Origin of the sequence: Micromonospora sp. NPDC049891, assembly GCF_040660295.1 — a bacterium.
Classification (GTDB): domain Bacteria; phylum Actinomycetota; class Actinomycetes; order Mycobacteriales; family Micromonosporaceae; genus Micromonospora.
On sequence record NZ_JBFAML010000012.1, the window covers coordinates 1 to 114974 of the forward strand.

Annotated in this window: 102 protein-coding genes; 62 read left to right on the plus strand and 40 right to left on the minus strand. The window is 70.7% G+C overall.

The window, feature by feature from the left end:
• Positions 1-151 precede the first annotated feature (151 nt).
• The 3 genes from amcA (at position 152) to AB0I71_RS17170 (ending at position 1526) form a co-directional block, all read left to right on the plus strand.
• Positions 152-316 carry a multiple cyclophane-containing RiPP AmcA gene (amcA, locus tag AB0I71_RS17160; RefSeq protein WP_357585626.1) on the plus strand — a complete coding sequence of 55 codons (165 nt, stop codon included), beginning with the start codon at positions 152-154 and terminating at the stop codon, positions 314-316.
• A gap of 44 nt (positions 317-360) precedes the next feature.
• Complete coding sequence (locus AB0I71_RS17165) at positions 361-666, plus strand: hypothetical protein (RefSeq protein ID WP_357585915.1); 306 nt, start codon at positions 361-363, stop codon at positions 664-666.
• 200 nt (positions 667-866) lie between these two features.
• Positions 867-1526, plus strand: coding sequence for a hypothetical protein (locus tag AB0I71_RS17170; protein ID WP_357585628.1), 660 nt, complete (start codon positions 867-869; stop codon positions 1524-1526).
• Positions 1527-1590: 64 nt separating this feature from the next.
• Here the strand turns inward: AB0I71_RS17170 and AB0I71_RS17175 are convergent, their stop codons facing one another.
• Positions 1591-2835: a PQQ-dependent sugar dehydrogenase gene (locus tag AB0I71_RS17175; RefSeq protein WP_357585630.1), complete on the minus strand. Its 1245-nt coding sequence runs from the start codon at positions 2833-2835 to the stop codon at positions 1591-1593.
• Positions 2836-2987: 152 nt separating this feature from the next.
• On the opposite strand from AB0I71_RS17175, the gene AB0I71_RS17180 reads away from it, so the two are divergent.
• From AB0I71_RS17180 to AB0I71_RS17195, 4 genes are all read left to right on the plus strand, one after another.
• Positions 2988-3626, plus strand: coding sequence for a hypothetical protein (locus tag AB0I71_RS17180; RefSeq protein ID WP_357585632.1), 639 nt, complete (start codon positions 2988-2990; stop codon positions 3624-3626).
• Positions 3627-4230: 604 nt separating this feature from the next.
• Positions 4231-5562, plus strand: coding sequence for an endo-1,4-beta-xylanase (locus AB0I71_RS17185; protein ID WP_357585917.1), 1332 nt, complete (start codon positions 4231-4233; stop codon positions 5560-5562).
• Between the two features lie 44 nt (positions 5563-5606).
• Entirely contained in the window at positions 5607-7049 is a 1443-nt protein-coding gene (locus AB0I71_RS17190; RefSeq protein ID WP_357585634.1) for an RICIN domain-containing protein, read from the plus strand.
• 432 nt (positions 7050-7481) lie between these two features.
• Positions 7482-10178, plus strand: coding sequence for a ricin-type beta-trefoil lectin domain protein (locus AB0I71_RS17195; RefSeq protein ID WP_357585636.1), 2697 nt, complete (start codon positions 7482-7484; stop codon positions 10176-10178).
• Between the two features lie 168 nt (positions 10179-10346).
• On the opposite strand, the gene AB0I71_RS17200 is transcribed toward AB0I71_RS17195, so the two are convergent.
• From AB0I71_RS17200 to AB0I71_RS17210, 3 genes are all read right to left on the minus strand, one after another.
• On the minus strand, positions 10347-11744 hold the full coding sequence (locus tag AB0I71_RS17200) for an RICIN domain-containing protein (protein ID WP_357585638.1): 1398 nt from the start codon (positions 11742-11744) through the stop codon (positions 10347-10349).
• Between the two features lie 162 nt (positions 11745-11906).
• Entirely contained in the window at positions 11907-13679 is a 1773-nt protein-coding gene (locus AB0I71_RS17205; protein ID WP_239093589.1) for a family 43 glycosylhydrolase, read from the minus strand.
• A 100-nt stretch (positions 13680-13779) separates the two neighbouring features.
• On the minus strand, positions 13780-15171 hold the full coding sequence (locus AB0I71_RS17210) for a glycoside hydrolase family 43 protein (RefSeq protein WP_357585640.1): 1392 nt from the start codon (positions 15169-15171) through the stop codon (positions 13780-13782).
• A gap of 231 nt (positions 15172-15402) precedes the next feature.
• On the opposite strand from AB0I71_RS17210, the gene AB0I71_RS17215 reads away from it, so the two are divergent.
• Complete coding sequence (locus AB0I71_RS17215; protein ID WP_357585642.1) at positions 15403-16212, plus strand: metallophosphoesterase family protein; 810 nt, start codon at positions 15403-15405, stop codon at positions 16210-16212.
• 28 nt (positions 16213-16240) lie between these two features.
• Here the strand turns inward: AB0I71_RS17215 and AB0I71_RS17220 are convergent, their stop codons facing one another.
• Positions 16241-16834, minus strand: a complete 594-nt coding sequence (locus AB0I71_RS17220) for a TetR/AcrR family transcriptional regulator (RefSeq protein WP_204026667.1) — start codon at positions 16832-16834, stop codon at positions 16241-16243.
• Between the two features lie 54 nt (positions 16835-16888).
• Here AB0I71_RS17220 and AB0I71_RS17225 point away from each other — a divergent pair, with 54 nt between their 5' ends.
• From AB0I71_RS17225 to AB0I71_RS17240, 4 genes are all read left to right on the plus strand, one after another.
• On the plus strand, positions 16889-17902 hold the full coding sequence (locus tag AB0I71_RS17225) for an alpha/beta hydrolase (protein ID WP_239093587.1): 1014 nt from the start codon (positions 16889-16891) through the stop codon (positions 17900-17902).
• A gap of 92 nt (positions 17903-17994) precedes the next feature.
• The gene (locus AB0I71_RS17230) at positions 17995-19824 is read left to right on the plus strand and encodes a glycoside hydrolase family 15 protein (RefSeq protein ID WP_357585645.1); all 1830 of its coding nucleotides are present in this window, start codon (positions 17995-17997) and stop codon (positions 19822-19824) included.
• Positions 19825-20170: 346 nt separating this feature from the next.
• Positions 20171-22417 (plus strand): M48 family metalloprotease, encoded by a 2247-nt coding sequence (locus tag AB0I71_RS17235; protein WP_357585647.1) that lies wholly within the window; start codon positions 20171-20173, stop codon positions 22415-22417.
• 13 nt (positions 22418-22430) lie between these two features.
• Entirely contained in the window at positions 22431-22841 is a 411-nt protein-coding gene (locus AB0I71_RS17240) for a hypothetical protein (protein WP_357585649.1), read from the plus strand.
• Between the two features lie 25 nt (positions 22842-22866).
• On the opposite strand, the gene AB0I71_RS17245 is transcribed toward AB0I71_RS17240, so the two are convergent.
• Together AB0I71_RS17245 and AB0I71_RS17250 are read right to left on the minus strand one after the other, a co-directional pair.
• Positions 22867-23694: a DUF72 domain-containing protein gene (locus AB0I71_RS17245; protein WP_357585919.1), complete on the minus strand. Its 828-nt coding sequence runs from the start codon at positions 23692-23694 to the stop codon at positions 22867-22869.
• A 173-nt stretch (positions 23695-23867) separates the two neighbouring features.
• On the minus strand, positions 23868-24794 hold the full coding sequence (locus tag AB0I71_RS17250; RefSeq protein WP_357585651.1) for an alpha/beta fold hydrolase: 927 nt from the start codon (positions 24792-24794) through the stop codon (positions 23868-23870).
• Between the two features lie 78 nt (positions 24795-24872).
• On the opposite strand from AB0I71_RS17250, the gene AB0I71_RS17255 reads away from it, so the two are divergent.
• The gene (locus AB0I71_RS17255; protein WP_357585653.1) at positions 24873-25508 is read left to right on the plus strand and encodes a TetR family transcriptional regulator C-terminal domain-containing protein; all 636 of its coding nucleotides are present in this window, start codon (positions 24873-24875) and stop codon (positions 25506-25508) included.
• Positions 25509-25557: 49 nt separating this feature from the next.
• Here the strand turns inward: AB0I71_RS17255 and AB0I71_RS17260 are convergent, their stop codons facing one another.
• Both AB0I71_RS17260 and AB0I71_RS17265 read right to left on the minus strand, forming a co-directional pair.
• Complete coding sequence (locus AB0I71_RS17260; protein ID WP_357585655.1) at positions 25558-26301, minus strand: hypothetical protein; 744 nt, start codon at positions 26299-26301, stop codon at positions 25558-25560.
• A gap of 132 nt (positions 26302-26433) precedes the next feature.
• Positions 26434-27681, minus strand: coding sequence for a family 16 glycosylhydrolase (locus AB0I71_RS17265; protein ID WP_357585657.1), 1248 nt, complete (start codon positions 27679-27681; stop codon positions 26434-26436).
• Positions 27682-27871: 190 nt separating this feature from the next.
• Between AB0I71_RS17265 and AB0I71_RS17270 the strand changes: the two genes are divergently transcribed.
• Entirely contained in the window at positions 27872-28585 is a 714-nt protein-coding gene (locus tag AB0I71_RS17270; RefSeq protein ID WP_357585659.1) for a Clp protease N-terminal domain-containing protein, read from the plus strand.
• Between the two features lie 4 nt (positions 28586-28589).
• Here the strand turns inward: AB0I71_RS17270 and AB0I71_RS17275 are convergent, their stop codons facing one another.
• Positions 28590-29108, minus strand: coding sequence for a hypothetical protein (locus AB0I71_RS17275; protein ID WP_357585661.1), 519 nt, complete (start codon positions 29106-29108; stop codon positions 28590-28592).
• A gap of 504 nt (positions 29109-29612) precedes the next feature.
• Here AB0I71_RS17275 and AB0I71_RS17280 point away from each other — a divergent pair.
• Positions 29613-30272 carry a GNAT family N-acetyltransferase gene (locus AB0I71_RS17280; RefSeq protein ID WP_357585921.1) on the plus strand — a complete coding sequence of 220 codons (660 nt, stop codon included), beginning with the start codon at positions 29613-29615 and terminating at the stop codon, positions 30270-30272.
• A 196-nt stretch (positions 30273-30468) separates the two neighbouring features.
• Here the strand turns inward: AB0I71_RS17280 and AB0I71_RS17285 are convergent, their stop codons facing one another.
• The 4 genes from AB0I71_RS17285 to AB0I71_RS17300 form a co-directional block, all read right to left on the minus strand.
• Positions 30469-31167 carry a TetR family transcriptional regulator gene (locus tag AB0I71_RS17285; protein WP_357585663.1) on the minus strand — a complete coding sequence of 233 codons (699 nt, stop codon included), beginning with the start codon at positions 31165-31167 and terminating at the stop codon, positions 30469-30471.
• A complete protein-coding gene (locus tag AB0I71_RS17290; protein WP_357585665.1) occupies positions 31130-31624 on the minus strand; it encodes a DCC1-like thiol-disulfide oxidoreductase family protein in 495 nt (164 codons plus the stop codon). The genes AB0I71_RS17285 and AB0I71_RS17290 overlap by 38 nt, the downstream gene beginning before the upstream one ends.
• On the minus strand, positions 31621-32172 hold the full coding sequence (locus tag AB0I71_RS17295; RefSeq protein WP_357585667.1) for a hypothetical protein: 552 nt from the start codon (positions 32170-32172) through the stop codon (positions 31621-31623). Before AB0I71_RS17295 ends, AB0I71_RS17290 begins: the two co-directional genes overlap by 4 nt.
• Positions 32173-32254: 82 nt before the next feature.
• On the minus strand, positions 32255-33706 hold the full coding sequence (locus tag AB0I71_RS17300) for a glycoside hydrolase family 3 N-terminal domain-containing protein (protein WP_357585669.1): 1452 nt from the start codon (positions 33704-33706) through the stop codon (positions 32255-32257).
• Between the two features lie 167 nt (positions 33707-33873).
• On the opposite strand from AB0I71_RS17300, the gene AB0I71_RS17305 reads away from it, so the two are divergent.
• Entirely contained in the window at positions 33874-35046 is a 1173-nt protein-coding gene (locus AB0I71_RS17305) for an ROK family transcriptional regulator (RefSeq protein ID WP_357585671.1), read from the plus strand.
• A gap of 15 nt (positions 35047-35061) precedes the next feature.
• Here the strand turns inward: AB0I71_RS17305 and AB0I71_RS17310 are convergent, their stop codons facing one another.
• On the minus strand, positions 35062-36075 hold the full coding sequence (locus AB0I71_RS17310; protein WP_357585673.1) for an ABC transporter permease subunit: 1014 nt from the start codon (positions 36073-36075) through the stop codon (positions 35062-35064).
• The gene (locus AB0I71_RS17315) at positions 36072-37085 is read right to left on the minus strand and encodes an ATP-binding cassette domain-containing protein (protein ID WP_357585675.1); all 1014 of its coding nucleotides are present in this window, start codon (positions 37083-37085) and stop codon (positions 36072-36074) included. The genes AB0I71_RS17310 and AB0I71_RS17315 overlap by 4 nt, the downstream gene beginning before the upstream one ends.
• A gap of 102 nt (positions 37086-37187) precedes the next feature.
• Between AB0I71_RS17315 and AB0I71_RS17320 the strand changes: the two genes are divergently transcribed.
• A complete protein-coding gene (locus tag AB0I71_RS17320) occupies positions 37188-38030 on the plus strand; it encodes an ABC transporter ATP-binding protein (protein ID WP_357585677.1) in 843 nt (280 codons plus the stop codon).
• A 32-nt stretch (positions 38031-38062) separates the two neighbouring features.
• On the plus strand, positions 38063-38962 hold the full coding sequence (locus AB0I71_RS17325; protein ID WP_357585679.1) for a ribokinase: 900 nt from the start codon (positions 38063-38065) through the stop codon (positions 38960-38962).
• Positions 38963-39003: 41 nt separating this feature from the next.
• Here AB0I71_RS17325 and AB0I71_RS17330 read toward each other — a convergent pair whose 3' ends face one another.
• A complete protein-coding gene (locus AB0I71_RS17330) occupies positions 39004-39987 on the minus strand; it encodes a helix-turn-helix domain-containing protein (protein WP_357585681.1) in 984 nt (327 codons plus the stop codon).
• 72 nt (positions 39988-40059) lie between these two features.
• Between AB0I71_RS17330 and AB0I71_RS17335 the strand changes: the two genes are divergently transcribed.
• On the plus strand, positions 40060-40518 hold the full coding sequence (locus AB0I71_RS17335) for a rhodanese-like domain-containing protein (RefSeq protein WP_357585683.1): 459 nt from the start codon (positions 40060-40062) through the stop codon (positions 40516-40518).
• A gap of 33 nt (positions 40519-40551) precedes the next feature.
• On the opposite strand, the gene AB0I71_RS17340 is transcribed toward AB0I71_RS17335, so the two are convergent.
• The 3 genes from AB0I71_RS17340 to AB0I71_RS17350 are packed head-to-tail and all read right to left on the minus strand — an operon-like array spanning position 40552 to position 42367.
• Positions 40552-41223 (minus strand): hypothetical protein, encoded by a 672-nt coding sequence (locus tag AB0I71_RS17340; RefSeq protein WP_357585685.1) that lies wholly within the window; start codon positions 41221-41223, stop codon positions 40552-40554.
• 46 nt (positions 41224-41269) lie between these two features.
• Positions 41270-41749, minus strand: a complete 480-nt coding sequence (locus AB0I71_RS17345; RefSeq protein WP_357585687.1) for a DUF6232 family protein — start codon at positions 41747-41749, stop codon at positions 41270-41272.
• 48 nt (positions 41750-41797) lie between these two features.
• Positions 41798-42367: a DUF6232 family protein gene (locus AB0I71_RS17350; RefSeq protein WP_357585689.1), complete on the minus strand. Its 570-nt coding sequence runs from the start codon at positions 42365-42367 to the stop codon at positions 41798-41800.
• 100 nt (positions 42368-42467) lie between these two features.
• Between AB0I71_RS17350 and AB0I71_RS17355 the strand changes: the two genes are divergently transcribed.
• Together AB0I71_RS17355 and AB0I71_RS17360 are read left to right on the plus strand one after the other, a co-directional pair.
• Entirely contained in the window at positions 42468-43241 is a 774-nt protein-coding gene (locus AB0I71_RS17355) for an enoyl-CoA hydratase-related protein (protein WP_357585691.1), read from the plus strand.
• 76 nt (positions 43242-43317) lie between these two features.
• The gene (locus tag AB0I71_RS17360) at positions 43318-44940 is read left to right on the plus strand and encodes an acetolactate synthase (RefSeq protein ID WP_357585693.1); all 1623 of its coding nucleotides are present in this window, start codon (positions 43318-43320) and stop codon (positions 44938-44940) included.
• 23 nt (positions 44941-44963) lie between these two features.
• Here AB0I71_RS17360 and AB0I71_RS17365 read toward each other — a convergent pair whose 3' ends face one another.
• Genes AB0I71_RS17365 through AB0I71_RS17375 form a run of 3 tightly spaced genes read right to left on the minus strand, consistent with a single transcriptional unit; the run spans position 44964 to position 46096 of the window.
• The gene (locus AB0I71_RS17365; RefSeq protein ID WP_203998036.1) at positions 44964-45377 is read right to left on the minus strand and encodes a PLD nuclease N-terminal domain-containing protein; all 414 of its coding nucleotides are present in this window, start codon (positions 45375-45377) and stop codon (positions 44964-44966) included.
• A gap of 30 nt (positions 45378-45407) precedes the next feature.
• Entirely contained in the window at positions 45408-45710 is a 303-nt protein-coding gene (locus AB0I71_RS17370) for a DUF202 domain-containing protein (protein WP_357585695.1), read from the minus strand.
• The gene (locus AB0I71_RS17375; protein WP_357585697.1) at positions 45707-46096 is read right to left on the minus strand and encodes a DUF202 domain-containing protein; all 390 of its coding nucleotides are present in this window, start codon (positions 46094-46096) and stop codon (positions 45707-45709) included. Before AB0I71_RS17375 ends, AB0I71_RS17370 begins: the two co-directional genes overlap by 4 nt.
• Positions 46097-46137: 41 nt before the next feature.
• Here AB0I71_RS17375 and AB0I71_RS17380 point away from each other — a divergent pair, with 41 nt between their 5' ends.
• From AB0I71_RS17380 to AB0I71_RS17395, 4 genes are all read left to right on the plus strand, one after another.
• Entirely contained in the window at positions 46138-46935 is a 798-nt protein-coding gene (locus AB0I71_RS17380; RefSeq protein ID WP_357585699.1) for a GNAT family N-acetyltransferase, read from the plus strand.
• Positions 46932-47354 carry a hypothetical protein gene (locus AB0I71_RS17385; protein ID WP_357585701.1) on the plus strand — a complete coding sequence of 141 codons (423 nt, stop codon included), beginning with the start codon at positions 46932-46934 and terminating at the stop codon, positions 47352-47354. Before AB0I71_RS17380 ends, AB0I71_RS17385 begins: the two co-directional genes overlap by 4 nt.
• A 123-nt stretch (positions 47355-47477) precedes the next feature.
• On the plus strand, positions 47478-48257 hold the full coding sequence (locus AB0I71_RS17390; RefSeq protein WP_357585703.1) for an electron transfer flavoprotein subunit beta/FixA family protein: 780 nt from the start codon (positions 47478-47480) through the stop codon (positions 48255-48257).
• A gap of 12 nt (positions 48258-48269) precedes the next feature.
• Positions 48270-49229: an electron transfer flavoprotein subunit alpha/FixB family protein gene (locus AB0I71_RS17395; protein WP_357585705.1), complete on the plus strand. Its 960-nt coding sequence runs from the start codon at positions 48270-48272 to the stop codon at positions 49227-49229.
• A 104-nt stretch (positions 49230-49333) separates the two neighbouring features.
• Here the strand turns inward: AB0I71_RS17395 and AB0I71_RS17400 are convergent, their stop codons facing one another.
• Entirely contained in the window at positions 49334-50095 is a 762-nt protein-coding gene (locus AB0I71_RS17400; protein WP_357585707.1) for an anti-sigma factor, read from the minus strand.
• Entirely contained in the window at positions 50049-50651 is a 603-nt protein-coding gene (locus tag AB0I71_RS17405) for a sigma-70 family RNA polymerase sigma factor (RefSeq protein WP_357585923.1), read from the minus strand. Before AB0I71_RS17405 ends, AB0I71_RS17400 begins: the two co-directional genes overlap by 47 nt.
• Before the next feature lie 230 nt (positions 50652-50881).
• Here AB0I71_RS17405 and AB0I71_RS17410 point away from each other — a divergent pair, with 230 nt between their 5' ends.
• The 14 genes from AB0I71_RS17410 to AB0I71_RS17475 all read left to right on the plus strand — a co-directional run bounded on the left by AB0I71_RS17410 (position 50882) and on the right by AB0I71_RS17475 (position 69708).
• Entirely contained in the window at positions 50882-51712 is an 831-nt protein-coding gene (locus AB0I71_RS17410) for a DUF4397 domain-containing protein (protein WP_357585709.1), read from the plus strand.
• The gene (locus tag AB0I71_RS17415) at positions 51709-52359 is read left to right on the plus strand and encodes a class F sortase (protein ID WP_357585711.1); all 651 of its coding nucleotides are present in this window, start codon (positions 51709-51711) and stop codon (positions 52357-52359) included. The genes AB0I71_RS17410 and AB0I71_RS17415 overlap by 4 nt, the downstream gene beginning before the upstream one ends.
• A gap of 60 nt (positions 52360-52419) precedes the next feature.
• Positions 52420-53595, plus strand: a complete 1176-nt coding sequence (locus AB0I71_RS17420; protein WP_357585713.1) for a cysteine desulfurase family protein — start codon at positions 52420-52422, stop codon at positions 53593-53595.
• A 48-nt stretch (positions 53596-53643) separates the two neighbouring features.
• Positions 53644-54717 (plus strand): tRNA 2-thiouridine(34) synthase MnmA, encoded by a 1074-nt coding sequence (gene mnmA, locus AB0I71_RS17425; protein ID WP_357585715.1) that lies wholly within the window; start codon positions 53644-53646, stop codon positions 54715-54717.
• Between the two features lie 108 nt (positions 54718-54825).
• Positions 54826-55824, plus strand: a complete 999-nt coding sequence (locus AB0I71_RS17430) for a methionine synthase (protein WP_357585717.1) — start codon at positions 54826-54828, stop codon at positions 55822-55824.
• A gap of 36 nt (positions 55825-55860) precedes the next feature.
• Positions 55861-56229, plus strand: a complete 369-nt coding sequence (locus tag AB0I71_RS17435) for a VOC family protein (protein WP_357585719.1) — start codon at positions 55861-55863, stop codon at positions 56227-56229.
• Between the two features lie 315 nt (positions 56230-56544).
• Positions 56545-57549: an ADP-ribosylglycohydrolase family protein gene (locus AB0I71_RS17440; protein ID WP_357585721.1), complete on the plus strand. Its 1005-nt coding sequence runs from the start codon at positions 56545-56547 to the stop codon at positions 57547-57549.
• A gap of 137 nt (positions 57550-57686) precedes the next feature.
• On the plus strand, positions 57687-59819 hold the full coding sequence (gene ligA / locus AB0I71_RS17445; protein ID WP_357585723.1) for an NAD-dependent DNA ligase LigA: 2133 nt from the start codon (positions 57687-57689) through the stop codon (positions 59817-59819).
• Positions 59820-59964: 145 nt separating this feature from the next.
• Positions 59965-62415 (plus strand): EAL domain-containing protein, encoded by a 2451-nt coding sequence (locus AB0I71_RS17450; protein ID WP_357585725.1) that lies wholly within the window; start codon positions 59965-59967, stop codon positions 62413-62415.
• Between the two features lie 282 nt (positions 62416-62697).
• Positions 62698-63003 carry an Asp-tRNA(Asn)/Glu-tRNA(Gln) amidotransferase subunit GatC gene (gatC, locus tag AB0I71_RS17455; protein ID WP_088995614.1) on the plus strand — a complete coding sequence of 102 codons (306 nt, stop codon included), beginning with the start codon at positions 62698-62700 and terminating at the stop codon, positions 63001-63003.
• On the plus strand, positions 63000-64475 hold the full coding sequence (gatA, locus tag AB0I71_RS17460; protein ID WP_357585727.1) for an Asp-tRNA(Asn)/Glu-tRNA(Gln) amidotransferase subunit GatA: 1476 nt from the start codon (positions 63000-63002) through the stop codon (positions 64473-64475). The genes gatC and gatA overlap by 4 nt, the downstream gene beginning before the upstream one ends.
• Before the next feature lie 219 nt (positions 64476-64694).
• Entirely contained in the window at positions 64695-65621 is a 927-nt protein-coding gene (locus tag AB0I71_RS17465) for a putative Ig domain-containing protein (RefSeq protein WP_357585729.1), read from the plus strand.
• A gap of 109 nt (positions 65622-65730) precedes the next feature.
• The gene (gatB, locus tag AB0I71_RS17470) at positions 65731-67230 is read left to right on the plus strand and encodes an Asp-tRNA(Asn)/Glu-tRNA(Gln) amidotransferase subunit GatB (RefSeq protein ID WP_357585731.1); all 1500 of its coding nucleotides are present in this window, start codon (positions 65731-65733) and stop codon (positions 67228-67230) included.
• Between the two features lie 120 nt (positions 67231-67350).
• A complete protein-coding gene (locus AB0I71_RS17475) occupies positions 67351-69708 on the plus strand; it encodes a pyruvate dehydrogenase (protein WP_357585733.1) in 2358 nt (785 codons plus the stop codon).
• A 128-nt stretch (positions 69709-69836) separates the two neighbouring features.
• Here the strand turns inward: AB0I71_RS17475 and AB0I71_RS17480 are convergent, their stop codons facing one another.
• Positions 69837-71381: a metallophosphoesterase gene (locus AB0I71_RS17480; RefSeq protein WP_357585925.1), complete on the minus strand. Its 1545-nt coding sequence runs from the start codon at positions 71379-71381 to the stop codon at positions 69837-69839.
• A gap of 147 nt (positions 71382-71528) precedes the next feature.
• Positions 71529-72752 (minus strand): PQQ-dependent sugar dehydrogenase, encoded by a 1224-nt coding sequence (locus tag AB0I71_RS17485; RefSeq protein ID WP_357585735.1) that lies wholly within the window; start codon positions 72750-72752, stop codon positions 71529-71531.
• Positions 72753-72790: 38 nt separating this feature from the next.
• Between AB0I71_RS17485 and AB0I71_RS17490 the strand changes: the two genes are divergently transcribed.
• Positions 72791-73717, plus strand: coding sequence for a 2-hydroxyacid dehydrogenase (locus AB0I71_RS17490; protein WP_357585737.1), 927 nt, complete (start codon positions 72791-72793; stop codon positions 73715-73717).
• On the opposite strand, the gene AB0I71_RS17495 is transcribed toward AB0I71_RS17490, so the two are convergent.
• Positions 73711-74088: a PH domain-containing protein gene (locus AB0I71_RS17495; protein ID WP_357585739.1), complete on the minus strand. Its 378-nt coding sequence runs from the start codon at positions 74086-74088 to the stop codon at positions 73711-73713. The genes AB0I71_RS17490 and AB0I71_RS17495 overlap by 7 nt on opposite strands.
• 231 nt (positions 74089-74319) lie before the next feature.
• On the opposite strand from AB0I71_RS17495, the gene AB0I71_RS17500 reads away from it, so the two are divergent.
• Positions 74320-76626 (plus strand): bifunctional diguanylate cyclase/phosphodiesterase, encoded by a 2307-nt coding sequence (locus AB0I71_RS17500; RefSeq protein WP_357585741.1) that lies wholly within the window; start codon positions 74320-74322, stop codon positions 76624-76626.
• Between the two features lie 22 nt (positions 76627-76648).
• Here AB0I71_RS17500 and AB0I71_RS17505 read toward each other — a convergent pair whose 3' ends face one another.
• The gene (locus AB0I71_RS17505; RefSeq protein ID WP_357585743.1) at positions 76649-77671 is read right to left on the minus strand and encodes a LacI family DNA-binding transcriptional regulator; all 1023 of its coding nucleotides are present in this window, start codon (positions 77669-77671) and stop codon (positions 76649-76651) included.
• 384 nt (positions 77672-78055) lie between these two features.
• Here AB0I71_RS17505 and AB0I71_RS17510 point away from each other — a divergent pair, with 384 nt between their 5' ends.
• The 5 genes from AB0I71_RS17510 to AB0I71_RS17530 all read left to right on the plus strand — a co-directional run bounded on the left by AB0I71_RS17510 (position 78056) and on the right by AB0I71_RS17530 (position 85942).
• Positions 78056-79333, plus strand: coding sequence for an ABC transporter substrate-binding protein (locus tag AB0I71_RS17510; protein WP_357585745.1), 1278 nt, complete (start codon positions 78056-78058; stop codon positions 79331-79333).
• Positions 79334-79420: 87 nt separating this feature from the next.
• Positions 79421-80413 carry a sugar ABC transporter permease gene (locus AB0I71_RS17515; protein ID WP_357585747.1) on the plus strand — a complete coding sequence of 331 codons (993 nt, stop codon included), beginning with the start codon at positions 79421-79423 and terminating at the stop codon, positions 80411-80413.
• A 59-nt stretch (positions 80414-80472) separates the two neighbouring features.
• Positions 80473-81375 carry a carbohydrate ABC transporter permease gene (locus AB0I71_RS17520; protein WP_357585749.1) on the plus strand — a complete coding sequence of 301 codons (903 nt, stop codon included), beginning with the start codon at positions 80473-80475 and terminating at the stop codon, positions 81373-81375.
• A gap of 53 nt (positions 81376-81428) precedes the next feature.
• Positions 81429-83837, plus strand: a complete 2409-nt coding sequence (locus tag AB0I71_RS17525) for a glycoside hydrolase family 2 protein (protein WP_357585927.1) — start codon at positions 81429-81431, stop codon at positions 83835-83837.
• A gap of 26 nt (positions 83838-83863) precedes the next feature.
• Positions 83864-85942, plus strand: a complete 2079-nt coding sequence (locus AB0I71_RS17530) for a cellulase family glycosylhydrolase (protein ID WP_357585751.1) — start codon at positions 83864-83866, stop codon at positions 85940-85942.
• Between the two features lie 107 nt (positions 85943-86049).
• Here AB0I71_RS17530 and AB0I71_RS17535 read toward each other — a convergent pair whose 3' ends face one another.
• On the minus strand, positions 86050-86508 hold the full coding sequence (locus AB0I71_RS17535) for a DUF2690 domain-containing protein (RefSeq protein ID WP_357585753.1): 459 nt from the start codon (positions 86506-86508) through the stop codon (positions 86050-86052).
• Positions 86509-86648: 140 nt separating this feature from the next.
• Between AB0I71_RS17535 and AB0I71_RS17540 the strand changes: the two genes are divergently transcribed.
• The 7 genes from AB0I71_RS17540 (at position 86649) to AB0I71_RS17570 (ending at position 94528) form a co-directional block, all read left to right on the plus strand.
• Positions 86649-87608: a helix-turn-helix domain-containing protein gene (locus AB0I71_RS17540; RefSeq protein ID WP_357585755.1), complete on the plus strand. Its 960-nt coding sequence runs from the start codon at positions 86649-86651 to the stop codon at positions 87606-87608.
• Positions 87609-87736: 128 nt separating this feature from the next.
• On the plus strand, positions 87737-88075 hold the full coding sequence (locus AB0I71_RS17545; protein WP_357585757.1) for a metalloregulator ArsR/SmtB family transcription factor: 339 nt from the start codon (positions 87737-87739) through the stop codon (positions 88073-88075).
• Between the two features lie 41 nt (positions 88076-88116).
• The gene (locus AB0I71_RS17550) at positions 88117-89778 is read left to right on the plus strand and encodes a SulP family inorganic anion transporter (protein WP_357585929.1); all 1662 of its coding nucleotides are present in this window, start codon (positions 88117-88119) and stop codon (positions 89776-89778) included.
• 491 nt (positions 89779-90269) lie between these two features.
• Positions 90270-91049 (plus strand): AbfB domain-containing protein, encoded by a 780-nt coding sequence (locus tag AB0I71_RS17555; RefSeq protein WP_357585759.1) that lies wholly within the window; start codon positions 90270-90272, stop codon positions 91047-91049.
• Between the two features lie 90 nt (positions 91050-91139).
• Entirely contained in the window at positions 91140-92663 is a 1524-nt protein-coding gene (locus AB0I71_RS17560) for an ATP-binding protein (RefSeq protein WP_357585761.1), read from the plus strand.
• Between the two features lie 249 nt (positions 92664-92912).
• Positions 92913-93284, plus strand: coding sequence for a YciI family protein (locus AB0I71_RS17565; protein WP_357585763.1), 372 nt, complete (start codon positions 92913-92915; stop codon positions 93282-93284).
• A complete protein-coding gene (locus tag AB0I71_RS17570) occupies positions 93272-94528 on the plus strand; it encodes a DUF6596 domain-containing protein (RefSeq protein WP_357585765.1) in 1257 nt (418 codons plus the stop codon). The genes AB0I71_RS17565 and AB0I71_RS17570 overlap by 13 nt, the downstream gene beginning before the upstream one ends.
• A gap of 34 nt (positions 94529-94562) precedes the next feature.
• Here the strand turns inward: AB0I71_RS17570 and AB0I71_RS17575 are convergent, their stop codons facing one another.
• The 4 genes from AB0I71_RS17575 to AB0I71_RS17590 form a co-directional block, all read right to left on the minus strand.
• Positions 94563-95159 carry a maleylpyruvate isomerase family mycothiol-dependent enzyme gene (locus AB0I71_RS17575; RefSeq protein ID WP_357585767.1) on the minus strand — a complete coding sequence of 199 codons (597 nt, stop codon included), beginning with the start codon at positions 95157-95159 and terminating at the stop codon, positions 94563-94565.
• Complete coding sequence (locus AB0I71_RS17580; protein WP_357585769.1) at positions 95156-95593, minus strand: SRPBCC domain-containing protein; 438 nt, start codon at positions 95591-95593, stop codon at positions 95156-95158. Before AB0I71_RS17580 ends, AB0I71_RS17575 begins: the two co-directional genes overlap by 4 nt.
• Positions 95590-95937, minus strand: coding sequence for a metalloregulator ArsR/SmtB family transcription factor (locus AB0I71_RS17585; RefSeq protein WP_357585771.1), 348 nt, complete (start codon positions 95935-95937; stop codon positions 95590-95592). The genes AB0I71_RS17580 and AB0I71_RS17585 overlap by 4 nt, the downstream gene beginning before the upstream one ends.
• Positions 95938-96445: 508 nt before the next feature.
• Complete coding sequence (locus tag AB0I71_RS17590; RefSeq protein WP_357585773.1) at positions 96446-96844, minus strand: peptidoglycan-binding domain-containing protein; 399 nt, start codon at positions 96842-96844, stop codon at positions 96446-96448.
• Between the two features lie 412 nt (positions 96845-97256).
• Here AB0I71_RS17590 and AB0I71_RS17595 point away from each other — a divergent pair, with 412 nt between their 5' ends.
• Positions 97257-97730 carry a DUF2690 domain-containing protein gene (locus AB0I71_RS17595; RefSeq protein ID WP_357585775.1) on the plus strand — a complete coding sequence of 158 codons (474 nt, stop codon included), beginning with the start codon at positions 97257-97259 and terminating at the stop codon, positions 97728-97730.
• A 75-nt stretch (positions 97731-97805) separates the two neighbouring features.
• Here AB0I71_RS17595 and AB0I71_RS17600 read toward each other — a convergent pair whose 3' ends face one another.
• On the minus strand, positions 97806-98756 hold the full coding sequence (locus tag AB0I71_RS17600; protein ID WP_357585777.1) for an AfsR/SARP family transcriptional regulator: 951 nt from the start codon (positions 98754-98756) through the stop codon (positions 97806-97808).
• 533 nt (positions 98757-99289) lie between these two features.
• Between AB0I71_RS17600 and AB0I71_RS17605 the strand changes: the two genes are divergently transcribed.
• Genes AB0I71_RS17605 through AB0I71_RS17615 form a run of 3 tightly spaced genes read left to right on the plus strand, consistent with a single transcriptional unit; the run spans position 99290 to position 100817 of the window.
• Entirely contained in the window at positions 99290-99694 is a 405-nt protein-coding gene (locus AB0I71_RS17605) for an AraC family transcriptional regulator (RefSeq protein WP_357585779.1), read from the plus strand.
• Between the two features lie 35 nt (positions 99695-99729).
• Complete coding sequence (locus AB0I71_RS17610) at positions 99730-100149, plus strand: VOC family protein (protein WP_357585781.1); 420 nt, start codon at positions 99730-99732, stop codon at positions 100147-100149.
• A gap of 11 nt (positions 100150-100160) precedes the next feature.
• Positions 100161-100817 (plus strand): DUF998 domain-containing protein, encoded by a 657-nt coding sequence (locus AB0I71_RS17615; protein WP_357585783.1) that lies wholly within the window; start codon positions 100161-100163, stop codon positions 100815-100817.
• Positions 100818-100869: 52 nt separating this feature from the next.
• On the opposite strand, the gene AB0I71_RS17620 is transcribed toward AB0I71_RS17615, so the two are convergent.
• The 4 genes from AB0I71_RS17620 to ilvD form a co-directional block, all read right to left on the minus strand.
• Entirely contained in the window at positions 100870-102129 is a 1260-nt protein-coding gene (locus AB0I71_RS17620; RefSeq protein WP_357585785.1) for an endonuclease/exonuclease/phosphatase family protein, read from the minus strand.
• Positions 102130-102230: 101 nt separating this feature from the next.
• Positions 102231-103325 (minus strand): DUF4037 domain-containing protein, encoded by a 1095-nt coding sequence (locus tag AB0I71_RS17625; protein WP_357585787.1) that lies wholly within the window; start codon positions 103323-103325, stop codon positions 102231-102233.
• A gap of 44 nt (positions 103326-103369) precedes the next feature.
• Entirely contained in the window at positions 103370-103840 is a 471-nt protein-coding gene (locus AB0I71_RS17630) for a hemerythrin domain-containing protein (RefSeq protein ID WP_357585789.1), read from the minus strand.
• Between the two features lie 285 nt (positions 103841-104125).
• A complete protein-coding gene (ilvD, locus tag AB0I71_RS17635; protein WP_357585791.1) occupies positions 104126-105973 on the minus strand; it encodes a dihydroxy-acid dehydratase in 1848 nt (615 codons plus the stop codon).
• A 110-nt stretch (positions 105974-106083) separates the two neighbouring features.
• Between ilvD and AB0I71_RS17640 the strand changes: the two genes are divergently transcribed.
• The 5 genes from AB0I71_RS17640 (at position 106084) to serA (ending at position 114159) form a co-directional block, all read left to right on the plus strand.
• The gene (locus AB0I71_RS17640; RefSeq protein WP_357585793.1) at positions 106084-108495 is read left to right on the plus strand and encodes an EAL domain-containing protein; all 2412 of its coding nucleotides are present in this window, start codon (positions 106084-106086) and stop codon (positions 108493-108495) included.
• A 185-nt stretch (positions 108496-108680) separates the two neighbouring features.
• Entirely contained in the window at positions 108681-110552 is a 1872-nt protein-coding gene (locus AB0I71_RS17645) for an acetolactate synthase large subunit (RefSeq protein WP_357585795.1), read from the plus strand.
• Positions 110553-110674: 122 nt separating this feature from the next.
• The gene (gene ilvN / locus AB0I71_RS17650) at positions 110675-111190 is read left to right on the plus strand and encodes an acetolactate synthase small subunit (protein ID WP_357585797.1); all 516 of its coding nucleotides are present in this window, start codon (positions 110675-110677) and stop codon (positions 111188-111190) included.
• A gap of 81 nt (positions 111191-111271) precedes the next feature.
• On the plus strand, positions 111272-112285 hold the full coding sequence (gene ilvC, locus AB0I71_RS17655; RefSeq protein WP_357585799.1) for a ketol-acid reductoisomerase: 1014 nt from the start codon (positions 111272-111274) through the stop codon (positions 112283-112285).
• 275 nt (positions 112286-112560) lie between these two features.
• Positions 112561-114159, plus strand: a complete 1599-nt coding sequence (serA, locus tag AB0I71_RS17660; protein WP_099847216.1) for a phosphoglycerate dehydrogenase — start codon at positions 112561-112563, stop codon at positions 114157-114159.
• A gap of 179 nt (positions 114160-114338) precedes the next feature.
• Here serA and AB0I71_RS17665 read toward each other — a convergent pair whose 3' ends face one another.
• Positions 114339-114698 (minus strand): hypothetical protein, encoded by a 360-nt coding sequence (locus tag AB0I71_RS17665; RefSeq protein ID WP_357585802.1) that lies wholly within the window; start codon positions 114696-114698, stop codon positions 114339-114341.
• Between the last annotated feature and the right edge of the window lie 276 nt (positions 114699-114974).

A 114974-nucleotide genomic window follows, 5' to 3' on the forward strand; every position in this document is an offset into this window, starting at 1 on the left:
CGTTGCGGGTAGCGAAGTCGTGCTCGGCGTCGGACAGGTCGAAGTGCGGTGAGGTGGCGAGGCCGAAGTCGACGAGGTAGAGCCGGGCGTCGTCGCCGGCATGCCGGCAAGCCCACCGCGCACAGGTGAAAACCCCGACCGGAGGTCGGTCATGACCGTGTACATCTCGCGTAACGCCACAATCGGTGAACCGCCACGAGAACTGGCAGCGGACGTATCGCCGATAGGGCCGCCTGGCCTGGCCGATCCGCCGCTGCTGACCCATGTCTGGCGGATCGTGTTCGAGCGGCAGGCGCGAAAGCGCGAACGTCGGTGAACGAGAACCGGGTTCGTGCTGCGAAGGCGGACCGGTCCATCCCGGTGCTACCGGGCCATTTGCCGTTGCGCCCGCTCTGGCTCTGCCGGGTCTGTGGTCAGCCCTGGCCGTGTGGACGCGCCAAGCTCGTCCTCCTGGACAACTACCGTGGCAACGAGATCAGTCTTTTCCTCTACCTGGCTGGCCTCCTACAAGAGGCCATCGACGACCTGCACCGAGCCAACCCGAGTACCACCGGAGACGTCCGGGATCTCTTCGACCGATTCCTCGGCTGGCCCACCCGGCACCGTAGCCGCCGGGCCCCTGCGACCGGTCCGCAGCCTCCGGATAACGCGGACAAGACGTGGTAATCGTCGCCGCCGGCCGGCGGTGCGATTGGACAACCAGCGTTCTCGGAGAAGACCAGCATGCCGATCTCACTCGCCTGGCGGTCGCGGCGTTGAGTATCGTCGTCGGGCCTAGGGGTGACCGACTACCGATACCGAGCCCACTCACCAGCATCTGAAGCTGCGCGTGGCATGAGCGTGCCGGGCTGAACGGGGGACGACCTGTGGGGATAGACGCGAGCCTGTTCTGCCTCTGCCAACAAGTCAAGCTCTTCCTCGGCAAGCCGGTGCGTAACTCGTGGGACGACATCATCTACTTCGCCTACGCGCACCCGAGTACGCCGAAGCACAGTCAGTCGCGGCGGATGTCGGGGGCGTTGTGGAAGATCTTCGCTGAGCATGTTGGCCACCAGTTGCAGGTGATCTATGACTCTCAGCTGGAGTACGACGAGATGTGGGAGCCGCCGGGGCCGCCGGCCATGATCGGCGGCGACGAGCCTGGTGACATCGAGTTCAGTGACTACCTTGCCGACTGGCCAGAGGATGACTTCGCCGACTACCCGGATAGCGGGTGGGATGTGTCGAAGGTCGGCTACCTGGCCTGTTTCCGTTGTCGGGAACGGCTCTGCCTGGGGCAGGCGGTGCGCGACGCTGACGGTCGGGTGTTGTTCTTCCACAAAGGTGGTCTGGAGGCTCCGGCCAACTCCCGGCAGCCGGTGCTCAACCGGGCGGCGTGGCGGTTTCTGGCCCGTCACTCCACGCATGAGTTGCCGATCGTCGTCGGCCCACCGTACGACCGGGACATCGACTGTTACGTCGAGATCGGCGGCCAGCGGCCTGACGACGTGCCGTTTGACGACTACCTGGCCGGCTGGCCCGGGTAGGCCAGGTCACGTCGGGGGCGGGGCCGGCGGCGCAGACGACGAGCCGCCGGCCCTCGCTCCGGGATCAGCGGTTCGCCGGCGCGCTGCTGGGGGCTGGCGGGACGTGCTCGAACCGTACCCGGCTCAGCCATCCTGGCAGGTCGCTGAGCGCGTACAGCTCACCGTGCACGTCGGCGTCGATGGCCGTCGGCTGGATGGGGAAGTTGCCGATGATGGCGGACTCGTAGCCACCCCTGGGGTTGGGGCGTACGGCGAACGCGGTGGTCGAGCAGTAGTCGCTCGCGACGTAGGTGCCCCATGCCTCCGGGGTGGCGGATCCCCGGTAAACCACGCCGCCGGTCACCGAGCAGCTCTCCGTCATGTAGTGCTCGTACTCGAAGACCGGGTCGGTGTACTTCACGCCCGGCCGGCACTGCTCCGGGTCGAACACGGGGGTGCCTTCGCGGCAGGACCAGCCGAGGTTCGCCCCGCCCTGCCACGGACGGATGTGGTTGATCTCCTCGACCAGGCCCTGGCCGACGTCACCGATCCAGAGTGAGTTGTCGACCTTGTCGACGGAGAAGCGCCACGGGTTGCGCAGCCCGTAGAGCCAGATCTCCGGGCGTGCGTCGCGCGTGCGGACGAACGGGTTGTCGGCGGGTACGCAGTAGGGCTTCGCCCCGCAGCTGCGGTTGACGTCGATCCGCACGATCTTGCCGAGCAGGGTGCCGAGGTCCTGACCGGCCTTGTACGGGTCGTTCGCGTGGCCGCCGTCGCCGAGGGACCAGTAGAGGTAGCCGTCGCGGCCGAACGCCACCTGCCCGCCGTTGTGGTTGTTGTACTCGGCGTGCTCCTGGGTGAGCAGCACCTGTAGCCGCTCCGGAGCGTTGATCGGCAGTCGCGCCAGGGTCAGCGCGCCGGCCGGGAGGCTCGTGTAGGCCACGTAGAGCATCCCGGTCCGCGCGAAGTTGGGCGCGGGGGTGATGCCGAGGAGGCCGCGCTCGTTGCCCGACGTGTCGACCCGGGCGGTCAGGTCGAGCACCGGGGCGGCCGCCAGACCGGTGTCGGGGTGGTAGGAGCGGACGGTGCCGTTCTTCTCCGCGATGAGCATCCGGCCGTCCGGCAGCCCGGTGAGCGCGATCGGACGCTGTAGTCCGAAAGCCACCTGTTCGTACGCCACGGTCAGTTCGGTGAGCGGCACCCTGCTGGGGCGGGACGCGTCGGCCGCGGCGGTGCCGGCCGCCGACGACTGTGGCAACAGGAGTGCGGACAGGACCAGAACGAGCAACCCGGCCAGCGTGGGGGCCGGGCGCCAACGCCGTCGCGACATGTTTCTCAGCTCCTCGAGCAGGTGGGGTGGGGTACGCGGTCTGGGAGCGCTTCCACCATACATCAGCTCGCATCTATGTCTAATCGGACGGCCCGGGCGGCGACGGAAGGACCTTCGGCGGTGCGTGGTGTGGCCTTCGTACGATGACCGCCATGGATGTTGCGATCGTGACCAACGCCGTCGTGGCCGCGGTCTCGGTGATCACCGTCGCTGTCTCGGTGTTCTTCGCGCTCCGGCAGATGAGGCTGTCGCAGAGTGCGAACCATACTCTGGTCGCGATCGAGTTGCTCACCCGTGACCGGATGAGCGACGCCTTTCTGGACAGTCAGCAGTTCGTGCTCACCGAACTGAGGGCGAGTTGCTCGCCGGAGCTGCGGGTCAGCGAGCTGCCGCCCGACGCCCGTAAGCACGTGAACCGGATCGCGTTGTACTACAACGGGTTGGGTCAGATGCTCGCCTTCAACGTGGTCGACCCGGCGTTGTTGATCGGCACCGGCGGGTTCCGCGCCCGGGAGGCGTGGGCGGTGCTGGAGCCGTACATCCTTGCCGAGCGGGCGGCGCGCGGCGAGTCGTACCTGGCGAACTTCGAGCATCTCGTCGTGCTCGCCACCGAGCGGCCCTGGTCGGTCGCGGTGCGCAAGCTGGGTCTGCGCCGGTTCGACGGCTACCCGGCCGCCCTGGGCATGGTGGGCGGGGCGGGTGGTGCCGACCCGGTGCCGTCGGTGCCGTCCGCTGGTCTGTCCGGCGAACGCGGCGTCGGCTCGGCGGGCTCTGCGTCGCAGTCGAGCTGAGGTCTCTGGGCCGCACCGGAGCCTGGTGTGGGGCCGGGTCCGGCGGTGCGGCTCGGGCCCGACCGGGCCGTGGGCGAGTACGTCGAGACCGGCGGCCAGCGGCAGGGCGACGTCCCGTTCGACGACTCCGCGATGACCGGTGCGGAGTGCCTCCCTGGCGCCGTCCTGAGCGGGCAACGCCGCCGCGATGTTTGCGTGCACATTGCGGGTGGAGGTCGGGGGCACAGCCGGTGTCTGATCCGCTGTGGATCTCAGAACCGGAGGTTCCCCAAACTCACAACGCTGCGGGTGATCCACGTACGCACAGCGTTGACCTTGACAAATGTCGATTCTTTCGGGTCGGCGGGCTGAACTTCTTGAGCGCTCCGTAACTTTGTGGCAATCTCACTGCCATCGATGCGTAGCGTTGTGTCGTCTCCTGTGGTCTGCCTCTAGGAGCACGTGAGTCGCCGGGCGATGTTAGCGCTAACCAGTCGAAGTGACGCGACTCTGGGAGGTGCTGAGACACATGAAGAATCTCGTACATCCGAGCGGTACTCCGCGACGGCGGTGGTCCACCGGCGCGACGCTGCGTGGGCTGGCGGTGGGGTTGCTGGTGGCCGGCATGGCGCTGGTGGGGCCAAGCGGTGCCGCCCAGGCGGGGACCACGTTGGGTACCGCGGCGGCGGAGAAGGGCCGCTACTTCGGCGCCGCCGTCGGGACGTACAAGTTCAACGACAACACGTACATGACGGTGCTGAACCGCGAGTTCAACAGCGTCGTCGCCGAGAACGAGATGAAGTGGGACGCGACCGAGCCGCAGCGGGGCGTGTTCAACTACAGCGCCGGCGACCGCATCGTCAACCACGCCCGCTCGCGGGGAATGAAGGTGCGGGGGCACACCCTGCTGTGGCACGCCCAGCAGCCCGGCTGGGCGCAGGGCCTCTCCGGCGGCGACCTGCGCAACGCGGCCATCAACCACGTCACGCAGGTGGCCAGCCACTTCCGGGGGCAGATCTACTCGTGGGACGTGGTGAACGAGGCGTTCGCCGACGGTGGCAGCGGCGCGCGGCGGGACTCGAACCTGCAACGCACCGGCAACGACTGGATCGAGGCCGCGTTCCGGGCCGCGCGCGCGGCCGACCCCGGCGCCAAGCTCTGCTACAACGACTACAACACCGACGGAATCAACGCGAAGTCGACAGGCATCTACAACATGGTGCGCGACTTCAAGCAACGCGGCGTACCCATCGACTGCGTCGGCTTCCAGTCCCACCTCGGCACCACGATCGCCGGTGACTACCAGGCCAACCTGCAACGCTTCGCCGACCTCGGCGTCGACGTGGAGATCACCGAGCTGGACGTCACCCAGGGCGGCAACCAGGCGAACATCTACGCCACCGTCACCCGGGCCTGCCTGGCGATCTCGCGCTGCACCGGCATCACCGTGTGGGGCGTACGGGACTGTGACTCCTGGCGCGGCGGCGACAACGCCCTGCTGTTCGACTGCGCCGGCAACAAGAAGCCCGCGTACACGGCGGTCCTCGACACGCTCAACGGCGGCAGCACCCCGACCCCGACCGGCAACAGGTTCCGCAACGAGGCATCCGGCCGGTGCCTGGACGTGAACGGGGCGAGTTCGGCGAACGGCGCACAGATGATCATCTGGGACTGCCACAGCAATGCCAACCAGCAGTTCACCCAGAACGGGCGGGCGTTGCAGGTGATGGGCAAGTGCCTGGACGTGCCGAACAACGCCGCCGCCGGCACCCGGGTGCAGATCTACGACTGCCACGGTGGGACGAACCAGCAGTGGGTGATCAACAGCAACGCCACGATCAGCAACGCCCAGACCGGGCTGTGCCTGGACGTCAACGGCGCCGCCACCGCCAACGGTTCCGCGGTCATCGTGTGGGGCTGCCACGGCGGCGCCAACCAACGTTGGTCCCGGGCCTGAGCTGACGAGCCCGGCAGTCGGCACCGCACAGGAGGAGAACGACAATGGCCAGTTCCCGCTCACATCGTCACCTGAGCCGGATACTCACAGGCGCCCTGGCCGCTCTCCTTGCGGTGCCGACCGCCGTGCTGGGTGGTGTCTCACCCGCTGCCGCGGACACCACGCAGTTCCGGGGGGTCAACTGGGCCAGGTTGGGTGACAACTTCCACGGTGGGCCACTGGTCCTGCACGGCCTGAGCAGCTCCGACAGCTACGCGACGGTGGTGGCCAAGGCCAACGCGATCTACACCGGTTTCCAGAACAACCTGGGCGCCAACACGGTCCGGCTGCCGATCAACACGTACACCGTCGGTACGAGCTGGTGGAACGCGTACACCGGCGCGATCGACGCGGCCACGGCTATGGGCTTCAAGGTCGTCCTCTCCTACTGGGACGACGGCGTGGCCGCCAGCGGTGGCCGGATCGTCAACACCACAGCCTTCAACACCATGTGGAACTCGGTGGTCGCCAAATACGGCGGCAACGACCTGGTGTACTTCGAGCCGATGAACGAGCCGGGCGGGCACAGCGCCGCGGACTGGGCAAACGTGGTCAGCAACTGGCTGACCGCCCGCCCGTCGATCCCACGCCACCGGGTCTTCGTCAGCGGTGCCGGCCTGAACACCGACATCAAGTCGATGTGTGCCGACCGGCGGCTCGACGGGACGATCGTGTCGCTGCACCACTACACCTTCTTCAGCGGCGCGAAGACCTACGACCAGTGGGTGACGTTCCTCCGGGACGCGATCGGCTCCTGCGCCGCCCGTACCGTGATGGACGAGTTCGGCGCGCCGATGGACACCGGGCTCAACTACCACGACGCCACGAGCACCGACAACTTCGTGCGCTACTTCCGCGCCACCGCCGACGTGCTGCGGGAACTGCGGATCGGATCGGTCTACTGGCCGGGTCTGGGTGGCAAGGTCACCGCGGGTCAGGGCGACGACTGGTACGCCATGCAGAAACTGCACGGCACCGGCACCAACCTGACCCTCAGCACCCCGAACGCGAGCGGCCTCAACCGGCTCAGGCACGCCTGGGGACTCACCGACGGCGGCGTGCCGGACGAGGTCAGTCAGCTCCGCAACGTCGGCACCGGGCAGTGCCTGGACATCCCCGGCGCCACCACCGCCAACATCCAGGTCCAGGTGTACGTCTGCAACAACACCGCAGCCCAGCGGTGGACCGTGACGGCTGGTGGGCAGATCACCGCCCTCGCCGGGCAGCGGTGCCTCGACGCGTACAACCGGGGGACCACGAACGGCACGGTCGTCGGCACGTACGCGTGCAACGGCGGCGACAACCAGCGGTGGACTGTCGGCGGCGACGGCACGATCCGCAGCGCGCAGTCCGGCCTCTGCCTGGACGTGAACACCGCCACGTCGAAGGTCCAGCTCTGGGCCTGCTGGGGCGGCGACAACCAGAAGTGGCAGGTGCAGAAAGTCTGACTCGGCGCGTACGGCACCGCATTCATCAATGCTGTTTCCGGTAGGCGAAGCCGTCCTGCCGATCAGCGTCTCCGGCCCGTTCTCCATACTGCGACCGAATTGTGTGTCACCGTGCCGTACCGCCGATTGAGCTGCGCATTCGTCGCGGCGCGGAACCGTTTTCCCTGGTTGCGTCGAGCATGCTCGACGCCTACGCTACAGGCAGGCTTTCCTCATTGTCGAAGAAAGTCTGCAACATGGCAGCGGAAGTTCCCTGTCGGCCAGCATAAGTGTCGCTAATCCGGTGCCCGTCGCTCGATCGACGGGCGGCTTCGTGCTGTCCGTGGCCACCATTTGACGGCGCTTCAGGTCAATGGCTTCCGGATGGCGGCCCGACTGCCGCACGGGCAGGCGTAACGCCTCGTTTCGTCGACGGGAGTGGAGGGAGCAGAGATGAAATCCTTTGTCCATGCCGGTAGGGGTTCGCTGGTGGCCTTGGCGGTGCTTGTCGCCGCCACGGTGCCGGCCGTGATCGCGGGCCAGACTCCGGCTCAGGCCGCGGTCCAGGAGACGCTCTATGTCGCGCCCGGTGGAAACGACGCGAACCCGGGCACGCTCGCGTCACCGTTCCGAACCCTGCAGCGAGCCCGGGACGTGGTCCGCACGAAGACCGCGACGATGACCGGGGACATCCAGGTCTACCTTCGCGGCGGAAGCTACCCGGTGAGCAGCACTATCGAGTTCGGAGCGAGCGACTCCGGCACCAACGGCCACCGGGTGATCTACGCCGCGTACCCCGACGAGGCGCCGGTGCTTGAGGCGGGCGTGCAGGTGACCGGCTGGACCCAGCACAGCGGCAACATCTGGAAGGCGCCGCTGGACCGGGCCAACAAGCTGCGGGCGCTCTATGTGAACGGTCAGCGGGCCTACATGGCGGCCAAGACGATCACCTCGGCGGGCTGCCACGGCACGTACACCATCACCGCAGGACAGGCTGACTGGGCCTGGGAATCGGGCTCGCAGTGTGAGGGCGCGAGATACAACCCGGCCGATTTCCCGGCCATTCCGCGGAACCAGGACGACATCGAGATCGAAACGGCCACCACCTGGACCACGGCAATCGTGGGAGTGCGGCAGGTGACCACGAGTGGTGACGGTCAGAGCCGCATCGCCCTGTTCCAGCAGCCGGGGGCCGCCATCGCCCAGGGTGCGTTCAACGGCAACGCCCAGATCAACGGCAGCCACAAGGTCATGAACGCCTACGAGTTCCTGGACACGCCCGGCGAGTTCTACTTCGACAAGTCCAGCCGGACGCTCTACTACTACAAGGCCGGCGCCGACAACATGTCCACCGCGACGGTCTTCGCACCCAACAACGTGGCGACGGTGCTGCGGATCGCCGGCACCTCGACAAGCAACCACGCGCGCAACATCACATTCTCGGGCCTGACCGTGCGGCACTCCGACTGGAACCTGTTCAACGTCGCCGGCTCGGTGTACAAGCAGGCCCAGCAGGGCAATCTCGGTGCGCAGGCGTACGCCCGGGGCAATTTCCACGTCTACTACTACCGCAACGTCGACGTCACGCCCGGAATCATCCACATGCAGAACGCCAGTGGAATCCGGTTGGAGCGGAACCGGATCGCGCACACCGGCGCCGACGGAATCAACATGATCAACGATGTGACGAACACGCAGTTGGTCGGCAACTACACGAACGACATCGCCGGCTCGGCGATAAGCGTCGGTCACCCGCAGCACGTCTACATCGGCGATCACACGTCGAGCAACCGCGAGAAGTACCCACCGCAGGTGGAGGGACTTCCGAAGAACATCGAGATCAGGAACAACTACATCCACGACAGCGCGGTGCTGTTCAACGGGCACGGCGCGGTCGCGGCGTACTTCGCCGACACCCTCACGGTGCAGAACAACCGCATCGAGAAGGCCCCGTGGGCGGGCATCACGATGGGTTGGGGATGGTGGAACTTCGACGGATCCTCAGGATCGATCGCCCCCAACCGGCCGACCACCACCGCGAAGAACAACACGATCAGTCACAACCACATCATCGACACGGTGCAGCGGCTCAGCGACACGGCACCCATCTACACGCTGGGCAGCCAGCCCGGCACCACGATCCACAACAACTATCTGCACGGTGTGCCGGCCGGCCACAAGTACGGACTCCACCCGGACGAGGGCTCGGCGTTCATCACCTTCCGGGACAACGTCCTGAGTGTGGACAAGAACATCACCTGGATGATCAACTCCGACGACTTCGGCCGTAAGCACGACCTGAGCATCACGTCTACGTACGGCCCGATCAACAAGGTCTCCAACAAGAACCTGCCCAACAGCACCATCCACGACATCCTCGTCTCCTCCGACTACGTCTGGCCGGCGGCGGCCTACGGGATCGCTGTCAACTCCGGGCTCCAGGACCCGTACCGGGACATCACCCAGCCGCGCAACCTGCCCATGCAGGACTACGTCCTACCGGCCAGCACCTTCGTCGGCAGCGGCACGTCCTCGATCCCGATCCGCAGCAGCGGCGACGCGACCAGTTCGCTCTGGTTGGCCCCCTCCGGCACCACCACCTTTGCCGCAGGCCCCACGATGACCAGGGCAGCCGGCAACGCCACGTCCATCGCGGTGCCGACGTCGTCTGGTGACTACCGGCTCTACGTCGTCGACACGCAGGGCAACCGATCGGCCGAGTCGAAGTCGATCGTCAGGCGGCAGGGCACCGGCAGCACGACCGACACGCAGCTGGTGGGCGGCCAGTCCGGCCGGTGCATCGAGGTCCCCGGCGCCGCCACCACGAACGGCACCCAGGTGCAACTGTGGGACTGTGGCGGCGGCACGCACCAGCGGTGGACCTACACCGCCAGCAGGCAGTTCACCGTGTACGGCAACAAGTGCCTGGACGCGAACGGTGCCGGCACCACGAACGGCACCACTGTCATCATCTGGGACTGCCACGGCGGGCTCAACCAGCAATGGAACGTCAACGCCAACGGCACCATCACGAACGTCCAGTCCGGACTCTGCCTCGACGCCAACGGGGCTGCCACCGCCAACGGGACAAAGATCATTCTTTGGTCCTGCAACGGCGGCGCGAACCAGCAGTGGAGCCGTCGCGCCTGATGGACAGCCCCGGGGCCGGGCACCGTGCCTGCCCGGCCCCGGGGCCAGCCACCACCGTCCGCCGCGGGTGCCTGACCTGAGCGTCGGCTGATGGTGGCCCGGGCTGCTGGCCCACGCGGGGCTTCTCGCCACCTCGTGGGCCAGCAGCCTCACCTGATGGCCGCTATGTCACTGGAACTGGGTGAAGAAGCTCCAGGCCAGGGCCGGAACCCAGGTACGGGAACCGCTGTCACCGGGGGCGCCGTCCTGGGGAGCAGCGATGTGGCCACCGTCGAAGGCGGCCCAACCTACCGGATATCCGGCCCGGCAGCCGGAGTAGTAGGTCACGACGTGCGTCAGGCTGCCCGCCGCCGGTTCGCGAGGGCTCTGCGCGGCGCAGCCGTTGTTGCGCACGAATCGGTCACGCATCGACCGTCCGCTGGCCGGGTTGTCGCCGATGCCGTGCACACCCAGGTACGCGACGGGCTGCGTGCCGCCACTGCAGCCGCTGAGTTCCCGCGGGGCGGACTGCACCACGACCGCCCGGAAGACGTCCGGTCGGGCGCAGGCGAGGGCGTAGCTCATCGCGCCGCCGTAGCTGAACCCGATGGAGAACCGCTGCCGCGTGTTGACGCAGAGAGCCGACTCGATCCGGTTGCGTACGTTGTCGATGAAGGTGACATCCTCGCCCCCGGTGTTGGCCCAGCCGTTGCCGATGCCCTGCGGGGCAACAAAGATCGTGCTGTTGTTCGCCAGCCGCTGTAGGCCGTAGTAGGACCAGGTGTTGCGGTCCACGGTCTGGCCGGTGTCCACGTCGACCGCGGTACCACCCCACCAGTGCAACCCGAAGACCAGCCGGTACGGGTTGTTCTGGTTGTAGTTCGCCGGGATCCGGAGGATGAAGCTTCGGTTGGTGCCGTTGCTGGTGATGGTGTGCGTGCCGCTCGTGATGCCCGGGGCCTTGCCGCAGCCCGAGGTGCCACCGCCTGGGGGTGGGTTGGTGGGGGTGCTGCCGCCGTCAACGCGGACGAGTTGCCACTGCTGGTTCGCGCCGCCCCAGTCGTCGTACTGCACGATGTTGCCGCCGTCGGCGGTGGACGCGTTCTGTACCTCCAGCGCCTTGTTGCTGTTCCGGTTGATCAGCCGGACGTGACCGCCGTCGGAGTCGGCCAACCGGAACTGCTGGTTGGTCCCGTTGTGGTCGCTCCACTGCACGATCGACGCGCCGTTGGCGGTGGAGAAGTTGTACACGTCGAGCACCTTGCCCGAGTGCCGCGAACGCAGCCGGTAGTAGCCGCCACCGGAGTCGACGAACTGCCACTGCTGCCAGTTCCCGTCGTTGCGGGCCCACTGGGTGATCCGCGCACCGTCGCTCGTGGCCTGGTTGTACACGTCCAACGCCTTGCCGCTGTTGCGGTTGGTCAGCACGTACCAGGCGTTGGTGTCCACCGTCGCAGCCATGGCCGGTGCCGCGTTGACGACGGCCAACGCGCTGGCGGTGAGCACCAGTGCCACGCCAGCCGCCAGCCCGGTGACGGAGCGTCGTCTGAACTGGGAGGGGGGACGGGAATTCTCCATGGTTTCCATGGGCTACTCCTTGAGTTGGGTGCACGTGAGCGGTACGTGCGGGTGACTTCGCCGTGCCGGCCCGGCGGTGGTGGTGTCAGCAGCTGCCGGCGTAGGTGGTCCACCGGGCCGTTCGCAATCGCGGTGTGGTGATGAGATGTCAGCCGATTCGAGGCCGGAACGTCAGGCGCGCGACCACTGCATGCTGGCGGCGGAGCTGCACGTCCGTTGTTCCAGGGCAGCGCCGGCAGCGGTCGAGCCGCCGACCACGTTCAGGCACTTGTTGCTGTTGACGTTGACCAGGTTGTAGTAGCCGTTGCCGGCCGACCGCCAGCTGAACACCTGGTTGAGGCCGTCGTGGCAGGTGTACTGGATGATCTGCGCCCCGTCCGCCGTCGAGAAGCTCATGACGTCGACGCACTTGCCGCTGTTGACGCTCTGCAGGCGTACGTTGCCGTTGCCGGCGTCGAGGAAGCGCCACTGTTGCCAGGTAGCCCCGTTGCTCGACCACTGGCCGATCACGGCCAGGTCGTCGAGGTTGGGCCACTGGACGTCGATTACCTGTCCACTGTTGCGATTGATGACCCGGTACGACGGCGTGGATGTGCCACCACCGGTGAACTGCCACCAGTCGACGTTGAACAGGTTGCCTGAGCCGCCGGTGAACCGTAGGTACAGGTCACGGGTGCCGGTCGCCCCGCTGACCGCGCAGGAGGTGTCGATCCAGGTCTGCCAGCCACCAGTTCCCGGCACCCGGCAGGTGCCGACCAGGGGACCTGTCGCGCTGTCGAGGCGTACCTCGATGTTGCCACCGGCGGCGGCCGAGGCCACCCGGGCGGTGAAGGAACTGGCACCGGTACCGAAAGCGACGCCCTTGACCTTGATCCAGTCGCCGTTGTCGATGGACCAGACGTTCATGCTGCCGCTGCTGGCGCGTTCGGTCTCGATCCCGGAGTTCCAGGCGATCGTCTCGGCTTCCTGCCGGACGAAGGGGTTGAGGGTGCCGACCTGTGGGGCGCCGGTTGAGGTCATGTTCATCGACGGGATCGTGCCGTCGGATCGGTAGGTGAACTTCTCCACCGCCACCGACCGGGTAAAACCACCGCCGCCGGGCAGAGCCCCGTTGTGGTAGAAGAAGTACGATCCGCCATTGAAGTCGATAATGCCGGGATGGTTGGTGAAGCTGGACCCCTGCCGGGGCATCACGGTGCCGCGGAAGGTCCACGGGCCGGTGGGTCCGGGGGCCGTGGAGTAGGCGATGTACTCGCCGCAGCACTCGGCGGCCCAGATCATGTAGTAGGTGCCGTTGCGCTTGTAGACCCAGGGTCCTTCTTCGTAGAGGGTGGGCCGGCTGGGGTTGCCGGTGCGGGTGCCGAAGCCGGCGGTGGTCAGCGGAATCTGGGTCAGGCCGCCCGAGTATGAGATCATGTCGCTGTTCAGCCGCACGTACCACAGGTTGGGGTTACCCCAGTACAGGTACGCCTGCCCGTTGTCGTCGATGAACGCGTGCGGGTCGATCTCAGCGTTCTCCAGCAGGGGCCGGCCCAGGGCGTCCCGGAACGGGCCGGTGGGGCTGCTGGAGACGCCGACCCCGATGGCCATCCGACCGGTCGCCCGGTTTTTCACCGGCACGTACCAGTAGAACTGGTTGTTGCGTTCGATGACATGGCCCGCCCAGGCGTCCGCACTCGCCCAGCTGAACGTGGCGAGGTTCATCGGTACGCCGTGGTCAGTCCAGTTCACCATGTCCGCGGAGGAGAAGACCCGCCACTCCCGCATGGTGAAGTACGTGGAGCCGTCCTCGTCTCGTCCGGTGTACACGTACACCCGACCGTTGTGCACCAGAGGAGCCGGGTCGGCGGTGTAGATGTGTTGCACGATCGGGTTGTCAGCCTTGGCGGTATCGGTCGGCAGCACCGCGGCGGCGGCGCAGATTCCCAGCAGCAGAGCGAGCATGCCTCGGTACGCGCGGCGACTCGCGAGGGGTCCGTCCATGGTCGTTGTCCTAACCTCGTCGATGAAACGAATCAGGGATGGTCCGTTCGAGTCGTCGCGACTACGAGGTGACGCGGAAGGTGGCGTCCTGTCGGTCAGTCGTGGAGGAACTCGCGCTGAGCTGGTCGATGCGCAGGACGTAGCCGGCGTGCCTGAGGTAGCGGTCGGGGAAGTTGTACGAGCGGAACGACGACCAGGCGCTGTCGGCCAGACCTGAGGTGCGGTAGAAAGTGGCGTCGGCGCGGAAGATCGAACTGCCGTCGTTCGCGGCGAGTTGCGCGACGTAGCCGCTGTGTCGAATGAAGTTGCCGGGGCGGTTTATCGACTCGAAGGAGACCCCGGCGGAGTCGGCGAGGCCGGGCACCATCCGCCACAGCTGGTCCTGGTGCGGATCGAAGGGGTACGGGTCGATCCGGATGGCGTTGTTGCTGTGCCGGACGAAGTAGTCGGGGAAGTTCGAGGACTTCAACCGGACCCAGTTCGGCAGACCCCAGCGGTTTACCGCGTTGTTGTACTCGGCGTCGGTAATCCCGACGATCGAGCCGTGCTTGGAGTTCAACGGCGGGGTGTAGTCCCGCTGGTTCGCCACCGCCCACGAGTTGCCGCCGACGTTGCCTGTGGACCAGAGGTACATGTCGTTGTTGATGGGGCCGAACGAGTCACCCCAGAGCCACCAGCCGTTGCCGTCGTTGCGTGGTACCAGGTGCGCTCCCTCGATTGCGGTGCCCTGCCGCAGCCCACTGGTGTAGGTGGTGAAGCTGTTCGGCGCTCCGGTGTTGGACCGGGAGACGTACAGGTTCCCGTCGGCGAGGTTCTTGTAGACCATGTACGTCACGCCGCCGCTGACCCGGATGTCGGCGTCGAGCACGGGGAAGCCGGGGCTGAAGTAGGTCTGCGGCGCGCTCACCGTACGGAAGTCGCTTGTGTAGTTGATGAGGAACAGGTCCGTGGTGGTGTTGGCCGAGTAGACGATGCCGTACTGGCCGCGCGCCGCATCCCAGAAGACCGTCGGCGCCCAGGTGTGCACGTTGCTGTAGGTGTGCATCTGGATCCGGCGGTACCCGGTGAAGCTGGACAGGTCGGTCGAATCCCACACATGCAGGTACTGGCTGTTGCGGCCGAAGTTGAGGCCGAACAGGTCGGTTGCGACCACCACGAAGGTGCCGTCCTGCTTGCGGAAGATGTACGGGTCGCGCAGGCCGAGGTCGCCCTGGGTCGGGGTGACGACGGGACTGTTCTGGTTCAGCGGGCTCCAGTTGAGACCGTCGCGGCTGACTGCGAGGTGCAGGCCGTAGCTGGACGCGGACTGGTTCGGCGTCTCGGTGAAGTAGACGTTCAGGTAGGCGGTGTTTGTCGCCGCGAGGGCCGAATGTGGGCGCACCGCCAGCCCGGTCGCGGTGAAGGCGGTGGTGGCGAGTGCGCCCAGGGTGAACTGCCGTCGGGATAATGCCATTGTCGATGTCCTTTCTGAGTGCGTCCATCCGTGACGAGTTGATGGACGTGCGGGAACTCCCCGTGCCGGAGGAAAGGATCCGCATGTGTGAATGTGAGCGCTAACATACAGGTCTGGCCCATGAGCCTGCAAGGCCGTCTTCACCGACCTGACACACCACAGAAATGTGTATGAAACAGCCGAACCACCCGAGACCCCTGCCGTCGGCATCGTCGCGTCTACTATCGGCCGGTGGCCCGACCCCTCGATCGCATCGCCCTCATCTCCGACGTCCATGGCAACCTGACCGCGCTGGAGGCCGTGCTCGCCGACATCGACGGACGTGGCATCGAACGGATCTTCAACCTCGGTGACTACGTCGGCAAGGGGCCGCGTGGCCGGGAGGTGATCGAGGTCTGCCGGGAGCGCTGCGAGGTGAACATCCTCGGCAACTGGGACGACTTCCTCCCCGACCCGGACCGGACCTACGACAGCGAGGCGATCGCCTGGTGGCTGGCGCAGCTCGCCGACGGCCAGGGGGAGTGGTTGCGCGGCCTGCCGTTCAGTTACGACTTTCTGCTGAGCGGGCGGCGGGTCCGACTCTTTCACGCATCGGCGACGAGCGTGCACCGTCGGGTGCGGTTCGACCACGACGAGGCCGAGTTCCTCGGCATGTTCGCCAACACCCCGGCCACCGGCGACGGACCGGAGCCCTCCGTCGTGGGCTACGGCGACACCCACGATCCGTTCTACGAGGTGGACCGCGAACGCCGCACCCTGTTCAACACCGGCAGCGTCGGCAACGCCATGGACGATCCGACCCCGGTCTACGTGATCCTCGAAGGTGTTCTCGGCTCCGAGGTCGACGCGCCGTTCTCGATCCAGTTCGTCCGGGTGCCGTACGACGTCGAGGCCGAGCTGGCCGTGGCGGCCCGGCTGGGCATGCCCGAGCTGGCGGGGTACGTCTCCGAGCTACGGCACGGCATCTACCGGGGCGAGATGCACGCCCCGGGCGGACCGAAATACCACAGGCAGCCGAGACCGCGACAGCCGGCGGCGTGACCGGTCCGGAACCACGGACCGTACGCCGTCACGGCGAGAGCGTCGGGTCGAGCATCTCGATGAGGTGCTCAGCCGCCGCCGCCGTGTCGTAGTCGGGATCGTGGAGCTGCTCGGCGACTATCGCGTCGATGCCGCCACCGACGATGATCGCCGTGGTGCGGGCGTCGGTGTCGCCGTTGCCGCCGCGTGCGGCCCGGGCCGCGCTGATGAGCTCGGCCAGGGGGCGCCAGCGGGCGGCCGGATCGCTGTCGCCGTCGTCGTGCACCATCGCCTCAATGATCATGCGGGTGTGCCGCGGATGCTCCCGTAGGTGCCCCACCATCGACCTGACGTACGCGGCCGGCCGGCTCGCCGCGTCGGCGGCCTCGACCGCACCGGCGACGTCTGCGACGAGGGCGGCGAGGGCGTGTTCGTGAGCAGCGCGTACCACGGCGTCCTTGGTCGGGAAGTGGTAGAGCACCGCGGCCTTCGTGATCCCGGCGCGCTCGGCGATGGCGGCAAGTGAGGCACCGCCGTAACCCCGGTCGGCGACCAGCTCGATGGTGACCTCGATCAACTGGGTGCGGCGGGCGCGCTCGATCAGGGTCAGTTCGCCCGTCGCGCCCTCTCGTCTCCTTGTCACCCGCCAGATTCTACCGTACGGTCGAAAAATCTACCGATCGGTTAGGAGCGTGTCATGCGGACCAGGCTGATGAAGGCTCTCAACCGGCTGCGGCCCAGGTCACGATGGTTGCGTCTGGTGCTGGCCGGGCTCGCACTGATCGCGCTGGTGGTCACCTTCGCCATCCGCCAGCCCGCGCCGATCGGTCACTGGGACAGCGCCGACGGGCAGGACCGGTTCCTGCGGTCCTACACGGAGGCGTTCGCCGCCCTGCCCGCCCCGGCGGAGACCATCGACGTACGCACCGACTTCGGCATCGTCCGCGTCTACCGCTTCGCCGGCACCGACGCCGGCACGGAAAGCGCTGCGAACACACCGCTGCTACTGCTGCCTGGCCGGGCCTCGGCCACCCCGGTCTGGGCCGACAACCTGCCCCTGTTGCTGCGGATCAGCGACGTCTACACCATCGACCTGCTCGGCGAACCGGGCATGAGCGTGCAGGAGCGCCCGATCGGCAGCGACGAGGAGCAGGCCGAGTGGCTGCACCAGACCCTCCGGGCCCTCCCACCTGACGAGTTCCACCTGGTCGGCCTGTCGATAGGTGGCTGGACCGCGGTCAACCTCGCCCTGCACCGGCCGGACCACATCGCGTCGATGGCAGTCATCGATCCGGTGTACGTCTTCGCCGACATGCCGCTCGGCACCATCGTGCGCTCCATCCCCGCCGCGCTGCCCTGGCTGCCGAAGGCGTGGCGGGACAGCTTCAACTCCTACACCGCCGGGGGTGCCCCGGTCGAGGACGAACCGGTCGCCGACATGATCGAAGCCGGCATGCGGCACTACAAGCTCCGGCTGCCGCAGCCCACCCGGATCAGCGAGGAACGACTCCGTCGAATCGACCTGCCGGTCCTGGCGATCATCGCCGGCAGATCGGTGATGCACGACGCGCGGTCGGCAGCCGAGACCGCGGGCCGCAACCTGCCCCGTGGCACCGTACGGCTCTACCCGGGCGCGTCCCACGCCGTCAACGGTGAACAGCCCGAACAGATCGCCGCCGACATCGCCGGTTTCATCAAGGAGGGTTCCTGACCACCGCGCCACGGCCGGTCCGGCACGGCGAGCCGTTTGCCCCGGGTCGTCCCGGGTAGTCGCCGTCTCCGGCGCGAGGGTGGGAGGACGGGGTGGACGGCTACCCGGCGATCGAGGAACACGGCCTGATCGGTGACCTCCAGACCGCCGCGTTGGTAAGCGACGACGGCACGGTGGACTGGTTCTGCGCACCCCGGTTCGACTCGCCGAGCATCTTCGGTGCCCTGCTGGACCGTCGCAAGGGCGGCCACTTCCGGTTCGCGCCGGACGGGGTCGACTACGTCAGCAAGCAGCTCTACCTGCCCGGCACCCCGATCCTGATCACCCGATTCCTCAGCCGGGACGGGGTGGGTGAGCTGATCGACTTCATGCCGGTGACCGGTGAGCAGGCCACCGACCGGCACCGGTTGATCCGGATCATCCGGGTGGTGCGGGGCGCCATGCGGTTCCGCTTCGACTGCCGACCACGGTTCAACTACGGACGCGATCCGTACGAGCTGGAGGTGCACCCGCACGGCGACGTCTTCCGCAGCGGTGCGCTCACGCTCAGCCTGACCCCCTTCGAGAACAAGGACGATCTGATCGACAGGAGCCGCATCCGGCGCGACGAGGCGGGTGTCCGCGCGACGTACCTCCTCCGTGAGGGGGACGTCGGGGGTGTCGTCCTGGAGACGGCGTGTCCGCACCCACCGCGTGCAATCGACCTGGCGGAGGTGAACGAGCTGCACGACCGGACCGGTGAGTTCTGGCGGCGATGGTTGGCGCACTCCTCGTACCGGGGACGCTGGCGGGAGATGGTCGAGCGGTCGGCCATCACGCTCAAGCTGATGACGTACGCCCCCACCGGGGCACTTGTCGCCGCGCCCACCGCGGGCCTGCCGGAGCAGGTCGGCGGCACCCGGAACTGGGACTACCGGTACACCTGGATCAGAGACGCGTCCTTCTCCGTGCACGCGCTGCTGCGACTGGGCTTCGGAGAGGAGGCCCGGCGGTATCTGGAGTGGCTGGACGACCGGATCCGGGACGCGCACGACGGCGGCATGCCACTTCAGATCATGTATCGGGTCGACGGATCACCCGACCTGCCCGAGGAACTGCTGGGCCACCTGGAGGGATACCGCAGCTCCGCGCCGGTACGGGTGGGCAACGGCGCGGCCGACCAGCTTCAGCTCGACATCTACGGTGAGGCGCTCAACTCGCTGCATTTCGCTGACCGCAACGGGCTGTTCGTGCCGCACGAGGGCTGGCGGAACACCGCGCGGCTGATGGACTGGCTCTGCGAACACTGGGACCAGCCGGAGGACGGCATCTGGGAGACCCGCTCCGGTCGGCGGGACTTCACCTACGGGCGACTGATGTCCTGGGTGGCGCTCGACCGCGCGATACGGCTGGCGGGAAGCCGGGGGCGACCCGCCGACATCGACCACTGGACCCGGGCGCGGGACGCCATCTACGACCAGATCATGAGCCGTGGCTTTCACCGGGAACGGGGTGCGTTCGTGCAGCACTACGACACGGACATCCTGGACGCGTCGCTGCTGGCGATGCCCTCTGTGGGTTTCGTCTCGCCGGCCGATCCGATGTGGCGGTCGACGCTGCGGGCGATGGACGACACGCTCGTCTCCGACAGTCTCGTCTACCGCTACGACCCGGCCGCCTCCCCGGACGGCCTGCCCGGCGCGGAGGGCACCTTCAGCATGTGCACCTTCTGGTACGTGCAGGCGCTCGCCGCCTCCGGGCGGCTCGACGAGGCACAGCTCACCCTGGAGAAGATGTTCACCTACAGCAGCCACCTGGGCCTGTACTCCGAGGAGATCGCCCCGACCGGGGAGCAGGTGGGCAACTTCCCGCAGGCGTTCAGCCATCTCTCGCTGATCAGCACCGCGGTCAACCTCGACCAGCACCTGGACGCCCCGCGCTGACCGGCCCCACGAGGGGCCGCGCTGCCGGCCGGGAGCCCGTAGCGGAAGCGTCCGCAATTCCCGTGGAATTCTCATCTTTGTCGCCGCTGTGTGCCGGAAACCGAAAGAGCGCCGTCATTGGACCCGGAGTGGCTGTCCGCTCTGCACCAACTGCCGGAATCAATGAGTCGGCGGCAGGTATATCGGTATGCAAACGGGGTGGCGTACGGGGTATTCACCGGAGTAGGGTCTGCCCCTACCGCAGAGTGGTTCATTGACTGAAACGCGGCCCTGTCTGCTTCCGGGAAACAGTTCCGAGCGGACCGGGCCACCATTTTGCCCTGTTCAGCCCCATGGAGGAGTCCCGGTGCAGCAGGATGCGGTGCAGCCTTCCGGCGATCAGCAGAATCTGATGACCGACAATTCGTCGCTGGTGCCGACGCGGCCGTCGGTGCCCGAAGGTGACGTCACCCGGCACGACGCCGAGAGCGGGCGACTGGCCAACCGCCCGCCCGGCTACCCGAACGCGATCGTCTGGCTCCGCGTCGGGATCCTGCGTGACTGGCGCGGCGTCCTGGGCTCCTTCATCGCCGCCTGGTTCTATGTGCCGGTCGCCTTGTTCACCGCGGTGGTGCTCGCGGTGGTCGCTGGTCTCACCTTGGCGTTCACCGGCGGTGGAATGTTCGCGGATCTCGTCCCCGACGAGGTTCGGGACGCTCCGATCATCGGGCGACTGGTCAGTTCCTTCCTGGAGCAGTCCGGTGGCGCGATCGGTGCCTTCGTCGGTGCCGCACTCGCGTTCCTGGTTGGCCTGCTCATGGTGCCGGTTCTCCGTTTCAACGGAGCGGACAGCGGGGTCTCCCTGCTCGCCCAGTTGGTCGGAATAGCGGCTGCCGCCATTCTGGTGGGTGTGCTCTACACCCTGTACCGGGTGCTGTTCGAACATCGACTGCTGCGGGTGTCGGGCGCGCGTGAGCTCAGCCGTCGGGAGAAGGAACTGGTCATGCCAATTCTGCACGATTGTGCGGAACGGCTGGGGCTGCCCGGGGTGCCGCGACTGCTGGTCGAGGACGATCCGGTCAGCACGAATGCGCGCACCTATGCCCGGCACATCGTCGTCACCACCGGTCTGCTCGCCGACCCGCAGGACGAGATCGCCGCGCTACTGAGCCACGAGCTGGTGCACTGGCGTACCGGTGACGAGATCACTTCGGCCTTCGTCCGGGGTGTCGGGCTGCCACTCGTGCTGGTGCACGCCGTACCGACCTGGCTGATGCGGAAGTTTCCCCATCCGGCGACGAACATGTTCGTCTTCGTCTTCTTCTGGCCGGTCCTGCTGACGATGAAGTACCTGGTGCAGCCGTTGCACCGGGCGGACGTCCGGGCGGCGGAGTACCGGGCGGACCTCGGCGCGGTGATGACCGGGCACACCGAGGGCCTGCGGGCCGTCCTTGAGCGCCGCAAGTCGTTCGAGAGTGGGCGCAGCGGCTGGGACGAGGCCGTCTGCGCCGAACACCCGCCGAACGAGCTGCGTCTGGAGCGGCTGGAATCGGTCCGGGTCGACAGCGACGCCGACGGGCCGGAGACCCCGCCTCGGCGGGTGATCGCCTCCGCGGAACTGTTCGGTGGCGACGACCCGGTCGACCTGCGCCGGCCAGCCGTCATCGGCGGGGTCGCTCTGCTGTCCTTCTGTCTGCTCTCCAGCCTGCTGGGCGTCGTGCAGTGGGGCTTCTTCCGACCGGAGAACGCCGTCGACGGGTACTTCTCCGCCCTGAGGGACCGCAACGTCGACGACCTTGCCGGGTGGCTGAACCCGGAGGCCGCCGCCGCCGTACGCGACGACGCTCTCCTCGGCGAACTGATCAGGTCGGCTGATTACCAGCCGCCCACCGACATCGACATCCGGGCGATCGAACGGGAGGACGACGACGCGACCGCCACCGTCTCGTTCGTCGTGGGCGAGAACCGGATGGAGGCGGACGTGATGCTCCGTCGCGACGAGGAGTCGACGCTCGGTGTGTTCAAGGGCTGGTACGTCGTCGGCGGTGTCTCGACCCTCTCCGTCCTCGCCGGACAGCAGGGCCTCATGATCAACGGAGTGCCGGTGCCGGAGGGCCCGGAGGAGCAGACGGTGCTCTCGGTGCCCGGTGTTCATGTCGTGACCGCTGCCGCCAACCCGCTCACCGAGGTGGTGCCGCAGCACATCACCGTGCTGCCCGGCGCCGACGTCGACACGCCGATCCACGCCGTTCCGGAATTGAAGCCCTCCGCCCAGGGCCGCATCGACGCCCAGGTGAAGACGTACCTGGACGAGTGTGCGCGGCAGACCCTGGCCGCACCGCAGGGATGTCCCTTCCGGCTGTCCGGGTACCAGGACGCCAAAGGTCTCAAATGGACGATCGACGAGTACCCGACCACGCAGATCGAGGTGATGGGTCCGGCGGTCGCTCAGGTCTCGACGCCGTACGAGGGGCAGGGCGCGGTGCGGGTGAGCGGTACCTACGAGTCCTTCTACGGCAAGGAGACGTTCACCGAGAACTACGTCGTGGACGTCACAGGCATCGTCACCGTCACCGGCGACGAGTTCTCCTTCCAGCCCGGCGTCGACGAGTGATGAGGAGCATCGGGTGACCGACACGAACCCGACGGCCAGGCAGCCCGTGCGCCTGCAGATGGTCGTCGATCGGCGGCGGCCCGCCGCTGTCTCGCTCGTCGACTGGATACATCGCCGCCCGGAGTTCCGTACCAGCGTGCGGGACCTGGGCGCACGGACCGGCGGCCGGGCCGGCTTCAGCGAAGCTGTGATCATCGCGGTGGTGGCGCAGAGCCTGCTGCCCGGTCTCTTCGCCCTGTTGCAGACCTGGCTGAGCCAGCAGCCCAGCGGCGCCACCGTCCGGATGCGCATCGGTGAGTCGGAGGTGGAGATTCAGGTGACCGGGCGCACCGATCCCAGGCAACTGCTGGAGCAGGTCACCCGGACCATCCAGGAGAACCCCGGCCCCGAACCACCTCACCCGGGCCGGGGCGTCACCGCCTAGCTCTCCCGGCTGGACGAGCCGGCGGTCAGAAGAGGGTGGTGGGTTCGACCGGGATCGGCTCGGGCAGCGGCGCCAAGCCGGGTACGCGGGCGCGTACCTCGTCGTGGAAGCGACGAGCCAGGGTCGGCGCGTCGGTGTTGTCCGGGGTGTGGATGAAAACGGTAGGCGACCGGCCCTCGCGCAACCAGTTCGCGGTGACGTCCACCCACCGCCGCCAGCCCTCGACCGTACGCGCGGGGTCGTCGCGACCGAGGTAACGGACGATCGGCCGCTCGGTGAGCGCGTCCGTACGCGGCGGCATCCTCGGCTTCTTCGTCCAGGCGTCCCGTTCGGCATCGCTCGTCGGCGGTTCCGCGAAAAAGGCGGTGGTGTCGAACGGGATCCATTCGGCGTCGGTCTCGGCGAGCGCCGTCTCCAGCAGCCGGGTCGAGCGGGGGTCGGTGAAGAACGCCGGATCGCGGACCTCCACGGCGGGTCGGTGGGCGGCGGGCAGGCGGCGCAGGAAACGGGCGAGCATGGGTACGTCGTCCGGACCGAAGGAGCCGGGCAACTGGACCCAGAGGGCGTACGCCCGGGAGCCGAGCGGCTCGATCGCGTCGAGGAAGGCGCGCATCGGCTTGTCGACGTCGGTGAGACGGCGTTCGTGGGTGACCACCTTCGGCAGCTTGACCACGAAGCGGAAATCGGGGTCGGTCTGCTCGGCCCAGGAGGCGACCGTGTCGCGGGCCGGGATGGCGTAGAAGGTGGTGTTGCCCTCGACCGCGTCGCACCAACCGGCGTAGTGTCGGAGCCGCTCCTGGGCCGGCAGGGGATGGGGGAGGAGCCTGCCCTGCCACGACCTGTGGGTCCACATCGCGCACCCGACGTGCAGTCGCATGGCCACGCCGGCCCTCCAGCCTCGGTACACCGCAGTCGTTCCCGCTGAGCAGCGGGCGATCGGACGTACCGTATCCGGAGGCTGGGTGCCGGACGGCGGGCGGGCGTCGGCACGAGCCGGGGCGGGTCGCCCGACGCCGCCCCGCGCCGTCACCGGCCGGGCTGGTCGCGTCCGACGGCGTCGTCCGACGTGCGGTCGGCGATGAAGTCGAGCACGCGCCTGTTGACCAGCTCGGGACGCTCCAGCGAGAGACCGTGACCAGCACCGAGCACGAGCTCCGTCCGTACCGACGGAATCAGCGCCTGGGCTCGGGCCACCGCCTGCCGCGGTCGCAGCAGTGAACTGCGCTCGGCCACCAGGAGCAGCACCGGTACCGGGATCGCCCGCAGCTCGTCGTCGTCGAACCGGCGGGCCGCGGGACGCCGGGTCCGCCAGTGCCGTGCGGCGATCATGACGGGGGCCAGCTGCTCGGCAGACTCGACGAGCGCGTGGTTGGCCAGCCGGTGGGCGAACCAGGCCCGGGTACGGCGCGGCGCCAACGTGGCCAGAGCGCCCGCGAGGACGTTGGCGTAGAACTTGACCGGGACCTTCTGGAGCCCGCCCGGGTCGAGCAGGGTCACCGACGCCAACCGGTCGGGTCGGTGCACGGCCACGGCCAGCGCCAGGAAGCCGCCGTACGACATCCCGACCAGGTGGACGCCGCTCAGGTCGAGGGCGGCGAGCGTCTCGTCGAGCCAGGCGGCGCTCTCGGTCGAGCCCACCACCGGACGTCGTTGCACGCTGCGTCCCGGGTCGTCGATGGTGTCCAGCGCGTACACCGGGTGGTGCTCGCCGAGCGCGGCGACCTGTGGATACCAGTTCGAGGAATTGCCCTGGGCGCCGTGCAGCAGCACCACAGGTGCGCCCTGCCCGGCACCGTGACGGTGCACGTGGACGGTGCCGAAGCTCGTCTCGACGTCGAACTCCTGGCGGGCCTGCGGCCAGGACCGCATCGCCACGTCGTACGCCTGGAGGAACTTCTCTCTCGCCTGGTCGTTGACGAACCGTCCGACGCCGGGATCTCTGGTGGCTGTCACAGGGCCTCCCCACCGAGTTTTGATAGTACGATCGTACAGTACAGTCGTACCATCAAAGCGGGAAGGGTGATGTGGCGCATGCCCAAGCTGGCCGACCACGAGGAACGGCGGGCCCTGATCGTCGCCGCGCTACTGCGCATCGCGGCGAGCCGAGGCCTGCACGCCGCGAGCATGCGGACGGTCGCGGCCGAGGCGGGCGTCTCGGTCAGTACCGTGCAGTACTACTTCGGGACCAAGGAGCGGCTGCTCTTCGCGGGGCTGCAACACCAGGCCGAGGCGGTCGGCCGGCGGATCGAGGCCGGGTTGGCGGCCAACCCGGGGGGCAGTGTCCGCGACAGCCTGTACGCCTGGCTGGTGCAGCTCATCCCCGTAGACGAGCAGCAGCGGGCTGGTTACACGGTCTTCGCCGCCTACCACGCGCTCGCCCTGACCGATCCGGCGCTGGCCGAGCAGTCCTACACCAGAGGTTCCGCCGAGCTGGAAGTGGTGCTCCGTGCGCTGCTCGCCGACGCGCAGCAGGCCGGTGAGCTCTCCCCGGGCCGGGACGTCGGGGCGGAGGCGGGCAACCTGCTGGCACTGGCGACCGGCCTGGCCGACAGCGTGATGGCGGACATGCGCACACCGGAGGCCGCGATCGCCCTGCTGGACTATCAGCTGGACCAGTTGTTCGTCGCCGCGTTCTCGACGTCACCCGCTGCCGCCGGACGCCGCTGATGGACGACGTCCGGCGAAGCCGAGCTGGCGTGCCGCCGCCACCGGAGGCTCAGCCGGCGTCGGTGCGGTCGACGGTGACGGTGGAGACGCCACCGGTGGCGTCGATGTCGTAACGGTCCGTCGCGGAGTTCCACTCCGGCGGGGTGAATGTCGTTCCACCGGCCACCCCTGAGTGGGTGGTGCCGTCGATGGTGACCGAACCGGCGCCGCCACCGGCGCGTACCTGCACGGGAGCGTCGCCGGCCAGGTGGACGACGACCTGGCTCGCCCCACCGCCGAGCACGGTCCGCTGCGTCCCCTCGGGTGCGGGCAACGTCAGCTCGATCCGGTTCGAGCCGGCGGTGAACTCGAGGTCGCCGAGCTGCGCGCCGCGCAGGTCCAGGTGCTGTTCCTTCGCACCACCGTTGAGGCGGACGTGCCAGCGGACCGATTCGGCAAGGACCACCTCCACCACCGCCGGGCCGTCCCGGTCCGTGCCGCGCAGGCTGGTCAGCAGGCTTCCATCGGTGAGGGAGACGGCGGGGCGGACGCTCGCGTCGCGCGGCGTGGACACCCGGTACGCGTCGTCGCCGAGGTCCGCGGTGCGTACCCGGATCACGTCGGCGCCGTCGAGCAGGACGAAGGTCGCCTCCCGCAGGTCGCCGGTGGCGCCGGTGACGACGTGTCCGTCGCGGCCGTCACCCCGGACCGTGACCCACGTCCAGGTGGCGACCACCACGACGACCACGACCAGCAGGATCGCCCCGAGCCACCACCACAACCGTCGTCCGCCGGCTGCCTGAGCGTTCTCCACGTCGCCTCCCGTACATCGATGACCGCACGGGTTACTACCCGCCTGTCACCGACTCTTACGCGCGGGAGGCCCGCCCGGCTCACCGCCACGACGTCGGCGGTGAGCCCGGCGGGCCCTGGTGGACGGTGTGTCTCAGGCTCGGGACCACTTCTGGTTGGGGGTGCCGGCGCAGTCCCACAGTTGCAGCCGACCGCCGTTGTTCGGGTTGTTCTCGCGTACGTCGACGCAGCGGTTCGCGCTGAGGTTGACCAGGTCGCCGGCGGCGTTGAGGGTGAACCGTTGCGCCGGGTTGCCGTTGCAGGTGACGAGGTTGACCTCGGTGCCGTTGGCCGTGCCGGCCCAGGCCGGGTCCATGCACTTGCCCATCGCGCGGATGGTGCCGTCGGCGGCGAAGGTCCACGCCTGCGCGGCGGTGGTGTTGCAGTCCCAGATCTGCAGCGGCGCGCCGTCGACCGGGTTGGCGCTGGGGATGTCGATGCACCTGCCGCTCTGCTGTCCCCGGATCCGGGTGGTGCCGGTGTTGCCGTCCGGGACGTAACCGTAGACCCGGACGTAGTCGACGAGCATCTGCTGCGGGAACTGGGTGCTGCCGTCCGGGTAGCCGGGCCAGTTACCGCCGACCGCCACGTTCAGGATCATGAAGAACGGGTGGTCGAAGACCCAGCGGTTACCGCCGAGCCGACCCGGGTCGACCCGGAAGAACTCCGATCCGTCGAGGTACCAGCGGATGATGTTCGGCTCCCAGTCCACCCGGTAGGTGTGGAAGGTGTCGGCCAGCGGCTGCCCGATGGTGCGGCTGCCGGTGATCCCGCCGCCGCCGGAGTAGCCCGGCCCGTGGATGGTGCCGTGCACGGTGTTCGGCTCCCGCCCCACGTTCTCCATGATGTCGATCTCGCCGGAGGCCGGCCAGCCGACGTTGCCGAAGTCGTTGCCGAGCATCCAGAACGCCGGCCAGATGCCCTGGCCCCGGGGAATCTTGATGCGCGCCTCGAACCGGCCGTACGCCTGGCTGAAGGTGGCCGCGGTCAGCAGCCGGGCCGAGGTGTACTCACACCGGCCGTAATGGCACTGGTAGTTGGCCGGGTTCTCCCGGCGGGCGGTGATGACCAGGTTGCCCTGACCGTCGTGCACGGCGTTGCTCGTGCTGTTCGTGTAGTACTGCCGTTCGTTGTTGCCCCAGCCGTGACCGCCGATGTCGAAGCGCCACTTGGACTGGTCGACAGGGGTGCCGGCTGGCGAGTTGAACTCGTCCTGCCAGGTGATTCCGCCGATCGCGGCGGCGGCCGGTGCGGACTGCACGGGTAGCAGGAGCGCGCTGGTGACGAGGGCCGCGCCCAGGGCGGCGGCTGCCCGCCGGAGGCTGCGGGAGATGGCGTTCACGATGGGGTCTCCTCGGGGGGGTGGAGGGACGGCGGCGCTGGCGAGGCGGGTGGGGAGCGCTCTCCAAATCCGAGTCTGTCGATTTCGACAAAAATAGTCAAGGTTGTTAACAGCGATCAAGGTCGAGAAGCCGTGAGGTGATCGTCAACCTTTGGTTGACGGCGGAGGATCGTCAACCTAGAGTTGACGCATGACTGAACCCGTGCAGATGAACAACCCGGTCCGGCTCGACGATCTGATCCAGGCCATCAAGCAGGCTCACTCCGACGCGCTCGACCAGCTCTCCGGCGCGGTGATGGTGGCCGACCACATCGGTGAGGTGGCCGACCACCTGATCGGCCACTTCGTGGACCAGGCCCGCCGCTCCGGGGCGTCCTGGACCGAGATCGGTCGCAGCATGGGGGTGAGCAAGCAGGCCGCCCAGAAGCGTTTCGTGGCCTCGGCGTTGGATCCGCAGGAAGGCTTCCAGCGGTTCACCCCACGCGCCCGTAACGTGGTGATGGCCTCGCAGAACGAGGCGAAGGCCGCCGGCAACGCCGAGATCACCCCGGCCCACCTGGTGCTCGGCCTGCTGGCCGAGCCGGAGGCGCTGGCCGCCAGGGCGTTGGCCGCCGGCGGTGTGTCGGTCGAAGCCGTGCGCGAGGCCGCCACGGCGGCGCTGCCGCCATCCTCGGCGGAGGTCCCGGACCTGATCCCGTACGACACCGCCGGCAAGAAGGCCCTGGAGCTGACCTTCCGCGAGGCGCTGCGGCTCGGGCACAACTACATCGGCACCGAGCACATCCTGCTGGCCCTGCTGGAGCAGGAGAACGGCGAGGGCCTGCTCACCGGCCTCGGCGTGGACAAGGCCGCCACCGAGGCGAACATCGTGGCGGCCCTGGCCAAACTGCGGACGTTCGAATAGGCGATCAGAGCTCGACGGGGAAGCCGTACCGGGCGGCGTGGTCCGGATCGGCCGGGTCGATCTGGCGCAGCCCGGCGTCGGCGAGGCGCTTGTTCACCTCGTCGAGCCGCTCCCGCACCAACCGGCCCTCCTCCTCGGTGACCCGCCCCCGGTGCGGCCGACCCGCATGCTCGATGGTGCCGTAGTCGATCTTCTCGGCGCTGCGGCGGGTCTTCGGCGGCCGGACCCGCTCCGCGGTCTTCAGCAACTGCGCCATCGGCACGTCGGTGGCCATCGCGTCGAACTCGCTCGCGGTCAGCACCACCCGACGCGGCTCGCCCTGCCCGTGCCGGTCGTGGATCTCGACCACCGCCACGTCCAACGCCGCGTCGTCGATGCTCTCCACCTCCACCGGGGTCGCGTCCAGTTGCACGGGCCCGGCCACCAGGTCAGGGTGCTCGAGAACGACGATGCGGACGGCCTCGTCGTCGGCACCGAGCACCGTGCCGCTGAAGTCGGAGACGTGGATCGTCTTCTTGCCCATGGATGTGCCAGCTCCCGTCGTGACCCGTCGAAGGACCAGCAGACGTTACCCGACAGGTGTGCGAAAGCGCGCGCTGGCTCGCCGCTCCGAAGACTTCCTCGGCGCGTCATCCAACCGGTCGGCTGGTCGGTGATCGCGGTTGCCGGTCGTGGCCGGTGGCTCAGTGGGGGTTCAGGTGGTGACGCACGGCACCGGCCGGCAGGCTGTTGAGGTCGCGCCAGGAAATCGCGCCGGGACGGCTGCGGTGACCCCGGTACGGCGCCTGGGCCGGAAAGCGGCCGGTCACCCCGTGGCCGCGCCAAGCGCACTCGGTGTCCTGCTGAAAACGGTCCTGCGGCTGTTTCGGCATGCCCCCACCGTTTCAAAGAAAGTTGTCCATGTATGGAAATGGATATGACGGTTGATCGATCCGTCAGGTTCCCCGGATCCGGCCCACCTACGCCCCGAACTCACCGCGCCGTCGTACGGTGAGCGGCGTCAGCGGTGTCGGACCTGGAGGTGTTGATGCTCGATCGGCGGCTCCACCTGCACCTGGCGACCTGGCTGGGGCAGTGGCCGGCCGGCCCGGGCCTGCACGTGGTCGGGTCCGGGCGGCGGACCCGACCCGCCTGGGACGGCCGGCCGCGTCCCGCCATCGCGGTCCACGCCGGAGTCAGCGGCGTGCTCTCCGTGGCCCCCGACCGGGTCGCGGTCGTACGTGACCTGGCGCGGCACCCGGACAATCTGCTGAACGCGCTGCCCACGGCGGTCGGCTATCCCGGCTGGGCGGTGCACGACGACGTGTTCCGGTGGAGCGTGGCCCCGGCGGCGCTGCCGGACGTCGGTGAATGGGTACCGCCCACCACGGCCGGTCTGCCCTCCTGGCTGCGGCTGTTCGACAGGTCCGTGCTCGTCGTACGCGACCACCGGGATCGCTACCTGGCCGGCGTCGGCATCAAGCGGCACGACCGCCACGGGCACGAGTTGGCGGTGGGCACGGTCCCGGCGGCCCGGGGGCGCGGGCTGGCCCGGCGACTGGTGGCCCAGGCTGCCCGTCGGGTGCTCGACGACGGCGCCGTGCCGACCTATCTGCACGACCGGCGCAACGGCGCCTCGGCGCGGGTGGCGGAAGCCGCCGGATTCCCCGACCGCGGCTGGCGGTCCTACGGCGTCTACCCGAGCTGAACGCTCACCGGCAGGGCGCGGACCGTGGATCCCGGGCCGGATCCACGGTCCGCAGCCTCCCCCCAGGTCCGCGTGAGGCTCCAATGCCGATCACGCTACGTATCCAGAACTCTCTCGGCAAGCTGCCGCCACTGTCTCGTTGCTGTCCAATTGTGGACTTGACCTGGGGCGCAGCATTTCTGCCCGCTCGCCTAGGTCAGTGACGCAGGGTGTGAATCAGGCTGACGACCTGTTGGGTCACCGGCCGCAGTACCCGCAGTCGCGACACCTTCACCAGCCGGTCCACAAGCGGCACCGCGCCGTCGATCAACTGCCGGGTCCGGGCCTGCCCCGGCGAGCGGTCGTAGACCCAGAAGAGCACCACACCCATGTAGGCGAGCCAGAGCAGCTCGGGCAGTTGCGGACGTAGTTCCGCGTCGACCTTGGCGGTGGAGCCGGTAAGCACCTCGGCGTAGAGGCCGATGGCCGCCTCGCGGGGCCCGGAGGACTCCGCGGAGAACGGGCTCAGTGGCGAGGTGGGTTCCGCGGCGGTCTTGAAGAAGCTCGCCGCGAACTCGTGAGACGGGGTGAGCACGTCGATGCCCGCGTGCAGCACTCCGGCCAGCCGGGCGGCGAAGTCGGATTCGCGGTCGAGCACCGGCTGGGCCGCCGTGCGGTGTTCCGCCTGTGTCCGGGCGTAGAACTCCTGGATCAGGTGTTCCTTCGACTGGAAGTAGTAGTAGGCGTTGCCGACCGCGACCCCGGCCTCCGTCGCGATGGCGCGCATGGTGGTGCGGGCGTAACCACGTTCGCGGAACAACCGCATCGCGGTCTCCAGGATCAGCTGCCGTGTCTGCTCGCCCCGGGCGGTCGCCGCCTCACCCGCAGCGGTCGTCGGCACAGTCTGGTCGGTCATTCCGGTCACCGTATCCCGCCGCGCCGCCGGTCGGCTCCGGGGACGGCTCACGGACCCGCTCGCGTACCGCGGACGCGGCGGCCACCACCCGCCGGGCCAGCGGCAGCAGGTGCGGGCGGGCGAGGCGTTGGGCTGTCTCCCGATGGTCGGCGAGCGCCCACAGGCAGGCGAACCAGGCGCCGTCGCCCGCGTACACCTCGCCGGTGTCGGCGATCACCGTGAGATCGCGCAGCGTCGCGTCGTGGTCCAGGTCGGGGAAGCGCAGCCGGGCCGACGCCGACCCGGCCGGCAGGAACTCCAGCGGTACGAGCTGTGCCCGCGACGCCAGCCAGCCGCGCGCGGCCCGGCACAGTGGGCAGTGTGCGTCGTAGAGGACGGTGAGGCTCCGGATGCCACCGCCCCCGTGTGCGGTGGCAGCCGGCAGCCCGTCCATCCGGCCCTGGCCCGGCGTCGTCATCGGGCCGGCGGCGTCGGCGGGGCCGGTGGCGTGTGCGGGGCCGGCGGGGCGGGCTGGCCCGGCGCGGTCCGTGGGGGACCCTGGACAGAAGCGGCCGGTGCGGGACCCTGGACAGGCGCGGCGCCTGGCCCGTGCGGCGCCGGCGGATAGGCGTGCTGGGTCGGCAGTCGACCGACGGGGGCCAGTGGTGGATGGGTGGCGAGCTGGCGCAGCCGGTTCCGCCGGTACCGGCCCAGGGCGTAGACGTTGAAGAAGTGCAGCGCGCCGAGCACGAGCAGCACCAGCCCGATCTTGAGCGAGAGTTCCTCCATCGCGACGCTCGTCGAGCCGACGGGCTCGGAGTGCCGCATCGCCACCGTGACGTAGCCGAGGTTGAGCAGGTAGAAGCCCACCACGAGCAGGTTGTTCACCGCCCGCGCCAGCCGTTCGTCGGCGAACACCTCATCGAGGAAGACCAACCCGTTACGAGTGAGCGCCCGCGCCACCCAGACGGTCAGCCCGATGCTGACCGCCAGGTAGACCAGGTACATCCAGACCTTGATGTCCATGTGCCGGCCCAATCTTGAACAGGTTCAACTTGATGGACGTCAGCGTACGACAGAACTTGAACGTGTTCAAGATGGTTCGGTGTCAGCCGATCAGGCCGAGCACCTCGGCGGCCGCCCGGCCGTTGGCGTGGCTCGCGCCGTAGGTGATGACGAAGGCCCGGACGCCGTCGGGACGCCAGCTGGCCGGCCAACCCATCTCCACCACGACCACCGGGTGCGTGGCGGCCAACGCGTTCGTCAGTTCCGGGCCACCGGGCAACCGGTGCAGGTGGCGACCGACCAGCACGATCGGGCGGTCACCGGCGCGCCGTCGCAGGTCGGCCGGGTCGGTCTCGGCGGCCACCACCCGGATCTGCTCGGTGCGGTTGAGGTGTGGTCCGAGCCCCCACGGCACCCGGCCCTCGGCGATCGTGGAACTGGCGTGCAACTGCACCACGAGGGGCCGGTCCAGCCCGGCCAGCACACCCTCCACCCGTACCGCTCGGCGGGCCGCGGCGTACCCCAGGTCGGTGGGGTTGACGGCGGTGTGGCCGGCGGTCCGGGTCCAGGCGGCGAGTTCCGCGGAGCGGCCGGCGGCCTGTTCGACCCGGGCCCGCTCCAGCCGGCCGTCGCCGAGCGCGGCCACGATCTCGGCGGCGACCTGCTCGACCAGTTCGGCGTCGACCTTGGCCCCGATGCAGAGCAGGTCGGCGCCGGCGGCCAGGGCGCGAACCGCGCCGGGGGCGACACCACCGGCGGCCAGGGCCGCACCCTTCATCTCCAGCGCGTCGGTGACGATGACGCCGTCGAAGCCGTACTCGTGGCGCAGCAGGTCCACCAGCACGGCGCGGCTGAACGTGGCGGGCCCGTCCCCGGTCAGCGCGGGTACCCGGATGTGTGCGGTCATCACCGCCCGGGCTCCGGCGGCGACCACCGCGGCGAACGGGGGCAGGTCCCGCTGGCGCAGCAGGTCCGGTGCCACGTCCACGGTGGGCAGTTCGTGGTGGGAGTCGGCCACCGTCGCGCCGTGGCCCGGGAAGTGCTTGGCGCAGGCCGCCACCCCGGCGGCCTGGAGCCCGGCGGTCGCGGCGGCGGCGTGCGCGGCGACGGCCACCGGGTCGGCGCCGAAGGACCGGGTGCCGATGATCGGGTTGTCGTCGGCGGTGTTGACGTCGACAGTGGGTGCCAGATCGACGGTGATGCCCAGGTTGGCCAGCTCGGCACCGATGGCCTGGTAGACCCGGCGGGTGAGCGCCACGTCGCCGATCGCGCCGAGCGCGGCGTTGCCCGGGTACGGGCTGCCGGTGGCGTGCGCCAGCCGGGTGACGTCGCCGCCCTCCTCGTCGATGGCGATGAGCACGTCGGGCCGCCCGCTGCGCAGCGCCGCCGTGCTGGCCGACACCTGCGCCGGTTCGTTGACGTTGCTGCCGAACAGGGTGTGCCCGGCGAGCCCGTCGGCGACCAGGTCGACGGCCCAGTCCGGCGGGACCGGTCCCGGATAGGCGGCCAGCAGGGTGCCGAGCGCCAGCCGGCGCAGTCCTGGATCCAGCCCCACGGGTTCTCTCCTCTCGATGCCGGCCGGCGCGGATCTCGTACCGGGTCGGCGGAGGGTCGCGTTCCCACGTGGCCGATACGCTACGGCTTACCCGTTCGCCTGTCGGTCTACAGTTAGTTAAAAGCTTAAAGGTTAGCAAAGTTTACTAATACTTGAGGACAGATGGCATGAGTGCGACCCGGCTGCCCGGCACCCCACGTCTGTTGCGGGCCCTCAACGACCGCGCGGCGCTGGAACTGCTGCTGGAGCGCGGGCCACTGACCCGGGCCCGGATCGGTGAGCTGACCGGCCTGTCCAAGGTCACCGCCTCGCAACTTGTGGAGCGGCTGGAGGAGCGCGGGCTGGTCGCCCGGGTCGGCGAGCAGGCCGGCGGTCGGGGACCGAACGCCCAGCTCTACGCCGTACGGCCCGGCAGCGCCCACGTGGTCGGTGTCGACGTGGGCCCGGATCGGGTGGTGGCCGCCTGCGCCGACATCACCGGTGCGGTCATCGGCCGGGTCGAGCAGTCCACGCAGGACACCGACGACCCGGTCGGGGTGGTGCACAACGCGGTCGTACGGGTGGCCGGCAGCGCCGGGGCGCAGCTGTCGAGCGTCCGCCGGATCGTGCTCGGCACCCCCGGTCTGGTCGACCCGGGCACCGGGGACATCACCTTCGCGTACAACCTGCCCCGCTGGCACCGGGGCCTGCTCGCCGCGCTCCGCGACGACCTGGACACCCCTGTCGTCTTCGAGAACGACGTGAACCTCGCCGCCGTGGCTGAGGCGCAGTCCGGCGCGGCCCAGGGCCTGGCCGACTTCGTCCTGGTCTGGGTGGGCGCCGGCGTCGGTCTGGCGATCATGCTGGGTGGGCGGCTGCACCACGGCAGCAGCGGTGCCGCCGGTGAGATCGGCTACCTGCCGGTGCCCGGGGCACCCATCCCGCGCGATGTCTCGCGTCGGGCGAAGCCGGCCTTCCAGCAGCTGGCCGGCGCGGACGCGATCCGCGCCCTGGCCAAGGAACACGGCTACCCGGACGCCGCCGCCGAGGCGGTCCGGGCCGCGATCGCCGACGGCACCTCGGGCGGGCCGATGCTCGACGAGGTGGCCCGGCGGCTCGCCCTCGGCGTGGCGAGCACCTGCGTGGTGCTGGACCCGCCGCTCGTGGTGCTGGCCGGGGAGGTGGGGCAGGCCGGTGGGGCGGCCCTGGCCGAGCGGGTACAGCACGAGGTCGCCGCGATCACCCTGGTGCGCCCCCGGGTGGTACCCACCGGCCTGACCGAGGAGCCGATCCTGCACGGTGCCCTCCGCACCGCCCTGGACGCCGTCCGCGACGAAGTCTTCGGCTCCACCATCACCTGACCCCTCACGCGGAGGTCAGAGGAGGTCGCGGCGGCGGAAGAGGGCGAAGGCGGCGGCGGCGAGGCCGGCGGTGAGCAGTAGGAGCACCACCAGGGCGGGTTGCCAGGTCAGGGTGTAGCTGCCGTCGCAGTAGCCGGTCGTGACGGTCCGGCAGGCGGTGCTGTCCCAGAAGGTGACCTCTCCGGCCAGCCCGGCGCCGACGTAGCTGGCGAGCATGAGCTGGTCGGGTCGGGACACCTCAAGGATCTGCAGCACGATCCGCCCACCCAGTTCCCACACCACCAGGTACGCGGCCACTGCGCCGAGCGCCGCCGCGGTGTGCCGGCCCATCGTGGCGATGGCGAAGCCGGTCGCCGCGGCGAGCAGCACCAGGATCAGCCCGCGACCCCAGATCGCGCCCAACCCGGTCCAGAAGGCCGCGTTCGTCGGGCCGGGATAGCCGGCGATCTGCGCGATGACCCAGAAGGTGACGAGATAGGCAAGCGAGGCGAGCACCGACACGGTGAGCACCGCCCCGAGCAGCGTGCCGAGCTTGGCGCCGAGCACGGTCAGCCGGCGTGGTCGCCACAGCAGCAGGTTCACCACACCGCCGGAGTTCAGGTCGGCGCCGATGTACGAGGCACCGACCAGGAACCCGAAGAGGACCAGGTACGCCACCAGGAAGTAGAGCAGCGGCTCGGCCTGCCGGGTGAAGGTGAACACCCCGGTCAGGTAGTCGGCGGCGACCGGCAACCGGTCCCGCAGCGCCGGATCCAGCTCGGAGCAGTCCGGCGGCAGGTAGAAACCCTCGTCGCCGGGACGCGACTCGCCCCGATCCCGGGCCAGGCACCGCTCGTGGTGCAGCTCCATGTCGCGTAGGTTCGCGGTGGCCTGCCGCTGGGCCTCGGCCAGCTCGACGGCTGTGGGTTGGTGCGAACCGGCGAGCGTGGTCGCCGCGGTCACCCCGAAGGCCAGCATCAGCAGCACGATCATCAGCTGGACGAAGCGGCGGGCACTGAGCCGCTCCACCTCGGCACGGAACAGGTTCACGCGTCCACTCCCCGCATCCCGAGGTCGATCTCCTGGCCAGTGGCCGGTTGGTCCGGCGGTGTCGAGCCGTCCACCTGCCGGGGGACTCCCGGATGCGCCGGGCTGCCGGTCAGCTCCAGGAAGACGCTCTCCAGATCCGGCCGCAGCGGCGTCAGCTCGCGTACCCAGACGCCCTGCTCGCCGAGGGTCCGGCTCACCGTCGTCGGATCCGGCACACCGCTCACCACCAGATGATCGGCGTGCCCGGTGACCGTCAGCCCGGCGGCCAGCAGCAGCTCCTCGGCCCGGGCCAGGTCGTCGACGCGGACCAGGTGCTCGTTGTGGTCGAAGCCGGCGAGCACCTCCGCCACCGGACCGGCCGTCACCCGCCGCCCCCGCGAAATGATCGTGACGTGGTCGCAGATCAACTGGATCTCGGCCAGGATGTGGCTGGAGATCAGCACCGTCACGCCGTTCGCCGCCAGCGACCGTACGAGATCCCGCATCTCCCGGATGCCCGCCGGGTCGAGCCCGTTCGCCGGCTCGTCCAGGATCAGCAGCTCGGGTCGTTTCAGCAGTGCCGAGGCCACCGCCAGTCGCTGCTTCATGCCCAGCGAGTAGCCCTTGACCCGCTCGTCGCCCCGGTCGGCCAGCCCGACCTGCTCCAGCACCTCGTCGACCCGGGCGACCGGTACGCCGCCGGCGAGGGCGAGCAGCCGCAGCGTCCGGTACCCGGTGAAGTTGCCGTAGAACTGCGGACTCTCCACGATCGCACCGACCCGGCCGGCGACCTGCGGCAGCTGATCCGGCGCGTTGGCACCGAGCACGCGCATCCGGCCGTCGTCGGCGCGTACCAGCCCGAGCAGCGCTCGCAGGGTGGTGGTCTTGCCCGAACCGTTGGGCCCGAGGAAGCCGTGCACCTGGCCGGCCTCCACCAACAGGTCGAAACCGTCGACCGCTGTCCGTCGCCCGCGTCGCAGGCTGTGGAAGGTCTTGCGGAGACCCTCGATCTCGATGACCCCACTGGTCATGGGCGGTCCTCCGGGTGGGGTGAGCAACGACACGGCGCCTCACCCTACGGCGGCAGCGCCCGCCCATGGGGGCACCTCGGCGGTGCGTGGTTGGATGGGCTGGTGACTGGTGACCTGATCCCTGGCGCCGCCGGCGCCGCACCCGCCCCCTCGCCCGTGGACGCGGATCTGGTGGTCAGCCTCGACGGCGTCGCCGTACGCCGGTCCGGCACCGCCCTGCTGCACGACGTCGACTGGCGGGTGGAGCTGGACGAACGCTGGGTGGTGCTGGGGCCCAACGGGGCCGGCAAGACCACCCTGCTCAACCTCGCGTCCGGTCGACTGCATCCGACCACCGGCACCGCGCACGTGCTGGGTGAGCGGATCGGCCGCACCGACGTGATGGAGCTGCGTACCCGGATCGGCCTGTCCACCGCCGCGCTCGCCGAGCGGCTGCCCGCTCAGGAGCGGGTCGTCGACGTGGTGATGACCGCCGCCTGGTCGGTGGTCGGCCGGTGGCGCGAGAGCTACGACCCGGCCGACGAGGCCCGCGCCCGGGCGCTGCTGGACCAGCTGGGAGTCAGCGCGTTGGCCGACCGGGAGTACGGCACCCTGTCGGAAGGGGAGCGCAAGCGGACGCAGATCGCCCGGGCCCTGATGACCGACCCGGAGCTGCTGCTGCTCGACGAGCCGGCGGCCGGGTTGGACCTGGGCGGTCGGGAGGACCTGGTCGCCCGCCTCGCCGAGCTGGCGCAGGACCCGGACGCTCCGGCGTTGGTACTTGTCACCCACCACGTCGAGGAGATTCCGCCCGGCTTCACCCACGCGTTGCTGCTGCGCGACGGCGCCGTGATGGCGCAGGGCCTGCTGCACGACACGCTCACCGCCGACAACCTCACCAAGACCTTCGGGCTGCCGCTGCTCGTCGAGCGCAACGGCGACCGCTACACCGCCCGCGCCGCCTGAGGCGACGCCCGCGCGATCCCCGGGAGGTGCCCGTGCGACAGACCCGCGTCGTGGTGGTGGGCAGCGCGAACATGGACCTGGTCGCCACCGCCGAGGCGCTGCCCCGGCCGGGGGAGACCAGGCTCGGCACCGACTTCGTCACCGTGCCCGGTGGCAAGGGAGCCAACCAGGCCATCGCCGCCGCGAGGGCGGGTGCCGCAAGCGTCTTCCTCGGCGCGATCGGCTCGGACGCGTTCGGGGTGACCCTGCGGGCCAGGATCACCGCCGCCGGGGTCGACGCCAGCCAGTTGCGCACCACCTACGGCGCGTCCGGGGTGGCCCTGGTCATGGTCAACGCCGACGGTGAGAACGCGATCCTGGTGACCCCGGGGGCGAACACCTCGCTCACCGAACTGACCGAGACCGAACTCGCCGCCGTGCGCGACGCCGACGTCCTGGTCGCGCAGCTGGAGATTCCGGTGGAGACGGTGACCGCTGCGGCGGTGGCGGCCCGGGCCGCCGGCACCCGGGTGGTGCTCAACGCGGCGCCGGCCGTTGCGCTCCCGCCGGAGCTGCTTACCGCCGTGGACCTGCTCGTGGTCAACGAGAACGAGGCGCAGGCGTACACCGGGCGGGGCCGGGAGGAGCCGCACGCGCTGCTCGACCTGGTGCCCCGGGCGGTGTTGACGCTCGGCGCGGAGGGTGCCTGGTACGGCGACCGGGACGGCACGGCGGTGCACGTGCCGGCGGTCACTGTGGACACTGTCGACTCGACGGCTGCCGGGGACGCCTTCACCGGTGCACTCGCGGTGGCCTGGGGTGAGGGACGTGACCTGGTGGACGCGGTTCGTTGGGCCTCGGCCGCCGGTGCCGCCTGCGTACGACGGCTCGGGGCGAGCGTCTCGCTGCCGCACCGGGTCGAGATCGACCAGCTGTACGTGCCCGCGCCCTGACCTGGTCGACGCCGATCGGCCGGGCCGCGCCGGCCCACCCGTCACGCGCCAGGTACGACGCTGGAGCCGGTCCGGAACGCGCGACGGTACGCCGACGGTGAGGTCCGCATCGCCCGGGTGAAGTGGTGACGGTAGGTCACCGGGGCGTCGAAGCCGACGGCCGTCGCGATCTGTCCGACCGGCGCGTCGGTGGTCTCCAGCAGAGTCAGACTGGCCCTGATCCGTTGCTCGACGAGCCACCGGATGGGGCTGGTGCCGGTGGCCTTCGCGAAATGCCGCAGGTAGGTGCGGGGGGACATGTGGGCCTGCCGGGCCAGCCGGGCCACCGTGAGCGGCTCCGCCAGATGTGCCAGGGCCCAGGCGATGCTGCCGGCGATCCGGTCGTCGTCCGGGTCGACCGCCACCGGTGCCTCGATGAACTGCGCCTGACCGCCGTCGCGATGCGGCGGGATCACCAGCCGGCGGGCCACCGCGTTGGCGACGACCGCGCCGTGGTCACGGCGTACGACGTGCACGCACAGGTCGAGGCCGGCGGCGCTGCCGGCACTGGTGAGGATGTCCCCGTCGTCGAGGTACAGCACGTCGGCGTCCACCGTGATCCGCGGGTACCGGCGGGCCAGCAGGTCCGCGTACCGCCAGTGGGTGGTGGCCCGCCGGCCGTCGAGCAGCCCGGCACCGGCCAGGGCGAAGGCGCCCGAACAGATGGAGAGCAGCCGCGCGCCGGCCCGGTGCGCCCGGCGCAGAGCCGCGACCAGTTCCGGCGACGGTGTCCCGTGTACGTCGGGTACCCCGGGAACGATGACCGTCGCGGCGGCGGCCAGCACCTCCAGCCCGTACGGGCTGTGCAGGCTGGCACCGCCGAGCAGTGGAACGGTGCCGGGACGCTCGGCGCAGAGCCGCAGGTCGTACCAGGGCACGTCGAGTTCCGGCCGGGGCAGGCCGAAGACCTCGGTGACGATCCCGGTCTCGAAACCCGACATCCCGGGGTACGCGAGCACGGCCACGCTGCGGTCGACCGGATCCATGGCCGGATGTTAGCGGAGTACGGCGTCACCGCCACTCGTCCACCGGCCGGCCCTGGGTCGACGATCGAGGACATGACCCGAGCCTTCGCCGTACCGGCTGCCGATCCCTCCACCGCCGTCGCCCATTTCCTCGCCCGGCTGCGTTTCGAGACCGACGTGGCCGACGTGCACGCCGACCTCACCGCCGCGGTGCCCGACCTCGTCGTGGTCGACTCGCGTGGCGACCAGGCCTGGGCACAGGGCCACCTGCCCGGCGCCGTGCACCTGCCCACCGCCCTGATCGCCGAGCGGGCCGCCGGGGCGGTGCCGCCCGACGCCCGGGTGGTCACCTACTGCTGGGGTCCCGGCTGCGACGGCGCCACCCGGGCGGCGCTGGAGTTCGCCCGGCTCGGCCACCCGGTCAAGGAGATGCGCGGCGGCTACGAGTACTGGGTCCGGGAGGGACTGCCCGTGGTGACCGCCACGGGACTCGCCCGCCGGCCGGTGGACGACCTGACCGCCCCGCGCGCCTCCGCCGCCTGCGACTGCTGACCGGCAGGGCGGGGCGGCCCGTGCCACCCGGGGTCAGCCGGCGTCGTCGTTGAGTTTCTCGCCCCGCCTGCGCAGCATCGACAGTCCGGGGATGCCCGCCACGGCGAGCTTGAGGTCCCGGGTCACGTCGAGCAGATCGTGCAGGTCCGGGCCGACCCGGTCCAGGGTGGCCAGGATGGGCAGGACGTCGGCGGTGAGGTGCTGCCGCAGCTTCGGCAACTCGTCGACCAGCCGGACCGCCGCGGTCACCTCCTCGTGGCTGAGCTGCTCGACGAAGTGGTTCGCCATCGGGGCCGCCCGCCGCAGCGCCGGTTCGTACGCCGACAGCAGTTCGGCAGCGGTGGCCGCGGCCTCAGCCGCAGTGCCCACCGTCGCGGCGGCCCGCCCGGCCACCGACCGCGCCGACTCCACGACGACGGCCGCCGCCGCGGCCACCTCGGTGGCGTTGTCCACGGCGGCGGTGGCGGCGGCACTGATCACCGCGACCTCACGGACCGCCACCTCGGCGTCGGTGACCATGCGGTCGGTCCGGTCCAGGGTCTGCTCGACCCGGTCCACCACCCCGTTGATCCGGGCCAGCAACGCCTCGACCTCGTCGAGTACCGCGAACGCGCGGGCCGGGATGGCGGCGAAGGACGCGGCCTGGTCGAGAGCGGAACGGGTGAGACCGAGAACCGCTGTCGGCCGGGGAAGGGGGAGTGCCATGGGATCAAGTGTGCGTCGCGCGGGCCAGCGCCGCCGGACGACGAGTTCACGTGTCGCTCTGCTGCTCGACGGCGCGCTGCACCGCCCGGTAGATCTGCCCGAAGCGCAGCGCGTCCGGCGTGCGCAGCACCATCACCTCCTGCCGGCGGTACTGCACCCACAGCTCCAGCACCCGGTTGCCGCGCTCGTAGGAGCGGTCCAGCCAGCCGAGGGGTATCTCCAGGAACGGGACCAGGGCGAGCGGGACGATCACACACGCGGCGAGCACGACGAGCGCCGGCAGCCACTCGCCCCGGTCCTGCGCGGACCAGGCCAGCGAGAGCACACAGACCAGTGCCACGAGTGGGGGCAGGGACAGCAGCAGGACCAGGACGCCCCGACCGAACACCCGACCGCGTACGGCGAGTGTGGTGCGGCCCTTCGCATGCCAGACGTAGGTGACCTCGGCGATCGGAATGACGTGTCCACCGGCCCGGATCGACTCGGAGGTCACCTGCACCGCGTCGTCCCGGTAATAGAGGGCCATCACTAAGCTTAAGCACCGTTCGGCAACCCGGTGCTGTCGCGCGGTCGCTCAGCGTCGGCGGGGCGGTATCGGCCGGCCGGTCTCCATGGCCCGCTGCACGGCGCGGTAGATCTGACCGAAGCGCAGCGCGTTCGGGGTGCGGAGCAGTTGCACCGGGTGACCCCGCCAGCGGATCCAGACCTCCCGCTGTCGGCTGCCCCGGGCGTAGGAGCGGTCGAGATGCTCGAAGAGGAAGTCGGCGACCGGCCCGACCGCCAGCCCGACAAGCACGGAAGCCCCGATGATCGCGATCGTGACGGTCGCCGAGCGGTCCAACCAGACGGCCAGCGCGACTCCGGCGGCGGCGGCCACCAGCGGGGCGACAAGCGCGGCGCCGATCGCACCCCGGCCGGCCAGCACCCGCCAGGAGAGGGTGCCGTGCTGGTGCCAGATCTCGCTGATCTCGGCCAGTGGATAGACCCGGCCCTCGACGGTCACCGCGGCCGAGGTGACCCGTACCAGCCGGTCGTCGTAGTAGGTGACCGCGGGACGCCTGTCGACCTGCCGGCGCGCCCCGCCGGGGTGGGCGGCCGGCGTCGCGGCACGGCCGGCGCGCGGCTCAGGTTGACGAGGGTTCATCGTGCGACTCCCGACTGACGGGGCTGGCACCAGACTACTTACCCCAACGAGCCGGGTCGTAAGGTTGGCACGCGACTTCGACGAGGAAGTGAGGCTCAGCGTGGGTGAGTTCGTGCGGCTGGAGACCCGGGACGGCATCGGCACCATCCGGCTGGAGCGGCCGCCGATGAACGCCCTCAACACCCAGGTGCAGGAGGAGTTGCGCGCCGCCGCGACCGCCGCCACCGCCGACAGCGGCGTCCGCGCGGTAATCGTGTACGGCGGGGAGAAGGTCTTCGCCGCCGGTGCGGACATCAAGGAGATGGCGGACATGTCCTACGTGGACATGGCTGAGCGGGCCGCCGACCTGTCCAGCGCGCTCGGCGCGATCGCCCGGATCCCCAAGCCCGTCGTCGCCGCGATCACCGGCTACGCCCTCGGCGGCGGCTGCGAGCTGGCGCTGGCCTGCGACTGGCGGGTGGTGGCCGAGGACGCCAAGCTCGGCCAGCCCGAGATCAAGCTCGGCATCATTCCCGGCGCCGGGGGCACCCAGCGGTTGGCCCGGCTGGTCGGCCCGGCCCGGGCCAAGGATCTGATCATGTCGGGCCGGATGGTGGACGCGCAGGAGGCACTGCGGATCGGCCTGGCCGACCGGGTCGCCCCGGCGGCCGAGGTGTACGACACCGCGGTGGCGATGGTGCGGCCGTATCTCAACGGGCCGGTGCAGGCGCTGCGGGCGGCGAAGCTCGCCGTCGACGGCGGCCTGGACATGGATCTGGCCTCGGGCCTGGCCTGGGAGAGTCAGCTCTTCGCGGCGCTGTTCGCCACCGACGACCGGAGCGAGGGAATGGCGGCGTTCGTGGCGAAGCGGAAGCCGGACTTCACCGGACGCTGAGCGCGCGAGAACAGTTCACATTCCTCCTACCGGCCAGTAGCGTGTGACTCCGGTCAGGCGACGAGAAGGAGCGGGAATGACGGAGCGGATCGAAGGCCACGGCGGGGAACTCGCCCTCGCGGCGCTGCGCGCGTACGGGGTGCGGGAGATGTTCACCCTCTCCGGCGGGCACGTGTTCCCGCTCTACGACGCCGCGCACAAGACCGACTTCCCGATCTACGACGTGCGACACGAACAGTCAGCCGTCTTCGCCGCCGAGGCGGTGGCCAAGCTCCAGCGCCGACCCGGGCTTGCCGTACTCACCGCCGGTCCCGGCGTGACAAACGGCATCTCCGGGCTGACCAGCGCCTTCTTCAACGCCTCGCCGGTGCTCGTGCTGGGCGGTCGGGCACCCCAGTTCCGCTGGGGTTCGGGCAGCCTCCAGGAGATGGACCACCTCCCGCTGGTCGCCCCGGTGACCAAGCACGCGGAGACGGTGTTCAGCGCGGACGACATCCCCCGGGCGGTGGCCGCCGCGCTGACCACCGCCCTCACCCCGCACCGGGGACCGGTGTTCCTCGACTTCCCACTGGAGGCGGTCTTCTCGGTCGGTGACGCGGAGCTTCCGGCCGGCCCACAGCTCAGCCCGCTCGACGCCGATCCCGAGGAGGTGGCCCGTGCCGCCGGCCTGATCGCGGGCGCGGCACGTCCGGTGATCATCGCCGGATCGGACGTCTGGACCGGCGACGCGGTGGACGAGCTGCGCGCCGCGGCCGAGGCACTCACCGTGCCGGTCTTCACCAACGGCATGGGTCGGGGCGCCCTGCCGCCGGAGCATCCGTTGGCCTTCGCCAAGGCCCGTCGGGTGGCCCTGTCGAACGCCGACGTGGTCGTGGTGATCGGCACCCCGTTGGACTTCCGGCTCTCCTTCGGCGACTTCGGCGAGGCCCAGGTGGTGCACATCGTCGACGCGCCCAGCCAGCGTGCCGGTCACGTACAGCCCGCCGCCGCCCCCGCCGGAGACCTGCGCGGCATCCTCACCGCGCTGGCCGACCACCCAGGTGACCGGGTCGACCACGACGACTGGGTCGCCCAGCTGCGGACCGCGGAGGACGCCGCGAAGGCGCGCGACGCCGAGGAGATGGCGGCCGAGACGGACCCGATCCGCCCGGCCCGGATCTACGGCGAGCTGCGTAAGGTGCTCGCCCGCGACGCGGTCACCATCGGCGACGGCGGCGACTTCGTCTCCTACGCCGGGCGTTACCTGGAGCCGGCCCAGCCCGGTACCTGGCTCGACCCCGGCCCGTACGGCTGCCTCGGCACCGGCATGGGCTACGCGATGGGCGCCCGGGTCACCCACCCGGACCGGCAGGTCTGTGTGCTGATGGGCGACGGCGCGGCCGGCTTCTCACTGATGGACGTGGAGTCACTGGCCCGGCAGAAGCTGCCTGTGGTCATCGTGGTCGGCAACAACGGCATCTGGGGCCTGGAGAAGCACCCGATGCGGGCCATGTACGGCTACGACGTGGCCGCCGACCTTCAGCCCGAGCTGCGGTACGACCAGGTGGTCGGCGCGCTCGGCGGTGCGGGCGAGACGGTCGCCAAGGCCGCCGAGCTGGGTCCGGCTCTGCAACGGGCCTTCGACGCCGGGGTGCCGTACCTGGTCAACGTGCTCACCGATCCGGCCGACGCGTACCCCCGCTCCTCGAACCTGGCCTGAATCGGGGCGCCCCGCCCCGGCGGCTACACCTCGGGGCGGGGTTCCTCGCGCGGCGGCTCGCCCTCCCGCTTGCGCAGATCGTCCTCGCGTTTGCGCAGGTCCTCCTCCCAGCGGCGGAAGAGTTCCTGGTCCTCCTGACGCGATCGCTCCTCGATCGAGCGGAGGAACTCCGGGTCGTCGTCGGGCGCGAGCGGCCGGGGACGCTCGGCCGGGCGTGCGCCCGGAGCCCAGGATGTCGACCCACCGACGGCCTTGCGCTCCCGCCCGGCGACGAACCAGGCGATCGAGCCGACCAGCGGGAAGAACAGGATGATCAGCAGCCAGGCGATCCGGGGGAGGTGGCGGATGCCGTCCTCCTCGGCGGAGAGGCAGCTGATCAGGGCGCAGACGGCGAGGACGACCTGCACCAGGAAGAGGAGGATGTACAGCCGGGCCATGTAACCATCATTACCTACCTTGCGCGGCGGTCACAGCCCGCGCAGCACCAGCAGCGCTCCGAGGAGCGCGAATCCGACGGCGGCCAGCCCCACCAGGGCGAGGCTTCGACCGCCGGTGCGGGACACGCCGCTGCCCGTGGCCCGTCGCCAACAGAGCGTCACGACCGCACCCCAGCCGAGGATGGCCAGCGCCGCCGGCCCGGCCCCGCCCCGGCCGCCGGTGAGCGCGAGCCGGACGGTCAGCAGGGTCACGACGGTCAGCGTGAGCAGGGTGCGCCGCCAGGCCAACCTGGTGCGTTCGGGTTGCAGACCCGGGTCGCGGACCGTGGTCATCCGCTTATCGCACCGGCCAGCACCGCCACCACCAGCGACAGCGCGCCGAGGCCGACGATCAGGGCGAGCACGGCCGGGAAGCGGGAGGCGGGCAGCTCCTCGCCGAGCCGGATGGCCCGTTCGGTACGCGCCCAGTGGTCGACGGCCCGGATCGCGACCGCGCCGCCGAGCAGCAGCAGCACCACCGCGATCACCTCGCGCAGGTGGACCAGGGACAGGGTCGGCAGGAACTGCGCGGCGGCGAGCCCACCGGCGATCAACGCCAGTCCGGTACGCAACCAGGCCAGGAACGTGCGCTCGTTGGCCAGGGAGAAGCGGTAGTCGGGGGTGTCGCCCACCGACCGCAGCTCCTGCGGGTCGAACCAGTTCCTGATCATCTGCCACACGCGTGTGATTATCCGGTGCCCAGCGGGAATAGTTTGGGAGCATGACGGATCTTGACGCGACCACCTTGCGCGCGGCGTACGACACCCAGCTCCGGCCGGACCTGCCCGACCCGGTGCCCGACGGTGTGGTGGTGGAGTCCGACGGTCCGGTGTTCCGGGTGCTGGGCCTGGATCAGCGGGGCATGGTGACCTACCGCGACCTCGGTGGACTGGCCGGTGCCGACCTCGACGAGCTGATCGCCCGGCAGGTGGCGGTGTCCCGCGAGCGGGGCGAGCCGGTCGAGTGGAAGCTGCACGGTCACGACGCACCGGCCGACCTGCCGCAGCGCCTGCGAGCCGCCGGCTTCGTGCCGGAGGACCAGGAGACCGTCGTGGTCGGCCCGGTCGCACCGCTGGCCTCCACACTGCCGGTGGTGCCCGAGGGCGTACGCCTGCGTGAGGTGACCGGGCGGGCGGACCTGGACCGGATCGCGGAGCTGAAGACCCAGGTGTGGGGGCGTGACCTGTCCGGACTGGCCGACGGCCTGGAACGGGAGATCGCCGCCGATCCGCAGGCGATCACCGTCGTGGTGGCCGAGGCGGACGGGACGATGGTGAGCGCCGGTTGGGTGCGGTACCCGACCGACAGCACGTTCGCCACGCTCTGGGGCGGTTCGACCCTGCCGCAGTGGCGGCGGAAGGGCATCTACCGGGCGTTGGTCAGCTACCGGGCCCGGTTGGCCGGGCCGCGTGGCCGGACGTTGGTGCAGGTGGACGCCTCGACCGAGAGCCTTCCGGTACTGCAGCGGCTCGGGCTCGTCGCGGTCACCACCACCACGCCCTACGTCTACACTCCGTGATCATGGGCCAGCGGCTGACGGACGACGAGAAAATGACCCTGAAGACGGGTGCCTTCGGTGCGGTGCTGATGGTCTCGAACGCCGACCCGGGGGTGCTCGCGCTGTTTCGCGAGAGCTTTGCGGCCTCCGGGGCGATCGCCGACGCCAGTGGCGTGGTGAAGGAGGCGTTGACCAGCGGGCCGTTGCCGAAACTACCGCGCGACTCGGCGCTGGAGGTGGAGTCGGTGGTGCTGCCGGCGCTGCGCCGGGGGATCGAGATCCTGACCGAGAAGGTTCCGCAGGACGTTCCTGTGTACCGCGCGGTGGTGCTGGCGGCGGCCGACCGTACGGCCCGCGCCCACGACGGTGTCAGCCCGGCCGAGGCCGAGGTCATCGAACGGATCAGGGGCGTGCTGGGCGCCGAACCTACTGACAGGTAACATGGCGCCGTGGGCAACCGCACAACAGCCCATGGTTGACCGGACGGCACCGCACGCGCGAGGCTGCGCCCAGATCGGGGCGAAAAGATCACATAACCACAGCAGGAGGGTCGTCGAAGCGCGATGAACATCGTCGTACTCGTCAAGCAGGTGCCTGATTCGGGCGCGGACCGCAACCTGCGTACTGACGACAACACTGTCGACCGCGGTTCGGCGAACAACGTCATCAACGAGATGGACGAGTACGCCATCGAGGAGGCGTTGAAGATCAAGGAGGCGCACGGCGGCGAGGTGACGATCCTGACCATGGGTCCGGACCGGGCTACCGAGTCGATCCGTAAGGCGCTGTCGATGGGCCCGGACAAGGCGGTCCACGTGGTGGACGACGCCCTGCACGGCTCCTGCGCCGTCGCCACCTCGAAGGTGCTCGCCGCCGCGCTGGGGCAGCTCAACGCCGACCTGGTGCTCTGCGGCTCGGAGTCGACCGACGGTCGGGTGCAGGTGATGCCGCACATGCTCGCCGAGCGGCTGGGCATCGCGGCGCTGACCGGTGCCCGCAAGCTCACCGTCGACGGGGCCACGCTGACCGTGGAGCGGCAGACGGAGGAGGGCTACGAGGTGGTCACCGCCTCGACCCCGGCCATCGTCTCCGTGTGGGACACCATCAACGAGCCCCGGTACCCGTCGTTCAAGGGGATCATGGCCGCCAAGAAGAAGCCGGTGCAGACGCTCTCCCTGGGCGACCTCGGCGTGGCCGCGAACGAGGTCGGCTTCGACGGGGCGACCAGCACCGTGGTGGAGCACAGCAAGCGCCCGCCGCGTTCGGGTGGCACCAAGGTCACCGATGAGGGCTCCGGCGGCACGCAGCTCGTCGAGTTCCTCGCCACCGAGAAGTTCGTGTGAGGGGTGTGGGACATGTCTGAGGTTCTCGTCGTCGTCGAAGCCACCGCGGAGTTCGGCGTCAAGAAGGTCACCCTGGAGATGCTCACCCTCGCCCGTGAGCTGGGCACCCCGTCGGCGGTGGTGCTCGGCGGCACCGGTGCCGCCGAGGCGCTCTCCGGCAAGCTGGGCGAGTACGGCGCGGAGAAGATCTACGCGGCCGAGGGTGACGAGATCGACGGCTACCTGGTGGCGCCGAAGGCCACAGTGGTCGCCGACCTGGTCAAGCGGGTGCAGCCGGTCGCCGTGCTGCTCGCCTCCTCACAGGAGGGCAAGGAGATCGCCGCCCGGCTGGCGGTCAAGCTGGACAACGGCATCCTGACCGACGTGGTGGCCCTGGCCGCCGACGGCACCGCCACCCAGGTGGCCTTCGCCGGGTCGACAATCGTGAAGTCCAAGGTCACCCGGGGCCTGCCGCTGGTCACCGTCCGGCCGAACTCGGTAAACCCGACGCCGGCTGCGGCCACCCCCGCGGTCGAGCAGCTCACCGTCACCGCCACGGACAGCGACAAGCTGGCCAGAGTCGTCGACCGGGTGGCCGAGCAGAAGGGGTCCCGCCCCGAGCTCACCGAGGCCGGCGTGGTCGTCTCCGGTGGTCGCGGTGTCGGCAACGCGGACAACTTCAAGCTGGTCGAGGAGCTGGCCGACCTGCTCGGCGGTGCCGTCGGCGCCTCCCGGGCCGCTGTCGACTCCGGCTTCTACCCGCACCAGTTCCAGGTGGGGCAGACCGGCAAGACGGTCTCCCCGCAGCTCTACATCGCGCTCGGCATCTCCGGTGCGATCCAGCACCGGGCCGGCATGCAGACCTCGAAGACCATCGTCGCGGTCAACAAGGACGGCGAGGCACCGATCTTCGAGCTGGCCGACTTCGGCGTGGTCGGCGACCTGTTCAAGATCGTTCCGCAGGCCGCCGAGGAGATCCGCAAGCGCAAGTGAGTCGTACGCGACACAGCCGCCGTCCGGGGTTCCGGACGGCGGCTGTGTCGCCTTTGGCGCGAGGGAGCTGATCGGCGGGCCGGGGAGCTGAACCGGCCCGCCGATCAGCCCGTCAGGGAGCCCCTCAACAGGCTGTCGCCGGAGTGGGCGGTGTTGTTGTCGAACTCCTCGGCCGAGACGTCGACAACTGAGTACTGCCCCAGGTCGACGTTCGGTGGCAGCGGCAGCAGCACATCAGAGCCGTTGCCGAGGACACCGACCGAGAACATCTCCATGCTCTGCGGGTTGATGAGCCATACCTCGTAGTACCCCGGTACGGCCGGGAGATTCGCCACGTGCAGATGCAACTCGCCGGTGCCCAGCACCCGCGCGTCGCCCCGGGCGGCGGGTGGGGTCGACCCGTACGCCGCCAGCGGAGCGCTGGCCAGCACCGTTGGCTCGGCGGGCTCGCCGTCGCGCAGCACGGCGGCGGTGCCGACCACACCGACGATGGCCGCGGCGACCGCCGTGACCGCCGTGGTGGCAAGCCGTGACCAGCGTCCGCGCCGTGACCGTCGGGGCACGGGTACGGCGTCGGTGGTGGCCGTGCCGGCCGGGTCGGAATCCGGCCGCTGCCGGTCGGCGGTGAGCCGGGGCAGTTCCTTCGCCGCCGTGATCTCCGCCATGATGCCCTGCCAGACGTGCTCCGGCGGGTCGGGCAGCTCGTTGAGGCCCTGCGTGGCGGCACCGAGGCCGGCGACGTGGCGCAGGTTCTCCAACTCCGCCCGGCAGTGCGGGCAGGCGTCGAGGTGGGTGCGGTCGGTGGTGTCCACCTCACTTTCACCGAGCGCCAGAAATACCAGCCGGTCGTGCTCCAGGTGCTGCACCGTCCACCTCCCATCTGCGCTTCAGACTTGCCATGCCACGCCGGATGTGACTCTTCACCGTGCCGAGCGGCACTCCGGTCACCGTCGCTATCTGCTGGTGGGTCAGGTCGTCGAAGAAGGCCAATTCCAGCATGCGTCGCTGTTCGTCCGGCAGACGCGCCAGCTCGTCGGCCACCACCAGCCGGTCGACCACGGTGTCCGGGTCATTGCCGGTGGGCACCGGATCGGGGAGTTGGCGTACGGTCTCGACCACCCGGTTCTCCCGCGCGGCGGACCGGAGCCGATCGATGACCTTGCGTCGGCCGATTCCCAGCAGCCACCCGACGAGTGACCCCTTCGTCGGATCGAAGGTCTCCCGACCGAGCCAGGCGGCGACGAATGTCGCCTGGGTCGCGTCCTCCGCGTCGCTGCGGTTCACAAGCGTGCTGGTGGCCAGGTGGAGAACGGCCCGACCGTAACGGTCGTACGCCTCGCGCAGCGCCTGCTCGTCGCCGGCGCGGAAGCGGTGGGCCAGCTCGTCCTCGGGTGTGCCCGGTTGCTGCCGGATCCCGGTCACGGGACGGTTCGCCTGGTTGGGGGCATGCCCGACTGTAGCTCGCACCGGCGCCGTCCCCTCTGTCAGCCCAGCGTCTCCTCGACCTCTCTTCGTCCGCGCGGTGCCCGCCGGATGCGGTCACGGCCGGAAAAAGAAAGTCGCCTCCGCCCGCATCCGGGCGGCGAGATGCCGGCGTAACTCGGGGTGCACAGCAAGCCTGACGAAATGGCATGAAACACCAGGAGGCAGACATGCAGTTCGCGTACCTTCGCCGCGTCGCCGCGGGTGGCGCGGTCGCCGCGCTGACCTTCGTCGGCGCCGGCATCGCGACGGCGACCCCGGCGTACGCCGCCGACTCGAAGGTCTCCGTCGTGCACGGCATCCCGGACACCCCGGTCGACGTCTACGTCAACGGGGAGAAGACCCTGGAGAACTTCGAGCCCGGTGACGTGGCCGGGCCGCTGGACCTGCCCGAGGGGCAGTACGACATCGCCCTGACCAAGCCGGGCGAGCCGATCGGGCAGGCCATCCTCACCGCCGACGACGCGGAGGTCCCCGGCGGGGCGAACATCAGCATCGCCGCCCACCTCGACGCCGAGGGTCAGCCCACGATCACCCCGTTCGTCAACGACACCGCCAAGGTCGACGCCGGCAAGGCCCGGCTGATCGTCCGGCACACCGCCGCCGCGCCGGCCGTGGACGTGCGGGCCGGCGGCAGCCCGGTCTTCGAGGGCCTGACCAACCCGAACGAGGCCAAGGGCGACGTGGACGCCGGCAACGTCTCGGCGGACGTGGTGCTCGCCGGCACCGACACCGTGGTGATCGGGCCGGCCGACCTCAACCTGGCTGAGGGCACGGCGACGATCGTCTACGCCATCGGCTCCGCCGAGGCGGAGAACCTGTCCGTCGTGGCGCAGACCATCGAGGGCCTGCACTCGGCGCCCTCAGGCGTGCCGAGCGGCACCGGCGGGCAGGCCGGCACCGGCCTCGGCACCTGGTGGTACGCCCTGGCCGGCACCGGGATCCTGCTGCTGGTCGCGGGCGGGGCGCGGGCGGCTGTCGTCCGGTCGGGTCGCCGGTGACGGTCGTCAACCGTGGGGCGCTGGCGGCTGTGGCCGCCGGCGCCGCCGCGCTCGCCGTCGCGGCCGTGGTGGCAGTCGTGTCCCGGCCGGCGGGCAACGTCGGCACCGAGCAGGCCGCCGCGCTGGCCAGCCCCACTCCGTCGGTCACCGGACCCGCCGTGGCAGTGGTCCCCGGGGCGCTGCCCGGGAACGCCGAGCCGGTACGCCCGGTCCGGCTACGGATCCCCTCGATCGGGGTCACCGCGCGAGTCGACCCGGTCGGTGTCGACGAGCGCACCAAAGAGTTCGACGTACCGCCGAGCGTCGACCAGATCGGCTGGTACCGCTACGGACCCGGGCTGGAGACCGAGTCCGGATCGGTGGTGATCGCCGGGCACGTCGACAGCGCCGAGCAGGGCCGGGGCGCCTTCTACCGGCTGCGTGAACTCGCGCCGGGCGACACCGTGACGGCCACCGGCGACGACGGGACCGAGCGGACCTACCGGGTGGTGGCCCGGGAGGAGTACGACAAGACCAAGATTCCACTTGAGCGCTACTTCGCCCGCGACGGGCGTCCCCGCCTGACGCTCATCACCTGCGGCGGCCCGTTCGACGCCGACGCCCGTCGCTACCGGGACAACATCGTCGTGACCGCGTCACCGGTCTGACGTCCCGCCAGGCAATCCGGCCTGCGGTCGGCACCGGAGTGGTCGTTAGGCTGAACCGTGATGGCTTACCTGGATCATGCCGCGACCACTCCGATGCTCGACGAGGCACTGGAGGCGTACGTCGCGACCGCCCGCGAGGTCGGCAACGCGTCTTCCCTGCACGCGTCCGGTCGGCGCGCCCGTCGCCGGGTGGAGGAGTCGCGGGAGCGGGTGGCCGCCGCGCTTGGTGCCCGGCCGTCCGAGGTGATCTTCACGGGTGGTGGCACCGAGAGCGACAACCTCGCGGTGAAGGGCATCTTCTGGGCTCGCCGGGACGCCGACGCCGGGCGGCGCCGGGTGATCTCCAGTGCCGTCGAACACCACGCGGTCCTCGACGCGGTGGAGTGGCTGGACCGGCACGAGGGCGCCGAGGTGGGCTGGCTGCCCGTCGACGGGGCCGGCCGGCTGCACCCGGACGCGCTCCGCACCGAACTGGCCGAACACGGCGACCGGGCGGCGCTGGTCACCGCCATGTGGGCCAACAACGAGGTCGGCACCGTCCAGCGGATCGGTGAGCTGGCCGCCGTGGCCGCCGAGTACGGCGTGCCGTTCCACACCGACGCCATCCAGGCGGTCGGCCAGGTGCCTGTCGACTTCGCCGCCAGCGGCGTCGCCGCGCTCACCGTCACCGGTCACAAGCTCGGCGGCCCGGTCGGGGTCGGCGCGTTGTTGCTGGGCCGGGACGTGGCGGCGGTGCCGCTGCTGCACGGCGGGGGACAGGAGCGGGACGTGCGCTCCGGCACCCTCGACGCGGCCGGCATCGTCGCCTTCGCGGTCGCCGTCGAAGCGGCAGTCAAGGGCCAGCAGGATTACGCAGCCGGCGTGGCCGCACTCCGTGACGACCTGGTAGGGCGGGTCCGCCAGGCGGTGCCCGAGGTCGTCTTCAACGGTGACCCGACCGATCGGCTGCCCGGCAACGCGCACTTCTCGTTCCCCGGTTGTGAAGGGGACGCGCTGCTGCTCCTGCTCGACGCCCAGGGCATCGCCTGCTCGACCGGCTCGGCCTGCTCGGCCGGGGTGGCGCAGCCCTCCCACGTGCTGCTGGCGATGGGTGCGGACGACGACCGGGCCCGTTCGTCGCTGCGGTTCTCCCTCGGCCACACCAGCACCACCGCCGACGTCGACGCGCTCATCGCCGCCCTCCCGGGGGCCGTGGAGCGGGCCCGGCGGGCGGCGGCCCCGCGTACGCCCCGCTGAGCCGGTGCCGGGCGGAGATAGGCTCGGTGGGAAGGGAGAGTGGTCCGGGTGAGGGTGTTGGCGGCGATGTCCGGCGGCGTGGATTCCGCCGTGGCGGCGGCTCGGGCGGTGCAGGCCGGGCATGACGTGACAGGCGTGCACCTGGCGCTGGCCCGCAACCCGCAGACCTACCGCACCGGGGCCCGGGGCTGCTGCACCCTGGAGGACTCGCGGGACGCCCGGCGGGCCGCCGACGTGCTCGGCATCCCGTTCTACGTCTGGGACATGGCCGACCGATTCCACGCCGACGTGGTCGACGACTTCGTCGCCGAGTACGCGGCGGGGCGTACCCCCAACCCGTGCCTGCGCTGCAACGAGAAGATCAAGTTTGCCGCGGTCCTGGACCGGGCGGTGGCCCTGGGGTTCGACGCCGTGGTGACCGGTCATCACGCCCGGCTCGGCCCCGACGGCCTGCTGCGCCGCAGCGTCGACGCGGCCAAGGACCAGTCGTACGTGCTGGCCGTGCTCACCCGCGAGCAACTGGCCCGCTCGATCTTCCCGCTCGGCGACTCGACAAAGGCCCAGGTCCGGCAGGAGGCGGCCGACCGTGGCCTCGCCGTCGCCGACAAGCCGGACTCGCACGACATCTGCTTCATCGCCGACGGTGACACCCGCGGCTTCCTGGCCCAGCGCCTCGGTGAGGCGCCCGGGGACGTGGTGGACGCGACCACCGGCGCGGTGGTGGGACAGCACGCCGGTGCGTACGCGTACACCGTCGGCCAGCGGCGCGGCCTGCACCTGGACCGCCCCGCCCCGGACGGCCGGCCCCGCTACGTGCTCTCCATCACGCCGAAGACGAACACCGTCACCGTCGGCCCGGCGGAGGCACTTGAGGTCGCCACGGTCCGGGCCGCCCGCCCGGTCTGGACCGGTGGGCCGCGACCCGACGGCCCGATCGAGTGCGAGGTGCAGCTACGCGCCCACGGCGTCGTGGTGCCCGCCGCCGTCACAGTGGCCGGCGACACCCTGCACGCCGACCTGCGCCACCCGGTGCGCGGGGTGGCCGCCGGCCAGGCCATCGTCGCCTACCGCCCCGACCCCGCCGGCGACATCGTCCTAGGCTCCGCCACCATCACCGACTGACAGCCTTTTCCGAGTTGACCAAGAAGTTTTCGTCCACCGCACGCCGGAACCGAGACCAGAACTTCTTGGTCAACAGGTGGCTGAGGTGGTGGCAGGTAGGCTGCGGCGGTGAGTGATCAGGGGTTGCCGTGGGGGGCGGGTGCGGCGACGGGTGTGGGGTCGTTGCCAGGGACCGACATCGCGGAGGCGCAGCGGATCGTTCTCGGTGAGCTGCCCGCCCTGCCGCATCTGCCGGAACTGCCGGCCCGGGGGCCGGGCGCCGACCTGATCGGGCGCACCGGCGGTCTGCTCGTGGAACTGCCGATCGAGCTGTACGCGGCGCGGTGGCGGGTGGCCCCGCGCCCGGGCCGCGACCTGCGCCGGGCCCGCGACCTGATGGAACGCGACCTGGACCAGCTCGCCGAGCAGGCCGAGGAGTACGCCGGCCCAATCAAGATCCAGGCGGCTGGCCCGCTCACCCTGGCCGCCTCGATCGAGCTGCCGATCGACGGTCGGATGCTGCGCGACCCCGGTGCGGTGCGGGACCTGACCGGCTCGCTGGCCGAAGGACTGCGCGGCCACGTCGACGCGGTGACCCGCCGGTTGCCCCGCGCGTCGGTGCTGCTCCAACTGGACGAGCCGTCCCTGCCGGCGGTGCTGGCCGGCCGGGTACCCACCGAGAGCGGCCTCGGCGCCTACCGCGCGGTGGAGTCGGGTGACGCCCGTGCGTTGCTCGGCACGGTGGTCGAGGCGGTCGGCGTGCCGACGGTGGTGCACTGCTGCGCCCCGGAGGTGCCGCTGGAACTGCTCCGCTCCACCGGCGCGGTAGGCGTCGCGCTCGACCTGAGCCTGATCACCGACCTCGACCCGCTCGGCGAGGCGCTCGACGCCGGGTTCGGGCTGCTGGCCGGTGCCGCGCCGACCACGTCGACAGGTCGCGCACCGACCTCCGCCGACCTCGCCGACCGGGTACGCACGCTCTGGGACCGCCTCGGGTTTCCGCGCCGCCGACTCGCCGAGCAGGTGGTGGTGACCCCCGCCTGCGGCCTGGCCGGGGCTGACGCCGCGTACGCCAGGGCGGTCCTCGCGGCCTGCCGGGACGCCGGACGTCGGCTGTCCGAGGAGTGAGGTTTCTGGTCGTACCCACGGGGCAGGATGCTCGCCATGATTGGACAGCTGCGTTCGACGGTGATCGACTGCCCCGACCCGCGTGCGCTGGCCGGCTTCTACTCGGAGCTGCTCGGCCTGCCGCTGATCGAGGACAATTCCGACGGTGACGACTGGGTGGTGCTCGGCGGGCCGCCCGGCCACCTGCCCCGGCTGGCCTTCCAACGGGCGATCGACCTGCGTCCGCCGGCCTGGCCCGATCCGGAGCGGCCCCAGCAGTTCCACCTCGACGTGACTGTGGACGACATCGAGGCGGCGGAGAAGGCGGCCCTGGCCCTGGGCGCCCGCCGGCTACCCGGTGAGGGCGAGGGTTTCCGGGTCTACGCCGACCCGGCCGGCCACCCGTTCTGCCTCTGCTGGGACTGACCGCCCACCCGGCCGACCGGCGTGCCCGGCCGACCGGCGTGCCCGGCCGGCGGCGTGCCCGGCCGATCGGCACGCTCTGCCGGCGGCGTGCTCGCCTGACGGTGTGCTCGGCCGGCGGCGTGCCCGGCTGACGGCGTGCGTTGCCGTTCGGCGGGCTCGGCCGGCTGGCGGGCGTCGCCGGACGGCCGGAGGTGGACGGCTGGCCGCGAAGCGCCGGGCGCCGGCCAGCCGCTGACCTCGGCGGGCCGGCCGCCCGACGGTGGTGGTCCGATCGGACGCTGCGCGGGCTTGCGGGTGGCGGGCATCATCGCGTCCATGATCAGTTCCGCACCTCGGCGCGCCGCCGGCTCGCTCTTCGGCCTGGCCTACGGGGACGCGCTCGGCAGACCCACCGAGTTCCTCACCGTCGCCGAGATCGACAGGCGGTTCGGCCCGACCGGCCCCCGGGAGCTTGTCGGCGACCCGGCACTTGTCACCGACGACACCCAGATGGCGCTGGCGGTGGGTTGGGCGCTGCACGACGCGCCGACGTACACCGCCGAGGCGGTGGAGCCGCTGCTGCGCCGTCGCTTCCTGGACTGGGCGGCCAGCCCGGACAACAACCGGGCGCCGGGGATGACCTGCCTGCGGGCCTGCGCTGAACTGTCCCGGGGTCTGCCCTGGCAACAGGCCACCGAGGCCGGGTCGAAGGGGTGCGGGGCGAACATGCGGGTCACCCCGGTCGGGTTGCTCGACGTCGATCTGGACACCCTCGCCGGGCTGGCCCAGCTCCAGGCCGGCCTCACCCACGGCCACCCGACCGGCCTGGCGGCGAGCGAGCTGACCGCGTACGCGGTCCGGCTGCTGGCCGACGACGGCGCCGCGCTGGCCGAGCTGCCCGGCCTGCTCACCGCCCGGGTCCACGAGCAGCGCACGGTCTACCGGGCCGACTGGCTCGGCGAGCTGTGGCGACGTTCGGACGCCGCCACAGCCGAGGAGTTCATCGCCCTGGGCTGGGACGAGTGCCAGCGGGCGTTGGTTCGGCTCGACGCGGCACTGGCCGCGCCGGACGACGGCGGCGACCCGTGCCGGTTCACAGGTGAGGGCTGGATCGCCGAGGAGGCCCTCACGGCGGCCCTGTACTGCGCCATCAGGCACGCCGACAGCCCGGTCGACGCGCTCGCCCGGGGCGCCCGGACCGCCGGCGACTCCGACTCGATAGCGGCCCTCGCCGGGGCCTTCGTCGGCGCGGCCCACGGCATGCCCGGCTGGCCGACCGGGTGGGCGGGCCGGATCGAGTACGCGGACCAACTCGCCGCGCTCGCCGCACCGCTCGACTGATCCGGTCGTGCCACAGCCGCCGTCCGGCCGGATCCGGGCACGTCAGCCCGGGTGGCGGCAGCGTTGTCCCACCTGGGGACTACCGTGCGGGGGTAGCACGATCACGGGAGGTCGACGCGGTGTCCGGAGGCGGCAGGGTGTCCGAGGAAGCGGTTCCCCAGCAGGTCGATGCGGCGCAGGAGGCCGCCGGCCCCGAGCCGACGTCGCAGGCGCGGGAGCGGCACACCACGCTCAGCCAGGAGTTGACCGAGCACCAGTACCGCTACTACGTGCTCGACGCGCCGACCATCTCCGACGCCGACTTCGACAGCCAACTGCGCGAGCTGGAGGCGCTGGAGGCGGAGTTTCCCGCACTGCGCACTCCGGACTCACCGACCCAGCGGGTCGGCGGCACGTTCTCCACCGACTTCACCCCGGTCGCCCACGCCGAGCGGATGATGTCGCTGGACAACGCCTTCGCCGACGAGGAGCTGGCCGCCTGGGCGGAGCGGGTCGAGCGGGACGCCGGCGGCCCGGTGCCTTACCTGTGCGAGCTGAAGGTGGACGGGCTGGCGATCAACCTCACCTACGAAGGTGGCCGGCTGGTCCGGGCGGCCACCCGTGGCGACGGCCGTACCGGCGAGGACGTCACCGCCAACGTGCGCAGCATCCGGGACGTGCCCGGCCGGCTCACCGAGTCTGCGGAGTTCGGGCCGCCTCCCGAGTTCATCGAGGTGCGTGGCGAGATCTACTTCCCGGTGGCCGCCTTCGCCGACCTGAACGCCGGCCTGGTCGAGCAGGGCAAGGCACCCTTCGCCAACCCACGCAACGCCGCGGCCGGCAGCCTGCGGCAGAAGGATCCGCGGATCACCGCCTCCCGCCCCCTGCGCCTGGTGGTGCACGGCATCGGCGCCCGCCGTGGTTTCCAGCCGGCCACCCAGTCCGAGTCGTACTCGGCGTTGCAGGCGTGGGGGCTGCCCACCAGCGATCGTTGGCGGGTGGTGCCCGACCTGGCCGGTGTCCGGGACTACATCGCGCACTACGCCGCGCACCGGCACGACGTCGAGCACGAGATCGACGGTGTGGTGGTGAAGGTCGATCCGGTGCCCATCCAGGGGCGGCTGGGCTCGACCAGCCGGGCACCACGCTGGGCGATCGCCTTCAAGTACCCGCCGGAGGAGGTGAACACCACTCTGCTCGACATCGAGGTCGAGGTCGGGCGGACCGGCCGGGTCACGCCACGGGCGGTGCTCCAGCCGGTCCGGGTGGCCGGCTCCACAGTCGAGTACGCCACCCTGCACAACGCCCGCGAGGTCGAGCGCAAGGGCGTCCTGATCGGCGACACGGTGGTGATCCGCAAGGCCGGTGACGTGATCCCCGAGGTGCTCGGGCCGGTGGTCGACCTGCGTCCGCCGGACGCCCGAGCGTTCGTCATGCCGACCACCTGCCCGGCCTGCGGCACCCCGCTCGCCCCCGCGAAGGAGGGCGACGTCGACATCCGGTGCCCCAACTCGCGCAGTTGCCCGGCGCAGTTGCGGGAGCGGGTGTTCCATCTGGCCGGGCGCGGTGCCTTCGACATCGAGGCACTCGGCTACAAGAGCGGCGCCGCGCTGCTCGACGCGCAGATCATCACCGATGAGGGAGACCTGTTCTCGCTCGACGCCGAGCGGCTGGCCGGCGCGCCGTTCTTCGTCAACAAGGACGGCAGCCTCGGCAGCAACGCCGCCAAGTTGCTCGACAACCTCGCCACCGCCCGGGAGCGCGACCTGTGGCGGGTGCTGGTGGCCCTCTCCATCCGGCACGTCGGCCCGACCGCCGCGCAGGCGTTGGCCCGGCACTTCCGCTCGATCGAGGCGGTCGACAAGGCCACCGAGGAGGAACTCTCCTCAGTCGACGGTGTCGGCCCGACGATCGCCGCCAGCATCCGCGAGTGGTTCGCCGTCGACTGGCACCGCGAGGTGGTCCGTAAGTGGGCCGAGGCGGGTGTCCGCATGGCGGAGGAGGCGGTGCAGGAGGGGCCGCGCCCGCTGGAGGGGGTGACAGTGGTGGTGACCGGCACGCTCGGCGGATTCTCCCGCGACCAGGCCGCCGAGGCGATCCAGTCCCGAGGTGGCAAGGTCAGCGGCTCGGTGTCGAAGAAGACCGGTTTCGTGGTGGTGGGCGACAACCCCGGCTCGAAGGCGGACAAGGCGGCCAGCCTGAAGGTGCCGGTGCTCGACGAGGAGGGCTTCCGGGTGCTGCTCGACGCCGGTCCCGAGGCGGCCCGGCAGGTCGCCCGCGTCGAGGAGTAATGATCTTTACGGCACTCTGCCGGATACCAACTTAATTACGACTACGACCGATTCGTGACTGTCGCGACGGGGAAGTGGGTGGTGGGGGCGTTTCATTGGGGCACGGCGCGTGAAACCACGGGCCGGTCTCGTGCCGGGAGGTGTGATGGAGTCGCCCGATCCGCGCAACCTCGTCCCGCCCGGGCGTACCGCGCACTTCTCGACGTTCGTCGCGGCCGTACTCGTCGCGGCCGTGCTCGTCTCGGCGGACGGGCTGGTGTCGTTCGCGTCGACGCTGCCCGACCTGCCTGCGGCGTTCTGGACGATGGCGGTGCTCGCCGTGGCCTGCGACGCGCGGCCCTTCCTGCCGCCCGGCCGCGGGCAGTCCTCCTCGGCCGTCTTCCCCTCCACCTGCTTCACCTTCGCGATCCTGCTCGGCTGGGGGCTCGGCCCCGCGGTAGCGGTGCAGGCGGTCGCCGTGGTGGTGTCCGGGATCCGGATGCGGCACGCGCCCTGGCGCACGGCCTTCAACGCCGGGCAGTACGCCTGCTCGCTGGCCGCCGCGTACGCGATGACCCGGCTCGGCCCCGGCGAGGTCTACGACGGCGCGGCGCTGGGCTGGACCGACATCGCCGCGATCGGCGGTGCCGGGGTGGCCTGGTTCGCGGTCAACTACGGGCTGGTCACCGCTGCGGTGCGGCTGCGCTTCGGCGAGCGGTGGTGGCCCAACGCGTGGCACGGACTGCCCTTCGAACTGCTCTCCACCGGGTCGTTGCTCCTGCTCGCACCGGTGCTGGTCACCGCCGCCCGGGCCAGCGCCGCCCTGGTGCCACTGGTGCTGGTGCCGCTGTTCGCCGTCTACCGGATGGCCCGGCTCACCGTGGAGCAGCACCAGTTGGCGTCGCTCGACCCGCTCACCGGGCTGCCCAACCGCAAGGCGTTGCTCGCGGAGGTCAACGAGCAGGTGCACCGGCACGCTGAGCGCGCCGCCCGAGGCGAGTCCGAAACGCGCCTCGCCCTGCTGCTGATCGACCTGGACCGCTTCAAGAACGTCAACGACGCGTTGGGTCACGCCGTCGGCGACCGGCTGCTGGTGGAGGTGAGCGCCCGGTTGACCGACGTGGTCGCGCCGCCGCAGATGGTCGCCCGGCTCGGCGGAGACGAGTTCGCGATCGTGATGACCGGGCTCACCGATGTCGGCGAGGCGCGCGCGCTGGCCGACCAGGTCGTCCGGGCCCTCGCCGAGCCGGTGCCGCTGGACGGGTTGCCGCTGGATGTCGGCGGTTCCATAGGCATCGCCCTGTATCCGGAACACGGCGAGGACTTCGCCACCCTGATGCGGCACGCGGACGTGGCGATGTACGACGCGAAGCACCGCAACGACACCGTGGCCGTCTACACCGCCGAGTCCGACCACAACTCCGCCGAGCGGTTGGGCCTGCTGGCCGACCTGCGTCGGGTGCTGGAGGTCGGTGCGTCGGGGCGGGCCGACGGGTCCGCCCCGGCCGACGCGCCCACCGTTCGCGGTGGGGACGGTGCCGTGCTGCCCGCGTCCGCACCGCTTGAGGAGTCGACAGGCACCCGATGGTGGGGTCGGCGGCGACGCCGCCCCCGGGTGGTGCACCACGACGACGAGCTGATCGCCCGGATCATCACCGGTGCGGACCCGACCCTGCGCCGGGCGGCCCGGGCGGTGGAATCGGATGACGCGCCGGCCGGCGGTACGGCGTGGTCCGGGGTGGGGGCCGGTGCTCAACCGGAGCTCGGTCATGGCGGAGCGGATCCGACCACGCTGACCGACGACGACCACCCCGGTGCCGAATCAGGCACCGACGCGGGCGAGATCATGATGTATTACCAGCCGCAGGTCGCCATCGCCACCGGAGACGTGGTCGGGGTGGAGGCGCTGCTGCGCTGGCGGCACCCACGCCGGGGGATGGTCGACCCGGAGGAACTGATCCGGGTCGCCGAGCAGAGCGCGGTGATGCGGCTGCTCACCCGCCGGGTCGTCGACGACGTGGTGGAACAGCTGGCCAAGTGGTCGGCGGCTGGCCTCGGACTGCGGGCGGCGGTGAACGTCAGCGTGCGGGATCTGCACACCGGTGAGATCGCCGACCAGATCGCCGACCGGCTCGCCCGCTACGGCGTGGCCCCGGAGCGGCTGCAACTGGAGATCACCGAGGGTGCGCTGATGGCCGACCCGCGCCGGGTGCTGACCACCATCACCCGGCTGCACCGGATCGGGGTGGGCATCGCACTCGACGACTTCGGCACCGGTTACTCCTCCCTCCAGCACCTGCGCCGGCTGCCACTGTCGGAGGTGAAGGTCGACAGGTCGTTCGTCCTCGGAATGGTCGAGGACGCCGACGACGCGGCGATCGTCCGCTCGACCATCGAGCTGGCCAAGGCGCTGGGGCTGCGGGTGGTGGCCGAGGGCGTGGAGGACGAGCGGACCTGGCGGATGCTGCACGCGGCCGGCTGCGACGCCGCCCAGGGCTGGTTCTACGCCCGGCCGATGCCGGCGGAGGAACTGGTCGCCTGGCTGGCCCGGTACCGTCCGCTGCGCCCGCTCGGCGGCCACGACGAGGCGGAGGTGCCGCGCCGGCACGCCCGCTGATCCCGACGGAGCCATCGGGACCAGCCACGTCGGTCGCGCCGCAGTCAACGGTGCCGGTGCGGCCGGGACCAGCGGCGTCGGTCCGGCCGGGATCAACGGTGTCGGCGCGGCCGGGACCAGCGGCGTCGGTGGCGGCGGGACCGGTCGGGCCGGGTGCCCGGGGAGGCGGCAACGGCCGGCCGGGCGGGAAACAATAGACTCGCTGCCGTCACCGCGCGTCGCGTACCCGGCAGCGGTGGGCGCAGGTCAGGCAGACGTAGAACAGCCACGAAGGGGGCACCGATGGCCGCCATCTCCCGCGAGGAGGTCGCGCACCTGGCGCGACTGTCGCGGCTCGCCGTGACGGAGGAGGAGCTGGACACCTTCGCCGGTCAGCTCGACGTGATCCTCCAAGCGGTCGCGCAGGTGGGCGAGGTCGCCGCCGCGGACATCCCGCCGACCTCCCACTCGGTGCCGCTGACGAACGTGCTCCGCGAGGACGTCGTGACGCCGTGCCTGACGCCTGAGGAAGCGTTGTCGGGTGCCCCCGACGCGGAGGAGCAGCGGTTCCGCGTACCGCGGATCCTGGACGAGGATGTGGCCTCATGACCGACGTCACCGCAATGACCGCGACGCAGATCGCGGAGCTCGTCGCCACCGGTGCGGCCTCCGCCGTCGAGGTCACCCAGGCCCACCTGGACCGGATCGCCGCCGTCGACGGCCGGGTCAACGCCTTTCTGCACGTCGACACCGACGGGGCGCTGGCCGCGGCCCGTGACGTCGACGCCCGCCGGGCGGCCGGCGAGGAACTGGGGCCGCTGGCCGGCGTGCCGGTCGCGGTCAAGGACGTCCTCACCACCAAGGGCGTGCCGACCACCGTCGGGTCGAAGATCCTTGAGGGCTGGCGTCCGCCGTACGACTCGACGATCGTGGAACGGCTGCGCGCCGCCGGCACGGTGATGCTCGGCAAGACCAACATGGACGAGTTCGCGATGGGCTCCTCCACGGAGTACTCGGCGTACGGGCCGAGCCGTAACCCGTGGGACACCGACCGCATTCCGGGTGGTTCCGGCGGGGGGAGCGCGGCGGCGCTCGCCGCGTACGAGGCACCGCTGGCGATCGGTTCGGACACCGGCGGCTCGATCCGCCAGCCGGGCGCGGTCACCGGCACCGTCGGCGCGAAGCCGACCTACGGCGGCACCTCCCGGTACGGGCTGGTGGCCTTCTCCTCCTCGCTCGACACTCCCGGCCCGTGTGCGCGTACCGTGCTCGACGCGGCGCTGCTGCACGCGGCGATCGGCGGGCACGACCCGCGCGACTCCACCTCCATCCCCGCCCCGGTGCCGGACGTGGTGGCCGCGGCGAAGCTCGGCGCGACGGGCGACCTGAGCGGGGTGCGGTTGGGCATCGTCACCGAGTTCGGCGGCGAGGGCGCGGAGCCGGGCGTGACGGGCGCCTTCAACGAGGCCGTCGCCACGCTGACCAAGCTCGGCGCGGAGATCGTCGAGATCTCCTGCCCCCACTTCCGCTACGCGCTGCCGGCGTACTACCTGATCGCGCCGAGCGAGTGCTCGTCGAACCTGGCCCGCTTCGACGGCGTCCGGTTCGGGTTGCGGACCGGCGACGACGGCAACCGCTCGCTGGAGGAGGTCATGTCGCTGACCCGGGAGGCCGGCTTCGGCCCCGAGGTCAAGCGGCGCATCATGCTCGGCACGTACGCGCTCTCCTCGGGCTACTACGACGCCTACTACGGGCAGGCGCAGAAGGTACGAACGCTCATCACCCGCGACTTCACCGCGGCGTTCGAACGGGTCGACGCGCTGATCTCGCCGACCACCCCGTTCGTCGCCTTCCCGCTCGGTGCGCGCACCTCCGACCCGTACCAGATGTACCTGGCCGACCTGTTCACCATCCCGAGCAACCTGTACGGCGGGCCGGGCATCTCGGTGCCGTGCGGACTCTCCGAAGGGCTGCCGGTCGGCTTGCAGGTGATGGCCCCGACCATGGCCGACGACCGGATGTACCGGGTCGCAGCCGCGCTGGAGAGCGCTGTCGGCACGCTCACGCCACCGACCATGTGATCGATCGTGCGCAGGCGGCCGGCCGTCGCCCGCGCACGACGTCGTCGCCGGCCCGGTGCGGTCACTCGGCCGCACCGGGCGCGGTTGCGTTGGCGCTACACACTGGTCACCGTTCGGGTAATTGCCCGGCACCCACCCTCCTGTTTGGATGACCACGAGTCGGCTGGACCGGCTGGTCGCTGGCGAACGCGTGCCGTTCTGATCAGAGCTGGATGTGCGATGAAGACACTGCGCCCGGTCATGGCTTTGACGATGGTGGTCGCGTTGCTGCTGGGCACCGCATCCCCGGCCGCGGCGGCGGCCGTCACCATCACCTCGGGCGCGCCCCGGTCGCCGATGGTTCTGGGGCAGGTGTACGCGATCCACACCGTCGAGGCGACGGGTGGCACCGAGCCGTACCGGTTGTCGGTGAGTGCGGGGAGCCTGCCGCCGGGCATGTTGGTGGTCGGTAACTCGCTCGGGGGTTCGCCGACCACAGCCGGCACCTACACCTTCACTCTGCGGATGACCGACGCGGCCGACCAGTTCGCTGAGCAGACTGCCACGATCGAGGTACGCGAACCCACGGTCGAGATCACCTCGGGCACGCCCCGGTCGCCGATGGTTCTGGGGCAGGTGTACGCGATCCACACCGTCGAGGCGACGGGTGGCACCCAGCCGTACCAACTGTCGGTCAGTGCGGGGAGCCTGCCGCCGGGCATGTTGGTGGTCGGTAACTCGCTCGGAGGTTCGCCGACCACAGCCGGCACCTACCCCGCCACCCTGCGGATGACCGACAAGAACGGCTTCTTCGGCGAGCAGGACATCACCATCGTCGTCGCCGAGCCCGCGACCCCGACCCCCACGGCGACCCCGACCGGTCCGATCCCCACACCGACCGCTCCGAGCGCCACACCGACCGGTCCGAGCCCCACACCGACCGCGCCCACCGTCACGCCGACCCCGGTCGACCCGACCTCGACGCTGTCGCCGAGCCCCGCGGCGCCCGTCCCGTCGCCGTCGAAGACGAGCGGGGCGTGGCTGCCGGTCACCGGCTCGAACTCGACACTCGTGCTGCTGTCGCTCGGCGTTCTCGCGTTCTCCATCGGCGGGATCCTGCTCGTGGTGACCGTCAACCGTCGTCGGCGGTTCAGCACACCTGAGTGACACCCGGGTGACGCCCGGCCGAGGCGTGCCAGGTCGAGCGGTTAGGCTTGGCGGCGTTGTGTCCGGATGCCGCCGTGGGCCGGCTACCGCCTGCAAAGCTGGAGTTCTCATGACCACGACGCTGCCCGCGTACGACGAGGTCGTCGCGCGCTACGAGCCGGTGATCGGCCTGGAGACCCACGTCGAGCTGGGCACGAACACCAAGATGTGGTGCGGCTGCCCGACCGACTTCGGCGGCGAGCCGAACACCCGGGTCTGCCCGGTCTGCCTCGGCCTGCCCGGCTCCCTGCCGGTGGCCAACTCCGCGGCGATCGAGGCGACCGTCCGGATCGGCTTGGCGCTGAACTGCTCCATCGCGCAGTGGTGCCGGTTCGCCCGGAAGAACTACTTCTACCCGGACATGCCGAAGAACTTCCAGATCAGCCAGTACGACGAGCCGCTCTGCTTCGACGGCTACCTGGACGTCGAGGTCAACGGCGAGCTGGTGCGCATCGGCATCGAGCGGGTGCACCTGGAGGAGGACACCGGCAAGACGCTGCACGTCGGCGGCGCCACCGGTCGCATCCACGGCGCCACCGAGTCGCTCGTCGACTACAACCGGGCCGGCATTCCGCTTGTCGAGATCGTCACCAAGCCGATCCCGGGCACCGGGGCGCTGGCGCCCGAGGTGGCCCGCGCGTACGTCACCGAGCTGCGTGACGTGATCCGCTCGCTGGGCGTCTCCGACGTGCGCATGGAGGAGGGCTCGCTGCGCTGTGACGTCAACACCTCGCTGAACCTGCCCGGCGAGGAGTGGGGCACCCGTACCGAGACCAAGAACGTCAACTCGCTGCGCTCGGTGGAGCGGGCGGTCCGCTCGGAGATGCTGCGCCAGGCCGCCGTCCTCGGCGCGGGTGGCCGGATCACCCAGGAGACCCGGCACTTCCACGAGGACACCGGGGACACCACCCCCGGCCGGTCCAAGGAGACCGCCACCGACTACCGCTACTTCCCCGAGCCGGATCTGGTGCCCCTCGCGCCGGACCCGGCCTGGGTGGCCGAGCTGAAGGCCGCCCTGCCGGAGTTGCCCCGGCTGCACCGCCGTCGCCTTCAGCAGGCGTGGGGCCTGTCGGACGCGGACATGCAGTCGGTGCTGAACGCCGGTGCTGTCGAGTTGATCGAGGCCACCGTGGCAGCCGGTGCGACGCCGGCCGCCGCCCGCAAGTGGTGGCTGGGCGAGCTGTCCCGGCGGGCCAACGAGTCGGGTGTGGAACTGGCCGACATCGGGGCCACCCCGGCCCAGGTCGCCGAGTTGCAGGGCCTGGTCGACGCCGGGAAGCTCAACGACAAGCTGGCCCGCACCGTGCTGGAGGGCGTGGTCGCCGGGGAAGGCTCGCCGACCGAGATCATGACCAACCGCAACCTGGAGGTCGTCTCCGACACCGGCGCCCTGACCGCCGCTGTCGATGAGGCGATCGCCGCCAACCCGGCCATCGCCGACAAGGTCCGCAGCGGCAAGGTCGCCGCAGCCGGCGCCCTAGTCGGCGCGGTAATGAAAACCACCCGGGGCCAGGCCGACGCCCAGACCGTCCGCACCCTGATCCTGGAACGCCTCGGCGTCCAGGCCTGACCAACCCGCGTTGATCATGAGGTTAGCGGCAGCTTGAAGATCGACAATTGCCGCTGACCTCATGATCAACCAGCATTACCTCGATGAGCATCAATGGGGATGTTCGGATGGAGTTCCAGCGTGGATCAGCGTGAGCTTGACGTTCTCGACGAGATTCAGCGGCGGGTGTTGTGGCTCGCGACCCGGATCGTGGACGCGGCCAACCACGACCGGGGTGCTGGGGACGGGGTGAAGGTCGGGGGGCACCAGGCGTCCAGCGCCTCGCTCGTCACCGCGATGACCGCGCTGTGGTTCGCCCACCTGGGCGCCGAGGACCGGGTCGCGGTCAAGCCGCACGCCTCCCCGGTGTTCCACGCCATCCAGTACCTGCTGGGCAACCTGGACCGGTCGTACCTGCCCCGGCTGCGGGCGCGGGGTGGACTCCAGTCGTACCCGTCGCGGACGAAGGACCCGGACGAGGTGGACTTCTCCACCGGCTCGGTGGGGCTCGGTGCCGCCGCGCCGCTCTTCGCCGCGGTGACCCGGCGCTACGTCGACGCGCACTTCGGGGCGCGGCCACACTCCCGGTTCGTCGCCCTGATCGGGGACGCCGAGCTGGACGAGGGCAACATCTGGGAGGCCGTCGCCGACCCGGCCACCACCGGGCTCGGCAACGTGATGTGGGTGGTCGACTTCAACCGGCAGTCGCTGGACCGGGTCGTCCCCGGGGTGCGGATCGACCAGTGGCGCGGCCAGTTCGAGGCCGCGGGCTGGCACGTCGTCGAGGTCAAGTACGGCCGCCGGCTCGCCGAGGCGTACGACCGGCCGGGCGGGGCGGCGTTGCGCGACTGGATCGACGCGATGCCGAACGAGCAGTACCAGTCACTGTTCGGGCTGACCGGGCCGGCGCTGCGCAAGCAGTTCCTGGACGGTGCCCCCGAAGGTATCGCGGCGTTGATCGCCGACGTCGCCGACGACGAACTCGGTCCGCTCGTCACCGACCTGGGCGGGCACGACCTGGCGGCCATGCTCGACGCGTACGCCCAGTGTGACGCGGTGACCGACCGCCCGAGCGTGGTGTTCGCGTACACCGTCAAGGGGTGGGGTCTGCCGATCGCCGGTAACCCGCGCAACCACTCCGCCCTGTTGACAGGTGAGCAGGTCGACGCGTTGCGCGCCGCGCAGGGGCTGACCCGGGACACCGAGTGGGACCGGCTCGACCCGGCGTCGCCGGCCGGGATCCGGGCCGGGCAGCGCCGCGAGGCGCTGTCCCGCGCGCCCCGCGAGCGTGCGCTGGGGATCAGCGTGCCCCAGGCCACGAACGTACGCGCCAACAAGCCGATCTCCACCCAGGAGGTCTTCGGCCGGGTGCTTGTCGACCTGGCCCGCGATCCGGCGGTGGGGCGGTACCTCGTCACCACCGCGCCGGACGTGGCCACCTCCACCAATCTGGCCGGGTTCATCAACAAGACCGGCGTGTTCGCCCCGACCGCCCAGCGCTCCTGGTCGGAGGACCGGATGCTGCGGTGGGCGGAGAGCCCTGAGGGCCAGCACATCGAGCTGGGCATCTCCGAGATGAACCTGTTCCTGCTGCTCGGCCAGCTCGGCCTGGCGTGGGACCTGTCCGGGCAGCCGCTGCTGCCGGTCGGCACCGTCTACGACCCGTTCGTGCTGCGCGGTCTGGACGCCTTCCTCTACGGCACCTACTCGGGTGCCCGGTTCGTCGTCGCGGGTACCCCGTCCGGGGTCACCCTCGCCCCGGAGGGTGGTGCCCACCAGTCGACAATCACCGCGAGCGTCGGCCTGGAACTGCCCGGGGTGACCTTCGTCGAGCCCGCCTACGCGGCCAGCCTGGACTGGCTGCTCTGCGACGCGTTCGGGCACATGGCCGGCACGGTTCGGCCGACCACGACGGCGGTGCCGGCCGAGGACGGGGCGTACTACTTCCGGCTCAGCACCCGGCCGGTCGACCAGGCGCCGTTCGAGGCGGCCCGAGCCCGGCTCGGCGACGCGGTACTGCGCCGCCAGGTGCTTGCCGGTGCGTACCGGCTGGTCGACGCCCACCAGGCGTACCCGCACCTGGCCGACGCGCCGACTGTGCAACTGGCCGCCTCCGGGGCGGTGCTGCCCGAGGTGCTGTCCGCCGCGGCGGAACTGGCCGACGAGGGTGTCGCCGCCCACGTCGTCGACGTGACAAGCCTGGACCGCCTCTACCGGGCCTGGCAGCGCACCCTGCGTCAGGGCGTACGCACAGCGACGGTGCCGAGCGTGCCCGGCGCGCTGCGGTCCGCCTTCGCCGACCGGGTGCCGGTGGTGACCGTGCACGATGCCGCCTCGCACGCCATGGCCTGGCTCGGCTCGGCGGTAGGCGCTCCCGCCGTGCCGCTCGGCGTCGACGAGTTCGGCCAGTCCGGCAGCGTCCACGACCTCTACGACCTGCACGACCTGCTTCCCGGCAGCATCGTCAACGCCGCCCTGGCCGCCCTCTCCCTGCGCTGACCCACCCCACCCGGACACCGTGCCCGCACTCCGCCCGCCTCGTCGATCAAGAAGTTTTCGCCTGTGAGAGCGCTTCACCCGGGCCAGAACTTCTTGGTCATCTGGGCTGGGCAGGGGGTGGGATTGTGTCAGCGGGTGGGGGTGGGAGTGGGGCTGAGGGTCGGTGCGGGAGCGTTGGTGGGGGCGGGGGTGGCTCCCAAGGGGCTGGTGGGGGGTGGGGCGATCACTGTGCGTTCGAGGTTCACCTGGGCCTGGCCGGTGCCGCCCACGGTGATGTCGTCGTACGCCTGGAGTCGCTTCTCCTGGTCGAAGTAGAGCACCGTCATCGCCAGCGGGGTCGGCTCCTCCTGCTCCAGCCCGCGCAGCCCGGCGCCACCGGTGGAGCCCTGCACCATCAGCGTGGTGGTCTGCTGGCCGGGCACCTCCGGCAGCGTGTTGACCTGGCGGTCGTGGGTGTGCCCGGCGAGCACCAGCGGGCAGGTGCCGGAGAGCGGACCGGCGGCGGCCGGGTCGTGCACCAGCGCGATGTTGACCGGTCGGGGTGAGCTGCGGACCGTGGCGGCGAGCGTCTCGCCGTTGGTGATCAGCTCGTTGGCGGTGGGTGGGTTCAACCCACCGCTGGCCGGTGAGGTGCTCTTGTCCGGGGTGAAGCGGGGATCGCCGATCCCGGCGATGGTCAGCCCGGCGACGGTCGCGGTGGTGTTGTCCAGCACTATCGCGTTCGGCTGCCGGGCAACCGCCGCGGCGGTACGCGGCGAGTCGTGGTTGCCCCGGATGTACACGTACGGCTTCTCCAGCAGGCTGATCGAGCCGACGTAGGACGCCTCCGGCTCGCTGCCCCAGTCGGTGATGTCGCCGGTGTCGATCACCGCGTCGATGCCGAACTGCTCCGTCACGGTCCGGATGAGCTGCCAGGCGCTCGGGTTGAGGTGCAGATCGGAGATGTGCAGCACCCGGGTGGTGCCCGGCTCCGGCTCGTACACCGGCAGCGCCGACACCGTCGTGTACAGCTGGGTGACGTTGCCGATGAGCCGCTGGAGCTGCTCGGCGTACCGGGTGTAGTCGTCGGCGATCTTCCGCACGTCACCGACGATCGCCGGGGCGTTCACCAGCAGTCCCTCGTACCGGGGCTCCTCGATCGACTGGGGCCGGATGGTCGCCGCGGCGGTACCCAGACTGCCGGCCGTGATCAGCAGCGCCAGGGCGCCGGCCCAGGCCGCCCGCCGGGTGTTCCGGAACACCAGCAGCGCCAGCACCAGCGTGGCGAGCACGGAGGAACCGACAGTGCGCAGCCCGAGCCGCATCACCCCCTCCCGGACCTCGTCGGTCGCCGACTGGGTGGCCCGGTTGAGGCTCGCCGGGTCGTCGATCAGTGCCTCGACCCGGCTCTGGTCCAGCGCGCCCAACTCCACGGTCAGGTGGGTCGGCCCGTCGTGGCTCTTCAGCAGCAGCGAGCCCAGCGGTGGGATGTCGACGGTGGTGCCGCCGCTGGTCGCGGGTGACACGGAGAGCCGGGCGTGGAACGGCCCGATGTCGGTGCCGACGTTCCCACCCGCCACGACACCGGCCAGCACGCCGAGCAGCGCGACGGCCAGGACGGCCGCGGCGACGGCGAGACGGCGCAGCCCCCGGTGCCGCCCTCCGCCGCCACGCGGTACGGCGGGGCGTCGCATCGGTGGGAAGCGGCGCGGCCGACCGGCGGGGGTGTCCCGGTCCCGATCGCGGCGCGGCTCCTCGTTCTGCTGACCGTCCATGCTGAGATTCTGACCTGCCCGACGAAGGATCTTGGCAAACCTGGGATGACGCGTCGCGCGGCGGCCTCAGCTGCGCCCGGCACCGCCACCGGCGAAGACGAGGCGCAGCAACCGGTCGTCCTCGGGTGCCGGCCGGCCCCGCCCGTCGTGGTTCGAGGTCCCGACCCAGAGCGAACCGTCCGGCGCGGCGGCGATCCCGCGCAGTCGCCCGTACCGCTCGGTCAGCAGGGCCTGCGGCTGGCCGAGGACCGTGCCGGTCTCGGTCAGCTCGACCAGCCAGAGTCGCTGACCGCGCAGGCACGCGGTGGCGAGCATCCGTTCCACAGCGGCCAGGCCGGAGCAGGACGCCTCGTCGGTCGACCACTGCACGATCGGGTCGACGTACCGCTCGTCGTCACCGCGTCCCTCCACCTCGGGCCAGCCGTAGTTCTTGCCCTTGGTGATCTGGTTGACCTCGTCCCAGGTGTTCTGGCCGAACTCGACGGCGTACATCCGTTCGCCGGCCCAGGCGATGCCCTGCACGTTGCGGTGACCAAGGGACCAGACCGGGGAGTCCGGGAAGGGATTCCCGGGAGCCGGCTTCCCCTCCGGGGTGATCCGCAGGATCTTGCCGCCGAGCTGCTTGACGTCCTGCGACTGGTCGGTGTCTCCGGCGTCGCCGGTGCTGGCGTAGAGCTGCCCGTCGGGGCCGAACGCCAGTCCGCCGCCGTTGTGGATGCCCGCCTTGGGGATGCCGGTGAGGATCGGGGTCGGCTCCTCACCGAGCCGCAGCCGAGCCACGCGGTTGTCCCGCTCGGCGGTGTAGTAGACGAAGACCGTCCGGTCCTGGGCGAACTCCGGCGAGACCGCGATGCCCAGCAGACCGCCCTCACCCGAGGCGACCACATCGTCGATGGTCTGCACCTCGGTGATCTTCAGACCGTCCGCGGTCGACTCCGGGCCGACCTGGACGATGCGGCCACTGTCGCGTTCGGTGACCAGGGCACCGCCGTCGGGCAGGAAGGCGATCCCCCACGGCACCCGCAATCCCTGGGCGAGCACGGTGGCGACAACCTCCTGGTCGCCGTTGCCCTCGGTGACCGTCGGGCTGGGCAGGTTCGGTGGCTCGCCGGCCGGGTCAGGTTCCGGGTCCCCGAGGCTGCAACCACTGGCGACGAGCAGCAGCGTCGCGCAGGACGCCACGAGGGCGGCACGGACCTGACGGGCGCGGAGGTACGGGGGAGCGCTCACCCGGCCCAGAGTAGCCCGCCGGGGCCGGCCCCGTGGAAGGGCGACGCGGGCCGACCCCATCGGCTGGCCGGCCCGCGCTGACGCCTATCGTCGGCGAGGTGAAGGTATGGATCCCGCACGAGACCGGCCACGCCCTGCTCGGCGAAGTGCCGCCGGAGGTCACCGTCGAGACGATGGAGGATCCGGCGAAGCTGCCCTCGCCGACGGCCGGCGTCCGGTTCTGGGTACCGCCCTTCCTGGCCGGTGGGGACGCCGTGGCCCTGCTGCACGAGCTGCCCGACCTGGCGGTGGTGCAGTTGCTCTCGGCCGGCGCGGACGCCTGGGTGGGTCGGGTACCGGCCGGCGTCACGCTCTGCGACGCCCGCGGGGTGCACGACCCGTCCACCGCCGAGTGGGTGGTCGCCGCGATCCTCTCCCAGTTGCGCGCCTTCCCGGCGATGGCCCGGGCCCAGGCCCGGCGACAGTGGGCGTACGACGAGGTGGCTCCCACCGACGAGCTGGCCGGCAAACGGGTGCTGATCGTCGGAGCGGGCTCGATCGGCACCGCGCTGCGGGCCCGGCTGACCCCGTTCGAGGTGGAGTTCGTGCTGGTGGCCCGGACCGCTCGACCCGAGCAGGGCGTGCACGGCGTCGACGAGCTGCCACGCCTGCTGCCGCAGGCCGACGTCGTGGTGCTGCTGGTGCCGCTGACCGGGCAGACCCGGGGGCTTGTCGACGAGCGGTTCCTCGCCGCGATGCGGGACGGCGCTCTGCTGGTGAACGCCGCCCGGGGCCCGGTGGCCCGCACCGATGCCCTGGTCGCCGAGTTGGCCACCGGACGGATCTCCGCCGCGCTCGACGTGACCGACCCCGAGCCGCTGCCCGCCGACCATCCGCTCTGGGAGATGCCGAACGTGCTGATCACTCCGCATGTGGCCGGCTCGGTGCGGGGCCTGCTGCCCAGGGCGTACCGCCTGGTCGGTCAGCAGATCCGCCGGTTCGTTGCCGGCGAGCCGCCGCGCAACGTGGTGGTGGACGGCTACTGATCCGACTCGGGGGTGTCCCGCCCGGCCGCGGCCACCAGCCGGGGGAGGTCCTCACCGCGCACGGCCGGGAGGACGAACCACCGGCCGTCGTCGAGCTGGGCCACCGCCCGGCCACGTGGGTCGGCCGCCAGCTCGACCACCTGGTCCCAGGGGATCCGGCGCTCTCCGGCGAGCGCCCGTACCCGCAACCCGCGAACGTCGGCGTCGGTTCCGGCCCGCCAGGCCCAGACGGCCACCGCCAGCGGCACCACGAGTACCGGCAGCAGATAGGGGCGGGAGCTGGCCAGCGGCAGGGCGCCGATGGTGGCGACGATCGCCCCGACCAGGATGGCCTGGTTGTGCCGGAATCGTGCGGTGTCGGTGCGAGGCATGACCAGATGATCCCACCCGGGCCGGGACGGCCGGCGGTGGGCCGAGGTCGCCAGCGGTACGACCGTCCAGGCATCCGCTCCCGCGCCCACCCCGACGCTCAGTTGCGGTGACCTGACTCACTGTCGACTGGCCGTCACTTCTCGCCGAGCCACTCGTTCATCGATGGTGGGCGGTGGACCACGTCCACCGCCCGCGTACCGCCCCCGTGCCCCCTCACGAAGGCGAACGTCGTGCCCGTCGCGTCTGTGTTCCGTGCCGCCCCGTTCCGTGCCACCGACCACCGTCCGCTCCTGCCGGAGATCTGCGTACTCGCGGTCGCCGCCGTGCTGATCACCCTCGGCACGGCAGGTCCGGTGCCGGCCCTTGCCGTGGTGGCGCTCGCCGGCGCGGCCGCGTCCACACTGGCCGGCGTGCGGCTGTCCCGGCTCACCCTCGGCCCCGACGCGCCTCCCGCCGGCCCATCCGTCGGACGGCTGGCCCGCCGTCGGGCGGCAGGCCCGCGCCGGGCGGCCGCCCTGCTGCACGCTGCGGTGGTGACCGCCGGTCTGACCGCTGCGGTGTTACCGCTGGCCTCCGCCGGATACCGCCCGGCGGCCGCCGTGGCCGGGCTCGTCGGCACCGCAGCGCTGCTCGGCGGCGGCCTGTTCAGCCTGCCGCACCGGGCGCGGCCCTCGGTCCAGGCACATCTGCGCCGCCTGCTCGACCAGGCCGTGCCGGGTGTCTGCCTGGTGCTCACCGCCTGGCTGCTGCTGCCCTACGCCGGGGTGGCGGCCCCGGTGCGGCTGGTGGTCGCGGTGGCCCTGGGCCTGCTCGCCGTCGACGCGTTGGCCGCGTCGACCGGCGCGGACCGCGACAGCGGCACCGCCCGCTGTCGCGGTGGAGCCGCCTCGACCCTGTTCGCCCTGGTGCTGTTGGCGGCGCTGCCGGCCGGTCCCGCCGCCGGACGGGCGGCGCTGCTGGCCGTGCCGCCACTCGTGGTCGGCGTGCTGCTGGTCGCCGCCGGGGTCCGGCAGGTGGCCCAGGCCACGCCCACCCGGCAGGCCCCGCTGCGCTGGCCGCGGGCGGTGCTTCCACCGGTCGCTGTGGTGATCGCCGTCGGCCATCAGTTGCAGGCCGGTCTGCTACCCGACCGTACGGCGGTGCTGCTCGCGCTCGCCATGGTCCCGCCGCTTGTGGTGCGTGAGTTGTTCGGTGCCGCCGCGACGTCGACGGACGGGCCGGCAGCCATCGAGCCGGGTCCGGTGCCTTCAGCGGTAGCCATCGAGTCGGGTCCGGGGCCTTCGGCGGCAGCGGCAGCCATCGAGCCGGGTGGCTCGGCCGGTCGCGTCGCCCTGCTCCGGGCACTGGCGGCCCGTCCCGAACCGGTCTGCGGCGCCCTGCTCGTGGTCGACCTGCATCTCACCGAGCTGCCCGGCCGGCTGGTGCGCGACGACGTGGCCGCCGAGGCCGTCCGTCGGGCCCGAGCCGTGGCAGCCGACGAGGACGAGGTGTTCGACCTGGCCGGTAGTGGACTCGCGGTGGTCAGCGGGTCCGGCCCGGTGCTGGCGTACGCGCTCGGTGCCCGACTGCTCACCGCGCTGAGCCGGCCTTACGAGGTTTCGGGGGCGGTGCTGCGGTCGCGGCCCAGCGTCGGGCTGGCCGAGCTGGGGCGGGGCCGGCCGGAGGATCTGTTCCGCCAGGCGGATCTGGCTCGTCGGCGCGCGGCCCAGCTCGGCCGGGACCGGGTCGAGTGGTACGACGCCTACCTGGAGGAGCAGCTGGTCCGCCGGCTGGACCTGGAGCGGGAGCTGCCCGGCGCGGTCGCCCGGGGCGAGTTGGACCTGGTCTACCAGCCGGTGCTCGGCCTGGCCGACCGGGCGCCGGTCGGTACGGAGGCGCTGCTGCGTTGGCGCAATCCGGTGCTGGGCACCGTGTTCCCGGCGGAGCTGCTCCCGGTGGCCGAGGATCTCGACATCGTCGGTGAGCTCGGGGTCTGGGTGCTGGACCGGGCCTGTCGACAGTTGGCCGACTGGACGGTGGGCGGCCGACGGTTGTGGATGGCGGTGAACGTGACCACCCGGGAACTCACCTCACCGGACTTCGTGCCCCGGACGGCGGCGGTGCTGGAGGCGTACGGGGTGGGGGCGGACCAGTTGGTGATCGAGGTCGCCGAGCCGAAGGTGGCCGCCGAGCTGCCGACTGTGGTGGCCCGGCTGGCCGGGCTGCGCTCGATGGGCATCCGCACCGCGCTTGACGACTTCCGGGCCGAGCACGCCTCTCTCGCTCAGCTCCGGCGGTTACCCATCGACCTGCTCAAGGTCGGCCCGGAGGTGGCCACGGCGAGCGGTGACCCGCACCGCCCGCTGTTGGACGTGGTGGTCACCGTGGCCGAGCGGTTGGGCCTTGAGGTGGTGGCCGAGGAGCTGGAGTCGGCGCACCAGGTCGAGGGGGCACATCGGGCCGGCTGCCGGTACGGCCAGGGCTTCGAGCTGGCCCGGCCGGCGACCGCCGAGCGGGTCGAGGCGTACTTCGAGGAGTTCCCCTCGACATCGCGTTGATCGGTGCGACTGCTTAACCGTTTCACCTGCTGGTGGGGGGTGGGCCGGTACTGCCGCGCGGGGTCAGGTGGGGGGTCTCGTCCTCCAGCCCGACCGTCGGGGCCCCCTCGATCAGCTGTAGCAACTGACGCGCCGCGTGACCCCCGTAGGCCGGGATGTCCCGACCCAGCGCGGTGAGCGGCGGATGCACCAGCCGGCACAGCGGGGAGTCGTCCCAGGCCACGATGGACAGGTCGGCGGGGACCGCGAGCCCCATCTCCTGGGCGACCGACAGCCCGGCGATCGCCATCACGTCGTTGTCGTAGATCACCGCGGTGGGGCGGACCCGCGAGCTGAGCAGCCGCCGGGTGGCCCGCGCACCCTCCTCGCCGGTGTAGTCGGAGGAGGCGGTGACCGCGTCGGTGAGGCCGAGACGCCCGCACACCTCGGTGAACGCCTGGGTGCGGATCGCCGTGTGCTGCAGCTCGGGCAGGCCGCCGACCCGGGCGATCCGCCGGTGCCCCAGGGCGTAGAGGTACTCCACGGTTTCCACAAGCGCCGCCGCGTCGTTCGACCAGACACTGGGCAACCCGCCGGTACCGCTGGGACCGCCGATCACCACGGCCGGCAGGCCCAGCTCCTCAAGCACCGGCACCCGCCCGTCGTCGGTCCGCAGGTCGCAGACCAGCACGCCGTCGACCCGCCGCTCGCCCCACCAGCGCCGGTAGACCGCGATCTCGGCGTTCTGATCGGCCACCACCTGGAGGGTCAACGCGTACGACCGGGCGGACAACTCGGCCTCGACGCCGCTGATCAGCTCCATGAAGAAGGGCTCGATGCCGAGGGTGCGGGCCGGTCGGGCGAGGATCAGCCCGATGGCCCGGGCGGTCGCGCCGGACAGGGCGCGGGCGGCGCTGCTCGGGCTGAACCCGATCTCGGCAGCGATGGCGAGGATGCGCTGCCGGGTCGCCTCGGATACGCCAGGCTGGCCGTTCAGCGCGTACGAGACCGCGCCCTTGGAGACCCCCGCCCGCCGGGCGACGTCCGCGATCGTGGGCCGCTTCACCGGCGTACGTCCTCCTGAACCAGTTCGTCCTGCCGGCCGCGTCGATGGCGCGGGCGGCGATGGACACGCTACCCGTCCGTCCGCCCGTGCGGCGTCACGGGGCGACTCACCACCGGCAGGTGCCGGAACTTGTTCGGTTCAGTCTACCCACGTCGGCTCGCCCGAACGGCTCCGGTCCGTGCTCGGACCACCGCCCGAGGTGCGCGAAACCGCTTGGTGTCAGGCCATTCCGCGCACCTGGACGGTCGTGAGGTTACGGCTTGGACTCGGCGTTAACCCGTCGTTGACACGCTGGGAGCACCCCCGTACGGTGGCCTCACTTATCCGGTTCAGTCAACGTTCCTCGATCTCTGGAGCGTTCCCAATGGTCTCGGAGGATGGGTCATGAGACGGTCTACGCCTCGTTGGCTGCGGGTGGCAGCCGTAGGTCTGACGGTCGGCTCCCTGGTCGTCGCGTGTAGCGGGCGCAGCACCCAGGGCGGCGGCGACGGTGGTGGCGCGGTGACGCTGACGATCAATTTCTGGGGCGACTTCGGCCTCCAGGACCTGAAGGCGAAGTACGAGGCGGAGAACCAGAACGTCAAGATCGCCCTCAACTCCGGCGAGTACAACGCCCAGCACGAGGACCTGCAGAAGAAGTTGATCGCCGGATCGGGCGCCCCCGACATCGCGGCCATCGACGAAGGCTTCATGGTCCAGTTCCGCAGCCAGGCCGACCAGTTCGTCAACCTGCTCGATTCCGGTGCCGGCAAGTACGAGACGAACTACCTGCCGTGGAAGTGGAAGCAGTCCCTGTCGGCCGACGGTGCCACCCAGATCGGTCTCGGCACCGACGTCGGTGGGCTGGCCATGTGCTACCGCACCGATCTGTTCGAGGCCGCTGGCCTGCCCACCGAGCGGGACCAGGTCTCCGCGCTCTGGCCCACCTGGGACAGGTTCCTGGAGGTCGGCCAGCAGTACACCGCCAAGACCAACAAGAAGTTCGTCGACAACGCGACGAACCTGTTCAACCCGATCCTCGGTCAGCAGCAGGTCGGCTTCTACGACGAGGACGAGCAACTGCGGATGGAGGGCGGCCCGAAGGTCGCCTTCGACTACGCGGTCCGGGCCGCCGACGCCGGCCTGTCGGCAAATCTCACAAGCTTCCAGGCCGACTGGGACAAGGGCTTCACCAGCGGCGCCTTCGCCGTACTGGCCTGTCCGGCGTGGATGCTCGGGCACATCCAGAACACCGCCCCCGGCACCAAGGGCAAGTGGGACATCGCCGCGGTGCCCGGCGGTGGCGGCAACTGGGGTGGCTCCTTCCTGACCATCCCCAAGCAGGGCAGGAACGTCGACGAGGCGTACAAGTTCCTGGAGTGGCTGATCCAGCCGGAGCAGCAGATCGAGGTCTTCAAGACGGTCGGGAACCTGCCGTCGCAGCCGGCGCTCTACACCGATCCCGCGATCGCCGACTTCAAGAACGAGTTCTTCAGCTCCGCGCCGGTCGGCCAGATCTTCCCCAGGATGGCGGAGGGCCTGACGCCGCAGTACCTGGGCAAGAAGAACGGCCCCACCCGGGTCGCGGTGGAGAACGTGATCAACCGGGTGCAGAACGGCACGCTCTCCTCGGACGCCGCCTGGGCCGAGGCGATCAAGGAAGCCGAGAAGGCCAGCAGGTAACGCCATCGAGGTGGCGCGGGTGCGTGGGCGCCCGCGCCACCTCGGCTCCGGTCTGAAGTCCCCGTCGCCCCCGCACCTGGAGTGCCCATGTCCACCACGCGCGCGGCCCCCGATCCGACCACCCGTCGCCCCCGGCCCGCCCCCGGCCGGTCGGCGACCTGGCGGGATCGGCTGCACCGCTTCGACGTGCGGTACGTGCCGTACCTGATGATCGCGCCGTTCTTCCTGCTCTTCTTCGTCTTCGGGCTGTTCCCGATGGTCTTCAACGGAGTGGTGGCGTTACGCCACTGGCGACTGGACGACCCGGAGCTGACCGGCTGGGCCGGCTTCGAGAATTTCAGCCGGCTGTTCACCGACGGCGACTTCGGCAACGCCCTCTACAACACGTTCGGCATCTTCCTGCTCTCCACCGTCCCCCAGCTGCTGCTCGCGCTGATCATCGCGTCGATGCTCAACCGCCGGCTCCGGGCCCAGACCTGGTGGCGGGTCGGTGCCCTGCTGCCCTACATCACCCCGATCACCGCCTCCACACTTGTCTTCAACGTCTTCTTCTCCCGTGATCTCGGCATGGCGAACTGGGCACTGGGTCTGATCGGCATCGGCACCGAGAATCCGATCGACTGGCGGGCCGACAAACTGCACTCCTGGATCGCCATCGCCACCATGGTCAACTGGAAGTGGATCGGCTACAACGCCCTGCTCTACCTGGCGGCGATGCAGTCCATTCCGCGTGACGTGTACGAGGCGTCGGCGCTCGACGGTGCCGGCCCGTGGCGCCAGCTCTGGCGGATCACCGTGCCGATGATCCGGCCGGTGGTCATCTTCACAGTGGTGCTGTCCACAATCGGCGGGCTGCAACTGTTCACCGAACCGATGCTGTTCGACCTCAACGCGCAGGCCGCCACCGGCGGTTCCGGCGGTGAGTGGCAGACCGTCGCACAGCTGATCTACAAGGTCGGCTGGAAGGACCTCAACCTCGGCTACGCCGCCGCGATGTCCTGGGCGCTGTTCCTCATCATCCTCGTGGTCGCGGCCCTGAACACGCTGTTGACCAACCGCATCTCGGGGGGACGCAAATGAGCGGGCGAATCAATCGGCTCAGCGCGACGGTGCCTCATCGCGGCGCCGAGCGAGGCGTGATGAGCCTTCTTGAGCGACCCCGGCCGGCACCGCCGGGTGGACGCAGGCGGGCCGTGCTGCTGGGCCGGGCACCGCAGGACACGCCGGCCGGCCTCTGGACCTATCTGCTCCTGGCACTGAGCACGCTGTTCGCGGCGTTCCCGCTGTACTGGATGTTCGTCATCTCCACGAGCACCGACGAGGCGACCTCCCAGCTGCCACCGGTGGTGCTCCCGGGTGACCAGTTCCTGGTCAACCTGGACGAGGTGTTCTCACTCCAGGACGTCTACTTCGCGGCCTCCCTGGTGAACAGCGTGATCGTGTCGACGGTGGTCACCGCGTCGGTGCTGTTCTTCTGCTCGTTGGCCGGCTTCGCCTTCGCCAAGCTGCGGTTCCGGGGCAGCAGGCCGCTGATGTTGTTCGTGATCCTGACTCTGACCGTGCCCAATCAGCTCGGCGTGGTCGCGCTCTACATCGTGATGGGCAAGCTGGGCTGGAACGGCACCCTGCTGGCCGTGATCGTGCCCGGCCTGGTCACCGCCTTCGGCGTGTTCTACATGCGGCAGTTCATCGTCAACACGGTGCCGGACGAACTTGTCGAGTCGGCCAGGGTGGACGGGGCCACCACCATGCGGGTCTACTGGAACATCGTGTTGCCGGCGGTGCGGCCGGCGCTGGCGGTGCTCGGCCTGCTCACGTTCGTAGCCACCTGGAACGACTTCCAGTGGCCCCTGATCACCCTGAACGGCACCGACTATCCCACCTCGATGGTGGCCATCTCCGATCTGGCCAGCGGCAACTACGTCATCTACCGCCGCGTGCTGGCCGGTGCGTTCGTGGCCACCATCCCATTGTTGATCATGCTGGTCGTCGGCGGTCGGCAGATCGTCCGGGGAATCATGGAAGGCGCGGTGAAATCTTGAGCGACGCGCGGGGGACCGGTCCGATCCGGCTGGCGCTGCACGACGGGTGGACCATGCGGGCGGTACCCGGCCAGCAGGTGCCACCCGAGATCGACGGGGCGACGGTGCCGGCCACCCTGCCCGGCTGTGTGCACACCGACCTGCTGGCGGCCGGGCTGATCCCCGATCCGTACCTCGACGACAACGAGACCGCGCTGGCCTGGATCGGGCGCACCGACTGGGTGTACGAAACCACCTTCGACCGGCCGGCCGGCGAACACTCCCGCCTCGACCTGGTCTGCGCCGGCCTGGACACGGTCGCCACGATCACGCTCAACGGCGTCGAGGTCGGCCGCACCGAGAACATGCACCGCAGCCACCGCTTCGACGTCACCTCGCTGCTCCGCGTCGAGGACAACAACCTGGCCGTACGCTTCGACTCCGCCTACCGGTACGCCGAGGCGCAGCGGGACCGGCTCGGCGACCGGCCCAACGCGTACCCGGAACCGTTCCAGTTCATCCGCAAGATGGCCTGCAACTTCGGTTGGGACTGGGGACCGACGCTCGTCACCGCCGGCATCTGGCAGGAGATCGCCCTGCACGGCTGGTCGGTCGCCCGACTGGCGGCGGTGCGCCCACTTGTCACAGTCGACGGCGACACCGGCCGGGTGGAGGTGCACGTCGAGGTGGAACGGGCCGCCGACCGGCCGCTCACCGTACGGGCGCAGGTGGCGGGGCAGCGCGCCGAGGTGACGGTCCCGCCGGGGCAACGTTCCACGGTGCTGGCTCTCACCGTGCACCGACCGGAACTCTGGTGGCCCCGCGGCTACGGCGCACCACACCGCCACGAGCTGACGGTCACCCTGCACGACTCCGACGGCAGCCCGCTCGACGAATGGCACCGCCGGATCGGCTTCCGGTCGGTACGCCTGGACACCACCCCCGACGAGCACGGTGCCCCGTTCGCGCTGTACGTCAACGAGGTGCCGGTCTTCGTCCGGGGCGTCAACTGGATCCCCGACGACGTCTTTCCCACCCGGATCACCCGCCAGCGCCTGGCCCACCGCTTCGACCAGGCCGAGGCCGCAAACGTCAACCTGCTGCGGATCTGGGGCGGCGGCCGCTACGAGTCGGAGGACTTCTACGACCTGGCCGACGAACGTGGCCTGCTGGTCCAGCAGGACTTCCTCTTCGCCTGCGCCGCGTACCCGGAGGAGGAGCCGTTCGCCACCGAGGTGGCCGCCGAGGCCGCCGAACAGGTGACCCGCCTCGCGCCGCACCCCTCGCTGGTGCTGTGGACCGGCAACAACGAGAACATCTGGGGCTGGCACGACTGGGACTGGCAGGCGCCGCTGGCCGGGCGTAGCTGGGGGCGTGGCTACTACCTGGACCTGCTGCCCCGGATCATCGCCACGCTGGACCCGACCCGCCCGTACTGGCCGGGCAGCCCCTGGTCGGGCAGCGAGGAGATCCACCCCAACCACCCTGCCTACGGCACCACGCACATCTGGGACGTGTGGAACACCGACGACTACGTCAAGTACCGGGAGTACCTGCCCCGGTTCGTCGCCGAGTTCGGCTACCAGGGACCACCCGCGTACGCGACGCTGCGCCGGGCGCTCTCCGACGACCCGCTGGCCCACGACTCACCCGGCATGGCACACCACCAGAAGGCGGCCGACGGTGACCGGAAACTGCGCCGGGGACTTGACGCACACCTGCCCGAGCCGCGCGACTTCGACGACTGGCACTGGCTGACCCAGCTCAACCAGGCCCGGGCCATCGCCCTCGGGGTGGAACACTTCCGCTCCCACCGGGGCCGGTGCATGGGCACCATCGTCTGGCAGCTCAACGACTGCTGGCCGGTCACCTCGTGGGCCGCCGTCGACGGCGACGGCCGCCGCAAGCCACTCTGGTACGCGCTGCGCCACGCCTACGCCGACCGGCTGCTCACCGTGCAGCCCCGCGGCAGCGGGCTGGCCCTGGTCGCGGTGAACGACGGCGGGCAGCCGTGGCGGGCGTCGGCCACCGCCACCCGGCTCACCCTGGCCGGGGAGCCGAAGGCGAAGACCACGCTGGAGTTGGACGTGCCCGCGTACTCGTCGGTGACCGTGGCGCTGCCGGACGAACTGGTGCGGCCCGACGACGCCCCTGACGAGCTGCTTGTCGCCGACACGGGCGACCCGACCGGACGGGCGTGGTGGTTCTTCGCCGAGGACCGCGACGTCCGATGGCCGGCGGCGGCCTTCGACGCGACAGTGGAACCGGCCGACGACTGTCAACGGGTACGCGTCACCGCCCGCACCATCCTGCGCGACGTGACGCTGTACCCGGACCGGCTCGACCCGGCCGCCGAGGTCGACACGGCGCTCGTCACCCTGCTCCCCGGCGAGTCGGCGAGCTTCACCGTGCGGTCGGCCACGCCCCTCGATCCCACCGCCCTCACCACTCGGCCGGTGCTGCGCTGCGTCAACGACCTGTGACACCACCACCACCGAAAGGAAAGCCGATGAGAAGGAGACTGGTCGGCGTACTGCTGGCCGTGGCGGGCCTGCTGGTCACCGCGGGTGCCGGGCCGGCGGTGGCCGCACCGCCACAGGCCCCGGCGGATGGCGTACCGCCGAGGGCCCCGGCGGCGGCCGCGTCCCCGGCCGGTGCCGCGCCCGGGGCGGTGCCGGGTGCCGGGGCGGCGGGCGGCCGAACCCAGGGGTTCGTGGTCCGCAAGGGCGACCGGCTGTTCGTCGACGGTAGGCCGTTCCGGTTCGCCGGGACGAACAACTACTACCTGATGTACAAGTCCCGGGCGATGGTCGACGACGTGTTCGCCGACGCGAAGGCCGCCGGGTTCACCGTGCTGCGGCACTGGGGGTTCCTCGACATCGGCACCCCGGGCGGCTCCGACTCGGTGCACGGCCCCGCCGACGGGGTGTGGTTCCAGTACTGGGACGGTGAGAAGCCCGCCTTCAACGACGGCCCGGACGGTCTTCAGCGCCTCGACTACGTGCTCTACGCGGCCCGCCAGGCCGGCGTCCGCGTGGTCATCCCGTTGACGAACAACTGGCGCGACTTCGGCGGCATCGACCAGTACGTGCGCTGGCGCGGCGCCGAGCATCACGACGATTTCTACACCGATCCGGTGATCCGGGGCTGGTACCGCGACTGGGTGTCGCACCTGCTCAACCGGGTCAACCCGCTGACCGGGACGGCGTACAAGGACGATCCGACAATCATGGCCTGGGAGTTGGCGAACGAGCCGCGCTGCAAGGGCTCCGGGGTCTACCCGGCGTCGCCGCGGTGCTCCACCGACACCATCACCACCTGGGCCGACGAGATGAGCCGGCACATCAAGTCGGTGGACCGCCGGCACCTGGTCGGCGTCGGCGACGAAGGCTTCTTCTGCGACGGCGCCGACGCCGGGCACTGGACGGTCAACTGCGGCGAGGGCGTCGACTCGGTCGCGCTGAGCCGGCTGCCCGCCGTCGACGTGCTCGGCTACCACCTGTACCCGGACCACTGGGGCAACGACGCCGACTGGAGTGTGCGCTGGATCGAGCGGCACAACCGGGAGGCGGAGCGGATCGGCAAGCCGGCCGTGCTCGGCGAGTTCGGCTGGCACGACAAGGCCACCCGCAACCCGGTGTACCAGCGCTGGACCGACACGTTCATCCGCACCGGCGGCACCGGCCTGATGCACTGGATCCTCTCCGGCGTCCAGGACGACGGCACCCTCTACCCGGACTACGACGGCTACACCGTCTACTGCCCGAGCCCGGTCTGCACCACGTTGAGCAACGCGGGTGAGACGATCCGGCGCGGTTTCCGCCCGCGCCCGCCGGTCGCCGACCACGACACCGCTGTCACCGAGGCCGGCACGCCTGTCACCCTCACCCCGACAAGCAACGACATCGCGTACGCGGCAACCGTGCGGCCGTCCACGATCGACCTCGATCCGGGCGTACCCGGACAGCAGCGCACCGTCTCCGTCACCGGCGGCCGTCTCGCGCTGGGCACCGACGGCTCGGTCGAGTTCACGCCGGCCGACGGGTTCCAGGGCCGGGCCGTCGCCTCGTACACGGTGCAGGACAACGCCGGCCGACGGTCCAACGTCGCCGAGTTGACGGTCACCGTCAAACCCGCACCTGGCGCTCCGATCGTGCTGGCCTCCTGGGAGACCGGCCTGGAGGGCTGGGCACCCGGCGACTGGCAGGCCGACGCCGGCACCCTGGCGCGGACGGACGCCTTCGCCACCGACGGCGGATACGGTCTGCGGGTCACCGCGACCGGCGGCGGCTGGTTCGGGGCGGCCCTGCCCGAACCGGTGGACCTGTCGACCAAGGGTGTGCTCCGCTACGACCTGCGCACCTCGGCCTCGGCGGGCACCTCCACCTCGATCGCGGTGCAGACCGGTGCCGGCTGGGCCTGGTGCCAGTCGGCGTTCGGCTGGGTCGGTGAGGGTACGACCACCACCGTGGAGATCGACCTGCTGACCCAGATGTCCTGCGACACCTCGGCCCTGGCCGACGTCCGCGGCATTCTGATCTGGGTCAGCCCGGGAGTCCACGACCTGGACCACCTGCGCGCCGAGTAGGCCGCGCCGGGGAGGGGTACCGGGCCGGCGCGTGGTCCCATGACGCGCCGGCCCGGTTGCCGTACCTGCCGGTCCTGCTCGCACCGCAGGGCCGACATCGGCGGGTGTCAGGCGCAGAGCGGATCGCTTGTGTACTTCGTGCCGGACGCCGTCACGACCTCGCCCACCGCACAGACAGTCATGTTCTGCCCGTAGAGCTGGTCGCCGTAGTACTGGTTGCCCGTGCCGCCGTACCAGTCGGTGGTGGCGCTCGGGTTGGCCCGGGTCACCCGCACCCGGACGGTGTTGTGCGGGCTGACCCGGTTGGAGATCCGGCCCCAGTTGGTCTTGCAGGTCTCGCTCCAGCGCAGCTCCACGACGGCGAGGGTGGTCGAGCCCTGCATGATGTACTTCGGGTGGGTCGTGGCGTTGCGGGCGTTTGTGGAGCAGCCGGTGTCGACCGGGTCGGTGCCGTCGCAGCCGTGACCGCTACAGGGTGCGGCGCTGGCGGGCGTCGCGACCAGCAGGCTGGCCGCGATGAGGGCGCCTGCGGCAGCGGCGGCCAACCGTCGGGCGTTCCGGATCATTGTCTCTCCTGACCTGTGATGGGCTGTGTCAGCCCCGGGATTCGGCTTCTCATCTCTACCGTCCGTCGACACTGATCTCTACGCTGTGTCGCGTCGGACAATGAATCCCGGTTGTGGTCAATCAATTCGAGGAGCGGCCCATGGCCCGGGCGGAACGCCCCCTGGACCCCACCGCCGACCCGCTTCAAGCGTTCGCCGCCGACCTGCGGACGCTGCGCGACCAGGCAGGCCGTCCCACGTATCAGGCCCTCGCCCGGCGGGCCCACCGGTCCGCGAGTTCGCTGTCGGAGGCGGCCGGCGGGCGGAGGCTGCCGACGCTGGACACGACGCTGGCGTACGTGCGGGCACTCGGCGGCGACGAGGCGGAATGGACCGAGCGGTGGCGGGTGACCGCCGACGCGACGGCGGCCGACGGGGCTGCGGGTCGGCCGGCCGAGGATTCCCCGACCGCCGCAGACGAGGCGCACCCGGTCGATGGCGGGCCGCCGGAGGCGGGCACGGGCACACCGGAGCGTCGCAGCCGGCGTACCACGGGCGCGCTGGCTCTGGCCGCGATGATGGTGGCAGGGTTCGCGACCCTGCCCTGGCTGGTCGGGGGATTCCGGTCGGGCGGAGGGCCGACGGGGACGCCGACCGTGACGGCAGCACCGGCCTCAGGGACTGCGCAGCCGGAGCTGGCGGCGGGCACCGGGGAGGTCCGTGACGGTGCCGATCCGAAGGACGCAGGATGCGCCGTCGACCCGGCGGTGACCACCGTGGACAGTGCCGCGGTGCTGCTCGACGAGCGGGTGATCGGGACGGTCGAGTTGCGCTACGCGCCGTCCTGCGGCGCGAGTTGGCCGCGATTCGTGCCGGTGCCGGCAGCGGTGGAGGTGCCCCGGCCAGCCCGGATCCAGCTCACCGTGTTCGACGGCGACGATGCCGGCCGGCAGGCCGACTTCGCGATGGACTACGCCGGCATCTCCACCTTCGGCAACCTGCTGACCAGCACCCGGACCTGTGTCTGGGCCCAGGTGCAGCTGTCCGGTCAGGGCTGGGCCTCGCCCCTGGCACGGACGGGCTGTTGGCGCGGCGCCACCCAGGTGAGACCGATCCCCTGAAACCTGTCGCGTCCGTTCGGTGGCCCGACGGGTGACGGTGGCCCGGGGCAATGAGTTGAAGAATTCTGCAAGTGCTAAAGTCTTCAGGGTATTGCCGTGGGCGGCGGCACCCGGAGGAGGGACGTGGCGTGTCGGTACCGCTGTACCAGGCGAAGGCGGAGCTGTTCCGCACCCTCGGCCACCCGGTCCGGATCCGGGTGCTGGAACTGCTCCAGGACGGTCCCAAACCGGTGCGTGACCTGCTGGCCGCCATCGACGTGGAGGCGTCCAACCTCTCCCAGCAGCTCGCCGTGCTGCGTCGGGCCGGCATGGTCACCTCGTACCGCGACGGCTCGCTGGTGATGTACGCGTTGAGCACCCCCGACGTCGCCGACCTGCTGGCCGCGGGGCGGCGGATCCTCGGCGCGGTGCTCACCGACCGGGACGCCCTGCTGGACGAGCTGCGCGCCGGCGGACCGGACCGGTGACGCCCACCGCCACCAGGCCGGTCAATCCGGCCGGACCGACCCTGCCCGCCGCCTGGCGCCGCCTCCGTGACCTGCTGCCGGGCCGCGCGGACTGGCAGGCGGTACGCCGCTCACCCCGCCGGGACCTCGTGGCCGGGCTCACCGTCGCGGTGGTCGCGCTCCCGTTGGCGCTCGCCTTCGGGGTCACCTCCGGGCTCGGCGCGGAGGCCGGGCTGATCACCGCCGTGGTCGCCGGTGCGGTGGCGGCCGTCTTCGGCGGCTCGAACCTCCAGGTCTCCGGCCCGACCGGCGCGATGACCGTGGTGCTGGTGCCGGTCGTGGCGCAGTTCGGGGCGACCGGGGTGCTGATGGTCGGCGCGCTGGCCGGGCTGATCCTGATCGCCCTGGCCCTCGCCCGCCTCGGACGCTACGTCCGCTACCTGCCGGTGCCGGTGATCGAGGGCTTCACCGCCGGCATCGCCGTGGTCATCGCCCTGCAACAGGTGCCGGCCGCGCTCGGCGTCACCGACGCGCAGGGCGACCGGGTGTGGGCGGTGGCGGCCGACGCGGTCACCCGTTTCGTCGTACACCCTCGGCCGGCCGCCGTCGCGGTGGCCCTCGGTGTCGCGGCGGTGATGCTGCTCGGTGCCCGGTGGCGTCCGGCGTTGCCCTTCTCGCTGCTGGCGGTGGCCGCCGCCACGCTGTTCGCGGAGTTCGTGCCGGTCGACCTGGTCCGGATCGGCGCGCTGCCGCAGACGCTGCCCGCGCCGTCGTTGGACTTTCTCGACCTCGGGGCGGTGGGCGTGCTGCTGCCCGCCGCGTTCGCGGTGGCGGCGCTGGCCGCGTTGGAGAGTCTGCTCTCGGCCACCGTCGCCGACGGGATGACCGTCGGCCAGCGGCACGACCCCGACCGGGAACTTTTCGGGCAGGGCCTGGCCAACCTGGCCTCCCCGCTGTTCGGCGGCATCCCGGCCACCGCGGCCATCGCACGCACCGCCGTCAACGTGCGGGCCGGAGCGGCCTCGAAACTGGCCGCGCTCACCCACGCGGTGGCGCTGGCCGGCATCGTGCTGGCCGCCGCACCGCTTGTCGGCCGCATCCCGCTCGCCGCCCTGGCCGGAGTCCTGCTGGCCACCACGGTACGGATGGTCGAGGCGGCGTCGCTGTGGGCGCTCGCCCGCGCCACCCGGGGCGACGCGCTCGTGCTGGTGCTGACCTTCGCCGTCACAGTGATCTGGGACCTGGTCTCCGCCGTGGCCGTCGGTGTCGGCGTGGCCGTCGTGGTGGCGCTGCGTGCCATCGCCCGCAGCGCCAAACTCGAACAGGTGCCGCTCGACTCCAACGAGCACACTGACGAGGAGCGGGCCCTGCTCACCGAGCACATCGTGGCCTACCGGCTCGACGGGCCGCTCTTCTTCGCCGCCGCGCACAATTTCCTGCTCCGGCTCTCCGACGTCGCCGACGTGCGGGTGGTCATTCTGCGAATGTCCCGGGTCTCCACCATCGACGCCACCGGGGCCCACGTGCTCGGCGACGCCATCCGGCGGCTCCAGGGACGCGGCATCACCGTGCTGCTCTCCGGCATCGTGCCCGGTCATGACCAGGTGCTCGACGCGCTCGGCGTGGCCGACCAGCTACGTCGCGACGGACTGGTCTTCCCCGACACCCCGGCCGCCATCGCGTACGCCCGGACTCTGGCCCTGGCCCCCGCCGGTGACCGGTAGGGCCGCCACGGGCACCAGCCTCCGCTGCCGCGCACAACGAGGAAACGCGGTACTGGCGCCGATCCGGCGAAGGTGAGAGTGTGTCCGCTGCGGCCCTTTGATCATGTCCGGGCAGGCGTGCGCCGCTGAGCCAGCAGGAGAGCATCATGTCCCAGAGTGGCAACGGTCGGTCACATCTGCGGATAGGCGGCTGGCTTTCCGGGGCAGGCGGGCCCGATTCGGCTACCACCCAGCCAGCACCTCATCAATCGGAAGCCGTTACGAAGCAGCATCGGGCCGCCAGGTCCCTACGACGGAACACGCCGCGGCCGGTCATCGCGCCGTCAGCCGAAGCGGGTGGTGCCATCGACCCTCACCCGGTAGCAGTCCCCGAGTACCAAGCGCCGCACGCTGCCTCCGGCAGCCGGGGTGAGATCATCGGCCGGGCCACCCGACGACGCGCGCACCTGCTCGGCGGGGCCGCCCTCGTCGTCGTCACCGCGCTCGTCGTGGTGACAGCACTGCGCGACGGGGCTCCCCAGGAGCCGATCCGCGGTGAGTTCGTCGCCGGAATGCCCCTTCCTGACGGTGCCGCGGACGACCCTGCCAACGGCTTGCCGCCCGGCACCGACGGCACCGGGTCCGACATCGGAAACGACGAGACCGCGCCGCCGGGCCTGACCGCCGACCCTGTCGTCCGGCCCGGCCTCAACCCGCGCGCCGACGCCGGCTCCGGCTCGACCGCACCCGGCAGCACACCGGCGAACCCGGCCACAAACGTCCCACCACCCGCCCCGAGTGCCCCCGCACCACCACCCTCCGCCGCACCCGCCCGTCCGGCTGGTCCGAAGCTGGTTCCCGGGGCCCGTATCGGTCTGGAAGCCGCCAGCCAGTCCGGACACCGGGTCCGACACGCCAACTTCCAGGCCCGAGTCGAACCGGTGAATGCCACAAGCAGCGCCGGCACGAAAGCCGATGCGGCGTTCATCGTCCGTTCCGGTCTCGCCAGCGGTAGCTGTGTCTCTTTCGAGTCGGTCAACTTCCCCGGCCACTACCTACGACACTCCGAATTCCGCGTGTTCCTGCACCGTGCCGAGGGCAGCGCCCTGTTCCGCGCCGACGCCACGTTCTGCCCGGTCACCGGCATCGGCGGCCGGCACACGTCACTGCGCTCGCACAACTACCCGGACCGGTACCTGAGCCACCACCCCCACGCGCAGATGCGGATCTCCCAGATCGGTGACGGGGCAGCGTCCTCGACGGCCACCTTCCTGATCCGACCGGCCCTGTAGCGGGCCCACCGCCTTCCGCGGTGGCAGGTGCCCCTTCGCCCTGGCAGACTTCTCCTGGTCGATATCCCCCGGGTGAGGGACGTGGTCCAGGTGGACGAAGAGCGGTATCAGCTCCGGCCGCACGCCGACCACTTCGAGCGGTTCGGCGCGCAGATCAGCGTCGTCGACCTGGCCGGCACACTGAGCGCGGCCCGTACCGGTGCCGTGCCGCTGCTGGACAGCACCGCCTTCCCCACGCCGGTACGCCAGGTGCGCTGCACGCTCCGTGCGCAGCACGACGGCGGCCGGCCCGGGTACCGGTTCGAAGCCGAGATCCGCACCGGCCCCGCCCATCCGCTGGCGGTCGTCACGGCCAACTCACTGCTCGGCGTGCTCGTCGGCCCGGCGGGACTGCTGTTGGCCCGCAGGCTGGCTCGCACCCGACCCGGCGCCGACAAAGCGCTGGCCGGGGTGGGTAGGGTCGCGGTCGCGGCGTCCCACCGCCTGGGGATTTCCGCCCCCGCCCCGCTTCCCGACGGCATGCGAGCCACCGATCCGGCCGGCATCGCGACCCTCGGCGAGGCGGCGGAGCTGGGTCTGCGCACCGATCTTCAGTGGCCCGCGCCGGGCGGTCGCGGCGAACAGCGCATCACCATGCGGGTGGCGATGCCCGGCGATGCCGTCACGCCGGCGAGCGTGAACGCGGCTTTCGGTGTGGTGCTCCAGGCGGTGCGGGAGATCGTCGGGGACGGCCCGGACCCCCGGCTGCTGCGCGGGCACCGGTACGTGCTGGGCCGGCCGCCGGAGCTGACCCGGCCGCTGGCCCTTCCCGATTCCGGCGCGGTGACCCTCGATCAGGTCGGTGGTCTCGACGAGGTGGTCACCCGCTTCCGCGAGATCGCCGTGTCGTTCCGTCATCCGGAGGTGTTGGCCCGCTGGGGTGCCCGCCGACCACAGGGGATTCTGCTGTACGGTCCGGCGGGAACCGGCAAGACCATGCTGGCTCGGGCCCTGGCCAACGAGATCGGGGCAGAGTTCCGAGAGATCCGCACCCCGGAGATCCTCGACAAGTGGCTCGGTGGGTCGGAGCGCAACATCAAGCGGATCTTCCGGGAAGCCCGGCGCTGGCGGGAGCCCACCGTGCTGCTCTTCGACGAGTTCGACAGCATCATCAGCTACGCCGGGGCCGGCGGTGACGCTGCCAGCCAGGCGGTCAACGCGGTGGCCGGGATCTTCAAGCAGGAGATGAACACCCTGGTCGAGGAGAACCCGAACGTCATCGTCGTGGCCACCACCAACTTCCCGCAGCGGGTGGACGCCTCACTTGTCCGTTCCGGGCGGTTCGACGTCAAGCTGGCGATTGCGGCACCCGATGAGACCGGCCGTGCCGACATCTTCGTCAAGATGCTGCGGAACCTGGTCGCCCGGTACGAGCGTCCCGGTTTCCGGCTGGTCGCCGACGATATCGACGTCCAGGAGCTGGCCGCGCTCAGCGCCGGTTTCACCGGTGCCGACATCCGCGAACTGTTGCGCCGGGTCCAGTTCGCCAAGGCGATGCGGGAGGCGGTCGGAGGCGTGTCGGTGGATCCGATCACCCAGTCCGACCTCAGGGCCGCGATTGCCACACTGCGCTGAGTTCCGGTCCAACGGCCGGCCCTCCCCGGGTTGTGAGCGGCGATCCTGCCGCAGTGTCCCGGCGGGAGCGCGATTCGATGCAGGCTTCCTTCGCCGATGTCAGGACGACGTACAGCGGCCTGCGCACCTGGTAAGAGCTGGTTGAGGCGGGTCCGAGGCTTTCCCGGCGGCGGATGGCGATTCGGGTTGCCGTCGTTCGTCATCTCGGTGCGGGCACCATGGCCCACACTGGGAGCGAAGGAGATGACCATGCGTTACGCGCTGCTGATTCACTACGGTGAGCCGGGCGAGGGTGAGCTGAGCGACGAGGTCGTCGCCGAGGCGAGGGCGGCCTTCGACGCGTACGGTCGGGCGCTGGTCGCGGCCGGGGTGCTGCTGGCGGCCGATGTGTTGCAGCCGACCGCGGCGACGACGACAGTCACCCGTAGGGACGGTGACCTGCGGGTGCAGGACGGCCCGTTCGCCGAGACGAAGGAGGCGCTGGCCGGGGTGTTCCTCCTCGATGTGCCGGACCTCGACACCGCGATCGGTTGGGCGGAGAAGTGCCCGGCCGCGCAGTGGGGCGTGGTGGAGGTACGTCCGAGCGCGACGGCGATCGTCGACGGGGCATGGACGAGCTGACCGTCGGCGACGAAGGGTGGGCAGCCGCGAAGGTCGCAGCCCGCGACAGCTATGGACGGCTGCTCGCCCTGTTGTCCGCGTCGACAAGTGACCTCGCCGCCGCCGAGGACGCCCTCGCCGACGCGTTCGAGCGGGCCCTGCGCACCTGGCCCGACCAGGGCGTGCCGGAGTCTCCCGACGGGTGGCTGCTGACCGTGGCGCGTAATCGGCTACGGGACCTGTGGAAGTCGGCGCACTGGCAACGCACCGGGCCGCTCGACGTCGAGCGGGACGGCCCGGTGCATCTGGACGGCCTCGACCTCGACGCCATTCCGGACCGGCGGCTGGAACTGATGCTCGTGTGCGCCCATCCGGCGATCGAGCGCGCCGTGCACACCCCGCTCATGCTCAACACGGTGCTCGGCTTCACGGCCGCTCAGGTCGGCAGGGCCTTCTCGGTGCCGGCGTCGACGATGGCGACCCGCCTGGTGCGGGCGAAGCGGCGCGTGAAGACCGCGCGGATCCCGTTCCGCATCCCCGACCGCGGCGATCTGCCGGGGCGGATGTCGGCAGTCCTGGAGGCGGTCTACGGGGCGTACGTCATCGACTGGGCGACTACCGGACCGGAGGCCCGGCAGGTGCCCACCGAGGCCCTGCACCTCGCGGAGGTGCTGACGACACTGGTGCCCGACCCGGAGGCGCACGGCCTCGCCGCTCTCGTCCAACTTTCGTCCGCGCGCCTGCCGGCCCGTCTCGACGGCCAGGGGCGGTTCGTGCCGCTGGCCGAGCAGGACCCGTCGCGCTGGGACGACCGCCTGATCCACCGGGCGTACGCGCACCTGCGCGCCGCCCACGCGCGCGGGCAGGTCGGCCGCTTCCAACTCGAGGCCGCCGTCCAGGCCGTGCACTGCGCCCGGCGCGAGACCGGCACCACCGACTGGCCGGCGCTGCTGGACCTGCACCGTGCGTTACACGCGGTCGCGCCATCGCTCGGCGGCGCGGTCGCCTACGCGGTCGCCACCGCCGAAGTCGAGGGCCCAGCGGCCGGGCTGGCCCGGCTCGACGAGCTGCTGAGCGTCGAGAACGGTCGGGCCCGACGGTTTCAACCGGTCAGGGCCGCCCGCGCCCACCTGCTCGAACGGCTCGGCCGCCACACGGAGGCGGCCGACGCCTACGCCAGCGCGATCGACCTCACCCACGACCCCGCCGAGCGGGCACACCTCCAGCACTGCCGGGAACGGGCCCTTTCGCTGCTGCCAGGCTGACAGTCTCGCTGGCTGTCCCTGAACGGCCCAGCGGTCAGCTGCGGGGAAGGGTGGACCCGCCGGGGAGCGCGCGACCGCTGAGGAGTGCCACAAGTGCGCCGCTGTCGGCGCGGACGAGCTGGCCATGCCCCGTGCTCCAGGCGATGTCGGTGGCTTCGAGCCGGACATCTGTCATGTCCACCCCGAACAGGGTGCCGTTGGTGGCGGCGAGGTGGTCGAGGACTGCGGTCACCGCCTCCCGTGGGGCGACCGCGGGCCGGTCGAGCGCGATCGTCACATCCAGGGAGTGGATGACGGCGTGACTCAGTGCACCTGCCGCGCCACCGCCCGGCGGTTGCCACGCGTGCAGCTCAGGCGATCGCAGCTGATCGAGTAGGTCGGCGAGGGGCAGCGCGGCGTCCCGCGTCGCCACGGTGTCGGAGAGCACTGTGAAGTCACCGCCGGCCGCCGCCATCTCGGCACCGAACTGCTCGGGGGTCAGCCGCACCGGCATCGTCACATGCGCGATCACGTGACGTACGAGCCACTTCTCGCACAGCGAGGATGCGTTCCACGTCGCGACGGTTGCGGCGGCGAGAAGATCAGCGAGCCGCTCGTAGGTCGTTGACACCCAGGACTGCGGATCGGTCACTGTCGGTCTCCCTGTATGAGGTGAGCGAGGTGTTTCTCGAGCTTGTCGAGGGAGGTGATGAAGCCGGCTCGCGCCTCGGGCCGACGCATCGCCTCGGGTACGTGCCGTTGACGGATGACGACGCAGGTGGTGCCGTCGCCGAGGTCATCGAGCGTGCTGGTGGTGTGCATCCCGCTGGCCGGCTCGATCCAGGCCAGCCGTTCGGGCGGCACCACATCGGTGAAGATGGCGACCATCCGGTGGCTGCCGTGTGTGCCGAGCATCAGGGTCTCGAAGCGGCCGCCCGGCCGGAGTTCGACGACGATGCCGTCGACGGGGGTGTCCATCCCCTGCGGCCCCCAGAAGCGCGCGAGTTCGGCGGGCTCGGTGAGGCAACGCCACACCAACTCGCGTGGTGCCCGCAGCACCCGTCGGTAGACAAGCTCGTCATTCACCGGCTCTCACCCTGTTGCAGATCGGCGAGGTGGGTTTCCAGCCGGTCCATTCGTGCCGCCCAGGTGCGGCGGCTCTGCTCGATCCACGAGACGGCGACCGCAAGGGCCGCCGGTTCGAGCCGGCACGGTCGGGTCTGCCGGTGCCGGCCCCGGCTGACCAGGCCGGATCGCTCAAGGACCCCGATGTGCTGTGACACGGCCTGCATGCTCATCTCGTACCGCTCCGCCAACTCCTTGACCGTCGCCTCGCCCGTGCTGAGCCGAGCGATGATGTCCCGCCTGGTGCGGTCGCTCAGGGCGGTGAACACCGCGTCAAGCCGCTGATCCTCGATGGTGGTTCCCATGACCTTACTCAAGCATTTGCTTTATCAAGCGTCAACTAGAGAAGTCGGCTGCTCGGCGGGATGTCGACATGTTGCGCCGTCGGTGCGTATGCGTTCGATGACGGGTCGGAACGGCTCACGAACTGGTTACCGTGCGCCCGAAGAACAATCAGCGCAAGCGTTGACCTGTGGGACAACGGAAGCCCTGCCGGGATCCGGCCTGTGCATCGCGTTCGCTCGCGTAGTCGATGTGCCGCCGTGTTCGCCGCCGGCTGTCAATCGTGGACAGCTCGCGCTCGCGAGAAACTGTCCTGTCCCGAGACATGTGTCAAGGGGAAGTCCCGACAGATGTGTCATGTGTTGTTGATCATGCTGCTCGGGTGAGGCTGAGGTGCGGACGGGACCGTCCGAGATCATCCCGCAGCCCTTGGTTCCGATCTTCTTCCGTAGCCAAGAAGAATGATCGACCAAGGGCTGCGGCCATGATCAGCAAGGGTCGATACGAACCGACCACGGGTTGAAGATCAAGCTAGAAGGTGATCCTGCCGCAGCCGCCACCGTTGACCCGGTGGTTCATCGCGCGCGCGGTCTGCGGCCCGTACACCCCGTCGGCCGTGATCTTGAGGCTGGACTGTACCTGCTTGAGTGCGTCGCGGGTCTTCGGCCCGAACTCGCGGTCGGTCGCGAGGTTCTTTCCGTAGCACTTGTTCAGGCTCCACTGAAGGTCGGCCACATGGTTACCGATGGCACCCACGCCCATCACGCAGTTCGGGCCCAGGTCCCAGTTACCCGGCACGAACTTGTTCTGGTAGACGATCGACAGCATGCACTGAGGGGTGGCGGCGGCGGCCGGGCTCGCGTTGAGAACCGGGACGGCGGCGGTGGCGGCGAGCACCGCAACTGTCGCGGCGATCCTGGACAGGCGCATGTGTTTCCTCCTGTTGGGCGACGACACTCTGCCGGTCAACCCGAAGGTGCCGGCACCGCCCCGATGTCGGGCGGATAGTTGGCATCCTGACGATGCGACTCATCGATCCACCACCACGCCACCACCGGCCGACCACGGCCGCGCTTCCGGTTCCTCGCCCCGGTAAGCCGGGCCACGTCGTTGTCGTGCGTGGGGTGTCCGGAGAGGTCCCACTCGCCGCAGTGCCCGGGCAATGGTGCGGCGATGCGGCTCTGATGACGAGGCAGAGCAGGATCCGGCTCAGTTGTCGCGCCGTCTGAGGACCAGGAACCGACGGCTCGAAAGGTCCCATGGAGGAGGTCTAATGGCTCAACTTGAGGCACCCGCTCGGACGACCCGACGCGGCCGTCGCGTTCTGGCTCAGGTAGCTACCGTGCTTGCGATCGTGCTAGGCGTCGTGCTCGGCGTGGCCGCGCCGAGCTACGCTGCCTGTGTCGGCACCGCCTGTGACAACAAGAATCCGGAGACGGAGGGTTGCAGCAGCAACGGACTCTCCACGCCGCGGGAATCCTTCCTCGACTCGGGCAAGTACACGCTCCAGTTGCGGAAGTCGTCCGGTTGCAGGGCCGCTTGGGCGCGGGTGGTCCGCGATGACCAAGCAGCTGGGACGTGTCCGGTGCTGTTCGTGCGGGTCGAACAGCAGAAGTACCAGAATGTTGACGGCAGCTGGTACTGGGTCACCGTCCGAGTCCGCAACAAGGCGGGTTCGAACGGGGGATGCACCGGAGCCACCTGGTCCTACATGGCGCCAAACGAGTCGGACCGTCACCGCGCCTGCTTCGCGACTGCATGGAGCACCACTCCGCCCAGTAGCGGCTGGCGTTGCACCAGCTACGACGCGTCCTAGAGCCGCGCCCAGCGGCGGTTCGTGCTCCGGAGCACGAACCGCCGCTGGATCAGCTACTTAACTCCCGCTCGGCTGCTACGCGGCATCGGCGGGTGCTCTTGATGCCCGCCGTAAGCGGCCCGACGACGGGGTGGACGGCGAACTGCTGCAGGTCTGGCACGTCTGCGACGACAGCAGCGCCACGGCGCGGGTCATCTGGTCGACCGCAGAACGCACCATCTGCAGGACGTCCGCGTCGAACGGCATGCCGCCCGGGTCCGGGATGTTTGCCTCCTGCGAGTCGAGCAACCCGCGGTGCACCTTGTCCACGAACGCACCGGCCTCGATGCCGAGCTCGGTGCTCAGCCGCGACCGCAGACTCTGTAGCACCCGCAGCCCGTCCGCTGTCCGGCCCATGTTGTGCATCGCCAGGGCGAGGTAGCCGTGTAGGTTCTCGTGGTAGGGGTATCGGCTCACCCACTCGGAGAATTCCACCACGACGTTCGCATTGTTACCCTGGGCGAGGTCAATCTTCCCGCATTGTTCGAGCGCCCGTAACCGCATTTCCTCGAACCGCGCGGCGACCGGAGCCAGGGCGTCCGAACCCACATCTTCCAGGGCCTTTCCGGACCAGAGGCTGAGTGCTCGGCGTATCGACGCCGAGGCATGGTGGAGGTCGCCCGCACGAGCCCGCGTTTCGGCGTCGGAGAGTATTTGCACGAACTGACTCGCATCGACCTGGTTGCCGTTGGTGATTAAGCGGTAGCTTGCCGATATTCGTGCGATGTCGGCCTGGACGCCCGTACTCGACAGCAGTCTGCGAAGCGTTCCCACGCAGTTCTGTACCTGCTGCACGGCGGTCGATGGCGGGCCTTCACCCCACAGGACCTCGACGAGGCGAGAGGTTGAAACAGGGCGTTCCGGATCAACTAACAACGTGGCGAGTATTCTTCTGTGCCGGGGTCCCGATATCGGAATGAATTCGTCTCCCGAGCGCACGGCCACTGGTCCTAATATTTTGAAATCCACCTTTGCTTCCCCCGTCATTGATGGCTGCCTACATCCTGCGGGACGTGCGGACCGGACGTCAACCCTCGACCGTCTGCCTGCGCGGCCTCGTCGCGGTGTCGTTTTGTCCCTATTGATCGTGGAACCGCCTATGTTGCGGGTGTGATGGCAGGCGGGGCGCACCTGCTTCTGATCTTCGATTGTCTCGGGCAAAAGATTATGAGGGCTATTTCGGCCCAGTGTGACCGACGACGGAGAAACGGCGGACATGGTCCGCGCTTTTTGCCTACGCCGTCGGATCGGCCGACCGATCCGAATGCTGGCAACTTGGCGCTGTTGTGTCAGATTCAACAGTCGCGCTGACGGAATTGGGTTCAACGCTCGGTTGATTCGCGACCGGGTTCAAAGGCGTCCATGGGAACTGAATGGACGTCTGGCGGGTGAATCGCGGGGAGGTCTGGATTATTCCCGCATCCTCCGGGCGGCGCGATCTAGCAAGCTCCAGCGTCCACCCCCAGCCGTGTGGCCAACCCGAACCCGGACGTGGCACCGTATCCGGAGGGAGGTGGCGGTTGAGCAGGGCGGTCGAGGAGACGAACCGGGCGATGCTGCGCGCTCGGGACGCCATGGATCGGGCGTACGCGCGACCGCTCGACATCCCGACGCTGGCGCGGATCGCGCACGTGTCCGAGGCGCACTTCATCCGCACCTTCCGGGCCACCTTCGGTGAGACGCCGCACCGTTACCTGCAACGGCGTCGGGTGGAGCGGGCCATGTACCTGCTGCTGCACACCGGTCAGGACGTGACAGAGGTCTGCACGGCTGTCGGTTTCGGCAGCCTCGGGACGTTCAGTCGTACCTTCCGACAGATCGTCGGGGAGTCACCCACCGACTACCGCAAGCGGCGGACGGCGCCCGCCGCACCGGTGCCCAGTTGCTTCACGAAGGCGTGGACCAGACCGAGCAGTTTTGGATAAGCAGCAGGTCACGGCGTTGCACTAGCGTTTCGGGCATGACGATGAACGCGATCAGCCGCTCCCAGATCTACGTCCTCGACCAGGACGAGGCGCTCGACTTCTACATCGGCAAGCTCGGGCTGGAACTGAACACCGATCAGGATCTCGGCTTCATGCGCTGGCTCACGGTGAACATCCCCGGCGACCGGCAGCGGGAGATCCTGCTGGAGAAGCCCGGCCCGCCGAATCTCGATCCGGCCACCGCCGAGCAGGTCCGGGAACTGCTCACCAAGGGCGCTGCGGGTGGCTTCCTCTTCATGACCACCGACGACGCCCACAAGACGTACGAGGAACTGGTCGCCAAGGGCGTCGACATCACCGACGAGCCGATGGAACGGCCGTACGGCATCGACTTCGGTATCCGGGACCCGTTCGGCAACCGGATCCGGATCGGCCAGATGTTCGACCAGGGCTGAGGAGCGGCACGATGACCGAGGTGATCGGCGTCGACCGGATGAGCAGCCGGGCCGGCCTGGACCGGCTGCTGTTGACCGGCGGTGTGCTCGCCGGGCCGGTGTGGGTCACTGTCGCGTTGGTCCAGGGGCTGACCCGGGAGTCTTTCGACTTCCGGCGGCACCCGGTCAGCGTGTTGAGCACGGGCGAGCTGGGCTGGCTCCAGATCAGCAGTTTCGTGGTCGCCGGCCTGCTCTGCGTCGGCGCGGCGGCGGCCCTGCGCCGGGTCGAGCATCCCGGGCTCGGCCGGCGTGCCGGCCCGTGGCTTGTCGGCCAGTACGGCGTCGGGCTGGTCCTCGCGGGTGTTTTCGTCGCCGATCCGCTCGACGGCTTTCCCGCCGGTACTCCCGCCGGTCCTGGCGAGGTCAGCTGGCACGGCCTGGCGCACTTCGGGGCGGGTGCCGTCGCGTTCTCCGCGCTCATCGGGGCCTGCCTGGTGGCCGGTCGCCGGTACGTGCGGCAGGGCGAGCGTGGTTGGGCGGCGTACAGCATCGCCACCGGATGCTTCTTCGCCCTGGCCTGGCTGGCGTTGATCGGCTCCGGCGGGCACCCGATCGCGATGATCGGGTTTGCTGTCGCGGTCGTCGCCGGCTGGGCCTGGGTGTCGCTCACCCTGAACCGGGCGGGGTAGCCGGCTGCGGCCGGGCGGGCCCGGCGCGGCCGGCTGTCGGGCCCGCCACACCTCAGCGCCGCAGGTCGAGCCAGACCAGCCGGTGGTCGGAGGTGGGGAAGCCGCCCGGCAGGGCCGGGTCGTAGTCGCCGACCAGCCGGAACAGCGGGTCGCCCGGCACCGGCCAGAAGATCCCGGTGGAGCGGACCGGCAGGCCCCGGCTCGGCAGCACGTAGTCGACCCGCAGGTTGCCGGGGGTGGTGTCGGCGAAGTCGGCGGTGTCGAAACGCGGATCGCCGCGGTGGTCGAGGTTGGCACCGCCCTGCCGCCGGGCCGCGGCGGTACCGCCGGCGCTGGCCGGCACGACCCGGTCGTTGACCCGAGGGTGGTCGAGCAGCTGCTGCGCCGCACCGGGCACGCTGTCACCGTCGTACGGGTCGGAGTTCAGGTCCCCGGCGATCACGAACGCCGCCCCCGGTCGCAGCCCGCCGCGCCGACCGTTGTCGTCGTAGATGTAGCCGGCCCGTCCGGGGGAGACGTAGTCGGCCCAGAAACGGATCTCGTCATGGTTGCGGCGGCCGTTGCGGTCCTCCGGCCCGTCGAAGACCGGTGGCGTCGGGTGGCTGGCCAGCAGGTGCACGGTGCGGCCGGGCAACCGGACGGGCAGGTCCCAGTGGCTCTTGGAGGACAGCCGCACGTCGGCCAGCTCCTGCCGGGAGTACCAGTCGGCCGGCGCGGGGGTGGCCGGGTCGTCGGGCAGCAGCGCCCCGGGCATGTCCCGCCAGCGGAACGTCTGGAACGTACGAACACCTGCCAGGTCGATCGGGTACGCCGAGTAGACCGCCATGCCGTACTGGCCCGGGAAGAGACCGAAGCCGTAGGCGTCGTCGGGCCCACCGACGGTCCCGTCGTTGTTGAGATCGTGTCCGGAGGGGACACCCGTGTTCGACGGGGCCGCGTAGCGGTACGGGTAGCGGATCGCCCGGGTGCCGTTGCGCGGTACGGACAGGTAGTTGTCCTGGAACAGCGCCAGCGCCCGCCCCTGCGGGTCATGGTCGAACTCGTTGATCAGCAGCACGTCCGGGCGTACCCGTTGGATCACCTCGGCGACGTTGCCGGCCTGGGTGTTGTCCCGCCCGGACAGGTCGGTGACCAGCCCGCCGGCGGTGTCCCGGTTCAGTGAGGCGTTGAAGGTCGCCACCCGCAGCGCGCCGGCCCGTTTCCCGCCCGGTTGCTGCCCACCCGCGGCGGCCGGCGTCGTCACTGCGACCGTCGTCGTCGCGGCGAGCAGCGCCGCCATGATCCCGGCGCACACCGTTCGCTTCGCACCCATCGACACCCTCCCGATTCACGATCAACGATCGCCACGCTACCGGGACCGCCATGACGCCGGGGTGAACCGTGGTCGACGATCAACTGTTGTGCCCGGTCCGGTCACGGCCCGTGCAGTGCGGCGGCGACGGCCCGGGCCGGGTCGGCCGCGCTGAGCACGTCGGTGCTGTCCACGAACTGGTCGACGCCACCGACGTGCCGCGGCAGTGTGGACACCTCCGGGTCGGTGACCGCGCCGTAGGTGGCGTCGGCGAACCGGTCCGCGGCCAGGACGCGGAACGGCCGGTCGTGGAACGGGCGCACCGTGGGCTCGACCGGGTCGGCCAGGGCGAGGTCGTTGTGGGCGCGGGCGAGATGCTCGTACGCGGCGCAGAGCGCGTCCTCGCGGCGCGGCCAGTCGGTGGCGGCGAGGGCGGCGGTGAGCAGTGGTTGCAGCACCGGGGCGCAGCGCAGCCGGGCGAATGCGGTACCCAGCCATTTGCTGTAGGGCGGGTAGCGACGTTCGATGAGCATCGCCAGGCGCATCAGGTCCCGGACCAGCCGGGCGGTGACCAGCCGGGAGCCCAGGTCGTCGCCGTTCTCCGCGCAGCGGCCGGGGAAGGCTTCCTCCTGGGCGACGCGCCGCCACTGGCAGGCCAGCAGATAGCGCCAGACGTCGTCGGGATACCAGGTCAGCGCGGTGCGGACGGGTCCGAGCTGGCCGAGCCCGTCGTGGAAGACCGCCCCGGCGGTGACCTCCAGCAACAGTTGGGTCGGGATGGCCAGCCAGGCGCGGGCGGTCAGGCCGCTGCGCGGGTCGCGGCCGAGGCGGGCGACCAGCCAGGCGTCGAGGTCGAGCACTTCGATGCGGTGGTCGACGGGGCCGTGGCCGCCGGTCCGCAGGGTGCGGGAGCGTCCGGGCTCGGCTGGACTGAAGCTGGTGCTCCAGCCGCGCACCGCGAGGGGCATCCGCTCGGCGAGCACGCTGCTGAGGTCGCTGGCGTGTCGGCGGGCGTCGGCGGGCCGGAGGAACAGCAGCAGCCGTGGACCCCAGTCGTGATCTGTCGAACGAGCGGTGTCGAAGCCGAGCACCTCGGAACCGGGACCGAGCAGCGCCGCCGAGTGCGCGAGCCCGGGGAAGCTGGCATCGAGTATCGGCCGGACCGCCTCGTGGTACGTGCTGGCGGCCAGCGACAGGCCGGATACGAACGTCGGCACCGGTCACCGCCTCTCGTCGCTTGTCACTGTGGGCTGCGGACAGCTCACAGCGGCCCCAGGACGTCCGACGGGTCCGCGTTCAGTGCGAGCGTGTCGAGCACCGCCAGTAGCTGGCGTTCCTCGTAACGGAAATGGCTCTCCATGATGGCGGCGATGCCCTCGACGTGGCGGTCGAGTTCGGCCGGGGAGGCGGCCCGGTCCACGGCGGCCTGCAGCCCCGCGAGCAGATGCGCGATCATCGAGTGGTCCTGCTTGAGATAACGCAGGGTGTCGCGCAGTTCCGGATGGGCGGCGGCGATCGCGGGGAACAGTTCGCGGTCCTCACCCTCGTGGTGCCCGGTCAGCGCGGCACAGAAGCCGTGACAGAACAGCAGCAGGTCACGGGTGGCGGGTTCCGCCGCGTCGCCACCGGCGAGTGCGCTGCGGGTCAGGTGCAGGGCTGCGCGCAGCCGATCGTGCACGCTGCGAAGCTCGTGGCTCCAGGCGACGAGCCTGGTCTTCTCGCCCTCAGTCACAGGAGGGCGAAGGCAACGACAATGTCATCGTCGTGGTCCTTCGTATCCGACGCCTCCATGCCTGACACGGTCTGCCACCGGCACGCGACGTTGGGATCAGGCTACCCGACGGAGTCGGTGACCGTTGCCCCCGGATGCACCCCCGTGGGCACTGTCGAGCTGATCCGTCCGTGCTGTCAGGCGGGGTCGGTCACCCGCAGCAGCCCACCGCGATCCACTCGCGCCATCAGCTCGACAGCACCCGTACCCGGATGGCCCGCCACCGGAGGCCGGGCCATCCGGCCGTCACTCCGGGACGCGCCGGTAGGCGCCGTCGCTGGCCGAGGTGGCCATCGAGGCGTACGCGCGCAGCGCCGCCGACACCGGGCGCTGCCGGTCGAGCGGGGTGTACGGGCGGTCCCGCTTCTCCTGGGCGACCCGTCGGGCGTCCAGCACGTCGGCCGGCACGTTCAGCTCGATGGAGCGCGCCGGGATGTCGATGACGATCTCGTCGCCCGGCTGCACAAGCGCGATCAGCCCGCCGGAGGCGGCCTCGGGGGAGGCGTGCCCGATGGAGAGCCCGGAGGTGCCGCCGGAGAACCGGCCGTCGGTCAGCAGTGCGCAGGCTCGGCCCAGGCCCCGTCCCTTGAGGAACGAGGTGGGGTAGAGCATCTCCTGCATGCCGGGGCCGCCCTTCGGCCCCTCGTAGCGGATCACCACCACGTCCCCGGCGACGATCTCCTTGGCCAGGATGGCGGTGACGGCGTCGTCCTGCGACTCGTAGACCTTCGCCGGGCCACGGAAGGTCAGGCACTCCTCGGGCACCCCGGCGGTCTTCACCACGCTGCCCTCCGGCGCGAGGTTGCCGTACAGGATGGCCAGCCCGCCGTCGGCGCTGTACGCGTGCGTCAGGTCCCGCACGCAGCCGCCGGCCGCGTCGGTGTCCAGCGACGACCAGCGGTTGGTGGTGGAGAACGGCTCGGTGGTGCGCACCCCGCCCGGTGCGGCGTGGAACAGCTCGACCGCCTCGGGCCTGGCGGCCCCGCCGCGCACGTCCCAGTCGGCCAGCCAGCGCTCGAGGGTGGGGGAGTGCACCGCGTGCACGTCCTGGCGTAGCAGGCCGGCGCGGTTGAGTTCGCCGAGGATGGCCGGGATGCCACCGGCCCGGTGCACGTCCTCCATGTGGTACTGCGGCGAGTTCGGGGCGACCTTGGCCAGGCACGGCACCCGGCGGGAGATCGCGTCGATGTCGCCCACGGAGAAGTCCAGCTCGGCCTCGCGGGCGGCGGCCAGCAGGTGCAGGATCGTGTTCGTCGACCCGCCCATCGCCACGTCCAGGGCGACGGCGTTCTCGAACGCTGCCCGGGAGGCCACCTCGCGAGGCAGCACCGAGGCGTCGTCGCCGTCGTACCACCGCTTGGCGATCTCCACCGCGGTGCGGCCGGCCTCGACGAAGAGCGACCGGCGGGCGGCGTGGGTGGCAAGGGTCGAGCCGTTGCCCGGCAGCGCCAGCCCGATCGCCTCGGTGAGGCAGTTCATCGAGTTCGCGGTGAACATCCCGGAGCAGGAGCCGCAGGTGGGGCAGGCGGACCGCTCGATCTCGTCGAGCTGCTCGTCGGTGACGGCCTCGTTCGAGGACGCGATCATCGCGTCGATCAGGTCGATCTTGCTGTGCACGATCCCCTCGATCGCCACCGTCTTGCCGGCCTCCATCGGGCCGCCGGAGACGAACACGGTGGGGATGTTCAGCCGCAGCGCGGCCAGCAGCATGCCCGGGGTGATCTTGTCGCAGTTGGAGATGCAGACCAGGGCGTCCGCGCAGTGCGCGTTGACCATGTACTCCACCGCGTCGGCGATCAGCTCCCGGCTGGGCAGGGAGTAGAGCATGCCGCCGTGGCCCATGGCGATGCCGTCGTCGACAGCGATCGTGTTGAACTCCCGGCCGACCCCGCCGGCCTCGGCCACCGCGTCGGCGACCAGGCCGCCCATGTCCTTGAGGTGTACGTGGCCCGGCACGAACTGGGTGAAACTGTTCGCGATGGCGACGATCGGCTTGCCGAAATCGTCGTCGGTCATCCCGGTGGCCCGCCAGAGGGCCCGGGCGCCGGCCATCGTCCGACCGTGCGTGGAGGTCTTCGACCGCAGCTCAGGCATGTGTACCAGTCTGACACCGTCGGCACGGCCCGGACACGGGCGTCGCCCCGTGTCCCAACAGATGCACACCCGATCCCCACAGCGGGCATCGATCCGGCAGAGTTGAGGGCGTGCACACACCCCCGGCCATGATCGGCGTTGCGGTGCTGAGCGCGCTGATCGCCCTGACGGCCGGCGTGTTGCTGGCCGCCGCCGTCCGGTGCCGGGCCGCCCCCCACCGTCCGGCGTACGCGGTACTGGCCGTCGGTGGTGCGTTCGCGGTGGTGACCATGCTGGTCGGGGTGACCGTTGCGGTGACCACGAGCGAGCACTGGGCGCATGAGCAGCAGCAGCGCGTCAGCTGGGCCACTCTGGTGGCGCTCGGCACGGCCACCGGCGGCCTGTTGTTCTGCTTCGGTCTGCTCCGCCTGCCCGGGGTGACCGGTTCGGTGCCCTCGGCGGCCCGGCTCGCGCTGGACAGCGTGATCGTCGGCACCGCACTGTGGTTCGTCGGCTGGGTGTTGTTCTCCGAGCCGACCCGGCTGCTCGGCGACGCGACCCCGACGGCCTGCCCGTCGATCCTGCTCGCCTCGGTCAGCGCCGCCCTGAGCGCCGGCCTCTCCGCGATCATGGTGCTCCGGGCCCCCGCGCCCCGCCGCTGCCTCGCCGTGCTGGGCACCGGGATCACCGCCGCGTCGGTGGGTGGGTTGGGTGTCGCGGCCGGGCTCTGCCAGGCCGGGCCGGGCCTGGCGCTGACCGGCGCGGTGGTGCTCGCCGTGGGGCTGCTGATCGCCGCGGTGGCGGCCTACCGCATCGACCCGCCGGGCCAGCTCGCCATCGACGTGATCCGCCGCGACGGCGAGTACGCCTTCGTACCGATGGTCGCCTTGGCCGCCTCGGCGATGTACCACCTCCTTCAGGACGGCCGGTTCGACGGGTTGGCCATCGCCGCCGGCAGCGTCGAGGGGTTCGCCCTGGTCGCCCGGCAGTACCTCACCCTGCACGACGTGCGGGCCTACGCCCGCCGGCTGGCCGACCGGGAGGCGCACTTCCGGCAGCTCGCGCACACCGACGCGCTCACCGGCCTGGCCAACCGCCGTGGCCTGCTACAGGCTCTGCACCGCTGCGCCGAGGCCCAGGTGCCGTGCGTGCTGCTCGGGTTGGACCTGGACGGCTTCAAGAACGTCAACGACATGCGGGGCCACGACGTCGGCGACGCGGTGTTGGCTGAGGTGGGCCGGCGGTTGCGGGGCAATCTGCGTCCCGGTGATCTCGCGGCCCGACTCGGTGGTGACGAGTTCGCGGTGCTCATGCGGGGCGGCCCGGCGGAGGCCGGGGTGGTCGCGGAGCGGCTGCTGAGGGTGCTCGGCGGCGCCTACGAGCAGCCCGAGGCGCCCGTCTTCCTCTCGGTCAGCATCGGCCTGGCCGGCTGGGCCGAGGAACCCGACGTCGAGCTGCTGCTGCGGCACGCGGATCTGGCGCTGCGCTACGCCAAGCAACGCGGTAAGAACCGGATCGAGCGGTACGACGGTGCGTACGACCGGCTGCTGCGCCGGCGCACCACGCTGGAGCACGAGCTGCGCGGTGCGATCGAGCGCGACGAGTTGCGACTGGTGTTCCAGCCGGTGGCCTCGCTGCCGTCGGTGCGCCCGGTCGGCGCGGAGGCGCTGCTGCGGTGGCGGCACCCCGAGCTGGGCAATGTCCGGCCGGACGAGTTCATCCCCCTCGCCGAGGAGAGCGGGATGATCGCCAAGCTCGGTGCCTGGGTGCTGCACCAGGCCTGCTATCAGCTGTCCCGCTGGCTGGCCGAGGGCCACGACGTCTGGGTGTCGGTGAACGTCTCCCCGCGTGAGCTGCACGCCCCCGAGTACGTGGTGCAGGTCGCCGAGGCGCTGCGCGCCCATCACGTGCCGCCGCAGCGGCTGGTGCTGGAGGTCACCGAGCACGCGGTCGCCACCGACCTCGACGAGCTGATCCGACGGCTGACCGCGCTGCGACTGACAGGTGTGCGGATCGCCCTGGACGATTTCGGGGCGGGCTACTCCTCGCTGAACCAGCTACGCCGGCTGCCGATCGACATCCTCAAGATCGACCACGGCCTGGTGGCGGAGCATGAGCCGGTCCAGCCGGAAGGGCGCGACGGCCCGGCCTTCGCCCCGATGGTCGACATCGTGATGCGGTTGGGTCACCAGTTCGGCCTGGAGGTGATCGCCGAGGGGGTCACCACCCCCACGGAGCTGGCCGCGGTGGTGGCCGCCGGTTGCCGGTTCGGCCAGGGCGCGTTGTTCGGCTGGGGCGTACCGGCCGAGCACCTGGAGGCGATGCTGGACGCGGCGACGTCGCCGGGTGCCCGCCCGGCCCGCCCCGCGGCTGGGGGCCACCCGATCCCGCGACCCGTCGGACCGCCCCTCCAGCGCCGGGGTGAGAGCGTCCCCGGGCAGGTCATACCCGGTCCGACCGGCGCGCCGGGCGGTGACGCGCCGACGTCCGTGAACCAAAATGTGGGATCAGTTGACTCATCGCATGAGATGCGTCAGTCTTGAGCTCATGTCGTCGTACCGGTCGCTGCGAGTACTTACCTGAGCGCACTCTCCCTGACTGAGAGTGCGCTGGCCCCGTGCATCTGGCACGTGGGCCTTTTTCTTGCCGTCGAACCAATCGAACGCCGGCCCCGCCCGCGTTCCACACTGTGAGCAGCCCCACCCACTCCAGCCGAAGGCCAACCGCCATGACGAGACCCACGCCCGAGACTCTCGCCCACTCCGCCCGGCGCGCCCGCACCGCCGCCGAGGCACCGGGCGACGCCGATCACGCCCGCGCCGCCTCGCCGGCCGTCCCGGCGGCACGCCCCGCCCCGGCCCAGGTGTCCGGTGCCGGCTCGCTGGTGCGCTCCCTTGAGGCACTCGGCGTAGACGTCGTCTTCGGCATCCCAGGCGGCGCGATCCTGCCGGCGTACGACCCGCTCTACGACTCGACCGTGCGGCACATCCTGGTCCGGCACGAGCAGGGCGCCGGGCACGCCGCCACCGGTTACGCCCAGGCCACCGGCCGGGTCGGGGTGTGCATCGCCACCTCCGGTCCGGGCGCGACGAACCTGGTCACCCCGATCGCCGACGCGCACATGGACTCGGTGCCGCTGGTGGCGATCACCGGCCAGGTGGCCCGTCCGTCGATCGGCACGGACGCCTTCCAGGAGGCGGACATCCAGGGCATCACGCTGCCGATCACCAAGCACAACTTCCTGGTGCAGGACGCCAGCGAGATTCCCCGGGTGCTGGCCGAGGCGTTCCACCTGGCCTCGACCGGGCGGCCCGGCCCGGTCCTGGTGGACATCCCCAAGGACGTCCTCCAGGCGTCGACCACCTTCGTCTGGCCGCCCACCCTGGACCTGCCCGGCTACCGACCCACCCTGCACCCGCACGGCAAGCAGATCCGCGAGGCGGCACGGCTGATCAGCGGCGCCCGCCGGCCGGTGCTCTACGTCGGTGGCGGCGTGCTCAAGGCCGGCGCCACCGACGGGCTGCGCAAGCTTGCCGAACTGACCGGGATCCCGGTGATCACCACGCTGATGGCGCTCGGCGCGTTCCCCGACTCGCACCGGCAGCACCTGGGCATGCCCGGCATGCACGGCACCGTCGCCGCGGTCTACGGGCTCCAGAAGGCCGATCTGATCGTGGCGCTGGGTGCCCGCTTCGACGACCGGGTGACCGGCAAGCTGGACTCCTTCGCCCCGGACGCCACCGTGGTGCACGCCGACATCGACCCGGCGGAGATCGGCAAGAACCGGCACGCCGACGTGCCGATCGTCGGCGACGCCCGGCACGTCATCGACGAGCTGCTGGCCGCGGTCACCACCGAACGGGCGGCCGGGCGTACCGCCGACATCGCGGACTGGTGGGCGCAGCTCGACGACCTGCGCGAGCGCTACCCACTGGGCTACGAGGAGCCGTCCGACGGCACCCTCTCCCCGCAGTACGTGATCAAGCGCCTGGGCGAGATCGTCGGGCCGGACGCGATCTACGTCGCCGGGGTCGGCCAGCACCAGATGTGGGCCTCCCAGTTCATCTCGTACGAGAAGCCGCAGAGCTGGCTCAACTCCGGCGGCCTCGGCACCATGGGCTACGCGGTGCCGGCGGCGATGGGCGCCAAGGTCGGCATGCCGGAGACGGTGGTCTGGGCGATCGACGGCGACGGCTGCTTCCAGATGACCAACCAGGAGCTGGCCACCTGCGCCCTGGAGGGCATCCCGGTCAAGATCGCTGTGATCAACAACGGCAATCTCGGCATGGTCCGCCAGTGGCAGACGCTGTTCTACAACGAGCGCTACTCCAACACGGAGCTGGGCACCCACAAGCACCGCATCCCGGACTTCGTCAAGCTCGCCGAGGCGCTCGGCTGCGTCGGGCTGCGCTGCGAGAACGCCGAGGACGTCGACAAGACCATCGAGGCCGCGATGTCCATAAACGACGCGCCCGTGGTGATCGACTTCGTGGTCGGCAAGGACGCCATGGTCTGGCCCATGGTCCCCGCCGGCACCAGCAACGACGAGATCATGTTCGCCCGCGGCGTCCGCCCGGCCTTCGACGAGGACGACATCTAGGTCATGGCCGATTGCACCGAGCGCAGCGAGGGCCATGAGGACATGACAAGAAAGGCGACGGTCATGGCCGATTGCACCGAGCGCAGCGAGGGCCATGAGGACATGACAAGAAAGGCACAGCCGTGACCATTCACACCCTCTCCGTCCTGGTGGAGAACAAGCCCGGCGTCCTGGCCCGGGTCTCCGGGCTGTTCTCCCGGCGCGGGTTCAACATCGACAGTCTCGCGGTCGGCGAGACCGAGAACCCGGACGTCTCGCGGATCACCATCGTGGTCAACGCCGAGTCCTCTCCGCTGGAGCAGGTCACCAAGCAGCTCAACAAGCTGGTGAACGTACTCAAGATCGTTGAGCTGGATCCGAACACCTCGGTGGCCCGCGAGCTGCTGCTGGTGAAGGTGCGCGCGGACCGCAACGCCCGAGGTCAGGTCCTGGAGACGGTGAACCTGTTCCGGGCCCGGGTGGTCGACGTGGCCGCCGACACGCTCACCGTCGAGGCGACCGGCACCCCCGACAAGCTCGACGCGCTGCTGCGCGACCTTGAGCCCTTCGGCATCAAGGAGATGGTCCAGTCGGGCCTGGTGGCGATCGGACGCGGCTCGCGTGCGATCACCGCCGGCCCGGCCCTGCGGGCCGCCTGACCCCATCCCGGCCCGGTCCGGTTGACCGGACCGGCCACCAGCCACGACGGGCCGCTGCGGCCGCCGTACGAAAGGGAAGTCATGAGCGTTGAGGTGTACTACGACGACGACGCCGACCTGGGCCTGATCCAGGCGAAGAGGGTCGCCGTGATCGGTTACGGCAGCCAGGGGCACGCGCACGCGTTGTCGCTGCGTGATTCCGGCGTCGACGTGGTGATCGGTCTGCCGGAGGGCTCGAAGAGCCGGCCGAAGGCCGAGGAGCAGGGGCTGCGGGTGCTCACCCCGGCCGAGGCGGCGGCCGAGGCCGACGTGATCATGATCCTCGCCCCGGACACCGCGCAGCGCCACATCTACGCCGAGTCGATCGCGCCGAACCTGGCTCCCGGCAAGGCGCTGTTCTTCGGGCACGGCTTCAACATCCGGTACGGGCTGATCAAGCCGCCGGCCGAGGTGGACGTGGCGATGGTCGCCCCGAAGGGCCCCGGTCACCTGGTCCGCCGGCAGTACGTCGACGGCAAGGGCGTGCCCTGCCTGGTCGCCGTGGAGCAGGACGGCAGCGGCAGCGCGTTCGCGCTGGCCCTCTCGTACGCCAAGGGCATCGGCGGCACCCGGGCGGGCGCGATCAAGACCACCTTCACCGAGGAGACCGAGACCGATCTCTTCGGCGAGCAGGCGGTGCTCTGCGGCGGTGCGGCGGCGCTGGTGCAGACCGGTTTCGAGGTGCTCACCGAGGCGGGCTACGCGCCCGAGGTGGCCTACTTCGAGTGCCTGCACGAGCTGAAGCTGATCGTGGACCTGATGTACGAGGGCGGTATCGCCCGGATGCGCTACAGCGTCTCCGACACCGCCGAGTACGGCGACCTCTCCCGTGGGCCCCGGGTCATCGACGGCCGGGTCAAGGAGGAGATGCGCAAGATCCTGGGTGAGATCCAGAACGGCGAGTTCGCCCGGGAGTGGGTGGCTGAGGACGAGGCCGGCCGGCCCAACTACAACAAGTGGCGGACCGAGGGCGCGGCGCACCCGATCGAGGAGACCGGCGCGAAGCTGCGCGGCATGATGAGCTGGGTGGACCGGCCGATCACCGAGACCGCCTGAGCGCTTTTCCCAACGGCACCCGGGCCCGGCGTTCTCCCCGACGCAGGGCCCGGGTGCTGTGCTGTCCGCAGCCGGCTAACGATCGTTAACACGCACGTCACGTCCGGTTTGTGAGGGCACTCACCCCGCACTCCGGGGCGCGCCGGGCGGCCCGCCCCCTACGATCGCGGGTAGGTGCTCCAGGCGGCACCTGACGGCCATGGCCCGGGAGAGCGCCGGGCGCAGCGCAGCGCCCAGCCCCCGGCCGACCGCTCTGACGACATCTACGAGGACCAATGACTCCTGTCGTACTGATCGCCGAAGAACTCGCCCCCGCCGCCATCGAGGTGCTCGCCCACGACTTCGACGTCCGGCACGTGGACGGCACCGACCGCCCGGCCCTGCTCTCGGCGCTCTCCGAGGCCGACGCCGTCATCGTCCGCAGTGCCACCCAGATCGACGCCGAGGCGATCGCCGCCGCCCCCCGACTCAAGGTCGTGGCCCGGGCCGGTGTCGGTCTGGACAACGTCGAGGTGCCGGCCGCCACCGCGCGGGGCGTCATGGTCGTCAACGCACCCACCTCCAACATCGTCTCCGCCGCCGAGCAGGCCGTCGCGCTGCTGCTCGCGGTCGCCCGCAACACCGCCAGCGCCAGCGCAGCGCTCAAGGCGGGGGAGTGGAAGCGGTCGAAGTACACAGGTGTGGAGCTCCAGGGCAAGACCGTCGGCGTGGTCGGCCTCGGCCGCATCGGGGTGCTCTTCGCTTCCCGGATCGCCGCGTTCGGCACCCGGCTGATCGCGTACGACCCCTACATCCAGCCCGCGCGGGCCGCGCAGCTCGGCGTACGCCTGGTCGGTCTGGAGGAGCTGCTGCGGGAGAGCGACTTCATCTCGATCCACCTGCCGAAGACCCCCGAGACCGTGGGCCTGATCGGTGAGAAGGAACTGTCGATCGTCAAGCCGGGCGTACGGATCGTCAACGCCGCCCGGGGCGGGCTGATCGACGAGCAGGCGCTGGCCGACGCGCTCGCCGAGGGCCGGGTCGGCGGTGCCGGGGTGGACGTCTACGCCAAGGAGCCGTGCACCTCCTCGCCGCTGTTCGCCTTCGACAACGTGGTGGCCACCCCGCACCTGGGTGCCTCCACCGCCGAGGCGCAGGACAAGGCCGGCCTGGCGGTCGCCAAGAGCGTGAAGCTGGCCCTGCAGGGCGAGTTCGTGCCGGACGCGGTGAACGTGCAGGCCGGCGGCGTGGTCGCCGAGGACGTCCGGCCGTTGCTGCCGCTGGCCGAGAAGCTCGGCCGCGCCTTCACCGCGGTGGCCGGCGGGGTCGCCGCGAGCGTCACCGTCGAGGTACGCGGTGAGATCGTCGACCACGACGTCTCGGTGCTCAAGCTCGCCGCCACCAAGGGCCTGTTCAGCTCGGTGGTCGAGGAGCAGGTGACCTACGTCAACGCCCCGCACCTGGCCGCCCAACGCGGTGTGGAGGTGTCGCTGACCACCCAGACCGAGACCGTCGACCACCCGGTCCTGGTCACCGTCCGCGGCGCGCTGCCCGACGGCCGTACGGTGAGCGTCTCCGGCACCGTCACCCAGGCCGGCACCCGCGACGTCATCAAGCTGACCGAGGTGGACGGCTTCGACGTGGAGATCGGCGCCGAGGGCATCCTGCTCTTCCTCCGCTACGCCGACCGGCCGGGCGTGGTCGGCACCGTCGGCACCCTGCTCGGTCAGGCCGGCATCAACATCGCGGCGATGCAGGTGGCCCGCCGGGAAGCCGGCGGTGAGACGCTGATGACCCTCACCGTGGACCAGGCACTCGGTGCGGACCTGCTCACCTCGGCCGCCGACTCGATCGGTGCCACCTCCGCCAGCGCCGCCGACCTGCGCGACGAGTAGCCCACACGAGATACTCCGGGCACGCCACGACGGGGCTCGACCGAGGACCTCGAAAGACGCCCTCGGCCGGGCCCCTCGTCGTTCGATCGCCGAGCACGGGTCGGTCGGTCCACCGCCCGACCGACGCACCACAAGCACGGCGATGCCGTATCGCCCCGTCGCCGGGCGCGGCGGGTCGGTCAGCCGGGCAGCCGGATCCCGGGCGGCGGGTAGACCGAGCCGTCCTGGGCGTCGAAGAGCATCAGCCGGTGCTCGCCGGCCAGCCGCTCGATGTCCAGCAGCACCTGGTCCGGGCAGGCCGGATCCAGGTTCAGCTCGATGTGGTCGGCCGCCTTGTGCAGCGGCGCCACCGCCCACGGAGTGTTCGGGCCGGCCGGCTGGTCGGGGTAGCTGGCGGTGATCGCCCGGTAGAAGGCCACACACCGGGGGTCCGGTTGACGCTCGTGGTGCCGGCCGTTGCGGCACTGCTGCACCGCCGCTCGTACGTCCTCGGGCGTCGCCCCGTCCGCCAGGGCCCACACGCTCAGATCGAAACTCACGGCGGACAGCGTGCCATCTGCGGTTCACCTTGTCGAAAACGACCCTGCCGCAGGCAAACCGCCGGGGGTACCAGGATCGCGCAGATGCTCCCCTGTGGAACCCTTGCCGCGAAACGCGTCAATTCGATAACGTACGGATGCGGTCACCTGCCGAGCACGTGGCGCCGGCCCGTCTTCGGGTGGCGAGGTCGACGTCCGGCCGTGCGGTCCGCACCCCTCGATTGCGCGAGCCACGCGCACTCGTCGCCGACCGGCCTCCACGGTCGTTGCCGCGAC

What these genes read in the sequence shown, in the direction of transcription:
- amcA (WP_357585626.1), top strand. Translation starts at nt 152, where the DNA reads ATGACCGTGTACATCTCGCGTAACGCCACAATCGGTGAACCGCCACGA.
- AB0I71_RS17175 (WP_357585630.1), bottom strand. Translation starts at nt 2,835, where the DNA reads ATGTCGCGACGGCGTTGGCGCCCGGCCCCCACGCTGGCCGGGTTGCTC.
- AB0I71_RS17180 (WP_357585632.1), top strand. Translation starts at nt 2,988, where the DNA reads ATGGATGTTGCGATCGTGACCAACGCCGTCGTGGCCGCGGTCTCGGTG.
- AB0I71_RS17185 (WP_357585917.1), top strand. Translation starts at nt 4,231, where the DNA reads ATGGCGCTGGTGGGGCCAAGCGGTGCCGCCCAGGCGGGGACCACGTTG.
- AB0I71_RS17190 (WP_357585634.1), top strand. Translation starts at nt 5,607, where the DNA reads ATGGCCAGTTCCCGCTCACATCGTCACCTGAGCCGGATACTCACAGGC.
- AB0I71_RS17195 (WP_357585636.1), top strand. Translation starts at nt 7,482, where the DNA reads ATGAAATCCTTTGTCCATGCCGGTAGGGGTTCGCTGGTGGCCTTGGCG.
- AB0I71_RS17200 (WP_357585638.1), bottom strand. Translation starts at nt 11,744, where the DNA reads ATGGAAACCATGGAGAATTCCCGTCCCCCCTCCCAGTTCAGACGACGC.
- AB0I71_RS17205 (WP_239093589.1), bottom strand. Translation starts at nt 13,679, where the DNA reads ATGCTCGCTCTGCTGCTGGGAATCTGCGCCGCCGCCGCGGTGCTGCCG.
- AB0I71_RS17210 (WP_357585640.1), bottom strand. Translation starts at nt 15,171, where the DNA reads ATGGCATTATCCCGACGGCAGTTCACCCTGGGCGCACTCGCCACCACC.
- AB0I71_RS17225 (WP_239093587.1), top strand. Translation starts at nt 16,889, where the DNA reads ATGCGGACCAGGCTGATGAAGGCTCTCAACCGGCTGCGGCCCAGGTCA.
- AB0I71_RS17245 (WP_357585919.1), bottom strand. Translation starts at nt 23,694, where the DNA reads ATGTGGACCCACAGGTCGTGGCAGGGCAGGCTCCTCCCCCATCCCCTG.
- AB0I71_RS17255 (WP_357585653.1), top strand. Translation starts at nt 24,873, where the DNA reads ATGCCCAAGCTGGCCGACCACGAGGAACGGCGGGCCCTGATCGTCGCC.
- AB0I71_RS17270 (WP_357585659.1), top strand. Translation starts at nt 27,872, where the DNA reads ATGACTGAACCCGTGCAGATGAACAACCCGGTCCGGCTCGACGATCTG.
- AB0I71_RS17275 (WP_357585661.1), bottom strand. Translation starts at nt 29,108, where the DNA reads ATGGGCAAGAAGACGATCCACGTCTCCGACTTCAGCGGCACGGTGCTC.
- AB0I71_RS17280 (WP_357585921.1), top strand. Translation starts at nt 29,613, where the DNA reads ATGCTCGATCGGCGGCTCCACCTGCACCTGGCGACCTGGCTGGGGCAG.
- AB0I71_RS17285 (WP_357585663.1), bottom strand. Translation starts at nt 31,167, where the DNA reads ATGACCGACCAGACTGTGCCGACGACCGCTGCGGGTGAGGCGGCGACC.
- AB0I71_RS17290 (WP_357585665.1), bottom strand. Translation starts at nt 31,624, where the DNA reads ATGACGACGCCGGGCCAGGGCCGGATGGACGGGCTGCCGGCTGCCACC.
- AB0I71_RS17295 (WP_357585667.1), bottom strand. Translation starts at nt 32,172, where the DNA reads ATGGACATCAAGGTCTGGATGTACCTGGTCTACCTGGCGGTCAGCATC.
- AB0I71_RS17305 (WP_357585671.1), top strand. Translation starts at nt 33,874, where the DNA reads ATGAGTGCGACCCGGCTGCCCGGCACCCCACGTCTGTTGCGGGCCCTC.
- AB0I71_RS17315 (WP_357585675.1), bottom strand. Translation starts at nt 37,085, where the DNA reads ATGACCAGTGGGGTCATCGAGATCGAGGGTCTCCGCAAGACCTTCCAC.
- AB0I71_RS17330 (WP_357585681.1), bottom strand. Translation starts at nt 39,987, where the DNA reads ATGGATCCGGTCGACCGCAGCGTGGCCGTGCTCGCGTACCCCGGGATG.
- AB0I71_RS17335 (WP_357585683.1), top strand. Translation starts at nt 40,060, where the DNA reads ATGACCCGAGCCTTCGCCGTACCGGCTGCCGATCCCTCCACCGCCGTC.
- AB0I71_RS17340 (WP_357585685.1), bottom strand. Translation starts at nt 41,223, where the DNA reads ATGGCACTCCCCCTTCCCCGGCCGACAGCGGTTCTCGGTCTCACCCGT.
- AB0I71_RS17345 (WP_357585687.1), bottom strand. Translation starts at nt 41,749, where the DNA reads ATGGCCCTCTATTACCGGGACGACGCGGTGCAGGTGACCTCCGAGTCG.
- AB0I71_RS17350 (WP_357585689.1), bottom strand. Translation starts at nt 42,367, where the DNA reads ATGAACCCTCGTCAACCTGAGCCGCGCGCCGGCCGTGCCGCGACGCCG.
- AB0I71_RS17360 (WP_357585693.1), top strand. Translation starts at nt 43,318, where the DNA reads ATGACGGAGCGGATCGAAGGCCACGGCGGGGAACTCGCCCTCGCGGCG.
- AB0I71_RS17365 (WP_203998036.1), bottom strand. Translation starts at nt 45,377, where the DNA reads ATGGCCCGGCTGTACATCCTCCTCTTCCTGGTGCAGGTCGTCCTCGCC.
- AB0I71_RS17370 (WP_357585695.1), bottom strand. Translation starts at nt 45,710, where the DNA reads ATGACCACGGTCCGCGACCCGGGTCTGCAACCCGAACGCACCAGGTTG.
- AB0I71_RS17380 (WP_357585699.1), top strand. Translation starts at nt 46,138, where the DNA reads ATGACGGATCTTGACGCGACCACCTTGCGCGCGGCGTACGACACCCAG.
- AB0I71_RS17390 (WP_357585703.1), top strand. Translation starts at nt 47,478, where the DNA reads ATGAACATCGTCGTACTCGTCAAGCAGGTGCCTGATTCGGGCGCGGAC.
- AB0I71_RS17395 (WP_357585705.1), top strand. Translation starts at nt 48,270, where the DNA reads ATGTCTGAGGTTCTCGTCGTCGTCGAAGCCACCGCGGAGTTCGGCGTC.
- AB0I71_RS17410 (WP_357585709.1), top strand. Translation starts at nt 50,882, where the DNA reads ATGCAGTTCGCGTACCTTCGCCGCGTCGCCGCGGGTGGCGCGGTCGCC.
- AB0I71_RS17420 (WP_357585713.1), top strand. Translation starts at nt 52,420, where the DNA reads ATGGCTTACCTGGATCATGCCGCGACCACTCCGATGCTCGACGAGGCA.
- AB0I71_RS17435 (WP_357585719.1), top strand. Translation starts at nt 55,861, where the DNA reads ATGATTGGACAGCTGCGTTCGACGGTGATCGACTGCCCCGACCCGCGT.
- AB0I71_RS17440 (WP_357585721.1), top strand. Translation starts at nt 56,545, where the DNA reads ATGATCAGTTCCGCACCTCGGCGCGCCGCCGGCTCGCTCTTCGGCCTG.
- AB0I71_RS17450 (WP_357585725.1), top strand. Translation starts at nt 59,965, where the DNA reads ATGGAGTCGCCCGATCCGCGCAACCTCGTCCCGCCCGGGCGTACCGCG.
- gatC (WP_088995614.1), top strand. Translation starts at nt 62,698, where the DNA reads ATGGCCGCCATCTCCCGCGAGGAGGTCGCGCACCTGGCGCGACTGTCG.
- gatA (WP_357585727.1), top strand. Translation starts at nt 63,000, where the DNA reads ATGACCGACGTCACCGCAATGACCGCGACGCAGATCGCGGAGCTCGTC.
- AB0I71_RS17465 (WP_357585729.1), top strand. Translation starts at nt 64,695, where the DNA reads ATGAAGACACTGCGCCCGGTCATGGCTTTGACGATGGTGGTCGCGTTG.
- gatB (WP_357585731.1), top strand. Translation starts at nt 65,731, where the DNA reads ATGACCACGACGCTGCCCGCGTACGACGAGGTCGTCGCGCGCTACGAG.
- AB0I71_RS17480 (WP_357585925.1), bottom strand. Translation starts at nt 71,381, where the DNA reads ATGCGACGCCCCGCCGTACCGCGTGGCGGCGGAGGGCGGCACCGGGGG.
- AB0I71_RS17485 (WP_357585735.1), bottom strand. Translation starts at nt 72,752, where the DNA reads ATGGGGTCGGCCCGCGTCGCCCTTCCACGGGGCCGGCCCCGGCGGGCT.
- AB0I71_RS17495 (WP_357585739.1), bottom strand. Translation starts at nt 74,088, where the DNA reads ATGCCTCGCACCGACACCGCACGATTCCGGCACAACCAGGCCATCCTG.
- AB0I71_RS17510 (WP_357585745.1), top strand. Translation starts at nt 78,056, where the DNA reads ATGAGACGGTCTACGCCTCGTTGGCTGCGGGTGGCAGCCGTAGGTCTG.
- AB0I71_RS17515 (WP_357585747.1), top strand. Translation starts at nt 79,421, where the DNA reads ATGTCCACCACGCGCGCGGCCCCCGATCCGACCACCCGTCGCCCCCGG.
- AB0I71_RS17520 (WP_357585749.1), top strand. Translation starts at nt 80,473, where the DNA reads ATGAGCCTTCTTGAGCGACCCCGGCCGGCACCGCCGGGTGGACGCAGG.
- AB0I71_RS17525 (WP_357585927.1), top strand. Translation starts at nt 81,429, where the DNA reads ATGCGGGCGGTACCCGGCCAGCAGGTGCCACCCGAGATCGACGGGGCG.
- AB0I71_RS17530 (WP_357585751.1), top strand. Translation starts at nt 83,864, where the DNA reads ATGAGAAGGAGACTGGTCGGCGTACTGCTGGCCGTGGCGGGCCTGCTG.
- AB0I71_RS17535 (WP_357585753.1), bottom strand. Translation starts at nt 86,508, where the DNA reads ATGATCCGGAACGCCCGACGGTTGGCCGCCGCTGCCGCAGGCGCCCTC.
- AB0I71_RS17540 (WP_357585755.1), top strand. Translation starts at nt 86,649, where the DNA reads ATGGCCCGGGCGGAACGCCCCCTGGACCCCACCGCCGACCCGCTTCAA.
- AB0I71_RS17565 (WP_357585763.1), top strand. Translation starts at nt 92,913, where the DNA reads ATGCGTTACGCGCTGCTGATTCACTACGGTGAGCCGGGCGAGGGTGAG.
- AB0I71_RS17570 (WP_357585765.1), top strand. Translation starts at nt 93,272, where the DNA reads ATGGACGAGCTGACCGTCGGCGACGAAGGGTGGGCAGCCGCGAAGGTC.
- AB0I71_RS17585 (WP_357585771.1), bottom strand. Translation starts at nt 95,937, where the DNA reads ATGGGAACCACCATCGAGGATCAGCGGCTTGACGCGGTGTTCACCGCC.
- AB0I71_RS17590 (WP_357585773.1), bottom strand. Translation starts at nt 96,844, where the DNA reads ATGCGCCTGTCCAGGATCGCCGCGACAGTTGCGGTGCTCGCCGCCACC.
- AB0I71_RS17600 (WP_357585777.1), bottom strand. Translation starts at nt 98,756, where the DNA reads ATGACGGGGGAAGCAAAGGTGGATTTCAAAATATTAGGACCAGTGGCC.
- AB0I71_RS17610 (WP_357585781.1), top strand. Translation starts at nt 99,730, where the DNA reads ATGACGATGAACGCGATCAGCCGCTCCCAGATCTACGTCCTCGACCAG.
- AB0I71_RS17615 (WP_357585783.1), top strand. Translation starts at nt 100,161, where the DNA reads ATGACCGAGGTGATCGGCGTCGACCGGATGAGCAGCCGGGCCGGCCTG.
- AB0I71_RS17620 (WP_357585785.1), bottom strand. Translation starts at nt 102,129, where the DNA reads ATGGGTGCGAAGCGAACGGTGTGCGCCGGGATCATGGCGGCGCTGCTC.
- ilvD (WP_357585791.1), bottom strand. Translation starts at nt 105,973, where the DNA reads ATGCCTGAGCTGCGGTCGAAGACCTCCACGCACGGTCGGACGATGGCC.
- AB0I71_RS17645 (WP_357585795.1), top strand. Translation starts at nt 108,681, where the DNA reads ATGACGAGACCCACGCCCGAGACTCTCGCCCACTCCGCCCGGCGCGCC.
- ilvC (WP_357585799.1), top strand. Translation starts at nt 111,272, where the DNA reads ATGAGCGTTGAGGTGTACTACGACGACGACGCCGACCTGGGCCTGATC.
- serA (WP_099847216.1), top strand. Translation starts at nt 112,561, where the DNA reads ATGACTCCTGTCGTACTGATCGCCGAAGAACTCGCCCCCGCCGCCATC.